The following is a 114,798-nucleotide window of genomic DNA, read 5'->3' as shown; positions in this document are numbered from 1 at the left end:
GGTTTCGCGAGCAACGATAAAGTCATCCAGCGTGCTGTCGAGGGCGGCAAGGATTTCAGCGGCAATTGCATCCAGATCCTGCTCTCCGGCAGCCATGACGCCAGGCCAGCGCAGAATATCAACCGGATTAATTTCGCCTTCGTCGCTTTGCATTTTGACCCAGTTCGCCGCATTGACGAGCTGTTTTGCCAGTTTTTCGTTGAGGATCAGTTCGCCCTGCGCGCTGGCATCCGGCTCAAAACGCAGGTTACATTCCACTTTGCCGCGCGTCAGACGCGTACGGATACGCTCACGCACCACAGGCTCAAGGCTGCGGAACTGCTCCGGCATACGGAAATAGGTTTCCAGATAGCGCTGGTTTACCGAACGCATTTCCCAGGTAGCGCTACCCCAGCTACCCTTGATTTCACGCCGGGCGTAGGCGGTCATACTGCGGATCATAGATATTCCCGTTTTTAAAGGAGAGATGGGGGGATTATAGCTTTCAGGGGCTTCTCAGGATAGGAATAAGCGTCCTTTATCCGTATAATGCGCAGCCACATTCGTTTCAAGCCGGAGAATTCATCATGCGTCCAGCAGGTCGTAGCGCCAAACAGGTGCGTCCCGTCACCCTGACCCGTAACTATACAAAACACGCTGAAGGCTCCGTTCTGGTTGAGTTTGGTGACACTAAAGTGCTGTGCACGGCTTCCATTGAAGAAGGCGTTCCGCGCTTCCTGAAAGGTCAGGGCCAGGGCTGGATCACGGCTGAATACGGCATGCTGCCGCGTGCAACGCATACCCGTAATGCCCGTGAAGCGGCAAAGGGTAAGCAGGGCGGCCGTACCATGGAAATTCAGCGCCTCATCGCGCGTGCGCTGCGCGCCGCTGTTGATCTGAAAACGCTGGGCGAATTCACCATTACTCTGGACTGCGACGTCATTCAGGCTGACGGTGGCACGCGTACCGCATCAATTACCGGTGCCTGTGTGGCGCTGGCGGATGCCCTGAATAAACTGGTTGCGGCCGGTAAGCTGAAAACAAACCCAATGAAAGGGATGGTTGCCGCGGTGTCCGTCGGTATCGTTAACGGTGAAGCGCTTTGCGATCTGGAATACGTAGAAGACTCCGCCGCCGAAACTGACATGAACGTGGTGATGACCGAAGACGGACGTATCATCGAGGTGCAGGGCACCGCAGAAGGCGAACCGTTTACCCACGAAGAACTTCTCACCTTGCTGGCTCTGGCCCGAGGGGGAATTGAATCTATTGTAACGACGCAGAAAGCGGCGTTAGAAAATTGATTTTAAAGGCGACCAATGAGTCGCCTTTTTTGTGCCTGTAAGACAGAAAAGACAAAGGAGCGAATCCATGAAACCGTATCAGCGCCAGTTTATTGAGTTTGCGCTTAACAAGCAGGTCCTCAAGTTTGGCGAGTTTACGCTGAAATCCGGGCGCAAGAGCCCCTATTTCTTCAATGCCGGGCTGTTCAATACCGGGCTCGATCTGGCGCTGTTAGGCCGTTTCTATGCCGAAGCGCTGGTGGATTCAGGGATTGATTTCGACCTGCTGTTTGGCCCGGCCTATAAGGGCATTCCGATTGCGACCACCACCGCGGTTGCGCTGGCAGAACACCATGACCGCGACGTGCCGTACTGCTTTAACCGTAAAGAGGCCAAAACCCACGGTGAAGGTGGCAACCTGGTCGGCAGCCCACTGCAGGGGCGCGTGATGCTGGTGGACGACGTCATCACTGCGGGTACCGCCATTCGCGAATCCATGGAGATTATCCAGGCCAACGGCGCGACGCTGGCTGGCGTGTTGATTTCTCTGGACCGTCAGGAACGGGGTCGTGGTGAAATCTCGGCCATTCAGGAAGTTGAACGTGATTACAGTTGCAAAGTGACGTCAATCATCAACCTGAAAGACCTGATTGCGTATCTGGAAGAGAAGCCAGAGATGGCGGATCATCTGGCTGCGGTGCGGGCATATCGCGAAGAGTTTGGCGTGTAACGGAATTGCCCGGTGACGCGTTGCTTGCCGGGCCTGCGCAATTTGTGGGCCGGATAAGGCGTAGCCGCCATCCGGCAACGACGTTACTGCAACTGCGCCGCCACTAACGGCCAACGGGCGTCGAAATCGTCCGTTGGGCTGTATTTGAACTCACTGCGTACAAAACGGGAGAGCATGCCTTCGCAAAACGCCAGGATCTGGCTTGCCAGCAGCGTTTCATCCGTGCTGTAACCTTCGCCTTCGCGCATTTTCTTCTCACGCAGTACCTGGCGCAGCTGCGCTTCAATACGCTCGAAAAGCTGGTTAATGCGGCCCTGCAGTCTGTCCTGCTCAAACATCAGCGCATGGCCAGTCAGAATACGGGTCAGGCCCGGGTTACGTTCTCCAAATCCCAGAATCAACTGCACAATCAGACGCAGACGCGCGGTGGTGTCTTTTTCGTCTTTCAGAATCAGGTTGATACGCGTGATCAGACTGTCTTCGATAAACTCGATCAGGCTGTCGAACATCCGGGTTTTGCTCGGGAAATGACGGTACAGCGCCGCTTCAGACACGCCTACAGAGGCGGCCAGTTTTGCGGTGGTGATGCGTTGACTGCCATCGCTGGATTCAAGCATCAGAGCCAGAGATTGAAGTATTTCTTCGCGACGGTTCCTTTTCGCGGTTTGTTTTTCTGCCATGTTGCAAAATACCCCTGAAAATAAGCACTTGTCAGGCTGGCATCCACACAGCGACCGCAAACTGGCGTTTGCGGTTTGTTATGACATTATGGCGCTGTGAGATGCGTGTCTGTCGGGCGGTTATTTGCGCCCGGAATGGCCGAAGCCGCCTTCGCCACGGTCGGTGGCATCAAAGTCTGCCACCAGGTTAAATTCTGCCTGCACCACAGGTACAAAGACCATCTGCGCGATACGCTCGCCCGGTTCAATGGTGAAGCTGTCCTGACCCCGGTTCCAGACGGAGACCATCAGCTGGCCCTGGTAGTCAGAGTCGATCAGGCCGACCAGGTTACCCAGCACGACACCATGCTTATGACCCAGGCCTGAACGTGGCAGGATCACCGCCGCCAGTGAAGGGTCAGCAATGTGAATCGCCAGGCCCGTTGGGATCAGGGTAGTCGCACCCGGAGCCAATTCTACGGCGTCATCGAGACAGGCGCGCAGGTCAAGACCGGCAGAGCCGGAGGTGGCATAGGTTGGCAGCGGGAATTGCTCGCCAACACGCGGGTCCAGAATCTTAACGTCGATTTTTTTCATCATAACGGGTAACGATCTCGTCCAGTAATTGTTGGCCCAGGAGTTCCTTGCGCTCAAGCGGTAAGATTTTATCTCCATCCTGCCAGAAAAGGTGCAGTGCGTTGCTGTCGCTGTTAAATCCTTGCGTGGCCAGCGATACGTCATTCGCGCAAATCAAATCGAGGTTTTTGCGGGTACGTTTTTGCCGGGCATATTCTTCCACATTATTTGTTTCTGCGGCAAACCCAACAACGTAAGGACGATGGGTTTTCAGCGCGGCGACACCAGCAACGATATCCGGGTTTTTCACCATTTTTAGTGTTAATTCATCGCCTTGCTTTTTGATTTTGGCATCAGAAATGGTCTCTGCGCGGTAGTCCGCGACGGCAGCACAACCGATAAAAATCTGCTGGTTTTGCGCACGGGCCTGTACCGCGGCCTCCATTTCCAGCGCGGTGGTGACATCAATACGCTGCACAAAAGGCGGCGTAGGTAACGAGACCGGGCCACTGACCAGCGTGACGTTCGCGCCGCGTTTCGCCGCTGCGGCCGCAATCGCAAAGCCCATTTTACCGGAGCTGTGGTTGGTAATGTAACGTACCGGATCCAGCGGCTCGCGCGTTGGGCCGGCTGTAATCATGATGTTGAGATGTTGCAGGTCGTTGACAGGCGAAAAATGGGCCGCGGCCATATCGACAATAGTCAATGGATCAAGCATACGACCTGGTCCGACATCGCCACAGGCCTGGCTCCCGCTGTCCGGCCCCCAGATCAGCAGGCCGCGCGAGGCCAGCGTCTGTAGATTATGCTGGGTCGCGGCATTGCGATACATCTGCTGATTCATGGCCGGCACGACGGCAACAGGGGCGGGCGTAGCCAGACAAATGGTCGAAACCAGATCGTTCGCCATCCCGGCGGCAACGCGGGCAATTAAATCGGCCGTGGCGGGGGCAAGGATAACCAGGTCTGCCCATTTCCCAAGCTCAATATGGCCCATCGCGGCTTCTGCGGCAGGGTCAAGCAGGCTGTCAGATACCGGGTATCCTGAAACGGCCTGCAGGCTCAGAGGAGTGATAAAGGCTTTTCCGCCTTCGGTTATCGCGACCCGTACGTCGGCCCCGCGCTCGCGCAGACGGCGCACCAGTTCCGGCGTTTTATAGGCTGCAATGCCGCCGCTAACGCCAAGAACGATTTTTTTACCGGCCAGGCTCATCATGATTCTTTCCTGTTGGGTTTCACCAGAGAGCGGGCATTTTATCACAATCCCAAAAACGGGGTGATCTTGTCCTTCGGTCACTTTGCGAGGCGTTACGCAAGAACGAGACGCGAGAGTCAGGTACCTGAGTAGCCTATGGCAAGATGGGCAAAAAACAGGGAGAAAAAGCATGGAAGACGAGGATGAACTGCTCTTACCGCGCGAAAAATTGCTGCGCTATGGCGTCACTTTGCTAAAAGATGAGGAACTGCTGGCGCTTTTTTTGCGCACCGGTACGCCGGGCAAAACGGTCTTTACGCTGGCAAAAGATCTGATAGGCCATTTTGGCTCACTCTACGGTTTGATGACGGCGGAACTGGCGGAGTTTGCGCATGTGGAGGGTATCGGTGTGGCGAAATATGCCCAGCTTAAGGGGATTGCCGAACTGGCCCGCCGTTTTCAGTGTGTTCGTATGCAGGAGGAGGACCCGATACTGACTCCTGCGATGACGCGCGAGTTTCTGCAAAGTCAGTTAACCGATATTGAACGCGAGATCTTTATGGTGATCTTTCTCGACAACCGGAACCGGGTGCTCAAGCATAGCCACCTTTTCTCGGGCACGCTAAGCCATGTAGAGGTTCATCCGCGTGAAATTGTGCGCGAAGCAATAAAATTGAATGCAGCCGGCGTGATACTCGCGCATAATCACCCTTCTGGCTGTGCAGAACCAAGCAGAGCTGACAAAGAGATCACCGACCGCATTGTCAAATGCTGTCAATTCATGGACATTCGTGTGCTGGACCATCTGATAATTGGCCGCGGAGAGTACCTTTCTTTTGCAGAACATGGCTGGATTTAGGCTATTTCTCGCGATCCATCGGGATCTTTGTCTGTTCGGGACTTGAGCACACCGCCGAGTCAGCGTATACTACGCCACCTTTGAGAATCTCGGGTTTGGCATTTGGGCCTGGCAATCGAGAGTTCAATAGAACTATGCGATGACCGGGCTGTAAAGCCTGACGAGGCGCCGATACCCCATACGAAGCTCGAGCTAATTTGATTTTTGGAGAATAGACATGTCCCGAGTCTGCCAAGTTACTGGCAAGCGTCCGGTGACCGGTAACAACCGTTCCCACGCACTGAACGCGACTAAACGCCGTTTCCTGCCGAACCTGCACTCTCACCGTTTCTGGGTTGAGAGCGAGAAGCGTTTTGTCACCCTGCGCGTATCTGCTAAAGGTATGCGTGTAATTGATAAGAAAGGCATCGATACAGTTCTGTCCGAACTGCGTGCCCGTGGCGAAAAGTACTAAGTACTTAAAGAGGAAATAAATCATGGCTAAAGGTATTCGCGAGAAAATCAAGCTGGTTTCTTCTGCTGGTACAGGTCACTTCTACACCACCACGAAGAACAAACGTACTAAGCCGGAAAAACTGGAACTGAAAAAATTCGATCCAGTTGTACGCCAGCACGTAATGTACAAAGAAGCTAAAATCAAATAATTTTAGCCGCCTTGTATTGAAAAACCCCGCAACTGCGGGGTTTTTTGCATTCTGCATCTTACTACGGAGGAATCATGCCTGAATTACCTGAGGTGGAGACCAGCCGCCGCGGTATTGAGCCGCATCTGGTCGGCGCGACTATTCTTCATGCTACCGTGCGTAACGGCCGCCTCCGTTGGCCGGTTTCTGATGAGATCCATGCGTTAAGCGATAAACCGATCCTCAGCGTCCAGCGCCGCGCGAAATATCTGCTTCTGGAGCTGCCCGATGGCTGGATCATCATTCATCTTGGCATGTCCGGCAGCCTGCGGATCCTCACTGAAGAGCTGCCTGCGGAAAAGCATGACCATGTCGATCTGGTGATGAGTAACGGCAAAGTGTTGCGTTATACCGATCCCCGCCGCTTTGGCGCATGGTTGTGGACCAAAGAACTGGAAGGACATAGCGTACTGGCACATCTGGGGCCAGAGCCGCTTTCAGAAGCGTTTAACGCGGAATACCTGAAAGCGAAGTGTGCGAAAAAGAAAACCCCGATTAAACCCTGGCTGATGGATAACAAGCTGGTGGTCGGCGTGGGGAATATCTATGCCAGCGAATCGCTGTTTGCAGCCGGGATCCATCCCGATCGGTTGGCCTCTTCGCTGTCGGCGCAGGAGTGTGAGCTGCTGGTACGGGTGATTAAAGCGGTGCTGCTTCGCTCAATTGAGCAGGGGGGAACGACGCTGAAGGACTTCCTGCAAAGCGATGGTAAGCCAGGCTATTTTGCTCAGGAGCTGCAGGTGTATGGCCGCAAAGGCGAGCCGTGCAGGGTGTGTGGAACGCCGATCATCGCAACAAAGCATGCCCAGCGCGCCACATTCTATTGCCGTCAGTGCCAGAAATAGCGCTACTTTAGCTTGTCCATCAACGCCTGGTGGACGTTAACCGGCAGGAAATGGGTAACGTCCCCGTGATGACGCGCCACCTCTTTCACCAGCGTGGAAGAGATGAACGACCACTCCTTGGATGGCATCAGAAATACGCTTTCCAGCTCCGGCATCAAATGACGATTCATGTGCGCCAGCTGCATCTCATACTCGAAGTCTGCCACCGCGCGTAAGCCACGGATCAGAATCGTCGCCTGCTGAGCGCGGGCAAAGTTGGCCATCAGATCGCTGAAGCCCACCACCTCCACGTTCGGCAGGTGCGCAATGGCCTCGGTGGCAAGCGCGACGCGCTCGTTCAGGTCAAACATCGGTTTTTTACTGGGGCTGGCAGCAATCGCCAGAATCACCTTGTCGAACATGCACGCCGCACGGGTGATGATATCAAGATGACCATTGGTGATCGGATCAAAGGTACCTGGATAAATCGCTTTTGTGCTCATGGCTCACGTTTTCTCTGAGTAGCCGCGGCTGAGCGCCCACAGCTCGGTGTATTTGTTGAAAGTATACTGGGCATTTACCACGGCCAGTAACCAGCCCTGTTTACCGTCCAGCACGCCACCACGCAGCAGCAGCGTTTTCAGAAACGCCCCCAGCGTATGGGTGAAGATACCTGTCAGCGTGGCCTTCTTGCCGCGCTGATGGCGCTCCTGTGCCCAGGCGGTGGCATAGTTGAGCTGTTTACGCTGGAAGCTGGCGAAATCCCGGCAGGTCAGGTGCAAAAGATCGCCCGTCAGAGGGACGACTGGCGCACTGTCGCAGGCCAGGGATTCATGGACCAGATTATCATTGTACTGATACCGCTCGCGCTCGTAGAGGCGCGTGACCCGGTCGGGGTACCAGCCGCTGTGACGCATAAAACGGCCAAGGAAATAGTTACGACGCGCAATGCTGTAGACCGTGCCCGGCGTTGGTGCGGCGAGCACCGCCTGAATAGCCTGACGCAGCTCCGGCGTGATGCGCTCGTCTGTGTCGAGCATCAGTACATAATCACCGGTGGCATATCCCTGCGCGCGCTGGCGCTGGATGCCATAACCTTGCCAGTCGGTGTTGGTATAGACTTTTGCACCCTCTGCGCGGGCAACGTCCGCCGTGTTGTCTTCACTGCCGGAGTCGAGCAGGATAATTTCGTCAGCCCAGGCAACGGAGGCCAGGCAATCCGGAAGCAGGTCGGCAGCGTTTTTGGCGATCAGAACGACCGACAGGCGCGTTGACATTAGTGGCTCCGCTGCGGCAGATAAGGTTGCAGAAGCTGCAGCAGACGAGTGAGGGCACCCTGGTTCTGATGCAGCACTTCGACGGCATGACGACCGTACCACAGGCGGTAATCTTCGTCGGTCAGCAGAGTCGAGACCTCTTTGACCACCGAATCCGCATCGGTCACGGTAATTAGCCCTTCCGCTTGCTGCAATTTCGCACAGATATCTTTGAAGTTGAAGGTATGTGGACCCATCAGCACGGGAATGGCATGGGCCGCTGGCTCCAGCGGGTTATGGCCACCACGCTCCACCAGGCTGCCGCCAACAAAGGCCAGATCAGCGATGCCATACAGCAGCATCAGCTCACCCATAGTATCGCCAATAACCACCTGCGTGCTGGTGGAGGGGATGTCACCGCTGCTGCGCAGGGTGAAGCTGAAGCCGCCTTTTTGCACCATTTCACGGGCGTCTTTAAAACGCTCGGGATGGCGAGGCACCAGAATCAGCAGCAAATCGGGGAATTTCTCCAGCAGCTTACGATGCGCCTGCAGGATAATCGCCTCTTCGCCATCATGGGTGCTGGTCGCAATCCAGACCTGGCGACGCGGTGCCCACTGGCGGCGCAGCGTGATAGCACGGGCCGCAAGTTCAGGCGTGACGGAGATATCGAATTTCAGGCTGCCTGTCACCGCCAGCTGGTTGCGTTTCAGGCCAAGCGAGATAAAGCGCGCTGCGTCTTCTTCGTTTTGCGCAGCAATCAGTGTGATCTTGCTGAGCAGGCGGCGCATAAATTTCCCCAGCTTGCCGTAGCCTTTCGCCGACCGCTCAGACAGACGCGCGTTCGCGATCACCAGTGGAATCTTACGGGCATGCAGAGCGGAAATCATATTCGGCCACAGCTCGGTTTCCATCACGATCACCAGTTTAGGGCGAACGGTTTCCAGAAAACGGTTCATGGCGCAGGGAAGGTCGTAAGGCAGATAGACGTGATGCACGTCTTTACCGAAGGCGGACATCACGCGCTCAGAGCCGGTCGGGGTCATGGTCGTGACGGTGATCGGCAGCGACGGATAACGGTGACGCAGGGCGCGAACCAGCGGGATCGCTGCCAGCGTTTCGCCAACAGAAACGGAATGCAGCAAAATACCGTCCGGGGCAACTTTATTGCGACAGAAGCCATAGCGTTCAGCCCAGCGTTTTCGGTACGCAGGCGCTTTACGGCTACGAAGCAGCAGTCTCAGCCACACCAGTGGCTGAATGATATAGAGCAGGGCGGTATACAACAATTCCAAGCGATTATCCGTCTTTTTAGTTTCGGCGGGCAAATTCTAAGCATTTGGGCCAGGTAAAGCTATCTCTTATGCCACATAGCGCTTCAAACGGAAGTAACGACGGCCCAGTCGCCAGCGCAGTCGGGGACTTTTTGCATTTTTCCAGATGAGTTTCCAGATCCCTTTATCGAAAAACTCTTTGATAATAAATGCTTTTTTCTGCTCATCTTTCATGTTGTCGAAAGTATGAATAATGCCCAGCCCTTCTTTGGCAATTTGCCAGTGGCAAGCAGGGATCCCTTTCACTTTATCGGGATAGCGCTGATTTATGGCATCGAGCATCTGCAGGATTTTCATGTAGTGACGCGCCGAGCGAATGAGCGTGTCGTCATTGTCCGGCATATGAGACACCGACGCAGAGTGAATGTAGTAGTCGTAGTAACGTTCACTGGTGTACTGCACCCGCTCCGCCGCCAGCAGTACTTCTGTGGTCCACGGAATATCCTGATGGCGTAGCCCCGGTTCAAAGTGAAAACCGTGCTCGCGAATAAAGTCATGACGATAGATGTTCAGCCAGGTCACGTGCAGGAACTTACGGGAGTCGAGCGCCATTTTGAGCCATGCAGGGCCGGACATGACGCCCGTTGATGCCAGTTTGTCTTCAGGGAAAATAGGGCGTGAAGGCTTCTTATTATTTTCCCAGACGTAGTTGCCGTTACAGGTAGCGACATCAAGACGTTGCGTAACAGCCATATCAAGCAGGTGCTGATACATGCCGGGTTTAAAGACATCATCAATATCAGGGAAAGAAAGATATTGGCCCGTCGCGACGGCCAGACCGGTATTACGCGCGATGGATACGCCCTGATTTTGCTGCTCAATAACCTGCATCTGCGGCAGCTTTTCGCGCCAGTTTTCGACGATCTGCATCGAACGGTCCGTGGAGCCGTCATTGACGATGATGACTTCCATGCTGTCGATGCGTTGATCCACAAGGCAGGTAAAGAACTGATCCAGGAACGCTTCACCGTTATAAACGGCTACCACCACGCTTAATAATGGCGCTGAATTTTGCATAAGAAACCTGATTATTTTTGATTGTCGACCAAAGCAATATATTGCTGGCAAATGGCCTTGATACCGAACGATGCAATGGTTGCGCGATCAACGACCGGTGGAGAGGTATAAATATCCGCCAGCGTTTTTGCCAGAGACTCGTCATTCATCTCTGCCAGACCGCGGGATAAGTCTCCCTTGAGGATTTCGGCGGGGCCACCTGGACAATGTGTACTGACGGGTGGCGTCTGGCAGATAATGGATTCAACCAGCACATTACCAAAACCTTCGCAGTCAGAACTTAACACTAAAAGGCGTGCCCCTTTAATCCAGGGATAAGGATTAGGTTCGAACGGACGGAAAACCGTTTTGTCTTCAATGCCCAGTTCGCGGGCAAGCTGCTTAAGCTTTTGAATTTTAGCCTCAGAGCCATTGCCCATCATAACCAGCGTGGTATTGAGCTGACTCAGCGCGAACGCCCGTAGCAGGCGATCGTGGCGCTTGTGTTCATGGAAGCGGCCGACGTGAATGATGTAATCCTTTCCCTGCATCTCAAAGGGGGCGTCCGCCAGACGCTGGATTTCAGGAATATCAAAAGGATTATGGATTACCGCCGTGCGTCGGAGATTCAGGGCCAGCGTTTCTGAAAGATCTTTCAACACGGCGCCTGAGACGGCGACCACGTTGCGGTTTTCGTAGGTATGGCGAATCTTAGTGTGTTTAAACCAGCGTGAAAGCCCACGGCGATGGCGAAGGTAGGAGAATGAGAACATGCCATGCACGCAGAACCACACTTTATCGCGCTCCAGGGCGCGGCAGTGCGCCACGATGCGGTCAGTTTTGTGCAGATGCGAGAACACCACATCAAATTTGCCGCTGCGCTCCGCCCGCTCGATAGCCTGATCCAGCAGCCTGGCGCGGCGTGGGATCTCCGTCAGCTTCCGCCACGGTTTTTTGCAGGTATCCTGAACGACCTGATAATCGATGCCTTCCGGAATGGCGTAGTCGCACACTTTCCGCAGCGAGAAGAGAGAGACCTGATGCCCCATCTCTGTTAATCCGCTGGAGAGTGTAAGAACCGTTTTTTCAGCTCCTCCACCGGGTAAACCATCAATAATCATTAGGATGCGCATTTTTAATCCAGTAATTTTTGATAAAGCGAAATAAGCTGACTTGACAGTTTTTCGGGGGTGGCGTCTTTTACACGTTCCCGTGCCGCTCGTCCCATATCGTTATTTTTTTCCAGCGAAGGGGTGGCCGCTACCGCCTCCTTCAGGGTGCTGATATCAAGTGCGTCACAGTAAAATCCGTTCTGGCCTTGCTGAATAAATTCTGCCCCACCGCAACTCTCTGATGTAATGACCGGCAAACCGCAGGCCATCGCTTCAAGAATGACGTTAGGGAAAGGATCATACAGCGTTGGTAGCAGTAAACCATCAGATAGCTGATAAAATGGCAGCGTCTCTTTTTGCATCCCCAGAAAACGGATTTGCCCCTCGCAGCCTAATGAACGGGCGAGGTCGCGATAGCGACGTTCTGCTTTATCCTGCCCAACCACAATCAGCCATGCCGCAGTACCCGCGACGGCGCGTATAGCGCTGGCCAATCCTTTTCGTTCAAATCCTGACCCTACGAAGCAGAAAATGACGGCATCGGTCGGCAAACCAAACTGCTGACGCAATGCGATACGTTGTGCCTCTTCTGCCGGAACGAAACGGGTGGAATCAATTGAATTATAAATCACATGTATTTTTTTTGCGTCAATATCAAAGTCTTCGACGATTTCGCGCTTGATCATCTCCGCATTACAGATAACCGCCTTTAACTCCGGCGCCTGGTACATTTCACGTTCGGCATTCATCACATAGCGGTGATAGCGATCATGCATCAGCAGTTTTGCACGCCAGGCAGGCAGAATGCGTGCGCGCTGCAGGAGCCAGCGTCGGTGTACGCCGTCGCCTGCACGATAAATGTCACAGCCCGGAATGCGCTCGTGGCTTTGCACAATATCAAACTGCTGCTGCTGCCAGAGCGCACGTGCGGCATGCGCAAATCCGCGCTCGCGGCTGATGCGGCCCCATTTGCGCGGATCGCAAATATGAATATGCCAGTCGTCCTGCTTCTCACCCTGCCACTCGCGCGTGATGACGTTGAGCTCGAGATTTTGGTTGCTCAGCGCGGTAAGGGCGCGAGACACGAAGCGTTCTGCCCCGCCATCCGGGCGATACTTTTGGCGAACAATCGCCAGGCGATGGTGTTTCATGACAGATATCTCCTTGCGGCGGAGACGACAGCATCAACGGGAATGGCGTCGAGATAGCGTTCTTTTGTTTTGGTATCAATGGCGTCTGGATCGGGCAGTGGGCCGTAATCACCTGCCCAGATGACTTCCCCATTAACCTGCCAGGGTGACCAGAAGGTAAGTTTTGATGGGCCAAACAATGCCACACAGGGGGTCTGAAGCGCAGCGGCCATATGCATCGGAACGGAGTCAACGCCAATAAACAGAGACGCATGATCGATAAGCGAAGCCAGTTGACGCAACGTGAGCTGACCTGCCAGCGAGACGACCCCCGTCTCTGGCGAGGCGGCGAGAATGCGATCGATCATCGCCAGCTCTTTTTTATCCGGCCCGGCGGTGAGGACGACAGTGTGGCCATCCTGCTGCAGCGCCGTGATGGTTTGCGCCATTTTGCCTTCGTCCCAGCATTTAAAGAACCAGCGCGACGTAGGCTGAATCACGATGTAGTTGTCTCCCACACCGTTTTGCATCAACTTTTGGTGAGCCTCGTGCCAGTCTTCGGCATGGTAGGCCATGGTCACGGCAGGTTGAGCGGTGACCGGTAATGGCGACAAAATAGAGAGGTTCTGTTCGACAGTGTGCAACGCGTTGTGCCCGGCCACAGAGACCAAATCGCTATGGCAAAACCGCCAGAATGCGTTGTTGCGCTTGTTAAAAGCGAACCCGAGTCGTACCGGTGCGCCGGTGAAACGGGTAACGATAGCGCTGCGCCACTGATCGGCAAGATTAATCACCAGGTGATAATGCTGTTTCCTTAACGCACAGAGCAACTGCCACTCTTTTTGCAGATGTTTCAGCGTGCCCATCTGCTTCCATTTACGGTCGATCCCGTAAACAGTACCGATCGCCGGGTGTGCGGCGAGCATATCGCGGGTTTCTTCATACAACAGCACATCAATCTGTGCCTGCGGCCATTTTTGACGTAACGAATCAATGACGGGAGTGGTCAGTAACATGTCGCCATGATGGCGGAGTTTGATAAGTAAAATGCGCAAATCAGGCGTGTCAGGTAAGTTATTCATCATCATCTTATTGGCGTTGTACTGTTGGCAATTCTAATAGACCTGATAGCGACTTGCACTCTTTCTCCATAATCTCAGGAAATTCCCTGGAAGGGTTTACTCATGCTTCGGTGAGTGCGTAACATAGCGCTAACTTTCCTGTCTTGCGGACTCATTATGAAAAAACCAGCGTTTATCATCACGATTGATACTGAAGGCGATAATCTCTGGCAAAATCACCGCGTCATTAAAACGGAGAATGCGCGCTATCTGGCGCGATTCCAGACGCTTTGTGAGCGTTTCGGTTTCAAACCCGTATGGCTGACAAATTATGAGATGGCGATTGAGCCGGTTTTCATTGAGTTTGCCAAAGATGTGATCGCCCGCGGTCAGGGTGAAGTCGGGATGCACCTTCACGCGTGGAATAGCCCTCCTGAACACGATCTCACCGGAGATGACTGGCGCTGGCAGCCGTATTTGATTGAATTTTCAGATGAGGTGATGCGCGAGAAAGTAGTGTTCATGACCCGTCTGCTGGAAGAGACCTTCCAGACCAAAATGTTAAGCCATCGCGCCGGGCGCTGGGCCTTTGATAGCCGTTACGCCAGACTGCTGATTGAACTGGGCTACCAGGTTGATTGCTCTGTTACGCCGCGCGTGAACTGGCGCAACGCGAAAGGCGCACCGCAGGGGAATGGCGGAACCAATTATCAGCACTTTCCAGACCACGCCTACTTTATTGATACAGACGATATCTCACGAGCGGGCAATAGCCCCTTACTCGAAGTGCCGATGAGCATCCAGTATAAGCATCCGGCCTGGTTGAACACCGTCAAACAGGGCTACGATCGCCTGCGCGGTAAATATCGTTCACCGTCCGTAAACTGGTTGAGACCGTCCGGTGGTAATGCGTCGCAGATGATTCAGGTCGCACAGCAATGCCTGTCTCAGGGACATGACTACGTGGAGTTTATGCTGCATTCCTCGGAATTTATGCCGGGCGGAAGTCCTACGTTTAAAGATGAGGCGGCGATTGAAGGGTTGTATCAGGATCTGGAAGTGCTCTTTAGCTGGTTATCCGACAAGACGGTAGGGATGACGCTGGCGGAGTTTTATTCCCATAAAAAAAGCGCCGATTAATCGGCGCCTCTGGAATTATTTTTGCAGCGCAGTTTTTACCGGGGTGCTGAAAATAATGGCAAGTGGAAGCCAGAATAGCACCCAGTATTCTCGCGGATTGCTGATTACGAACATGCCCTGGGTAACATAGAACATCAGCGCAAAGACAATAACCGCAATCTCTGCTTTGTGATTAGCAGCAAGGTGGCGAAGACATTGTCTGCCCGCAAAGAGAATCATACTCAAAAGTAGCAGAAGCCCCACAATACCGCCCTTCAGGAAAGTCGCTAAATAAAGGCTATGCGTTGTGGTAACAGGTTGACCATAGCCGTTAATGAATTCAAGTTCTTTATTGAAACCCCAGCCGAAAATCATTTTTTGCTTCGCCACTTCAAAAGCATGCTGCCAGATGCCGAAACGGACAGAGCCTGCACGGGAAGATTCTTCCGCGCGTTTGATGAATATATCGAAGAAGCCGCTGAAATAAAGGATGGAGCCAATAACTATCAATACGATCAGCGAGCCAGCTAATAGCTTTAAATTCCATTTCGGTTTACACAGAAACGCAACGATAGCGGCGACAATCATCGAAAGGAAAGGCCCACGGCTTTGGGTCAGAATCAAGCAGACCAGTAGCAGGGGAACGGGAATATAGAACCAGTAGTTACGTGTTTCGCGAACCAGAATGGCGCTCAACAAAATACCCAGCGCCATGTATCCCCCAAGATCAATGACATTGTCCGGGGAGAACGGGAATGCACGCGATAGTCGGTTTTGAAATATGTGCTCTTTATTGACATAAACCAGCGTTAATATCGTCAGTGCCACGATACCGAGATAGGCTGCGCCAATGATGTATTTTTTTCTTTCCTGTAACTCACACTGACGATAAAGGCACAGGAAAATAAATAAATAAAAGGAATGGCTGATGGCTGAGCTAAGATGTGAAGATTCCGCCCACAAATTTGAGAGTGAAAAGTAAAGCAAAAAGGCACCGGTCATCCCCAGTGCAGGAAGGAAGTCACGATCGTTGATAAAACGGGTGCGTGTCTCACTATTGATAATCATAGTGATGATAAACAGAGCCAGCGTGATATGGAATAAGATATTTACCCGTGAGACACCGCAAAAAATCATGCTCAAAAACATAAAGAGCACAAAAGGATAGAACAGGTAGCGTTGCAAATTAATTGAAGACATCACTAAAATCCTTTCTGGGAAAAACGGAGTCAGGGATAGCGCTTTGAGGAGAGAGATTGATAACTGAAATGTTATCTTTTTTGAAAATGGTGCTTGCCAGCGTTAGCGCGGGGATCACAACATTATGCACTTTATCCTCAAGAAATGAGGGCAACATCGTATCGTTGCTTTCATAGAAACGTGGCTGGTTGAAATTATTCATATCGAGACCAGCAATGTAAATTTTTTTGAATCCCAGAAAGTAAATTATCTGGAGCGCCCAGTATACCACGGTGCCAGCATCCACCACTCCATGTCGCACATCACGACTAAAAGCAATATTCGGATGCGTATCAGAGAAAACAATTTCTGGTGTGTCCGCTAAAGCTTGACGCAGATTATCCTGTTTAATTGAAGGTTTGTAGGTCTCATAACAAATATCTTCAATAATACAAATCTCGCACTGAATGTTTTCGTAGGAGAAACGCTTTATAAGTTTGACGATCCCCATAACGGTAGTAAATAAAATAACATTTTTACAGCCGGTTAATCGTTTCAAAAGCGCCGTTTGACGGTCGATAAACGTCATGTCGACAATGAAATAAAGACTAAAATTGAGCTGGTGATTAAGGTGCCAGGCGCCATTCACGCCAGCGGTCGCGACCGATGTCGGCAATTTTGCAAAATCAATATGTTTGATTGAAGGGCCTGTCGCCGCAATCAGAATCTCACCATTGAATCGATGATGAAGTGAGGATAAAGAGGTCAGTTTAATATCCAACCCCTTATATTTTAAATCACATATTTCACCGGTTTCATTGCGAGATAATTTAATAAATGGCCATAAATTCTCATTATGTCGCATATTACGCTTATGCGTATATCGATACAGTTGCTTGGTCAAAGAGCCCATTTCACGCCTCAAGTGATTCTTTTTTGTTTTTATTCACGGTCGTTAATAAACTGGCAATCTTATCCAGATCGGTTTCACCTACGGCAAACAGCTCTTCTTTTGGTTGGCTGAAATAGTAACGCGTTTCAAATACGTATGAGTTAATATTTTCGTCATTGCCAATCAACAGAACATTGCCGAGAGGGCGTTGTTCGTAATGGCAGCACGGGCCAAACAACATGACGATAGGCACACCCACTGCATCGGCAATGTAAATATTTCCGGAATCAGACGCGATATAGCAATCCATCTTTGAAATAGCCCACGGGAGTTCTTCCAGCGTGATCTTCCCAATCAGACTGATCAAGTTAGGAATGTCACCGTAAGCACGGGTGATATCGTCCAGCCACGACTGTTCATCAGGGGCGCCAAACACATAAAACTCGCAGGGCAGGTCGGCGAGACGATCAATAATTCGCTTCCAGATGACCGGCGGCACTGTTTTGGCTTTATTACCTGCGGCAATGCTGATGCCGATGCGGATCACATCAGGTTTGTCGAGAATTGCCGGGTAGGTCGCCGGTTTGAACAGCGGCTTTGTGGCGTGCTTGGGCGAGTCCTGCCACGTCAACGAACGGTCGGCCAGCTTCAGGTAATTGGTCACTGATAGCGTTTTTTTGCCGTGCTCAACGGTACCGTCGGCGGTGAGATAGAAAATCCCGTGATACCATCTGCGGGTGTAAATGCTTAAAAATTGTTTGTTTTTGGCATTACAGACGGCGGCAAAAAAGAGATTTACGCTGTTGGGTTGCAGAAGATAGACGTTGTCGTAGCGGTTCATGATGCGGCAGGCAAAGCTGAGCTTACGCCACAGGCTACGCTTATGCTGCTCGATAAAAAAAATCTCTTCGATCGTTTCGTCATGCTTCGCCAGCGCACCTACGCTGCGACTGATAAGCACATCACTTTTTTGCAGGTATGCCAGCAGGGGCGTCGCATTAACAAAATCACCGATTTTGGCTGTCTGAATGACCAGGTTTTTACCTGTATCTTTGCGGAACAGCTTCCGGATAAGCTTCACCGGAAGGAGTAAAATCAGCAGAAATACGTAACTCATTCGTTAGATATCCCTGTCGGAAAGCCAGTGGCTGTCCTGTAAAAATGAAAAAATGGCATCTGCGCTAATGTCCCTCGTTTGTTGAGTCGGGCTGACCATTTGATGCTGGTTTTTACCGTAACCCCCAATCAAACCGGGATCGGTCGGGCCAAAAATCGTGATGTTTGGACGATCCAGCGCCGCGGTTAAATGGCTTAAACCCGTATCAACGGAAACGACAGCTTTAGCTCCGGCCAGCTCTGCAGCAACTTGCGCCAGCGTGAGTTTAGGTAAAACCTCGACGTGCGAAAAACCGGCTGCCAGACGTTCAGCACGCTGGCGCTCATGTTCAGCACCCCACGGCAGTTTAATATGGATGCCGGCAGGTTGCATTAGTTCAATGAGTCTTCGCCAGTGCGTTTCCGGCCAGTGCTTATCATCGCGCGTTGTGGCATGCAGGAAGACCAGCCAGGGCTGCGCAGGCTTCTCTGCATCACGCAGAAAATGCTGCGAAATCGCGTAATCACCCTGCGTTTCCGGCTTTGTGTAACCGAGGCTTTTTGCGAACAGCTCGCGGGTGCGTTCCACTGCGTGCTGCTGCTTTGCAATATGGTGACGACGGTTATAGAACAGGCTGGCGAGTGGTTCGCGGGCGGTTTGCCAGTCCATGCCGTGCTTTACACCGTGTGCCAGGCGCGTGACTAACGCGGCGCTTTTGACCAGCCCCTGCGCGTCGATAATGGCGTCGTAACGCTGCGCCTGCACCGCATCGCGGAAGGCTTTGCGCTCGGCTTTAATCGGTGTGGAAAACCACGCTTTACGCCAGCGGCGGATGGCCACCGGGATCACGCGGTCGACCGCTTCGTGCCAGGTAGGGATCTGCGCGAAACCCTCTTCCACCACCCAGTCAAAACGAATGCCAGGAATGGCCCGCATGGCGTCCGTCAGCGACGGAAGCGTATGCAGCACATCACCCATCGAAGAGGTTTTAACGATCAATACCCGCATTCGTTATCCTTCTTCGCTCAGCAGCAGTTCGTTGAGTTCTTCGAGAACGCGCTGCGGCGTGATGTCGATCAGGCTCTGGTGATAACCTTGCGCGGCATCGCCTTTACGCACCTTATGGTAACCCGTGATCAGACGAATAACGCGCGCCTTATTTGAGAGCGGCGGCGTGAAGTCCGGGCTACTTGGACCGTACAACGCAATCAGCGGGCGGTTGAGCGCGGCGGCGACGTGCATCAGCCCGGAGTCGTTGGTGACTACGGCTTTACAGGCAGCAAGTAAAATCACCGCCTGCTCAAGCTGGGTTTCCCCGGCCAGGTTGCGGCACCAGGCCTGCTGTTCTGTGCTGAGGGCTGCAAGAATTTCGTTCCCCGCCTCGTGGTCTTTGGCTGAGCCGAACAGAACGATCTGATAACCTTCGTCAATCAACTGCTTTGCCAGCTCTGCGTAGTGATAGTGCGGCCAGCGTTTTGCCGGGCCGAATTCTGCGCCCGGGCAGAAGCCAATCATTGGCCGTTCAGAGGAAAGACCAAACGCGTTACAGGTCTGGGATTTTTCACCCTCGCTGACCTGTAGCTGTGGCCATAGCAGCGGCTGCGGCAGATCTTTTGCGCTGCGCATCACGCCCTTGTCGTAGGCCAGCGCCACATAGCGCTCCACCATTAATGGCCAGGCCTCTTTATCCAGCACGCGTGCGTCATTCAGCAGACCGTAGCGCATCTCACCGCGCCAGCCGGTACGGTGCGGCACACCGGCGAAGAAGGGAACAAGCGCGGATTTAAACGAATTGGGTAACACGTAAGCACGGTCATAACGCTTCTCGCGTAGACTGTGGCCGAGTTTACGACGTTCGCCAATCTCCAGCGCCCCGTGGCCGAGCGGCATTGGGATGGCTTCATTCACTTCCGGCATACGCGATAACAATGGACGGCACCATGCGGGTGCCATCACGTCGATTATCGCCTGGGGATAACGCGCCTTGAGCGTGCGATAGAGACTTTGCGACATCATCATGTCGCCCACCCATGACGGGCCGATCACCAGAATTCTCATACTTACGCGTCGCGGTTCAGCCAGGCCATATATTCCGTTACGCCTTCGGCAACGGTCTTGAACGGCTTGTCATAACCCGCTGCGCGCAGGTTAGTCAGATCGGCCTGGGTGAATGCCTGGTAGCGGCCTTTCAGTTTGTCCGGGAAAGGAATGTACTCAATGCTGCCTTTCTTGTGATACGCCAGCGTTGCGTCAGCCACGGCCTGGAAAGACTCCGCGCGGCCGGTGCCAAGGTTGAAAATACCGGATACCCCATTTTCCCAGAACCACAGGTTCACGGCGGCAACGTCGCCTACGTAGACGAAGTCACGCTTAAAGCCGTCGCTGCCTTCGAACAGTTTTGGACTTTCGCCGTTATTCAGCTGAGTGTTCAGATGGAACGCCACGCTCGCCATGCTGCCTTTGTGGCCTTCGCGCGGCCCGTAGACGTTGAAGTAGCGGAAACCAACGATCTGGGAGTTCGCTTCTGGCAACACCTGACGCACATATTCGTCGAAAAGGAACTTGGAGTAACCGTAGACGTTCAACGGCTGTTCATATTCGCGGGATTCAATGAAATCAGAGGTACGTCCGCCGTAGGTGGCCGCCGAAGAGGCATACAGGAACGGAATTTCACGCTCCAGACAGTAGTGAAGCAGCTCTTTAGAGTACTGATAGTTATTATCCATCATGTACTTACCATCCCACTCGGTGGTGGAGGAGCATGCCCCTTCGTGGAAGATGGCTTCGATCTCGCCGAACTCTTCACCTGCCATAATCTGGATAAGGAAGTCTTCTTTATCCATGTAGTCAGCGATGTTCAGATCCACCAGGTTGACGAACTTGGTGCCGTCTTTCAGGTTGTCAACCACCAGGATGTCGGTGATGCCTTTGTCATTGAGAGCTTTAACAATATTGCTGCCGATAAAGCCCGCGCCGCCGGTAACGATGATCATAACTGTAACCTTTGAAGTGTGGAGTCCGGGGACAATCCCGGACGCTAATGGTTCTATCATATCATTAGTATGGCTGCCCTTCAGCCATTCACCGACATAGCGCAAGGGTACACGTGATTTATGCTGCAAAAACGAGAAGAGATAATGTGTCATCTCGTCATGAACTATAGGTTTGGGTAATATGTGCCGAAATTTGCCGAGTCTGGAGAATTGCAATGCGTGGTGATTTTTACAAACAGTTAAACAGCGACCTTGAGACCGCGCGTGCGGAAGGGTTGTTTAAAGAAGAGCGTATTATCACGTCTGCTCAGCAGGCGGACATCACCGTTGCCGATGGCAGCCACGTGATCAACTTTTGTGCGAACAACTACTTAGGTCTTGCGAATCACCCTGAGCTGATTGCTGCGGCGAAAAGCGGTATGGACACCCACGGTTTTGGTATGGCCTCCGTACGCTTTATCTGCGGCACGCAGGACAGTCACAAGCAGCTTGAGAAAAAGCTGGCGAACTTCTTAGGCATGGAAGACGCAATTCTGTACTCCTCCTGCTTCGACGCCAACGGCGGTCTGTTTGAGACGCTGCTGGGTGCAGAAGATGCCATTATCTCCGACGCCCTTAATCACGCTTCCATCATTGATGGTGTGCGCCTGTGTAAAGCGAAGCGTTTCCGCTATGCCAACAACGATATGGTTGAACTGGAAGCACGCCTGAAAGAGGCGCGTGAAGCGGGTGCTCGCCATGTGCTCATCGCCACCGACGGCGTGTTCTCTATGGATGGCGTGATCGCCAACCTGAAGGGCGTGTGCGACCTGGCGGATAAATACGATGCGCTGGTGATGGTCGATGACTCGCACGCGGTCGGTTTTGTGGGTGAAAACGGCCGTGGCTCGCATGAATACTGTGACGTGATGGGCCGCGTGGACATCATCACCGGTACGCTGGGTAAAGCGCTTGGTGGCGCGTCTGGCGGTTATACCGCTGCGCGTAAAGAGGTGGTGGAGTGGCTGCGCCAGCGCTCCCGTCCGTACCTGTTCTCCAACTCCCTCGCGCCGGCCATTGTTGCCGCCTCCATCAAAGTGCTGGAGATGGTGGAATCCGGGGCTGAACTGCGCGACCGTCTGTGGTCCAACGCGCGCCTGTTCCGCGAAAAAATGAGTGCGGCAGGGTTTACCCTGGCCGGTGCTGACCACGCCATTATCCCGGTCATGCTGGGTGATGCCGTCGTGGCGCAGAACTTTGCCCGTGAGCTGCAAAAAGAAGGCATTTACGTGACCGGGTTCTTCTTCCCGGTCGTACCAAAAGGCCAGGCGCGTATCCGCACCCAGATGTCCGCGGCGCATTCGCCTGAACAAATTGAACGTGCGGTGGAAGCCTTTACCCGCATCGGTAAACAGCTGGGCGTAATTGCCTGAGGACGTGTGATGAAAGCGTTATCCAAACTGAAAGCGGAAGAAGGGATTTGGATGACCGACGTGCCGGAGCCGGAAGTCGGTCATAACGATCTGCTGATTAAAATTCGTAAAACCGCCATTTGCGGCACTGACGTTCATATCTACAACTGGGATCAGTGGTCGCAAAAAACCATTCCGGTACCCATGGTTGTCGGCCACGAATACGTTGGTGAAGTAGTTGGGATTGGTCAGGAAGTGAAAGGTTTTAACATTGGCGACCGCGTCTCGGGTGAAGGACACATCACCTGCGGCCACTGCCGTAACTGCCGCGGTGGGCGTACGCACCTGTGCCGTAATACCATTGGCGTGGGCGTGAATCGTCCGGGTTGCTTCGCGGAATATCTGGTGATCCCGGCTTTCAACGCGTTCAAAATTCCGGACAACATTTCTGACGATCTGGCCTCGATCTTTGACCCGTTCGGCAACGCGGTACATACGGCGCTCTCTTTCGACCTGGTCGGCGAGGATGTGCTGGTCTCCGGTGCGGGCCCTATCGGGATTATGGCCGCAGCGGTGGCGAAGCACGTGGGTGCGCGTAATGTAGTGATTACCGACGTGAACGAATACCGTCTGTCGCTGGCCCGCAAGATGGGCGTCACCCGTGCGGTGGATGTCTCTAAAGAGAGCCTGGCCGATGTGATGGAAGAGCTGGGCATGACCGAAGGGTTTGACGTGGGTCTTGAGATGTCCGGCGCACCACCGGCGTTCCGTACTATGTTGGATACCATGAACCACGGCGGTCGTATTGCGATGCTGGGTATTCCGCCGTCGGATATGTCTATCGACTGGAATAAAGTTATCTTCAAAGGGCTGTTCATTAAAGGCATCTATGGCCGTGAAATGTTCGAAACCTGGTATAAGATGGCGGCATTAATTCAGTCTGGCCTGGATCTGTCCCCGATTATTACACATCGTTTCTCCGTTGATGATTTCCAGAAAGGCTTTGACGCGATGCGTTCGGGCCAGTCCGGGAAAGTTATTTTGAGCTGGGATTAAACCTGCCAGCTGGCACCCGTATAAACGGGTGCCAGTGCTAATTATGGTAGTTTGACTTTTCGGAATTTTCTTGTTACTTTTCAATAAAATACCAATCTTTCTTCTCCACGCGTTTATTAATAATAATTACGTCAGGAAGACACTGTCAGGCTTGTCAAAACATTATGTCCACGCACCTTTCGCTGAAGCTGGTTGATACAACTTCACGGTTTACCTCTTTTTTAAATCTGGCGATTTCTCTTTTAATATTTATGGCTGTAAATATTTTACATGCCCGATATAATTTGGTAATTAACAGAACGTTTGTTTTTTTGCTGATGTTGTTGATGCTCAAGTGCATAGACAATAAATTAATACGCAATGTACTGGCGATTGTACTTCTCATTCCAGTTGCGGCAGATATTTCTCTCCAGCTACACGCATGGAGAAATTTCGATTCTGCGTTTAGTTATGGGTTTGCAATGAGCATAATCCACTCCACACCGGATGAAGCAAGTTCAATGCTCAGCGTGTACTGGCGTGAATGCATTATTTTTATCACACTCTCTGCTTTTTTTATTTATACCGCAAATACGGGTGCATGGCCCGTTGCACCGCGATTTCGTCGCTGGCCTGCCATTGTGCTTGGTGTGACGTTGTTGGCTTTCTATGGTCAGGCACTACAGCACCAGTTCAGGAAAAGCAGCGTCGAAAGTCTGGCGCAGCGCGTGGTTCAGGCGACACCAGTCAGTACGGCAAAAGTTTTTATGCAGGCTTTTGAAGATAACGCGGTCATTGCCAATATCGGTAACAACATTCCTGATTACAAACTCACGTTTTCGGATACCGGTATTGAGAACTACGTGCTGGTTATCGGTGAGTCTGAGCGAGCGGCGAATATGGGCATCTATGGTTATCAACGAGATACTACACCAGAGCTGGAAAAGCAGAAATCGCAGCTCTTGCTGTTCCGTAATGCTGTAGCGCCAGCGCCGGTCACGATTATGGCCGTACCGTTGGCCATGACCGCTGATAAAGTGAATATTCGCGATCCGAAAAAATATGGTGATAATGTTATTAATATTGCCAATAAAGCAGGCTATGAAACTTATTGGTTTAGTCATCAGGGTAAAGGCGGGGCGCATAACAACGTCATCACCGGGATTGCCATGAATACGAAAAAGCATGAATGGCTCGAAGGCGGTTACGATGAAGATCTTCTACCTCTGTTGCAGAATGCATTAAAAGCCCCGGGTAAAAAAGTGATCGTCTTGCATTTATACGGCAGCCATGAACCATCCTGTACGCGCTTTCCGGCAAACCAGGCGGTGTTACATGGTACCAATGAGGCCGATGACTGTTATGACAACTCGGTACGGTATACAGACACATTGATGGGCAAGATGTTTAGTATGCTGGCCAACTCGCGTTCTTCGGTTATGTATTTTTCCGATCATGGTTTGATTCGTGATCCGCAACGCGCTGTCGTTTATTCTCACGGAAACGTGAACCCTCCACGAGAGGCTCTGCACATCCCTATGTTTATCTGGTATGGGCAACAGGTTGATAAAGCCAGGCAATACACAGGAGACTATTACACCGTCTGGTCTGCTGATGATGTGAACACGCTTGCTGAATTGTGGTTGGGGATCCATCGTCAGGGTCAACCTGTCCAGTCGGTACACTCATGGCTTGCCGGTTACGATAAGAATGTCTCAGTACTGGATACCACAGGTAAGACCTATTACTGGAGCAATATACGTTAGCCTGGACGTGTGATATCTACTGCACATCAAGGTGACGTAAAATAATAAAAGGGGCCTGAGGCCCCTTTTATTTACTGGTTCTTTTTCTCTTCGTCAGTCAAATACCGCACTTTGCGGGTATAATCTTGACCTTTGAACAGTAATTTATTATCTGCTGACTTTATATATTTCTGCCATTCGGAGAGAGGGAAACCGCCATGAGCGCCAATCACCTCTTTTGGAATTACGGCTTCCTGTCCGCCAATTTTTTTGGAAACAGGCCAGTTTACCCAGTCCCCCAGGTTGACGGTTTTTAAATCCAGCATGTCCAGTAGGGCAGTGAGCGGCAACTGGTCAGTTGGGGGCTGACTGTCGTCCATGAGTTCCCAGGTATCCTGAAATAGCGCCAGCCACAATGGGCAAATACGACGCCAGGTCTTTTTGGTAGCCGCAAGGAAGGCACTGTTAACATGGTCAACCAGATACGGCCGTACCATATCTTTATAATACGCTGGCACTTTTTCAACCGGTGCACCGTCCAGTTTGGCAATCATTTTCCCCTGGCGGAAGCTTGAGTAAAGGTGCATATCCGCGATTTTAATCTCTGGCATTTTTAGCAGATTGAGGTCGGAATCGATCATCAATACACCTTCACCGCGCGCCTGTAGCGGGGCGTTAAGTTTTATCAGGCGGCTGAGGTAGATCTGCTTATAACGATAATTTTCCTCACGGACCGGAAGGCTAAGCGTCACTATGCGGGTTTTAGGCGGCAATGTACCAAAGGCTGACTCTGGCTGATCGCTGACGATGACTATTTCGCTAATCCCGGTGGCATAGCGCTCCGCGAAAGTGGCAGAGAGTAATGCTTCTTCGACGAAATCTGCACCGGTACAGGGAATGACAATTGAATCAACCGTAGGCAGTTCGCCCGTCAGGTGAAGAGAGCTGTAAGGAATATTGTGCCGCCCGGTGATATGACGATAGCGAGCGTTAAGAAATTTAAACATATTTATCTCGTTAGTTTATTGCGCGCCAAGCACGGCTTCGACACCGCTGACATACTTTTCAATGGCATAGTTACGACAAACATTTTGCCTGGCTGCTGCAGCCAGTCGAGCCCGCAGGTTAGCATCCGTCCAGATACTATCCAGATGTTGCGCTAGTTGTGAAACATCGCTCCAGGGGAAAAGCAACCCGGTAGAGGCATGGTCAATGAGTTCACCTGTGCCGGTCACCTGGGATCCAATAACGGGGATATTAAGTAGCATCGCTTCCAGCACTACGCGAGGAAGGCCTTCACTTTTAGAGGCGAGGATAAATGCGTCAAACGTGGCGAGGTAATCAAAAGGGGTATTCTGAAAACCAGTGAAGATCACGTGACTTGCAATACCCAGATTTTGGGCCTGTGCTGCTAACGCATCACGCTCAGGGCCTTCACCGACTAGCACCATTTTCCACTTCGCCTCAGGATGCTTCAGACTGAACTGCGCCAGTGCTTCAAGCGTATGATGGTTAGCTTTACGTGGGATCAATGAGCCAATGCTGCCAAACACAAAGGTCTCGTCATCTATGCCCAGTCGCTGACGCATTGCGCGGCGATCCGGTAAAGGCTGGTAGATGTCGATGGCATTGTTAACGGTCGTACACAGATCGGGTCGGATACCATGCTGCAGCAGCACCTGTTCAACGCCATGCGAGACCGCGATGATCTTTGTGGCATGCGCATTGACCAGTTTCACCAGTGGTGGGGACAGAACAGGTTCAATACGGCAGTGCTGAATTAATCGCGCCTGTAGTTTCGCCGCCGCGAGATAACCTTCCTCGTTCGAGCCAGGTTGGTTATTCATATAGAGCGTATCGAAACCACCATGCGAGAAAAGCGTTTCGATTTTGCTGACATTGGGCCTGATACGCCACAGAGTATCGACGTGTCGTGTAAACGCTTTACGGGCATTGCGCGAGAAAAACAGCAGACCACGTCCTGCTTCTTTCAACAATTTTGCCCATGCCGGTTGCTTATGTTGAGGAATGACGATCAGCGGGATCCCAATGCTGTTTAGCACCTGGCCTATGGTTTGACCACCAGCACGACTATAATCGTTGTAAAAACAACAAGTAATGTCGAATTTGTCGCGATCAATTCGCTTCAGAAGCTCAAGCATACTGTTGGTGCCTCCCCCCCATTCTTTGCCTGTGTCCAGGAGGAGGATTTTACGTTTTTGCGGCATGTCTGAATCCATGTGCTACCCTTGATCTGACCGCATTATAAAGAATCTGCTGAAATAAAATAGATTTTTCTATTGTGATAGTTTTTTCTGTAAGATAAATTTTCAAACACGATTATTTTAAAAGTGTGATTTAAGACTTTAATCGTCTCTTCTCATTTAGATAGTATTAATGAAAAAATTTATGCTGTTATTGAGTGAGTGGAAAAATGTTTAAAATAACGGTCTGCTTATTAACTTTCAACTCAGAAAGGTTGTTACGTGACGTAATTCCGCCTCTTTTAAAAATAGCGGATGAAATCGTCATTGTTGATTCCGGAAGCACAGATAATACACTACATATTTGCCAGAGTTATGGTTTGTCGCCGGTCTACAAAAAATATGGCTGGCATGGCGAGCAGATGAACCATGCCGTGTCATTAGCGAGTCATGACTGGGTCCTGTGCATCGACAGTGATGAAATTCTCGATTCAGACACTGTTGATGCTATTTTAAAATTAAAAAGGGGTGACGAACCCGATCCTGAAATGGCATGGCGGATATGTCGTCACTGGTATGTTTTGGGCGAAAAAGTCCGAACATTATATCCTGTCTCTTCTCCTGATTTCCCGGTACGACTTTTTAACCGTAAGCAGGCACGATTTAATAACAGACCCGTAGACGATAAGGTAGAAGGTTTTCGCCACTCTGAACGCATTCCCGGTTACGTCAGACATGATACATTTCACACATTGCATGAACTTTTTAGCAAATTGAATGGTTATACAACCCGCCTGGTTCAATATCAAACGATACGCCCCTCTATCGGTCGAGGTGTGATCAGCGCCATCGGCGCCTTTTTCAAATGGTATCTGTTCAGTGGTGCCTGGCGTCAGGGAAGAGTGGGGGCAGCAACAGGCTTGTATGCCACGGCCTACAGTTTTTTGAAGTATTTCAAAGCCTGGTATCAATATCAGGAAAGAAAAGAGCCCGTTACAAAAGAGCAAACGGACTCTCACATTACAGAATAAGCGTTAGCCGATCAGGCTTTCTTACCCCAGCCTTGCCACTGATGTTGAAAATATTGCACCAGCGTACTCTGACTCATGCTTTCACCAATCACAGAGAAGAACCGGGTCGCATAAACCGGTTCAGGGGCTTGTTTCGGCACACAGCGTTTTACGCCGCGGAACGGGTTACGCGGCGCTGATAACCCTGGTTTCCCCTGGTTCGGCGTCGACGTATCAACCTGTGGTTCGTTCAGGAGATCGCTCGGGCGGACCAGCGTGATATCCGAAGGCAAGGTCGGCAGCATTTGCTGCAGGACGCGAACGGTCGACGGATGCGGGTGGCCGATGGCAATCGCGGAGCCATTGCGGCGGGCCAGCTGCACAGCGCGATTAAACTGCACGCGAATGTCCGCTTCGTTCTGCGTATCGTCAAGGAACACCTTGCGCTTAATCACCTTCACCCCCGTTCCCTGCGCGGCACGCATCGCCTGACTGTTGCCGATGGTCATGCTGTCGAGGAAGTAGAGGTTGTAACGCTCCAGCGCCTGCATCACTTTGAGCATCCCGTACAGGCTGGATGTCATCGCGCTGCCCATATGGTTGTTTAACCCCACGGCATACGGCACTTTGTTGTAAGCGTCGCGGATAATGCGATCGATCTCATCGCTGCTCATCTCAGGGCGCAGAGTATCTTTTTCCAGCGGTTGTTTGCTGATGGGGGCCATCGGCAGATGGATCAATACCTGGTGGCCGCTGTTGTGGGCCTTGGTCGCCATCTCACGCGCGTGTGGCGCATTCGGGAGGACGGCGACAGAAATGGCTGCCGGCATCGCCAGCACCTGATTTTCATAGTGCGGACGATAACCGAAGTCATCAATCACAATGGCGAGTTTACCGGCGTATACCGGTGCGACCAGCGCCAGTGCGCTGGCGACGGAGAGAACAATTCGACGAAATTGAAGCAAAACTTATCTTCCCAACCACGGCTGTGGATTGACCGCCTGACCCTGGCGACGAATTTCGAAATAGAGTGACGGGCGGCCCTGACCGCCACTGCTGCCCACAAGGGCGATGGGTTGACCCGCGCGCACCTGAGTGCCAACGCTGACCAGTGCGCTCTGGTTGTAACCGTAGAGGCTCATGTCGCCTTTACCGTGCTCAACCACTACCACAAGCCCGTAACCCTGCAGCCAGTCGGCCAGGATCACGCGGCCATCGGCGATGGCTTTCACTTCGCTACCTTCAGACGCACCGATAACTATCCCTTTCCAACGTAGTTCACCCTGCAGCTGTTCGCCATAACGATGCAGAATTGTACCGCGAACGGGCCAGTAAGCCTGACCGCGAGGGGAGCCCAGGCCACCGGTTCGTGACATCAATGAGCGTTCGCTTTCGCTTGGTTTATAGGTCGTGCCTTTACGGGAGGCTTCCTGCTGCTTATCGCGAACGGCCTGCGCCTCGCGAGCCTCTTTTTCAGCGCGGGCTTTTGCCGCGGCCTCCGCTCGGGCGATGCTGTTACGCAGCTTCGATTCGTTGGCGCGCATTTCGCTCAACTGGCTCTGACCAGCCTGAATGGAGGATTCAAGCCCGGAAAGGGTTTTCTTACGTTCGTTGCGAGCCTGCTCGAGCTTTGCCTGCTGGGCCTGCTGTTCGTAGAGCAGCGTCTGCTGCTGGCTCTGCTTCTCTTCCAGCTCGGCTTTTTGCGTGGTGACCTCTTCGCGCGTCTGTTTTAGCTGCGCGATAGTCTCCTGACGCGCCTGGTTCAGATAGCCGAAATAGGCCTGCAGGCGCTGACCGCGCTGGCTCTCTTCACCGCTGAGGATCAGCTGAAGGCCGGTGTGTTCACCCTGGCGGAATGCGGCGTCAAGTTGCGCCGCAAGATTACGTTCCTGCGCATCGCGCTGACGTTCCAGCTTGGCAATCGACGCGTTCATCTCGTCGATCTGTTTATTCAACTGGGAGAGGGTGTTTTGTGTTTCGCGGAGCTTACGTGCGGCGGCGGAGATCGCCTCTTCCTGCTGCTTAAGCTGAGCAAGCAGCGACGCGCGTTGCTGTTGCTGCTGACGTACCGCACGCTCTTTGGCGGCGATATCGGCCTGAATGGATTTCAGCTGGTCGCGATCATCCGCGTGGGCGGATGCGGCGCACAGCAATACGCCAGCGCTGAGTGCGCTGGCGTAAAACAGAGGTCTGATTGATAACCTAAGCGGTTTCACGACCCATGTGATTGAAAAAATCGCCTTTCCCCTCATGGGGAGCGATTATTCCACGATGAACAGCGGCTTACCAGTCATCTCTTCAGGGATCGGCATACCCATCAGCGACAACATGGTTGGCGCGATGTCAGAAAGCTTGCCGCCTTCCACTGCTTTCAGTGCTTTATCACCTACATAAATCAGCGGAACCGGCAGGTTGGTGTGGGCCGTATGCGCCTGTCCGGTTGCCGGGTCGCGCATCTGCTCTGCGTTACCGTGGTCAGCGGTAATCAGCAGCTGGCCGCCAACGGATTCAACCGCTTTGGCAACCTGCTCAACGCAGTGATCCAGCGCTTCAACCGCTTTAATAGCCGCTTCCATCACCCCGGTATGACCCACCATGTCACCGTTCGGATAGTTACAGATGATGGTGTCGTATTTACCGCTAACGATCGCCGCAACCAGTTTTTCGGTCAATTCCGCAGAGCTCATCTCTGGCTGCAGGTCATAGGTAGCGACTTTTGGTGAATTAATCAGAATGCGATCTTCGCCTTTGAACGGCTCTTCTACACCGCCGTTAAAGAAGAAGGTGACGTGGGCATATTTCTCGGTTTCGGAGATACGCAACTGCGTCTTATCGTTTTTCGCCATCCACTCACCGAAGGTATTGGCCAGTGAAGCCGGTGGGTAAGCGCATGGGGCGTTGATGTCTGCGGCGTACTCGGTCAACTGGATGAAGTTGATGTTCACCGCTTTCTTACGGGCGAAACCGTCGAAATCGCTGTTAACGAATGCGCGGGTGATTTCACGCGCACGGTCAGCACGGAAGTTCATGAAGATCAGCGCGTCGCCATCTTCCATGGCGGCATCAGCCTGGCCTTCTGCGCGAATGACGGTCGCTTTAACGAATTCGTCGTTTTCATCGCGCGCGTACGCGGCTTCAAGGCCCTCAACGGCAGTCGCAAACTGGAACTCGCCTTTTGCCAGCGTCATCAGGTCATAGGCCTGTTCCACACGATCCCAGCGATTATCGCGATCCATGGCGTAGTAGCGGCCAATAATAGATGCCACGCGGCCTTTGCCCAGTGCGGCAAATTTCTCTTCGAAGGCTTCCAGCGAACCTTTAGCGCTACGCGGTGGCGTATCGCGGCCATCCAGGAACGCGTGCAGGTAGATTTTTTCCGCACCGCGCTCAGCGGCCAGTTCAACCATCGCCATAATATGATCTTCATGGCTATGAACGCCGCCGGCAGACAGCAGACCCATGATATGCACGGCTTTGCCTGCGGCAACGGCTTTATCCACCGCACCACACAGCACAGGGTTGGCGAAGAAGGTGCGTTCTTTGATTTCAACATCCAGACGCGTCAGATCCTGATAGACGATACGCCCGGCGCCCAGGTTGACGTGACCGACTTCAGAGTTACCCATCTGACGGTCCGGCAGACCCACTTCCAGGCCGGATGCGTCAATCAGAGTGTGGGGACGTTTCGCCCACAGCGCATCCATGACCGGGGTTTTAGCGTTGAAAATGGCGTTATCCTGTTGATCTTCACGGTAGCCATAGCCATCCAGAATCACCAGTACCATAGGTTTTTTAGAAACCGACATTGCGACAACCTCATGCTCAAGAGTCAAAAATTTGCGTAATTTTACTACAGCTGAATCGTTCAAATAGCCGCAGAAGATCAAAGAAAGGGCAGGGACAAGATGCTTCTCCGACCATTTTGAGGCATTTTTTTAGGTGGCATGCCGCAGAAAATGGATTAGCTTAGGGTCGCTGGCTGTATTTGCCACAACGCACAGGTATACTCCTGTCCTGGTTTTTTTAATCACTAAGTCGGGAGTAGTTACCCTCCATGCAAGAAATTATGCAATTCGTTAGCCGCCATCCGGTTCTGAGCATCGCGTGGATTGGCCTGCTGGCCGCTGTGCTGTTCACCACATTTAAGGGCCTGACGTCTAAGATTAAGGTTATCACCCGTGGTGAAGCGACGCGTCTGATTAACAAAGAAGATGCCGTCGTGGTCGATCTGCGTCAGCGTGACGATTTCCGCAAAGGGCACATTGCAGGCGCTATCAACCTGCTGCCAGCTGAAATCAAAGCCAACAACGTGGGCGAGCTTGAGAAGCATAAAGCCCAGCCGATTATCGTTGTTGACGGTACCGGCATGCAGGCGCAGGAATCTGCTAGCCTGCTACATAAAGCAGGCTTCGAAAACGTCTCTGTACTGAAAGAAGGCATTTCCGGCTGGAGCGGAGAAAACCTTCCTTTGGTGCGCGGTAAATAAGGAGTTCAGTGATGGCCAATATCGAGATCTACACCAAAGCGACCTGCCCGTTCTGTCACCGTGCGAAAGCGCTGCTGAACAGCAAAGGCGTAACGTTCCAGGAACTGCCGATCGATGGTGACGCGATAAAACGCGAAGAGATGATTCAACGTAGTGGTCGCACGACGGTTCCGCAGATTTTTATTGATGCGCAGCACATTGGCGGCTGTGATGACTTGTATGCGCTCGACGCCCGTGGTGGACTCGATCCCCTGCTGAGCTAAGAGACTTTAGGACAATTTAAAAAGGGTTTTTCCATGTCAGAACAAAACAACACCGAAATGACTTTCCAGATCCAGCGTATCTACACCAAGGATGTCTCTTTCGAAGCGCCAAATGCGCCACATGTTTTCCAGAAAGATTGGCAGCCAGAGGTTAAACTTGATCTGGATACCGCATCAACCCAACTGGCTGATGACGTGTATGAAGTCGTACTGCGTGTGACCGTGACCGCCTCTCTGGGCGAAGAAACTGCATTCCTGTGTGAAGTACAGCAGGGCGGTATCTTCTCCATCGGCGGTATTGAAGGCAACCAGATGGCGCATTGCCTGGGTGCATACTGCCCGAACATCCTGTTCCCGTATGCGCGTGAATGCATCACCAGCCTGGTTTCTCGCGGTACATTCCCGCAACTGAACCTTGCGCCAGTTAACTTTGATGCGCTGTTCATGAACTATCTGCAGCAGCAGGCTGGCGAAGGTGCTGAACAACATCAGGATGCCTGATGAGCACTGTTAATGCGTCAATGACTGTGATCGGTGCCGGCTCTTACGGCACCGCTCTTGCCATCACGCTGGCAAGAAATGGTCACGAGGTGGTCCTGTGGGGCCACGACCCAAAACATATCGCAACGCTGCAGCACGACCGCTGTAACGTGGCGTTCCTTCCTGACGTTCCGTTCCCTGACTCCTTGCACCTGGAAAGCGACCTTGCGACCGCGCTGGCAGCCAGCCGCAATATTTTGATTGTGGTGCCGAGCCATGTGTTTGGCGACGTGCTACAGCAGATCAAGCCGCTGATGCGCCCGGATGCACGCATTGTGTGGGCAACGAAGGGACTGGAAGCCGAAACCGGTCGTCTGTTGCAGGACGTTGCCCGCGAAGTGCTGGGTACCGAGATCCCGCTGGCGGTTATCTCCGGCCCAACGTTTGCCAAAGAGCTGGCCGCAGGCCTGCCAACGGCAATCTCGCTGGCCTCCACGGATCCTGTCTTTGCGGACGATCTTCAGCACCTGCTGCACTGCGGCAAGAGTTTCCGCGTCTACAGCAACCCCGATTTTATCGGCGTGCAGCTGGGCGGTGCGGTGAAGAACGTCATTGCTATTGGCGCCGGGATGTCCGACGGCATTGGCTTTGGTGCCAATGCACGTACTGCGCTGATCACCCGTGGGTTAACCGAGATGTCCCGTCTCGGGGCGGCACTGGGTGCCGATCCGGCCACCTTTATGGGGATGGCGGGTTTAGGCGATCTGGTGCTGACCTGTACCGACAACCAGTCGCGTAACCGCCGCTTTGGCATGATGCTCGGTCAGGGCATGGATGTAAAAGGCGCGCAGGAGAAGATTGGTCAGGTGGTTGAAGGCTACCGCAATACCAAAGAAGTCCGCGAATTGGCGCACCGTTTTGGTGTCGAAATGCCAATAACCGAGGAAATTTATCAGGTATTGTATTGCGGAAAAAATGCGCGCGAGGCAGCATTGACCTTATTAGGCCGTGCGCGCAAGGACGAGCGCAGCAGTAACTAGTCGGAACCATTGTCACCTGAATGACCCAGCCAGCGCAGAACTGGCTGGTCATTATACTATCGTCTGGAGTAAGCAATGCCGTGTGAAGAACTGGATATCGTCTGGAATAATATTAAAGCCGAAGCCCGGGCGTTGGCCGACTGTGAGCCGATGCTGGCCAGTTTCTACCATGCAACGTTACTCAAGCACGAAAACCTCGGTAGTGCCCTGAGCTATATGCTCGCCAACAAGCTGGCGTCTTCAATCATGCCCGCCATCGCCATTCGTGAAGTGGTGGAAGAGGCCTACGCCGCAGACCCGGAAATGATCGCCTCTGCCGCCTGTGATATTCAGGCCGTGCGCACGCGTGATCCGGCGGTCGATAAATATTCTACGCCGCTGCTGTACCTGAAGGGTTTTCATGCCTTACAGGCGTACCGCATCGGCCACTGGTTATGGAAGGAAGGCCGCCGCGCGCTGGCAATTTTCCTGCAAAACCAGGTTTCTGTGACCTTCCAGGTTGATATTCACCCGGCGGCCAAAATTGGCCGGGGGATCATGCTCGACCATGCCACCGGGATTGTTGTCGGTGAGACGGCGGTCATTGAAGATGACGTGTCGATCCTGCAGTCGGTTACCCTGGGCGGTACCGGCAAAACCAGCGGCGATCGCCATCCGAAAATTCGTGAAGGGGTGATGATTGGCGCGGGTGCCAAAATCCTCGGCAATATCGAAGTGGGCCGCGGCGCGAAAATCGGCGCGGGCTCTGTGGTGCTGCAGCCCGTGCCGCCGCACACCACCGCCGCTGGCGTACCGGCGCGCATTGTCGGTAAGCCAGACAGTGATAAACCATCGATGGACATGGATCAGCACTTCAACGGCATTCACCATACGTTTGAGTATGGTGACGGCATTTAACTTCTGAGAATGGCGCCCGGATACCCCAGCTGGCGCCAGGCTTCATACACCACCACGGACACCGCGTTCGACAGGTTCATGCTACGGCTGTCCGGCATCATCGGAATACGGATTTTCTGCTCAGCGGGCAGGGCGTCCAGAATCGTGGCCGGCAGGCCGCGGGTTTCCGGACCAAACATCAGATAGTCGCCTGCCTGGTAGCTCACGGCGCTGTGCGCGGGCGTGCCTTTGGTCGTCAGGGCAAACATGCGCTCTGGCTTTTCGCTTTCCAGAAACGCGGCGTAATCATGATGGCGAACCACCGCGGTAAATTCATGATAATCCAGCCCCGCACGACGCAGGCGTTTATCATCCCACGTAAAGCCCATCGGCTCGATAATATGCAGGCGAAATCCGGTGTTGGCGCACAGGCGGATAATGTTGCCGGTATTAGGCGGAATTTCTGGTTCGAATAAAACGATGTTAAGCATGCTGCCCCCTTAATTGCGGGGGCAGCATAGCAGAAATGACGGGCACTACGCGACGCCGGGTTCCTGTGGGCGGCAGCGCAGCATTTTATAGACGGTGGCACCTGCAGCCACCAGCGCGGGCAGGCTGAGGATCATCAAAATACTGTCTGCCTGCCACTGCATGGAGAGAAGCTGCGCGCTGGTCATGGTACCCGCCACGCCACCAAAACGGCCAATTCCCTGCATCCACGCGATACCCGTCGCGCGGCATTCTGTTGGGTAGAAGGTGGCGGCCAGGGTTTGCATCCCTGATTGCGCGCCGTTCATGGCGATCCCCATCAGGAAAATCAATCCGCCAAACAGGGCGATGTGATTATGCTCCATGCCGAGCAGCAGGATGAGCGCCATGGTCAGCATAAACCCACCTGCCACCACCCTGTGCGCCTCCCAGCGGTCCATCATCCACCCGGCGAGAAGAATGCCTGCGGTACCGCCGAAGGTGAACAGCGAGGTGAGCCAGGCAGATTCCGCCAGCGGATAACCCATCCCCAGCATCAGCGTCGGCATCCAGCTCAGCAGGACGTAATAAATCACCAGCCCCATAAAGTAGGTCACCCACAGCATCAGGGTGCCGGGCAGCCAGGGCATAGAAAACAGCTGTGCCACGCTCCCTTTCTTAGACGCGACCCGCTCCTCCGCCAGGAAAAAGCCGGTCACGCCATCCAGCGTGCCGCGGGCGAAGCGGCTGGCGATACGGCGGATCTGCATCACGTCTCTTCCACGCTGAACCAGAAACTTCACCGACTCCGGCAAAAACAGCGCCAGCAGCAGCGTCAGGATCAGCGGGGCAATTGCGCCGGTCAGCAGTACGCTTCGCCAGCCGTGGTGAGGAATCAGCCAGGAGGAGATTGCCCCACCGCCCGCCGCGCCCAGAGGAAAACCGCAGTACATGGTATTGATCGCCATGGCGCGACAGCGCTTAGGGGCAAACTCTGAGATCAGCGTGATGGCGTTAGGCATTGCCGCACCCAAACCCAGGCCGGTGAGAAATCGCCACAGCGTCAGGGTGTTCAGGGTTTGCGCCCAGGCGGCGCCCAGGCTTGCAAGACCAAAGAATAAACACGAAAAGACCAGCACGCGCTTGCGGCCCATCCGGTCCGATACCGGACCTGCGATCAGCGCACCCAGCGACAGTCCCAGCAGCGCGGCACTCAGTACCGGCCCCAGATCCTGTTTGTGGATCCCCCATTCTGCCGAGAGCGTCGGGGCAATGTAGCCCATTGCCGCTGTATCGAAACCATCGATTGCCAGCACCAGAAAGCCCAGCACAATGAGTAGCCAGTGAAACCATGAAAAGGAACTGTCGTCGATTACCTGCTGAATATCCACCTTACCTGAATAGGCCATACGCTCCTCTCTGATGTGATGTTGTTTTTGTGTTCTTGTATTTGCTTGTCTATACAATTGCGTGTGGCGGGGGATGTCAAATATTCTTATCTAATATGTTATCTAGATGTTATTTACGACACAAAAACGCGCCCGATGGAGGAGATCGGACGCGTGAGTAAGGTAGGTTAAGGGGAGGGGGTCAGGCCGCGTCTCCGTGGGTAAGCGGTGCCAGAGCCGCAGGGATCTTGCTCAGCTCCTGCACCAGAGAATCCTTGCTGATCTCGCCGATTGTTTTCGCCCCGGTGAGAGTCATTGCAACCTTCATCTCTTTCTCAATCAGGTTGAGCAGGTTTGCTACCCCTGCCTGGCCGCTGGTGGCCAGCGCGTAAAGGTAAGCGCGTCCCAGCAGTACGCTGTCGGCACCCAGCGCAATCATTCGCACCACGTCCAGCCCGTTACGAATACCGCTGTCGGCGAGGATAGCGATGTCGCCTTTAACCGCATCGGCAATCGCCGGAAGGGCGCGTGCGGATGAGAGCACGCCATCGAGCTGACGTCCGCCGTGGTTCGAGACCACTATCCCGTCTGCGCCAAAACGCACCGCGTCGCGGGCGTCGTCCGGGTCGAGGATCCCTTTGATCACCATTGGGCCGTCCCAGAATTCGCGGATCCACTCCAGGTCTTTCCAGGAGATGGACGGATCGAAATTGTTCGCCAGCCAGCCGATGTAATCTTCCAGCCCGGTAGGTTTACCGAGATAAGCCGAGATGTTACCCAGATCGTGTGGACGGCCATTCAGGCCCACGTCCCACGCCCACTGCGGATGTGTTACCGCCTGCCAGTAACGACGCATAGCAGCATTCGGGCCGCTCATGCCGGAGTGGGCATCACGGTAGCGCGCGCCGGGGGTGGGCATATCAACGGTAAAGACCAGCGTGGAACAGCCCGCCGCTTTGGCGCGCTCCAGCGCGTTACGCATAAAGCCGCGATCGCGCAGGACGTACAGCTGGAACCACATCGGGCGCTTGATGGTCGGGGCGACCTCTTCAATCGGGCAGACAGACACGGTGGAGAGGGTAAACGGGATGCCTTTGGCATCCGCCGCGGCTGCGGCCTGCACTTCACCGCGACGGGCGTACATGCCACACAGCCCGACCGGGGCAAGCGCTACCGGCATGGAGAGCGTTTCGTTAAACAGTTTCGTCTCAAGGCTCAGATCCGACATATTCTTCAGCACGCGCTGACGCAGAGCCACCTCCGACAGATCTTCCACGTTACGGCGCAGGGTATATTCGGCATAGGCCCCGCCGTCGATATAGTGGAACAGGAACGGCGGCAAAATACGCTGCGCCGCGGCGCGGTAGTCACTGGCTGCTGAAATAATCATGCTTTGTTCTCCCTGGATATATCACTGTCGCCAGGCAGACGGGTAATACGCGCCTGTCGGGCCTGATCTTCATCAAATCGTTTAATGGTGGTGTGGACGAAGCCCAGATGCGCCATCATCGCCTTGCGTGCGGCCTCGGCATCACCGGCCAGAATGGCGTTGAGCACCGCCTCGTGCTGTTCGGTCAGTTGAGCAAAGACCGGCGGGACCAGATACATGCGCTGGCGGCTCTGCTTCACGGAGGATTGCAGCAGGTCGAAAAAACCGCGCATGGTCTGGAGCAGCACCACGTTGTGCGACGCCTCGGCAATCGCCAGGTGAAAGCGGACATCCGCCTGCGAAGCGATATCCGGGTCGCTGCTTTGCGTGGCGTCGAAGCAGGCCCTGAGCTTCTCTTTGTCGGCTTCGGTTGCCCGCATGGCCGCATGCCAGGCGGTACTGGTTTCGATAGCGTGACGGGCTTCGAGGATGTCGAAGCTGTAGTCCGGGTCATTCTCCATCAGGGTTTTGAGCGGCTGGACGATGTTTTGCTCGGACCAGTCGTCATGTTGCCAGCGCACAAAGGTGCCGCCGCCGCGACGGCTTACCAGTACTCCTTCGCTGACCAGCGTCGCCAGCGCTTCACGCAGGGAATTGCGCGACACGCCAAGCTGGGCGGCGAGTTGACGTTCAGCGGGCAATTTCATGCCCGCTTCCAGCTGTTGTTCTTCAATCAGCGCCCGCACGCGAGAGGCAATCTCGTCGGACAGGCGTCTGGGCATGACTATCATGGGATCATCCAGGTTAAGACATAGGCCTGCAGGGTGGTGATCACCCCGACCATGCAGGTGAATATCAGGCTGTGTTTCACGGTAAAACGGAACAGGTCGGACTCTTTACCCACCAGCCCTACCGCCGCACAGGCAATGGCGATGGACTGTGGAGAGATCATCTTCCCGGTCACGCCGCCGGTGGTATTCGCGGCCACCAGCAGTACGTCAGAGACGCCAATCTGCTGAGCCGCCGTCGCCTGCAGGGCGGCGAACAGGGCGTTAGACGAGGTATCTGAACCGGTCAGGAACACCCCCAGCCAGCCGAGGAACGGCGAGAAGAAGGTGAAGGCGTGGCCGGTATGGGCCAGCGCCAGTGCCAGCGTTGATGACAGGCCGGAGTAGTTCGAGATAAACGCGAACGCCAGTACCATGCCGATGGAGTAGATCGGCAGCATCAATTCTTTAATGGTCGCCGCAAAGGTCTGTACCGCGGCGGCCGGCTTCATGCGCAGCCACACCACAGAAAGGAGTGCGGCAAACAGGATGGCCGTGCCGGTGGCGGAGAACCAGTCAAACTTAAATACCGCCGCGTACGGCGTGGCGTCGTGCACCACTGGCGGCATACGGGCGACCATCTTGTCGAGGAACGGCACGGAGATGTTAATCACCATGTCGTACAGCGCACCGCCCGGGGCAAACAGGGCCTTAAACGGCGGGATGCTCCACAGCGTTACCGTGGCGGTCAGGAACAGGAACGGTGACCAGGCGCGAACGATCTGCCCGGCGGTATAGCCCGTGCGGGCGAGCGTCTGATCCACGTGCGACGCGCCCATATCGGCAAAGCGGAAGATGCGCACAGGCTGCCAGCGTTTCAGGAACAGCGTCAGACAGACCAGCGACACCAGGGAAGAGATAATGTCCGGCAGCTCCGGGCCAAGGAAGTTCGAGCTGAGATACTGGGCAATCGCGAACGAACCGCCCGCCACCATCACCGCAGGCCAGGTCTCCTTCACGCCGCGCCAGCCGTCCATAATCGCCATGATCCAGAACAGCACGATAATGGTCAGGAACGGCAGCTGGCGGCCAACCATCTGACCAATCTCGAAGCTGTCCAGGCCAGTCACCTGGCCTGCGACCAGAATCGGAATACCCATCGCACCAAACGCCACCGGCGCGGTGTTGACGATCAGGCAAAGACCGGCGGCATAGAGCGGGTTAAAGCCCAGCCCGACCAGCAGCGCGGCGGTGATTGCCACCGGCGCACCAAACCCTGCCGCCCCTTCCAGAAACGCCCCGAAGGAGAAGCCGACAATCAGCATCTGCAGGCGCTGGTCCGGCGTGATGGAGAGAATCGACGAGCGAATGATGTCGAACTGCCCGGTTTTGACTGAGATTTTATAGACAAAGACTGCGGCGATGATGATCCACGCAATCGGCCACAGGCCATAGAAGAAACCGTAAACAACGGATGCCAGCGCGCGATCGATCGGCATTTTGTAGAAGAACAGCGCCACCAGTAGCGCGATGGCGACGGTATACGTCGCGGCGAGGTAGCCCTTCAGCTTGAGCTTAATCAGCGCAAAGAAGAAGAACAGGATCGGCAGCGATGCGATCAGGCTGGACAGCCAGATATTCCCGGCCGGGTCGTAGTTTTGTTGCCAGAGGCTCATGCAGGTCTCCTGGGGACCAGACAGCCTATGCTGCGGGTGAGTCTCCGCTCATCTCTGCGTCACAGTCTGTGTAAAAGTGGTCCTGCCAATATTGTGTTGTAGGGGTAATGACAACAAATGGTTAACCAGATGTTATGGGCTGGCAATGGTTTTGTGAGCGGAAATAATGGATTTGTGAACCAGGGAAGAAAGAAAGGGGGAATTGGTTGGGCCAATTAAAAGCAGGGTGGGGCCTGATGCCCTCACCCACAGAGAGGGGAATAATCAGAACGCCGTCTTACAAAAACCCGTCATCTCTTTCAGGCCCATCTCGCGGCCAAGCTCGGTCATCGGGTGGACCACCACCAGACCCCGTACGCTTTTCTTCAGCTTGCCCATATCGGCCTGCTCTTTTTTGGTAATGGCGCGGCGGTGCGGCATATTCATCAGCTTCTGCGCTTCTTTACTCAGCTTCTGGCTTTTCACTTCGCGCAGGCGCTCGATCTCCGCTTCCAGCTTCGCGGTCTCTTTCTCAAGCTCGGCGTACTTCTCGGCGGAGTCTACCAGCGAGAGACCGGCCATCTGATGGCGGATCAGATCCAGGCGGTCGCTCAGGCGTTTAATTTCGTTCTTTTCGACTTCTTTCATGACAAATAACTCTGAAAACGGGGAATTTAGAGGGAAGGATACACCAATGTGAGCAGGCTTACTTCTGAAACGCTTTTTTTAAGCTGATTCGGGAAATCAGCTCAGTCAGGGAAAGAACCATCGTGGAACGGACAACCTGTTGATAACGCAGCTTTTGCATGGCGTACAGTTCCGGGTCGCTGTTATCAAAATGGGGGGCAGGGGGGAGCGCGGTAACGCAATGCAGCTCGCCGAAGGGGCCAAGGATCTCGTCATCGGTAAAGGTGTACTCATTACCGTCATGATTGAGCTCTTCGCGCAGCGCCATCAACAGCTCCGCATCTTCATACTCTTGTCGGTTCAGCACGCCAAGACCATAAATCAACTTCAGACGCACGGATAAATCGCCCAGCGGTCCGTCGCCGTCCAGTAACGGTTCTACAGCATATTTTACCGCGTAGTCGTCTTTGCGAAACACCTGAAGTACCAGGATATTCACCGCCTCGGTTAACAACTCGACGGCGGTAATCAGGAAACTTCGTACGGTTTTGCCAGCATTCAGACGCTCAAGCACACGATTTTCAAAGGCCTGGGTTTGTTCCATTATTGCCTGCATATCTGACAATCTGTAATCAGGGCGCAGGATCACCTGCGCCTCACTGTGCATCATTTGGTTGCGTTATATGCGTTAACCGCCTCCGCAACCACGTCGCTGTTGGCGTCCAGACCGGAAATCTGCGCCAGCGCAGCCTGTGCGCCCTGGTCATCAATCAGCTGAGCCAGCTCCTGCGCCTGCGGATCCTGCTCGCTGCGGTAGTGCATCGCGGCGGCAATCCCTTTCACCAGGTTGGCGTGCGGCAGGCCGTATTCCAGCGTACCCAGCAGCGGCTTAATCAGGCGATCGCCCGCGCTCAGCTTACGCAATGGCTGGCGGCCCACGCGCTCAACGTCATCTTTCAGATACGGGTTTTCAAAACGACCGAGGATTTTCTGGATGTATGCTGCGTGTTTATCAGCATCAAAACCGTAGCGTTTGATCAGCACCGCGCCGCTCTCTTCCATTGCCCCTTTTACCACCGCGCGGATCTTCTCGTCGAGGATCGCATCACGAATAGTCTGATGACCGGCCAATTTTCCGAGGTACGCGGTTATAGCATGACCCGTGTTCAGCGTGAAGAGTTTACGTTCCACAAATGCCATCAGGTTATCCGTTAATTCCATACCTGGAATGGTCGGCAGCGCGCCTTTAAATTGGGTTTTGTCCACGATCCACTCGCTGAAGGTTTCTACCGTCACTTCCAGCGGGTCGTTAGTTGCAGATTCTGACGGCGGAACGATACGGTCAACGGCAGAATCCACGAAGCCAACGTGCGCTTCAACCCAGGCTTTGTCTTCGTCCGCAACGGCGGCCAGAACGTGGCCTTTCAACTGCGTGGTGCCACGCACCATATTTTCACAGGCAATGATGTTCAGCGGGGTATCAATGCCCTGCGCTTTACGTTTTGCCAGACCTTTTGCGACCGCAGGCGCGATGCGCTCAAGTACCACCGGGCCCACCGCGGTGGTCACCAGGTCAACGCTGGCGATGAGGTCGATAACATCGTCGCCAATGCTGCTTACCGCGTTGACGCCAGAGACCGTTTCAACCTGCTCGTTTTCTCCCACCACGTGTACCTGGTAGCTATGACGGGCATTCAGGGCATCCAGAACGACCTGATTCACATCGGCGAATGTCAGCGTAATGCCCGCGTCTGCCAGCAGTTTGCCGATAAAGCCACGACCGATATTACCTGCGCCAAAATGTAATGCTTTCATAGTGTTAACCTTTATCAATGTTTTTACCCGAGAGGGCTGGGGTGAGGAACGTTTACCCCTCACCCTAGCCCTCTCCCCTAAGGGGAGAGGGAAGATACGCTGTTATTTGTTGAGGAGTGCCAGCACTTCTTCAACGCTTTCAGTCTGTGCCAGACGCTCGATGACGGACTCATCATCCAGCGCGTTGGTCAGGCTGGTAATCACCTGGATGTGCTCGTTATTGCGAGCGGCGATACCAATCACCAGGCGGGCAATGTCGTCTTCTTCTTCACCGAAGCGCACGCCATCAGGATACTGGCAGAACACCACGCCGGTTTTGAGCACGCGGTCTTTCGCTTCCACCGTACCGTGCGGTACCGCGATGGATTCGCCCAGGTAGGTTGGCGTCAGTTTTTCGCGTTCCAGCATCGCGTCGACATATTCAGGCTGAACGTAGCCGCCTTTCACCAGCTGCTCACCGGCAAAGCGAATTGCCTCTTCTTTGGTGGCTGCGGTACGACCGAGGAAGATGTTCTCCGCGCCCAGCTTAAACAGGTGAGCATTGCTCTCGTCAAAGCTGTCCTGCAGGCTGGTCCGCACTTTCACTTCGTTGTCTTCGTGACGCTGTGCGGCCACCAGACGTTCAGTCAGGCTGGTGTACAGGCCGCTGTCGAGGAAGTTGGTCAGCGAAATATGCTGTGCCTGCGGTACCTGGCGCATGGCGCGTTCGGTCAGGTCACGGTGCGTAATCACCAGGTCAACATCCGGTGGCAGGCTGTTAATGGCGCTGTTGGTCACTGAGATATTGGTCAGGCCTGCATCCTGCACTTTCTTACGCAGCACGCCGGCACCCATTGCGCTGGAACCCATACCGGCATCACAGGCAACGATGATTTTACGCACGTGGCTCAGGTCGTTAGAAACATCACCCGCTGACAGCGGCGTTGCGCCTTTGGACTCGGCTTTCATGTCGTGCATACGACGGGTGGCCGCTTCGATATCGTCATCTTCTTTCACTTTGCTGGTTTTCAGCAGGATAGAAGCGACCACGAAGGAGACCGCCATTGCCGCACAGATAGCCGCGATGTTAGCAAAATAGGCACCTTTCGGCGTCATTGCCAGTACCGCCAGGATAGAGCCCGGAGACGCTGGAGAAACCAGACCACCGTTCAGCACGCTCAGAGTGAACACACCGGTCATACCGCCGAGGATAACGGCCAGGATCAGACGTGGGTTCATCAGCACGTACGGGAAGTAAATTTCGTGAATACCGCCCAGGAAGTGAATGATAGCCGCACCGCCAGCAGACTGCTTCGCGCTGCCGCGACCAAAGAACATGTACGCCAGCAGAACGCCCATACCCGGACCCGGGTTCGCTTCAATCAGGAAGAAGATGGACTTGCCGAGGTCATGAGACTGCTGAATACCCAGCGGTGAGAAGATACCGTGGTTGATGGCGTTGTTCAGGAACAGGATTTTCGCCGGTTCAACAAAGATAGACGCCAGAGGCAGCATGTCGTGCGCCACCATGAAGTTAACGCCCGCCGCCAGAATCTTGGACAGGACTTCAACTGCCGGGCCAATGCCGAGGAACGCCAGAATCGCGAGGATCATCCCGATGATGCCCGCAGAGAAGTTGTTCACCAGCATCTCGAAGCCGGATTTGATTTTGCCATCAACCCAAACGTCGAATTTCTTAATCGCCCAGCCACCCAGAGGACCGGCGATCATCGCACCGAGGAACATCGGCATATCCGCACCGACGATAACACCCATGGTTGTGATGGCACCCACTACGCCACCACGGTCACCGCCCACCAGACGACCACCGGTATAACCGATGAGCAGCGGCAGCAGGTAAGTAATCATTGGGCCAACAAGTTTCGCCAGCGTTTCGTTAGGCAACCACCCTGTCGGAATGAATAATGCAGTGATGATACCCCACGCGATAAACGCGCCGATATTTGGCATCACCATATTGCTGAGGAAACGACCAAAGCTTTGAACTTTGATCTTGAAATCGGATGACATAAAACACCCCTTCTTCTGTTTACGCTTAGGCTTGCGGCCCGAGGTTTATTGTTAATGAGGCGGCAGAGGTAGCCGGGCCCTGTTCTGATGCTGTGAAATCTGGCACTGAATCGTTCAACTGTCCAGACAGCGAAAAATTGTGTGATCACAATCACGTAAATGCAGGGGGTGTGGCGGGAAAAGAGGTGATCTGAATCACAAAACCACAGTCTAAAAAAAACACAATGGGGAGAAAATCGGCAAAACACCCCTGTTTTTGTGATATGTGTCACATTTAGTTGTCGCGAGTTTGTTTCTGAGTTGTGATTTAATTCACAAAAAATTTTTATACGGATTTCTCCGGCTGTGATCGGCGGCAAATTCTGCCTGACGAATGAGCGTCACGATGGTTCTGGGCAACACGCAAAGCTAAAAAACCACTTTTCATGTGTGGTATGGCGAAAAGCGAAAACGTGGATTACGTTCATAATGTAAGGTTAAGTATATTATTATTCAGGATATATTTTGACACGTTTATAAACTTGCATGGAGATATTATAAAAACCGATACTCCCCGGCTCTGAAATAACCAGTCTACCTTTTATGTTTAAAAATAAATTAATTAGGTTGCGTACTGTTTTATTAATTTAATGAGTTGACGTTGTTTAAGTGAGGAGAATATGTTTCTCAACTATTTTGCGCTGGGCGTATTGATTTTTGTTTTTCTGGTTCTGTTTTACGGAATCATCGCCATTCATGACATCCCCTATAACATGGCCAAAAAGCGTAATCATCCCCATGCCGATGCAATCCACACGGCGGGCTGGATTAGCCTGTTTACGCTCCATGCCATCTGGCCGTTCCTGTGGATCTGGGCCACGCTGTACCGGGAAGATCGCGGTTGGGGCATGCAAAACCACATCACCAAACCTGATGAGGTGCCGGGTATGGATGCGCTGGCCAAACGCGTGGCCGAATTAGAACAAAAGCTGGCAGCGGTACAGCCCACTGCTGATACGAAAACGCTGGAGCGCTAATTATGGATCTGTTGATTATTTTGACCTACGTGGCGTTTGCCTGGGCGATTTTTAAAATATTCCGTATTCCGGTCAACCAGTGGACGCTCGCCACCGCCACATTAGGTGGGGTATTTATTGTGGCGGGCCTCATTTTATTAATGAACTATAACCACCCGTATACGTTTACGGCGCAAAAAGCGGTTATTTCCATTCCGATTACGCCGCAGGTGACCGGCGTGGTCAGCGAAGTTACTGATAAAAATAACCAGCTTATTAAAAAAGGCGAAGTGTTATTTAAACTTGACCCGGGCCGCTATCAGGCACGGGTCGACAGACTGCAGGCCGACCTGGTGACCGCGACGCACAATATCGACGTGCTCAAAGCGCAACTGTCGGAAGCAGTAGCCAACACCACGCGCGTGTCCGCCGAGCGGGGCCGTCTGTATAAAGATTACCAGCGCTATCTCAAAGGCAGCCAGGCGAAGGTAAACCCGTTCTCTGAGAGCGATATCGACAACGCGCGGCAGAACTATCTGGCTCAGGACGCGCTGGTAAAAGGCTCAGTGGCGGAACAGACGCAGATCAAAAGCCAGTTAGACAGCATGGTGAACGGCGAACAGTCGCAGATAGCCTCTTTACGCGCCCAGCTGGCCGAAGCCAAATACAACCTGGATCAGACCGTGGTGCGTGCGCCGAGCAATGGCTACATCACTCAGGTGCTGATTCGCCCGGGAACGTATGCCGCCGCGCTGCCGCTGCGCCCGGTCATGGTCTTTATTCCTGAACAGAAACGCCAGATTGTGGCCCAGTTCCGTCAGAACTCGCTGCTGCGTCTGAAGCCGGGCGATGAAGCGGAAGTGGTGTTTAACGCCCTGCCGGGGCAGGTCTTCTCCGGCAAGCTCACCAGCATTCTGCCGGTGGTGCCAGGGGGCTCGTATCAGGCGCAGGGGGCGCTGCAGTCGCTAACGGTAACACCGGGAACGGATGGCGTGCAGGCGCTGATAGAACTGGAGCCTAACGCCGACGTTGATGCGTTGCCGGACGGTATTTACGCGCAGGTGGCGGTCTATTCCGACCATTTCGCGCACGTCTCGGTGATGCGTAAAGTCCTGCTGCGCATGACCAGCTGGATGCACTATCTCTATCTTGATCATTAATCCTCGCCGGGCAGGAATGCGACATGCATACCTGCCCTTTTTTCAGCGCTTGATCCATACTGACTTTTTCTGGCATCAAGGATCAGGCAATGAAACTCATCGGCAGCTACACCAGTCCCTTCGTGCGAAAGATCTCGATTCTCCTGCTGGAGAAAGGGATTGAATTTGAATTCGTTAATGAACAGCCCTATAACGCCGAAAACGGCGTTGCGCAGTACAACCCGCTGGGGAAAGTCCCGGCGCTGGTAACGGACGAGGGCGAATACTGGTTTGATTCCCCGATTATCGCTGAGTACATCGAGTTGCTCGGCGTTGCGCCAGCTATGTTACCGGCAGATCCGAAGGCGGCCCTGGCAGTGAAGCAAATTGAAGCGCTGGCCGATGGCATCATGGATGCGGCGTTAACTTCCGTGCGCGAGCAGGCAAGGCCCGTTGCTCAGCAGTCGGAAACGGAGCTGCTGCGCCAGCGTGAGAAAATCAGCCGCAGCCTGGACAGGTGCGAGCAGCTCATCCAGGAGGGCAAAATAGCAACGGATAGCCTGAATCTGGCGACGATCGCTATCGCCTGCGCCATTGGTTATCTCAACTTTCGTCGCGTCTCCCCTGGCTGGTGCGTCGACCGTCCGCTGCTGGTGAAGCTCGCCGAAACGCTCTTCCAGCGCGAGAGCTTCGCCCGTACCGAACCGCCAAAGGCTTGACGCGGGTTATAACACTTCGCGTCAGGAGGCGGTACAATCCCTCCACATGTTAACTCCCTCTCCCGTCGGGAGGGGGGATGATATTTACTCGCCAGGCGCTTTCATGACTACTCATCACTCCCTGTACAGCCAGATCCCCGCTACCGACCGACTCCTTCGTGAACCCCTTATTCATTCCGCTGTCGAGCGGTTCGGCCATACCGCGACGGTTGAGATGTTACGTCTGCTTCAGGACGAGGCCCGGCGCCATATTCAGGCAGAAAATGCCTTGCCCGGCTGGTGCGTGGCGTGGGAGCAGGAGCTGGAACAGAGGCTGGTTGAGAAAGGGCAAAGCGCGTTGCGCCCGGTGATTAACCTGACGGGGACAGTCCTGCATACCAATCTCGGGCGTGCGCAGCAGGCGGAAGAGGCGGTAGATGCCGTAACGCAGGCCATGCGTTCGCCTGTCACGCTGGAGTACGATCTCGACGGTGCAGGACGCGGGCATCGTGATCGGGCCCTGGCGGATCTGCTTTGCCAGCTCACCGGTGCTGAAGATGCCTGCATTGTGAATAACAACGCGGCGGCGGTCCTGTTGATGCTGGCAGCGACCGCCAGCGGCAAAGAGGTGGTCGTCTCGCGCGGCGAACTGGTGGAGATTGGCGGCGCGTTTCGCATCCCGGACGTGATGCGCCAGGCGGGCTGTACCCTGCATGAAGTGGGTACCACTAACCGGACCCATGCGAAAGATTACCGTGCGGCGGTTAATGAAAACACCGCCCTGCTGATGAAGGTCCACACCAGTAATTATCATATCGAAGGGTTCACTAAAACCGTTGAAGAGGCCGAGCTGGCGGCGATAGGCCAGGAGCTGAATGTGCCGGTCGTTGCCGATCTCGGCAGCGGCTCGCTGGTGGATCTGAGCCAGTATGGTCTGCCGAAAGAGCCGATGGTGCAGGAGATGATTGCGGCGGGCGTTAGCCTGGTCAGTTTTTCTGGTGATAAGCTGCTGGGCGGGCCGCAGGCCGGGATCATCGTCGGTAAGCGTGAATTGATTGCGAAACTGCAGCAGCATCCGCTGAAGCGCGCCCTGCGTGCCGATAAAATGACGCTTGCCGCGCTGGACGCGACGCTGCGGCTCTATCTCCACCCGGAGAAACTGGCGGAACGCCTGCCAACGCTGCGTCTGTTAACGCGTGATGCCGCCTCGATTCGCGCGCAGGCCGAGTTACTGTTGCCCAATGTCGCGTCGCATTACACCGATTTCGACGTGCGCATTGAGTCCTGCCAGTCGCAAATTGGCAGTGGCTCGTTACCGGTGGATCGGCTGCCCAGCGCGGCCCTGACCTTCACCCCGCGCGATGGCCGCGGCAGCAGGCTTGATGCGCTCTCTGCGCGCTGGCGTGCTCTGCCTACGCCGGTTATCGGGCGAATTTACGATGGCCGAATCTGGCTGGATCTACGCTGTCTTGAAGATGAAGAGCGATTTCTGGAGATGCTGTTGAAATGATTATTGCCACCGCCGGTCATGTTGACCACGGAAAAACCACCTTGTTGCAGGCCATCACGGGCGTGCATGCCGATCGCCTGCCGGAAGAGAAAAAGCGCGGTATGACCATCGATCTGGGTTATGCCTACTGGCCGCAGCCCGATGGCCGCGTGCTGGGCTTTATTGATGTCCCCGGACACGAAAAGTTTCTTTCCAACATGCTGGCGGGGGTCGGTGGTATTGACCATGCCCTGCTGGTGGTGGCCTGTGATGACGGCGTTATGGCGCAAACGCGTGAACACCTGGCGATCCTGCAGTTGACGGGCAACCCACAGCTAACCGTGGCGCTGACCAAAGCCGATCGTGTGGACGCGACGCGTATTAACGAGGTGCGCGAGGCGGTGGAGGCCACGTTGCGCGAATATGGCTTTACCGATGCTGCGCTGTTTGAAACAGTCGCCACAGAAGGGCGCGGGATCGACGCACTTCGCCACCATTTGCAGCAGCTTTCGTCGCGGGAACATGCCGGCCATCATCGCTTTCGTCTGGCCATCGACAGGGCGTTTACCGTTAAAGGTGCAGGTCTGGTGGTGACCGGTACCGCCCTGAGTGGGGAAGTGAAGGTGGGCGATACCGTATGGCTGACGGGTATTAACAAACCGATGCGGGTGCGCGGGTTGCATGCACAAAACCAGCCCGTTGATCATGCCCATGCCGGGCAGCGTATCGCCCTCAATATTGCCGGCGATGCGGAGAAAGCGCAGCTAAACCGCGGCGACTGGCTGCTGTCTGAGGCGCCGCCAGAACCGTCTGAGCGGGTGATTGTCTCCCTGCAGACGCATATCCCGCTCAGTCAGTGGCAGCCGCTGCATATCCACCATGCGGCCAGCCATATCACCGGGCGCGTGTCGCTGCTGGAAAACGATCTCGCTGAACTGGTTTTCGATACGCCACTCTGGCTGGCAGATAATGACCGTCTGGTGCTGCGTGATATCTCGGCGCGAGAAACGCTGGCCGGGGCGCGGGTGGTGGCGCTCAATCCGCCGCGTCGCGGGAAGCGTAAACCGGAGTATTTGCAGTGGCTGTCGGCACTGGCGCAGGCCAGTAACGACAAGGCTGCGCTGGAGGTGCATCTTGAACGCGGTGCGGTGAACCTGACCGACTTCGCCTGGGCACGACAGCTCAGCAACGAAGGCCTCCTCCCGCTGACCCAGCAGCCGGAATTTATCCAGGCCGGTAATAACCTGCTGAACGCGCCGGTTGCGGCGTGCTGGCAGCGAAAAGTGTTAAACACGCTTGCCACCTACCATGAACAGCATCAGGATGAACCTGGCCCGGGGCGCGAGCGCCTGCGTCGTATGGCGCTGCCAATGGAAGACGATGCGCTGGTGCTGTTGCTGATAGAAAACATGCGTGAAAGCGGCGTGATCAAAAGCCACCACGGCTGGCTGCATCTGCCGGATCACAAAGCCGGGTTCACCGCAGAGCAAGAGGCAATCTGGCAAAAAGCGGCCCCTCTGTTTGGCGATGAGCCCTGGTGGGTTCGCGATCTCGCCCGTGAAACGAATACCGACGAGCAGGTGATGCGCCAGGTATTGCGCCATGCCGCGCAGCAGGGGCTCATCGTTGCGATCGTGAAAGATCGTTATTACCGCAACGATCGTATCGTCGCGTTTGCCAGCCTGATCCGCGAACTGGATCAGGCGCGAGGCTCCACCTGTGCGGCTGATTTCCGCGATCGTCTGAACGTGGGGCGAAAGCTTGCCATTCAGATCCTGGAATATTTCAACCGCATCGGTTTTACCCGCCGTCGCGGTAACGACCATTTATTACGGGATTCGTTGCTCTTTCCAGAAACAGCGTGACCCCTGTCGTAAACACCACTCCCGGCTGGCGATAAAATCACCAGCCGGTACTACCCTTGTTGTACACCAACAGCAAGGAGACGGTCATGACAAACAATCCTCCCTCTTCACGCATTCAGCCAGGCGAGTACGGTTTCCCTCTCAAGCTAAAACCCCGTTATGACAACTTTATTGGCGGCGACTGGGTGGCACCCGTCGACGGCGAATACTATTCCAACCTGACTCCCGTCACCGGCCAGCCGCTGTGCGAGATAGCCAGCTCAGGCAAGCGCGATATCGATCTGGCGCTGGATGCGGCGCATAAAGCCAAAGATAAATGGGGACAGACTTCCGTGCAGGACAGGGCGGCGATCCTGTTCAAAATTGCCGACCGGATGGAGCAAAATCTTGAGTTGCTGGCGACGGCAGAAACCTGGGATAACGGCAAGCCGATCCGTGAAACGATGGCGGCCGATGTGCCGCTGGCGATTGACCACTTCCGCTATTTTGCCTCCTGTATTCGTGCTCAGGAGGGGGGAATTAGTGAAGTCGATAGCGACACCGTGGCGTATCACTTCCACGAGCCGCTGGGCGTGGTGGGGCAGATTATCCCGTGGAACTTCCCGCTGCTGATGGCGAGCTGGAAAATGGCGCCCGCGCTGGCGGCCGGGAACTGCATTGTGCTGAAACCGGCCCGCTTAACGCCGCTTTCAGTACTGCTGCTGATGGACATTATCGGTGACCTGCTGCCCCCGGGGGTGATTAACGTGGTCAACGGGGCCGGGGGGGAGATTGGGGAATATCTGGCGACCTCAAAACGCATCGCCAAAGTGGCGTTTACCGGCTCGACGGAAGTGGGTCAGCAGATCATGCAGTACGCCACCCAGAACATCATTCCGGTGACGCTGGAGCTGGGCGGAAAATCCCCGAACATCTTCTTCGAGGACGTGATGGCGGAAGAGGACGCCTTCTTCGATAAAGCGCTGGAAGGGTTTGCGCTGTTTGCCTTTAACCAGGGCGAAGTCTGCACCTGCCCAAGCCGCGCGCTGGTGCAGGAGTCCATCTATGAGCGCTTTATGGAACGGGCCATTCGCCGCGTGGAGTCGATCCGCAGCGGTAACCCGCTAGATAACGTGACGCAGATGGGCGCGCAGGTGTCGCATGGACAGCTGGAAACCATCCTTAATTACATTGATATCGGCAAAAAAGAAGGGGCGGATGTCCTGACCGGTGGACGCCGTAAAGTGCTCGGCGGCGATCTGCAGGAAGGGTATTACCTTGAGCCGACCATACTGTCTGGCAAAAACAATATGCGCGTTTTCCAGGAGGAAATTTTTGGACCGGTGCTGGCCGTGACCACCTTCAAAACGATGGAGGAGGCGCTGGAGATTGCCAACGATACGCCGTATGGCCTGGGGGCAGGCGTCTGGAGCCGCAACGGCAATCTGGCGTATAAAATGGGCCGGGGGATCCAGGCCGGACGCGTATGGACCAACTGTTATCACGCCTACCCGGCGCACGCGGCCTTTGGGGGCTATAAGCAGTCAGGCATCGGGCGTGAAACGCACAAAATGATGCTGGAGCATTATCAGCAGACGAAATGCCTGCTGGTCAGCTACTCCGATAAACCGCTGGGGCTGTTCTAGTCATCCAGCTCAGGCCGTCCGTGGGCGGCCTGAGCTATTTGCTGGCGAAGATTATTCAGGACGCCATCCAGAACATATTGCACGCGCCATGGCTGGTATTCACGCTTGCGGAAGATGGCCGTCAGATCCAGCCACCACTCTTCCTGATGCGGGAAGCAGGGAACAAGTGAACCGTTTTTTAACTCTTTTCTCAGGCTCTCTTTCGGCGCAAAGACGATACCGAGATTATTCCTCGCCAGCTCCAGGGCAGTTTGCGTATTGTCGCAAATATAATTCCCGGTAACCCGGTAATCCTGTACATCATCACTGCCATGAACGCGGAACCGCCAGATGTTAGCATCATCCACCAGCATGGAGTCGATTAGAATACAGGAGTGATGAATTAAATCTTCCGGGCCGTTTAACGGGTGCTGATTTAAATACTCCTCGGTCGCGAAGGCGGTAACGGAATATTGGGTTAATACACTTGCGACCAGACTTTCATCTTTCGGCTGAGCATAGGTAATTAAAATATCGCAGTCATCCGGAAAGGTCACCCCCTCAGAAAATTCATTGCGATCCAGATTGTATGTTTTCAACGAAATACGAATATCGCCAATGTCTTTTATCTGGTGGATCACATGACGAGAGAGATAGGTCACGATGCCTGTCGGGGCGTAAATCGTCACCTTTCCACGCTTTTCATGCTTATAATCGGCAATAAAATTAATAAGCTGACTATTTTTATCCAGCGTGGCGTTCACGTAAGGAAGCAAGGCCTCACCAAACTGCGTTAGCGCAAGCTGACGGGTGGTGCGCTCAAAGACCTTGAGACCGACTCGTGTTTCAAAATCAGAGAGATATTTACTGACGTTGGCCTGTGCCATGCCCAGCAGGGCGGCGGCGTCGCCAATGCTGTGGGTGGCGGCGATGACGGAAATTATTTTTAATTCGCGGGGTTTTAGTTGTAATTTATTCATCATGCCCACCCATCTATATGATTTTATATATAATATTATATAAACAGCGGCGTTGCATACGCAAATTTGTAACCATTATTATTCGCCTCGCTTGTTCGGCGTTTAAATGGATTACATGGAATGACTATTAAAAACAATTTACTCATCGCTGCCACGTTATTTGCGACCTCATCCGCAATGGCCGGTGACTTTTCACTTGGCGCGGGGGCTGTATTTAATGAGTCACCTTATAAAGGGTATAATGAAAATACCACCGCGGTTCCGTTAATTAGCTATGAAGGTGACCGATTCTATGTGCGCCAGACCACAGGTGGATGGATCCTGTGGAAAGACGAAAAAAATGAATTTAGCCTGACCGCGTCGTGGATGCCGCTGCATTTTGATCCCGACGATAACGACGACCCTCAGATGAAACATCTGGATGAGCGTAAAGCGTCTGCTTTCCTGGGTGGCGCCTATTACCGCCATGAAAACTGGGGCTCGCTGAAAATTGCCGTTTCCGGCGATGCGATGGATGAAAGCGGTGGCGTAGTCGGTGAGATTTCGTACTTCCGCCCCATCCGCATGGAACGCCTCACGCTGACGCCATCTGTGGGCATTTTCTACAGTGACGAGAGCTATAACGACTACTACTACGGGGTTTCCGGCAGCGAGTCTCGCCGCTCAGGTCTCAATGAATACGCCGCCGGTGACAGCTGGACGCCATACGTGGGTCTGGCGGCAAAATATCAGTTAACCCAGAACCTGTTCCTTAACGCCAGCGCGGTATATACCGTATTGCCTGACGACGTGAAGAACAGCCCGATGATCGACCGCGACGACAGCTTTGCGCTGATGACCGGGCTGAGCTGGCGCTTCTGATGCTGTAAAGCCGGGTGGCGGCTTCACCTTACCCGGCGTTGTGATAGCGCCTGTATTTCGATCTGCAATTTACCTGTTCCGCCTTTCTTTTTGCGTTGCTCCTTCCTGTTCAGACAAAACCCGGCTGCGTTTGCATTTCCTTTCGTCTATTGTCATCTGCACCAGTAGCTATGGTGTGTATGATGTGTATAATCATGGAAGGATTGGAATGTGAAAAGTGCGGATGTCATTACTGTTCTGGTCAGGCATGGCTGGAAATGTGTAAGAACGAAAGGAAGCCATCATCAGTTTCGCCACCCAGTACATGCGGGGTTGGTGACCGTTCCACATCCCAAAAAGGACATAAAACCCGGCACCCTCGCGCAAATCTGGCGGCAGGCGGGAATCAAACACTGATATCAGGAGTAGTTATGTTTTATCCGGCTTACATTCATTCTGATCCCGACGGTAGCGCCAGCGGTTTTTTTCCTGACGTTCCTGGTTGTTTTTTTGCCGGCAATTCTCTGGATGATGCTTTTCAGGATGCACGTGATGCACTGACAGCTCACTTCGAAGCGCTATTTGAAATGGATGAAGAGTTACCTCTCCCTGGCAATGTTGAAGCACATCTTGAAGCCACACCGGGTGATTTTATCGGCGGACAATGGTTGCTTGTAGATATCAATATGAAGCAATTCGACGGTAAGGCCGAGCGTATCAATATCACCCTGCCTCGTCGATTGCTGGTGAAAATTGATTCTTTTGTGAATGAGCATCCGCAGTTTAGTAACCGAAGCGCTTTTCTTGCTGAGGCAGCGCGTCGCGTGCTGCCTTAACGATCCCTCTCCCGTGGGAGAGGGTTGGGGTGAGGGCATCAGGCCGCAGATATTCAGTCCTCATCCACCCAAATGCGCATTTCCCCTTCTCCCCGGTTAGCCCAGCTAAACCACGGAATAAAGGTCAACGTTTTGGGTTGACGTTGCACCGCAGGACGGTCGTACTGCCATAACGCCTCCGATCCCGCTTCTGCGGCGTCATGCGTGACACCTTCCGCCTGAATCAGCATCTTATGAGCGAAAATTCCTTTACCCTCGAAAACCCGGAATTCACTGTCGGCAGGCAGAGCAAGATTATGCAGGTTGGCGCCATTGTCGGCTTCTTCAAGGCAGTAGACCAGCGGACCGCGCTGCAGCGCGACCTTTCCGGCCTGCTGACGAACCTGTGGGTGACCGTACACGCGGCGGACCGGCATCGGTAAGGTTAGCGTGAGCGTATCGCCCTCCTGCCAGCGACGGGTGAGGTGAAGATAGCCCCGTGATACCTCGCCCGTCATGCCTTCTCCGTTCAGCGACACGTGAGGATTTGCGCACCAGTCCGGCAGTCGCAGGGCCAGGGTGTGCGTCACCGGTACGGGCGAGACGATCTCAATGTTGACCTCTTCCTGCCACGGATAATTACCGCTGATCCGCAGCTTAAGCGTCTCATCGCCCACCGGGATGGTGACCTCATTCCCTACGTAGAGATTAATGAAAAGCGCATCCGGGCGAACGGTGTAAATGTAATGCCCCAGCGACGTCAGCACGCGGGCGATATTCGGCGGGCAACAGGCGCAGCCGAACCAGCGCTGACGAACCGGTTTGACGTGGTCATAGATGTGGTTAAAGGCCAGCGTCCTGGGGTGCACTTCCAGCGGGTTAACATAGAAGAAATGTTTACCGTCCAGCGCCATGCCGCCCAGCACCGTGTTGTACAGGGCGCGCTCCATCACGTCGGCGTAGCGGCTATCCGCCTCCATCTCCAGCATCCGACGGGCAAACATCATCAGGCCAATCGAGGCGCAGCTTTCGGCATACACCGTATCGTTGGGCAGATCGTAATCACTGCTGAAGGCTTCTCCGCTACTTTGCGAACCAATCCCGCCGGTAATGTACAGCTGGCGCTGCGCCATGTTGTTCCACAGGCGTAAGCAGTCCTGACGTTTTGCGTCGTCTTTGCTCAGACGGGCCAGGTGTGCCATACCCGCCATCAGGTAGACAAAACGCACCGCATGGCCAATCGCTGTTTGTTGTTCAGCAAGTGGTTGATGCGCCTGGCTGTAAGCTTTGTCCTTGACCATCCATGCCGGGCCGTAGGTGTGCCAGTACGATGTTCTGCCGCGCTTCTCGTATTCAATATCATAGAAGTGAGGCTGCGTACCGCGCGCCTCAATGAAGTATTTCACCAGGTTCAGGTAGCGTGGCTCCTGAGTAACGTCGTACAACCGCATCAGCGCCAGCTCGATTTCCGGGTGGCCCGGATAGCCGTGAAGCTGGCCTTCCCGGGGGCCGAAAACGGTGTCGATATGATCTGCCAGTTTACACACCACCTCCAGCAGTCGGCGTTTTCCGGTGCCCTGAAAATACGCCACGCCAGCTTCGATCATATGCCCGGCGCAGTAAAGTTCGTGGCACTCGGCCAGATTTGTCCAGCGTTCGTCGGGCGCTTTGACGGTGAAGTACGTATTGAGATAACCATCTTCACACTGTGCCGCGGCGATCAGTTCAATCACCTCATCGGCGGTTTTTTCCAGTTCAGCATCGGGTTTCTGACACAGCGACCACGCCACGGCTTCCAGCCATTTCGCCACGTCACTGTCCTGAAATACCATGCCGTAGAACTCACCTTCTTCAAGACCTGCCGCAATGCGGAAGTTGGTGATGGCATGACTGGGCTCGGCTTCTGCCACTCGATCGTTGAGCGCATCCCACTGATAGGGGATGACCACATCACGCACCAGCCGCTGATACTGGCCAAGAAACGGATCGTTGATTTTCAGGTTATGCAGGTCGGCTTCCATTATGGACATCACGTTCTCCTCAGGACGGTACATGACGCTGGCGCAAATCGGTGGCAATGCGCGACATCATCGGATTGTTGAGCCTGCACCAGCGGATTGAGACCGCCAGCAGCAGGTGGAAAAGGGCAGGGAGCAGCGTCTCCATGGCGGTAATGCCCTGCAGCGAGGCGGGCGTCTGGTTACCCGCTCCCGGCTGATAGGCGACGGCGATAAACACCAGGCTGATGATCCCGGCGCTGGAGGCCCACGCCAGCTTGATGAAAAACAGGTTGAAGGCGAAGTTCATGCCCGACGATCGCACGCCGGTCTTCCACTCGCCGTAGTCGTCGGCAAAAGCCATCAGCGAGAAGTGCAGCGGCAGGGTAAAGCCCAGGATGACGCCGTTACTCAGAATTACGATCAGCCAGAGCGTCTGATGCGCCGGGCCGCCGGGCAGGAACCACATGCCAGCCGCGATCGCGGCGAGCACCAGGTTGGTGTAGTAGTAGAGTTTGACCGTATCAATACGGCGAGAGAGGGGGCTGACGATCACCGCCCCAAGGATCGCTGCGAAGGTCACCATGGTGAAAAACAGCGAGGTGTAGGCGGTGCTGCCCTGAAGCACATAGGTGATGAAGTACATGTATCCGCCGCCACGGATATTGAAGACGTTGATCAGCAAAAACGACATCACCAGCATCAGCAGCAGCTGGTCATTTTTACGCAGCCCTGCCAGGTGTTCGCGCAGGGTGAATTTACCCATCAGCGCCAGTGGGACGCGTTCACGGACCCAGAAGAAGCAGCAGAGAAACATCACCACGGCGAGGGTGCACAGGACGCCAACGCCCAGCTGATAACCCCGGGCGGCGTTGCCTTGCCCCAGCGCTGCCACCAGCCACGGCAGGCCGACGGAGACCAAAAATCCCGCAACGCCGCACAGCACAAAGCGCCATGACTGGCAGGAAATGACCTCGCTGTGGCGGGTGGTCATGGTGTTGATCAGCGCGCAGTAGGGCACGTTGATGGCGGTATAGCCGACGGACAGCAGCAGGTAGGTGCCGAATGCCCACGCAATTTTCACGCCCATGCTGGCTTCAGGTACGGTGAAGGTCAGCACGCCGATGATGCCAATAGGGAATGCCACCCACAGCTGCCAGGGACGAAAGCGCCCCCATCGGCTTTGGGTGCGGTCAGCAATCACGCCCATGACAGGGTCAGAAATCGCGTCAAATACGCGCAGGGCAATAAACAGCGTGCCGACAAGCGCCGGGGTCAGGCCAAAAATATCGGTATAGAAAAAGGTCAGGAAATTCATTATCAGACAGGTAATGACCGTGCCGCCCGCGTCGCCCAGGCCGTAGCCAATTTTCTCGCGAACGGACAAACGTTCTTCTCTCACCCGTTGTGCAACGTCAGACTCGGTAATCGGTGTGGAAGTCATGAGATAACTCCTCGGTAATCGATTTTTATCGTATTTGTGCAAGGTACCTCATTCATTCTGCACTGAACGCAAAGGGCAACAAGGGAAGGGAAAAGTATAAAAAGATGACGATTCCGACCTGATGAAGAAAGTGTGAGTTTGATCGGGCAGCTATAACGTAAATTGTTAATAATCAATGGATAAGTCAATTAAATGCGGCAATAAAAGCGGAATGGTGAATATCCATGCTCGAATTATCCATAGCGCTTCCGATTAAAGTGCAAAACGGCGGATTGTTTATTTCGCGGGGTGTGGGTCGCCACCCGGCGCGTAAATTAACGTCGTGGGAAATCATTTTCGTCGAAAAGGGGACATTAACGATCCAGGAGGAGAACCGTCTTTTTGAGGTGAAGGCGGGGGAGAGTTTATTGCTCTGGCCGAAGCGGCGGCATGTGGGTACAGAAGATTTTCCGGCCGATCTGCGATTTTACTGGCTGCATTTTGAGGTGAAACCTGGGCCTTCCGCTTTGCCGGAGGCTTCTCCGCTGACCATTGAACAACACTGCTGCGTGAGGGATGTCCCGTCGGTGATTGCGCTTTTTCGCCAGTTCCTCAGCGAGCAGGAAAAATTACAGCGCAGCGTGGCGCTGGAAATGCTTTTGCTACTGATTTTGCAGCAAATATCCCTCTCAGCAGGGTATGAGGACCGCCCCGATGAGGCCGGTGCAGCACTGGCCTGGAAGGCAAAACAGCTTATTCGCACGCAGTTTCATTTACCGCTCTCCACCTCGCTGCTGGCAAAATCGCTGCACTGTAATGCCGATTACCTCGGGCGCGTGTTTCGTCGGACATTTCATTTAACCCTGACGGAGGCGATTCATCGCCAGCGCGTCAGGGCGGCAGAAAAAATGCTGCTGAATGACTCAGCGTCATTAACGGAAGTGGCCACCCGCTGCGGTTTTAACGACGTGGGGTATTTCCGGCAGATATTTTCGAAGCATACCGGGTTAACGCCCGCCGTCTGGAAACGGCGGTACTGTAAAGAACACATTAATTCCGGTTGATCACTGCCCGTAATAGGCATGCGCACCGTGCTTGCGCAGATAATGTTTGTCGAGCAGTTCCTGCTGCATAACCGGAAGCTGCGGCGCAAGCTGGCGCGAAAACAGGCCCATGTACGCGCACTCTTCCAGCACCACGGCGTTGTGTACCGCATCGGCGGCATCTTTACCCCAGGCGAACGGGCCGTGGGAGTGCACCAGCACTGCGGGGATCTGCATGGGGCTGATGTCGCGCTCTTCAAAGGTTTTGATGATCACTTCACCGGTCTGATACTCGTAGTCTCCTGCGATCTCCGCCGTGGTCATCCGCCGCGTGCAGGGGATCGCGCCGTAGAAGTAGTCCGCGTGCGTCGTGCCCCATGCGGGCAGATCCTGACCTGCCTGAGACCAGATGGTGGCATGGCGGGAATGGGTATGGACGATGCCGCCAATCTCCGGGTAGCGACGGTACAGCGCAAGATGGGTAGGCGTGTCTGACGACGGTTTCATGCTGCCCTCGACTACCTCACCGGTGGCGATATTCACCACCACCATATCCTCCGCCGTCATCACGTCATACTCCACGCCGGACGGTTTGATCACCATCAGACCGCTGTCGCGATCCACCGCGCTGACGTTACCCCAGGTGAAGGTCACCAGCTGGTGGGCGGGCAGTGCCAGGTTGGCTGCCAGCACCTCGGCTTTGAGTTGTTCTAACATGTCATGCCTCCTTCCTGCATACGGGCTTCAATCCAGCGGCGCGCCTGGATAATCTCCAGCACCGGCTCTTTTGCTTTTTCGGTCCACATTTCAATCAGAAACGCGCCGCGGTAGTTCAGCTTATTGAGCGTATTAAACACGCCAACGAAATCGACGCAGCCCTCGCCAAACGGCACGTCGCGGAACTGTCCTGGGCTTTGTGCCGTGACGGGCTGGGTATCTTTCAGGTGAATTGCCGCGATGCGGTCAATGCCCAGCGTCAGTTCGGCGGCCACATCGTTACCCCACGCGCTGAGGTTGCCGACATCCGGGTAAACGCTAAACCACGGCGAGGCCAGCATCTCGTCCCACTTTTTCCATTTGCTGATGGAGTTCATAAACGCGGTGTCCATGATCTCAACGGCCACCATCACCTGTGCGGCGGCGGCCTGCTCGACCGCCCATGCCAGCCCTTCGGCGAAGCGTTGCCGGGTGCCTTCATCATGCTCTTCGTAATACACGTCATACCCGGCCAGCTGGATGGTGCGAATACCCAAATCACGCGCCAGTTTAATGGCGCTGGACATGATCTCGCGGGCGCGGGCGCGCACGGTTTCGTCCCGGCTGCCAAACGGGAAGCGGCGGTGGGCAGACAGGCACATGGAGGGGATCGACACACCTGTCTCCAGCATCGCTTCCACCAGCGATGCACGCTGTGTGGTGCTCCACGCCAGGCGCGACAGGCGTTCGTCCGTTTCATCTACCGACATTTCAACAAAATCAAAGCCACAGCTTTTTGCCAGCACCAGGCGCTCCGGCCAGGTGAGGGATTTCGGCAGCGCTTTTTCGTAAATACCTAATGGATGCTGACGCATGATTACGCTCCCCAGATGTCGCGGATTTGCGAATGGAAGGCCTCGGCCACCTGCGGTGGATTGGCAGCGCCTGCCAGTGCGCGACCGGCGATAAAGGCTTTGACGTTGATCTGCTTAAACAGCGGCAGGTCGGCCGGGGTGATGCCGCCGGTGACGGACAGCTGCAAACCAATGTCGGAGAGCGCCTTCATTCGGGCGAGATCTGCCTCACCCCACTGCTGACCGCTGGCCTGCGCGTCGCGTCCCCGGTGGTAGATGGCCTGCTTCACGCCGATGCGGTGCCAGGCGCGGGCATCGTCCAGCGTCCAGTTGCCAAACAGCTCCATCTGAATTTCCCCACCGCAGCGCAGCGCCACCGCGTGACCTTTTTCAACTGTGGCCAGCGGCGCGGCGCAGATGATGGTCATCCAGTTCGCGCCTGCGCCAAACGCCTGTTCTGCCAGCGTTTCTCCGGCGTCGGCCACCTTCCAGTCCGCCACGAGGGTTTTCCCTGGACACTGCTCGCGTAACGCACGCACGGCGTTAAGCCCTTCGGTCAGACATAAAATGGTGCCCGCTTCGATAATATCGACGTGATCGGAAAGCCTGGCGACATCGCGCTGGGCAGCCTGAAGTGAGGTGTGGTCGAGCGCCAGCTGCAGTAATGGTCGGCTCATAGGTCGTGCTCCTTAACACGGGCGTGATAACCCTGTAGTGCTGAAATCAGTAACTGGTAGCGCTGATACTTGCGCTGATAGGCCGCATGGGCGTGCATGTCGGGTTCAATGATCCGAATGTCGTGTCTGAGCGCGTGCTGCGCTGCGTAAAAATCGGCATAAACGCCGGTGCCGACCAGGGCGGCCAGCGCCGCGCCGGAACAGCCAGTCTCTTCCACCTGCGGGAGCGCAATTGCCAGACCGCTGACATCCGCCAGCATCTGCATCCATACGTCAGAGTGGGTCGGGCCGCCGGTGACGCGCAGTGCCTGTACGTCGGTAAAGCGTTCGAGCATGCGGTTTAGATGGGTCATATGGCTGAACACCACGCCTTCGTAAACTGCCTGTAAAAGATGCGCGCGAGTGTGCAACGCCTGCATGCCGTAGAAGCCGCTCGTCATCTCCAGCCCGGCGTTGCTGCCATAGAGAAACGGCAGAAAGAACAGATCGCTTTCGGCTTTCGGCAGGCTGGCCACGGCGCGGTTGATCTCGCTGAAAGACATTTCTCCCCACTGGGCGGTCAACCACTCAAGGTTGCCGGAAGAGGTGGGGCTGGCTTCGTGGACAATGTACTGCTGCGGGTGGACGTAACGCCCATAGACATAGGGATGCGGTTCGTTGTCCCGAAGCGCATTGGCAATCCCGCTGGTGACGGCCCAGGTGCCCATGACGGCGTTCAGCGTATGTTCGTCGTGCAGTCCGGCACAGATCGCGGTGGAAACCACATCAAACAGCCCACCAACGACGGGGGTTCCCGCCGCGAGACCGGTAAGTGCGGCAGCCTGAGCGGTGATTTCCCCGCAGATTTCTGCTGAACCGACAACGGGGGGCAGAGCGTTGTCGATTTCACTGATACCCAGCCAGCGCGTGAGCTGCGGATCGTACTGGCCGGTGTTCATGTTGTAGAGATTGGATTCAGAGATGTTGCTCTCTTCGCAGCCTTTTACGCCGGTGAGGCACCAGCGCAGGTAGTCGTGTGCCATCATCACGCAGCCAATCTGCTGATAGCGTTGTGGCTCATTCTCTTTGACCCAGCGCAGAAGAGAGGCCGGATGCCCGGTCCAGAGCGTCTGTCGCGTGTGCGGATAGAGTTTTTCGGGAATACCGTCCTGCTGCCAGCGCTGCACGATGTCCAGTGCCCGACGGTCTGAGGAGAGCATCGCATTGCCCAGAGGACGATCCTGTTTATCGAGTAGAAACAGCCCCTTGCCCTGCGCTGAAATGCCCACGCCTTTGATCTGCTCGCCGCTAACCCGGGCGTTGTTGAGCAGAAGAGCGACGGTGGTGTGACACTGCTGCCACAGCTGGTTCATGTCCCGCTCCGCATAGCCTGCTCGCGGGCTGAGCGTGGCAACCGTGCGGCGTTCAATACAGACCTCTTTGCCCTCGCGGGTGTATAAACCGGCTTTCAGATAAGTACCGCCACAATCGATACCCAGCCAGAAGGGTTCTTTTTCACTCATCTTTGACTCTCTCGTCTTGCTTCCTCTCCCCGTGGGAGAGGGCGGGGGTTCTCGTCTTGCTCCCTCTCCCTGTGGGAGAGGGCTGGGGTGAGGGCATCAGGCCGCACGCTTATGCGGATTCACCGTAGGGTTAGGCTCCGCACCGGCATCGCACTTCGCCGGTAGCAGCAGGGCCAGCAGAGAGGCCAGTGCCAGTGACACCGCCAGGCAGTAAACTCCCGCATCTTTGCTGTACAAGGTGATCAGCACGCCGACCGCGTAAGGGCCACAGAACCCGCCGAGGTTACCCAGGGCGTTAATTACCCCCCGCGCACCGCCTGCCATCTCCGCGCTGAACAGGCGTGCCGGAATGGTCCAGAACACGCCCGCCGCCGACTGCAGGAAGAACCCACACCCCACCAGCGCGGCGTAGGCCAGCCAGGTATGCTCTTTCAGAGCCACGGAGAGGAACATGCAGAGCGCAAAACCAATCAGCGGCAGGGAGACAAACAGCTTGCGCTTACCGGTACGGTCAGAGAGCGAAGAGAAGAGGAACATACCCGCAATGGCCCCGATATAAGGCAGGATCGCGAGCACGCCTACCTGGCCGATGCTGGTGTGCGTGAGCTCTTTGAGAATGGTGGGTAGCCAGAGGGTGTAACCGTAAATGCCGGTCTGGTAGAAGAAGTTCAGGGCAATCAGCTGCCACATGGTTTTGTCGGACAGCACCGCGCTCAGCGAGGCGTTTTTCACCTCTTTACCGGCAATGGCCTGCTGTTCTGCGGCCAGGGTTTTGACCAGATAATTTTTTTCCGCTTCAGAAATCCAGCGTGCTTCCTGCGGGCGGTCGTACACCGTGAAGGCCCACAGCACCAGCACAACGATGGACATCAGCCCTTCAATGATGAACAGCCAGCGCCAGTCGAGTGCGGTAATAATCCAGCCCGACAGGGGCGCGGTGATGATCCCGGCAATGGGGACGAACATAATTACAATCGCATTGGCACGACCGCGTTCAGCGTCAGGGAACCAGTTACTGATCATCGTCAGCACAACCGGCAGCATCCCGCCTTCTGCTACCCCGAGTAAGAAACGCAGCACCAGCAGTTGATACTGGCTGGTGACGAGCCCGGTCAGGACCGAAATCACCGCCCAGGCGACCAGCGACCAGCCGATAAATTTCTTCCCGCTACCATGAACGGCAATCTTGCCGCCAGGCACCTGCAAAAACAGATAGCCAATAAAGAAGATCCCACCCGCCAGGCCTGCCATGGTGGCAGAAATACCTAACTCTTCATCCATACCGCCGGGCATGGCAAAAGCAATATTTACACGGTCCATATAAGAAATAATGCAGGCGATAAGAATCGGGGGAATAATTCTTAGCCAGCGCTGGCGCGGAATGTCCGCATGTAGAGCTTGAGTAGACGTATTCATATTTAATATCTCAGTGTAGGTAACCGGAATAAGATTTTTTTATTGTTATTGCGTTGCTTTTTTCATTTGGCTAATGCCGTCGTGCAAAATAGCGATGCGATGGCTGATATCAGCATTAGCATTTATTTCCAGTAATTTAATACCGGAAAATTTCAATGTTGCGGCGCTCGCCGCAGTAAAGAGTGCTTTTGCATGTTCAGTGGTCAGCAAACTGTCGGCACAGTACGATGAAAACGGTGCGTGCAGATCCTGCCATTCACCGTACTCTCCGCGGATGGTGGTGCCGGAGAACATTAGCGCGGCCAGTTTTCCGGCCTGAAGGGCGGTCTGAACGTGCTCAACCGGAAGCGTGGTGTTGCGCCCTTCAATGGCTGAGCGCGCCCAGTTAATACAGATGCTGATATCTGTCTCTTTTATCACCTCCAGCACCTGCTCTAAGGGTAAAAATCCCTTACGCGGTGCGGGACCGGTCATGGCATCGCAGTGCTCAAGCACCAGATCGCAGGACCAGTCCCAGCCCGCGATTTCACGAATGGAACGGGCGAACGCCTCGATAGCCTGCTCGACTGAAGCATTGCCCGCCTGCGGTGCGGCCTGCATCTCCAGGGCAATAACTTTCCCGGGAAAACGGGCGTTAACCGCAGCAATCTTCTGCTGCAGATGGCGGTAATATTCCACGCACGCTTTACGCTGATCTTCATCGGCGGAGGCCAGGCCAAACGCACCGTTTGTGCCACGGCGACGCATGGTTTCCATCACTGCCGTGACGACGATTTGCCAGTCTCCAGGCGTATGGCGGAACAGCCATTCATCCCCATAAGGATGGAGATGTTCAAGGCAGGGTTGTTCCAGCCCGCGAATGTGTGGCGTGTCAGAAAGTTCCCGCCAGAAGGTTTGTTCTTCTTGTTCCCCTTTCTGGTGAAACGAGGGTGCGCAGGGGTACGCACCAATAATAAAACCGGTGTTGGTCATTTCGCGTTCCTGTATTTATACCCGTCATACTTCAAGTTGCATGTGCGTTGGCTGCGCTCGTTCACCCCAGTCACTTACTTATGTAAGCTCCTGGAGATTCACTCTCTTGCCGCCTTCCTGCAACTCGAATTATTTAGGGTATATCAGAAAATTAATCTAATTCGCTGATTGCCACTTTCACCACAATTTTGCGAATTGCAGTTTCCTTGTTTTTAATACAGGCAGGACGGTGTACATCCTGCGGGAAAAATATGGCATAACTGCCAGGTACCATTTCAATGAACGATTCATTTTCACTGTTGTGATAAAAAATAATATCCCGTTGTTCCAGTAATGATTCGCTGATGTTGTTATTGCCGGTATCGATAGCAATACCGATTTTTTCTTCACCCCACGCCAGAAATTGAATATCAAGATAGCGGCGATGCACTTCGGGGCGATTCTCATGCGGCTCTTTGGTGGTCAGGTCGAGGATCTGGGCAAAGAGGTTGCGCCCCTCAATTTCAACGACACCCGGTTTTAGCATGCTGAAATCCGTGGTACGCAGAAAATCTAACGCTTTTTCAATCGCCCGCGGCAGGCGACACGGATTTGGCTGTGAAATATGTCCGAATATCATGGCCCACTCCTTACAGCGCCTGGATTTTCGCCCACACGCTGTCGTCAATGGTGATGCCGTTGCGGCGGTTCTCTTCAAGCAGTCGCGTAAATTCATGCCCCGGCAGACGGACAGCGACGTTTTCGTCTGCCCGCTCGGCGGTGGTGATGAAGTCCATAATACGCTGCAGTTTGGCATCGCGGGTTGGGCCGTCGATCAGGCGGTCGACCTCGATGGCGATAAAGATCTGCGACACGCCATACTCGTCGCTGTTGTCCTGGGTAACTTTCGCCACGGAGGAGCCGTTAGAGAGCAGGGTGGCGATCATGTCGAGCACAATCGATAAGCCGGAACCTTTCCAGTAGCCCATCGGCAGAATACGGCGATTTTTCTCAATCACGCCAGGCTCTTTGGTCAGATTGCCCTCGTCGTCGAATCCGCCGTCGACCGGTAACGTGCGTCCGGCCAGTCGGTTCACTTCCAGCATGCCGTAGGAGAACATCGACATCGACATATCGACCATGGTGATTGGGGAGGAGGGGATCGCCACGATCAGCGGGTTGGTGCCGATGCAACATTCTTTTGACCCCCACGCGGGCATCACCGCAATGGAGTTGGTCCAGCAGATCCCGATGTAGCCCTTCTCTGCGGCTTGCCAGCCATAGCTCCCTCCGCGCATCCAGTGGTTAGCGTTACGCAGCGCAACCAGACCGATACCGTGATCGGAGGCCAGTTCGGTGGCGCGATCCATCATTTTTTTCGCCGTCAGGTTACCGATGGCGCGTTGGGCATCCCACTGTTCGATGGCCCCTAATGTGGTCACCCGTTTTGGCTGGGCATCAGGAATGATGTCGCCCGCGTCCAGTTGCTGAATAAAACGCGGGAAGCGGTTCACGCCGTGGGAATAGACGCCAGATTCCGTGGTGCGGGCAAACATCTCCGCGCAGGCATCCGCCGTTTCTGCTTTTACACCGCGATCGAGCAAAACCCGATTGAACGCTGCTTTCAACTCTTCGAATGTCACTTTCATCCCTGTTCTCCTGTTCTTCGTAGGGGCAAGTGCGAGTGCTTTTTTATCGCTAAATTTCACTATGCGAAATCTGATTTCAAATATAGCGATCAAATTTTGCCAGATCAACGACATTCATGATTTTCAAAATCGATTAAAATCAACTGGTTGTGTTTTTTCTGTTGAGATCGTGAACTGAACCATACTTTGCGCTACCATCAGGGCGCGATAAAAAGGAGCCATGGGATGAGCATGAAAGAGAGCGACATGACGCAAGAAAAAGAGAGGCCAGCAGGTAGCCAGAGCTTGTTTCGCGGTCTGATGCTGATTGAGATCCTCAGTAACTATCCGAACGGTTGTCCTCTGGCCCATTTATCGGAACTGGCCGGGCTGAATAAAAGCACCGTGCACCGGTTACTGCAGGGATTGCAGTCGTGCGGGTACGTCACCCCGGCACCGGCGGCGGGCAGCTATCGTCTGACCACCAAATTTATCGCCGTCGGGCAAAAGGCGCTGTCGTCGCTGAATATCATCCACGTGGCTGCTCCGCATCTTGAGTCGCTGAATATCGCCACCGGCGAGACGGTGAACTTCTCCAGCCGCGAAGACGATCACGCGATCCTGATTTATAAGCTTGAGCCGACCACCGGTATGCTGCGCACGCGCGCCTATATCGGCCAGCATATGCCGCTTTACTGCTCGGCAATGGGCAAGATCTACATGGCATTCGGTCACCAGGACTATGTGGCTAGCTACTGGGAAAGCCACCAGGATCAGATTCAGCCGCTGACCCGCAACACCATCACTGAACTGAGCGCGATGTATGATGAGCTGGCGGAAATCCGCGAGCACAGCATGGCGATGGATAAAGAAGAGAACGAGTTGGGGGTCTCCTGTATCGCGGTGCCGGTGTTTGATATTCATGGCCGCGTGCCGTATGCGATCTCAATTTCGCTGTCGACCTCCCGCATGAAGCAGATTGGCGAAAAAAATCTGCTTACACCTCTGCGTGAAACGGCGGACGCGATCTCCAGAGAGCTGGGTTTTAACGTGCGCGAGGGATAACAGATGAACCGGTTCATCATGGCGGATTCGGCAAAATGCATCGGCTGTCGCACCTGCGAAGTGGCGTGTGTCGTGTCGCATCAGGACGCCATCTCAACAGGCGCCTTTACGCCCCGCATTCGGGTAGTCAAAGGAGACGCTTTCACCACGGCGGTGGGTTGCCATCAGTGTGAAGATGCCCCTTGCGCGAATGTCTGCCCAACGCAGGCGATTCGCCGTGGCGAGGGAGCCTGGCAGGTTGAGCAGGCGCGGTGTATTGGGTGTAAACGCTGTATGGTGGCGTGCCCGTTTGGGGCGATGCAGGTGCAGTGGGCAGGAGATACGCTTCAGGCGCTGAAATGCGATTTATGCGCACACCGCGCGGACGGACCGGCCTGTGTGGAAGCCTGTCCGACCCACGCGCTGAGCTGTGTCGATCCCGCCAGATTACGCACCGAGAGGTTGCGTCATCTGGCGTAGGTTCTTACTGGGCGTCTTCGCGCCAGGCGAATTCGATCTCTTCGGCGAGAATTTTCACCCCGGCTTCGATTTTTTCCGGATCGGGCACGTAGTTCATACGCATACATTGATGCGTATGCGGCCACGGCTTGTCCAGCCCCGGGAAGAAGTAATCACCCGGCACCATCAATACGCCTCGCTTCTTCAGGCGCTGATAAAGCAGCTCGGTGGTGATCGGCAGATCTTTAAACCACAGCCACAGGAAAATTGCCCCTTCAGGTTTGTGGATCAGGCAGCGTTCTTCCGGTAAATAGCGGCGAAGAATGGCAATCGTCTCCTGAACGCGCTGATAATAGAACGGCTTGATCACGTCATTTGACAGGCGCAGCAGATCGTTGCGTTTAATCATTTCGCACATCATCGCCGGGCCAATACCGCCAGGAGAAAGGCTGATAATGCCGTTCATGTTGGTAATGGCGGTGATGATTTTTTCATTGGCGACGATGATCCCGCAGCGGCTGCCCGGCAGGCCGAGCTTGGAGAGGCTCATACACAGGACGATGTTCGGGTTCCACAGCGGGCGTGCTTCGCTGAAGATAATACCCGGGAACGGCACGCCATAGGCGTTATCGATCACCAGCGGGATGCCATGCTGATTTGCCAGCGCATCCAGTTTCATCAGCTCGTCGTCGGTGATGACGTTGCCCGTTGGGTTGGTTGGACGTGATACGCAGATCATGCCCGTCTCTTCACCAATGTGCAGATGTTCAAAATCGACGTGGTATTTGAACTGACCTTCCGGCAGCAGCTCAATGTTCGGGCGCGCAGAGACGAACAGATCCTCTTCCAGACCGGAATCGGCGTAGCCGATATACTCCGGTGCCAGCGGGAACAATACTTTTTTGGTGGTGCCGTCGGCGCGACGTCCTGCGAAAAGGTTAAACAAGTAGAAAAACGCGCTCTGACTGCCGTTTGTCAGTGCAATATTCTGCGGTTCGATATCCCAACCCAGCTCTTCACGCAGCATGTCGGCGAGGAGTTTCAGCAGTTCGGTTTTACCCTGAGGGCCGTCGTAATTGCAAAGCGCATCGGTTGCTTTGCCGTTTTCCAGCATCTGAGTGAGCAGCGTCTGGAAATAGGTATTCATCTCCGGGATTTGAGCCGGGTTTCCGCCGCCGAGCATGATGGCGCCCGGTGTGCGCAGCCCGTCGTTGAGGTCCTCCATCAGGCGGGTAATGCCTGAATGGCGGGTAAATTTGTCGCCGAAAAGTGAAAACGTCATAGCAGGTGATCTGTCGAGCTTGTTTTGAAAGTGGGTAACCATAACGCTAGCACCGTGCGGGTGCAAATCGGCTGGTGTGGTCGGATTTGTGGTTTTATGTGGCGGGTGTGGATTTTTGTAGTGAATAGTTCTGGTGAGTGCCCCTCACCCCGGCCCTCTCCCTAAGGGAGAGGGAGAAAACCGCGGTGAGGGGGCTATTGGTTCCCCGCCCAGACGACCATGACTTTATCGCCATCATGTTCACGTACGAATCCATACCCCTCTTTCAGCGAAAGCGTGGTTTGCTTGCCTTCACCTATCGCCGGATGGCGGGCGCGGAACTGACCCAGCGTTTGCCAGTGGGCGACGGTTAACGCCTGTTTGCCCGTCACATCCTGCCAGTTCATATCCGAGCGTGTTCCCTGCAGAGGGTCGGAACCCGTCGGCCCGAACGGACGCTCTGATTCATCCCCATAATAGATTTGTACGCTGCCTGGCGCTAACAGCAGCAGTTCCGCCGCGCGCTGGCCCCCTTCGCGGAACAGGCGGGTGTCATGCGAGGAGAGATAGCTCAGGACGTTAAAGCTTTGCAGTTTTTCCGCCATCTGCTGCCAGGTCAGATCGATATCGGCCAGGCAGTTCACCGCTTTTGCCGCCTGCTCCTGATAATCGAAGTTAATCATCGCATCGAAGCCGTGGCGGTAATAATCGCTCTGCATGACTCCGTGGCCCCAGGATTCACCCGTCATCCAGAACGGCGCATTGTCGAGTTTTTTGTCCGGGTGAGCACCTTTCCAGGCCGCCAGCGCCTGGCTTGCCTGGTCCTTCAACTGCTGCCAGGCCGCCAGCTCCACGTGTTTTGCCGTATCAACACGGAAACCGTCAATGCCATACTCGCGTACCCACTGGCTGAGCCAGTGGGTCAGGTAATCGCGCGGGGTGTATCCCGGGATAGCTTTTGCCTGGGTATCGGGCTTGTGCTGATAGAAGTTTGGCAAACCGGACGGCGTGGTGGATTCCGTTTTCAGGTCGGGTAAAAACGCCAGTGACATGGTCAGGTCGTCAAAGCCCGGGTTGTCGTAATCGCCAATATCGGTGCGGATCCATTTTTTACCCCACCATTTTTCCCATGCGGCTTTATCGCTGAAGTTGATGTAATCATTAAAGCTGTGCCAGCTTTGTCCCGTGCCCGGCTTCCAGTCGGTCCAGCGTGCACCCAGCGTTTTCTTCAGCTCATCACCCTGCAGATAGAGCGCGCCAAACTGGTACTCCTGCATGTCGGCAAGCGTTGCGTAGCCCACATGGTTCATGACGATATCGAACAGAATGCGGATGCCGCGCTTGTGCGCTTCATCGACGAGATGACGTAAATCATCTTCGGTGCCCATGTTGGCATCAAGCCTGGTCCAGTCCTGCGTGTAGTAGCCATGGTAGGCATAGTGGGGGAAATCCCCTTTGGTGCCACCGCCGACCCAGCCGTGGATCTGCTCCAGCGGGGAGCTTATCCAGAGCGCGTTTACCCCCAGTTGCTGCAGATAATCAAGCTTGCTCGCAAGCCCTTTCAGATCGCCGCCGTGGAAAGTGCCAATCTCCTGCATGCCGTCTTTGTGGCGGCCATAGCTATTGTCATTCGTGGGGTCACCATTCACGAAGCGGTCGGTCAGCACGAAATAGACCGTAGCGTTTTGCCAGCTAAACGGCGCGGGTTTGTCGGTTTCGGCGCGCTCAAGCAGTAGCAGGCCGTTGCTGTTGGCGGCAGGCTGAAGGGTAATTTTTCCTTGCTGCACCGTCGCGGTTTGTTTGCTGTAGAAATCTCGCACCACGGAGCCTTCCGGGAAGGTGTTTCCCACCTCCAGCGTCAGGGGTTTTCCATCCCATTTTGGGCACTGGCGGATAACGTTTGCCACCGGTTGTTCTGCTGCGCTCTTGATGGTCAGCATCAGGGTTGGCGTGCCGGAACGGGTATCGACACGCATCTGGTACTCTCCGTCGCGGAACAGACGCCACTGCGGCGGCGTGCCGTCACACGGTTTGAGCGACAGCATCTCGTTGAGTTTTATCGCTTCTGTTGGCTGCCAGCACGTGTTGTCAAAACTCACTGTTAAAGGACGCGTACCCTTCGCAAGCTTTGCCTGGCTGGTGAACATTCCGGTGCCTTCGGCGCTGAATGCGTTAAATCCCGGCGATGACCAGTCAGCGTGTGCCAGTGCGGGTAACATCAGAAAAGCTACGGCGGTGCGTTTCATTCCATCTTCCTGTCGCGGCATTTTTGACCAGTGTGCCATCAGGTGAGGCGTAAAAACTCATCCCCCGGCGCTTTCTACAAGGATGACGCGAGAGGATGAGTGATCCCGCGCAAAATTAGGCAGTTATCTGCGAGATCGCACACAAATTTTCAGAATTGATGCTTAAGTGAGCACGTTTCAGGTGACATAGTTTCGGAATTGGACTATTTCTATACGTGCTCTTGAAGTCTATTTTTGATATGATTTGAGATTCCGCTCTCAAATTTGTGAAAAAAATAAGGTGTTGGAATGTTTATATCCGACCAGGAGACCTAATGATATCGACTCCCATTCGACGATATGGGGCCGCGATACTCATGTTACTCACCACGACATTTTCGGGTGGGGTGCTTGCAAAGACGCACACGGATACAACGAGTAAGAAAGCCCACGTAATAAAGACGACAAGCAGTAAGGTTAGCAGTAAACAAGAGTATTCTCGCAATAGTGCAAAGAGTAGTTCACTTCCTGATTTGCGAAAATACCCTTCCGGAACACCAAGGAAAAAAGCGTTTCTCCGGACAGTAATGCCTTACATCACAAGTCAAAACGCCGCGATTACGGCAGATCGTAACTGGTTGATCGCCAAACAGTACGATAGCCGCTGGACGCCGTCCGAGCGCGCGCGCCTGAAAGATATCGCAAAGCGCTACAAGGTAAGCTGGAACGGTAACACCCGTCGTGTGCCGTGGAACTCGCTCCTTGAGCGTGTCGACATCATCCCGGGCAGCATGGTTGCGACAATGGCTGCAGCCGAAAGTGGCTGGGGCACCTCGAAGCTGGCACGCAACAACAACAACCTCTTCGGCATGAAGTGTGTGAAGGGGCGTTGTAAAAATGCGCCGGGCAAGGTGAAGGGCTACTCGCAGTTTGAATCGGTGAAAGATTCAGTAAATGCCTATGTGGTAAACCTGAACACCCATCCGGCCTACTCGTCGTTCCGTAAGTCACGCGCACAGCTGCGTAAAGCGGATCAGGAAGTGACGGCCAGTACGATGATCCACAAGCTGAAAGGTTATTCCACCCAGGGTCAGCGCTATAACAACTATCTGTTTGCGATGTACCAGGATAACCAGCGACTTATCGCCGCCCATATGTAATCCCAATAACGCCTTCCACTGGAAGGCGTTTTCTTTTCTACATCATGACTTCGCTGTAGCGTTCCCGATACTCTTTCGGCGTGTTGTCGTATTCTTTACGGAACACCGAATAAAAATACTGCAGCGACGGATAGCCGCACATCTGCGAGATTTCGTTGATCGACAGCGACGTGGAGATGAGCAAACTGCGCGCTTTCTCCAGCTTCTCTGCGTGAATGACCGCATGAATGGTTTCGCCCACTTCCTCTTTAAAACGCTTCTCCAGATTTGAACGGGAAATACCCACGGAATCCAGCACCTGATCGACCTTGATACCTTTGCAGGCGTGGTTGCGGATAAAGTGCATCGCCTGAATGACTGCCGGGTCGTTTAAGGAGCGGTAATCCGTTGAGCGACGTTCTACCACGCGGACCGGGGGAACCAGCAGGCGCTGAAGCGGCAGGGATTCGTTATCCAGCAGACGATGCAGTAATTTTGCGGCCTGATACCCCATCTGTCGGGTGCCCTGCGCCACTGAGGAAAGGGCCACGCGAGAAAGGTAGCGGGTGAGCTCTTCGTTATCGATGCCAATCACGCACAGCTTCTCCGGCACCGGAATGTGCAAATGTTCGCAGACCTGCAATACATGGCGCGCACGGGCGTCCGTCACGGCAATAATGCCGGTTTGCGGCGGCAGCGTCTGCAGCCAGTCAGCCAGACGGTTTTGCGCGTGCTGCCAGTTTTCCGGCGCGGTTTCCAGCCCCTGATAGACCACGCCGCGGTATTTCTCCTGGGCGACAAGCTGACAAAAGGCGTGTTCGCGCTCAACGGCCCAGCGCTTGCCGCTGGAGGCTGGTAAACCATAGAACGCAAAGCGATGGACGCCTTTCTCCTTTAAATGCAGAAACGCGCTTTCGACCAGGGCATGGTTATCGGTGGCGATATAGTGGACGGGAGGATAGTGCTCGGGCGAATGGTAAGAGCCGCCGACGCCCACAATCGGGACGTCGACGTCAGTCAGTAATTGCTCAATGACCGGGTCGTCATAGTCAGCGATGACGCCATCGCCCAGCCAGTCTTTGATGTTCTCGAGTCGGGTGCGGAAATCCTCTTCGATAAAGATATCCCACTCAGATTGCGACGCCTGCAAATATTCACCAACGCCCTCTACCACCTGTCGGTCGTAAGCTTTGTTGGCATTGAATAACAACGTAATGCGGTGACGCTTTTCAAACATGGCTCGCTTCCCAAATAAGTCACAATACGGTTATCAGGTACGCCGCTTGGTGGCAGAGTCCATCCAGACTGCCAGCAAAAGAATGGCCCCCTTGACGATATACTGCCAAAACGTCGGGACGTCCATCATACTCATCCCGTTATCCAACGAAGCCATGATAAATGCCCCCATCACCGCGCCCGCCACGCTGCCGACACCGCCTGCGAGGCTGGTACCACCAATGACACAGGCGGCGATAGCATCCAGCTCGGCAATGTTTCCGGCAGACGGGGAACCCGCCCCGAGACGCGAGCTGAGGATCAACCCGGCGATAGCAACCATCAGGCCGTTAATGGCAAAGACCGCCAGTTTGGTGCGCTCTACGTTAATGCCTGACAGACGGGCGGCCTCAAGGTTACCGCCGATGGCGTAAATACGGCGGCCAAACGCGGTGCGCGTGGCCATAAACATGCCGCCCAGCAGCAGGAGGGCCAGCAGGAGAACTGGCGTAGGGACGCCGCGATAGTCATTCAGGAGCCAAATCGCGCCGAGCACGATCACCGCAGTCAGTGCCTGACGTCCCACCACGGATGTTGATGGAGAGGAGGCCAGCCCCAGCGACTGACGGCGCATACGGCCACGCCATTGCCAGGCCACGAACGCCAGCAGCCCGACCACGCCGATGGTAAAGCCCGCGCTGTCCGAGAGGTAGCTCTGACCAATCTGCGACATGGCGGCACTGGTGGGAGAGACGGTGGTGCCGTTGGTGATACCAATCAATACGCCGCGGAAGGCCAGCATTCCTGCCAGAGTAACAATGAACGACGGGACCTTCCGGTAGGCAACCCACCAGCCGTTCCAGGCACCCAGCACCAGACCTAATACCAGCGTCACCGCCACGGTCAGCGGCAGCGGCCAGCCGAGCCAGACGTCAAAAATGGCCGCGACGCCGCCGAGCAGGCCCATCATCGACCCCACCGACAGGTCGATTTCCGCCGAAATAATGACGAAGACCATGCCCACGGCCAGAATGCCGGTGATGGCAGTCTGGCGCAGCAGGTTAGAGACGTTACGCGCGCTCAGGTAGGAGCCATCGGTCATCCAGGTAAAAAACAGCATGATGGCGATAATGGCCGCGATCATCACGAATACCTGCAGGTTCAGCGCTTTTAACCCCGCGAATGCGCCGGGCGTCTGAACAGCGACTTTGATATCAGACGGATTGCTTTTCGACATGACGTTCGCTCCTTAAAGCGGCTTCCATCACCTGCTCCTGCGTCAGGTTCTGGTTAATCAGATTGGCTTTCAGTTTGCCCTCGTGCATGACCAGCACACGGTCGCTCAGGCCGAGCACTTCGGGTAATTCAGAGGAGATGACAATGACGGCGATCCCTTGCTGTACAAGCTGATTAATCAGTTTGTAGATTTCGTACTTCGCACCGATATCAATGCCGCGCGTCGGCTCATCCAGGATCAAGATGCGTGGATTGAGGAGCAGACAGCGCGCCAGAATGGCTTTTTGCTGGTTGCCTCCGCTCAGGCGTCCAATAGCCAGTTCCGGTGAGGATGTTTTCACTTTGAGGCGGGCGAGAGATTGCAAAATGCACTGCTGCTCTGCGGCATCATCAAGGCTGCTCAGCGCGCCGGAGAACTGATCGAGTGCCGCGAGCGTGATGTTTTTACCCACCGCCATTACCGGCACGATGCCGTCTTTTTTGCGGTCTTCCGGCACCATGGCAATTCCGTGGGCAATTGCCTGCTGGCAGTTGTCGATTTTCACCGGCTTGCCATCAATATAAACCGTGCCTTCCCAGCGCCCTGGCCAGACGCCGAACAGGCACTGCACGGCTTCAGTACGTCCGGCGCCGACGAGCCCGGCAACACCGAGAATTTCACCCCGGTTCAGGGAAAAGGAGATGTTGTTTACGCGTTTGATATGGCGATTTACCGGGTGCCACGCGGTCAGGTTCTCCACGCGTAACACTTCATCACCCGTTGTGTGAGGCTCATTCGGGTAGAGCGCCGTCAGTTCGCGGCCCACCATCATGGTGATGATGTCATCCTCGCTCATGCCTTCGGCTTCGCGTGTGCCGATGTGTTGACCATCGCGGATCACGCAGATGGTGTCTGAAATGGCTTTGACCTCGTTGAGTTTGTGAGAAATGTAGATGCAGGCGATACCATGATTTTGCAGATCGCGGATGATATCCAGCAGGACGGCCGTTTCCTGTTCGGTGAGAGAGGCCGTGGGTTCGTCGAGGATCAGCAGCCTGACCTGTTTGTTCAGCGCCTTAGCGATTTCAACCAGCTGTTGCTGCCCCAGACCCAGGTCTCCCACGCGGGTATCCGGCGAAATGGCCAGACTGACCTGCGCCAGCAGTTTTTCACAGCGTAGCGTCATGGTGTCGTAATCCAGCACGCCGTGGCGCGAAATTTCGGCCCCGAGGAAAATGTTCTCCAGTACGGTGAGATGCTTCACCAGCGCCAGCTCCTGGTGGATGATGGCGATACCCTTACGTTCAGTATCGCGAATGTGGGTGGCCTGAATGACCTCGCCGGCAAAGACAATTTCACCTTCGTAGCTGCCATGCGGATAGATCCCGCACAACACTTTCATCAGCGTCGACTTACCCGAACCGTTTTCGCCGCAGAGCGAAACCACTTCACCAGGATTTAGCCGCAGGCTCACGTTATCGACCGCTTTCACCGCGCCAAAACGCTTGGTGATGCTCTTCATTTCAAGTAAATAAGGCATAACTGCTCCACATGACCCGAGGTAAAAACAGTACAAGTCGATGCGCCCCCGCAGGGCAGGGGCTGCGCTGGATTACAGTTCACTCTTCTTGTGGAAGCCGTCTTTGATAACGGTGGCGTCAATGTTCTCTTTATTGACTTCAATTGGCGTGAGCAGGCGTGCCGGCACATCTTTCAGACCGTTGTTCAGCGTCGCGTCGGCTTTCGGTTGTTTACCGTTCCCCAGCTCTACGGCGATCTCTGCAGCCGTGTTGGCCAGTTCAGTGATGGGCTTATACACCGTCATGGTCTGGGTGCCCGCAATGATGCGTTTTACACCGGCGAGATCCGCATCCTGGCCTGAAATGGCCACTTTCCCGGCCAGCCCCTGCGCGCTCAGCGCCTGAATGGCACCCCCGGCGGTGGCGTCGTTGGAGGCGACGACGGCATCAATTTTGTTGTTATTCGCGGTTAGCGCGTTTTCCATAATTTTCAGCGCGTTTTCAGGCAACCAGCCGTCCGCCCACTGATCGCCAACCACTTTAATCTTGCCGCTGTCGATATACGGCTTGAGGACTTTCATCTGGCCTTCACGGAACAGTTTGGCGTTGTTATCCACCGGTGAGCCGCCCATCAGGAAATAATTGCCCTGCGGCACTTTATCGACCAGGCTTTTTGCCTGCAGTTCGCCCACTTTTTCATTGTCGAACGAAATATAATAATCAATGTCCGCATTATTAATCATGCGATCATACGCCAGAACTTTAATCCCTTCTTGCTTCGCTTCTTTCACGACGTTACTTAATACCTGGCCGTTATAAGGGATAATGACCAGTACATCAACGCCACGGTTAATCATATTCTCAATTTGCGACATCTGCGTTTCTTCGTTGCCATTTGCAGACTGCACAAACACATTTGCGCCAAGTGATTCCGCTTTTTTAACAAAAATATCGCGATCTTTTTGCCAGCGCTCCAGACGCAGGTCGTCAATCGCCATGCCAATTTTGACCTCTTTGGCATGTCCTGCAAAGCTTGCAAGGAGGAGAGTAGTGCAGAGCGTTAGGGTCAGGTTCTTTATCTTCATAATTATTAGGCCTTTTGTAGGGGTATGTGTTGCTGAGATAAAAGAAACATTCACTGCTTAGATGCAGCAAATTTTTAACGCGGAAAGGCGGGCTGGCAATTACAGATTTTTATCTTCTCATTACGATATTTGGTTTATTTCTGAATTTATGACCGCGATCGGATTTTAAAATACGTAAGGTCTTAATTACATTTGATTATGGAATCTGCGCCGAAAAATAGTTTGCTTGCGCATTATTTTGCGAGCCAGCGCACAGTTGCGCATTCTCTCAATAGCAGTGTGAAATAACGTAATTGAGCAACCCAAAATGTCTATTCACTATTACTCCTGTATCAACGACTCGCCGCATACCCTGATTATGGAGCTCAATATGCAAGCTTATTTCGACCAACTCGATCGTGTTCGTTACGAAGGCCCGAAAACGACCAATCCTTTAGCATTTCGTCACTACAACCCGGATGAGCTGGTGCTGGGTAAGCGCATGGAAGATCATCTGCGCTTTGCCGCCTGTTACTGGCATACCTTCTGCTGGAACGGCGCCGATATGTTCGGTGTGGGTTCCTTTGACCGCCCGTGGCAACAGCCGGGAGAGGCTATTGAGCTGGCGAAGCGCAAAGCGGATGTGGCATTTGAATTCTTCCACAAGCTGAACGTGCCGTATTACTGCTTCCATGACGTGGATGTGTCGCCGGAAGGCGCATCGCTGAAAGAGTACCTGAACAACTTTGCGCAGATGGTGGATGTGCTGGCGGCGAAGCAGCAGCAAAGTGGCGTGAAGCTGCTGTGGGGCACGGCCAACTGCTTCACGAACCCTCGCTATGGTGCCGGGGCAGCAACTAACCCGGATCCGGAAGTGTTTAGCTGGGCCGCCACGCAGGTCGTGACCGCAATGAACGCCACGCATCAGTTGGGCGGCGAGAACTATGTTCTGTGGGGCGGACGTGAGGGTTATGAAACCCTGCTGAATACCGATCTGCGTCAGGAGCGCGAGCAGATTGGCCGCTTCATGCAGATGGTGGTTGAGCATAAGCATAAAATCGGTTTCCGCGGCACGCTGCTGATTGAACCGAAGCCACAGGAACCAACCAAGCACCAGTACGATTACGACGTCGCGACCGTGTACGGCTTCCTGAAGCAGTTCGGCCTGGAAAAAGAGATTAAAGTTAACATTGAAGCCAACCATGCCACCCTGGCGGGTCACTCTTTCCATCACGAAATTGCGTCTGCCATTGCGCTGGGCATCTTCGGCTCGGTCGATGCTAACCGTGGTGATGCGCAGCTGGGCTGGGATACCGACCAGTTCCCGAACAGCGTGGAAGAGAATGCGCTGGTGATGTATGAAATCATCAAAGCGGGTGGTTTCACTACCGGCGGCCTGAACTTTGACGCCAAAGTGCGTCGTCAGAGCACCGATAAATACGATCTGTTCTACGGCCACATTGGCGCGATGGATACCATGGCGCTGGCGCTAAAAGTCGCTGCGCGCATGATTGAAGACGGTGAGCTGGATAAACGTGTCGCGAAGCGTTATAGCGGCTGGAACAGTGAGCTGGGCCAGCAAATTTTGAAAGGCCAGTTATCGCTTGCAGAAATCGCGAAGTACGCTGAACAACATCAGCTGGCGCCGCAGCATCAGAGCGGACACCAGGAACTGCTGGAAAATCTGGTCAATCACTATTTGTTCGACAAGTAAAAACATAGGCCCGGTAAGCGGAAGCGCCACCGGGCATTTCTGTCAAAGGAGCCACCACAATGTATATCGGGATTGATCTTGGCACATCGGGTGTGAAAGCCATCCTCTTAAGCGAGCAGGGTGACGTGTTGGCAACGCAGACTGAAAAACTGCAGGTTTCGCGTCCGCATCCGTTATGGTCGGAACAGGATCCGGAGCAGTGGTGGCAAGCGACGGATCGCGCAATCAAGGGGTTAGGTGAACAGCACAGTTTGCGTGAGGTCACCGCGCTGGGTATCGCTGGACAGATGCACGGCGCTACGCTGCTGGACAGCCAGCATCGTGTGCTGCGCCCTGCGATCCTCTGGAACGATGGCCGCTGTGCGGAAGAGTGCGCGCTCCTGGAAGAGCGAGTGCCTGCGTCCCGTGACATCACCGGCAACCTGATGATGCCCGGCTTCACCGCGCCGAAGCTCCTCTGGGTGCAACGCCATGAGCCGGAGATTTTCCGTCAGGTGGCGAAGGTCTTACTGCCAAAAGATTATCTGCGTTTTCGCATGACGGGGGATTTTGCCAGCGACATGTCCGACGCCGCCGGCACCATGTGGCTCGACGTGGCGAAACGCGACTGGAGCGAGGCGATGCTGGATGCCTGTCATCTCACCCGTGAGCATATGCCCGCACTCTTTGAAGGCAGCGAAATTACCGGCACCTTACAGTCCGCCATAGCGGAACGCTGGAATATGCCTGCTGTGCCGGTGGTGGCTGGCGGCGGGGATAACGCGGCGGGCGCCGTGGGTGTCGGCATGGTTGATGCGGGCCAGGCCATGCTGTCTCTCGGCACCTCTGGCGTCTATTTTGCCGTCAGCGACGGATATCGCAGCAACCCGGAAAGCGCGGTGCACAGTTTTTGCCATGCGCTGCCAGGAAAATGGCATTTGATGTCGGTGATGCTCAGTGCAGCTTCTTGCCTGGACTGGGCGGCGAAGCTGACCGGGATGGCCGATGTTCCTGCATTGATTACCGCAGCACAGCAGGCGGATGAAAACGCTGGTACCGTCTGGTTTTTACCGTATCTCTCCGGTGAGCGTACACCGCACAACAACCCGGAAGCGAAAGGGGTATTTTTTGGCTTAACCCATCAGCACGGTCCTGCGGAACTGGCGCGTGCGGTTCTGGAAGGCGTGGGCTATGCGCTGGCGGATGGAATGGACGTGGTGCATGACTGCGGCCTGAAACCAGCAAGCATCACCCTGATCGGCGGCGGCGCACGCAGCAGCTACTGGCGCCAGATGCTCTCTGATATCAGTGGATTGCAGCTGGACTATCGTACCGGGGGCGATGTGGGCCCGGCGCTTGGTGCTGCGCGGCTGGCGCAGATAGCCATGAACCCGGACAAACCGCTTTCGCAACTGTTGCCACAGCTCACGCTGGAACAGGCTCATCTGCCCGACGCAACTCGCCACGCGCGATATGCTGAAAGGCGCGATGTGTTCCGCAAAATTTATCAGCAGTTGCTGCCGCTGATGTCATAAGCGTGATTGTCTGTCAGAGGCACGAGGATGTCCTTTTTTGGTCTGTCCGCGTGCCTGTTTCCTCGCCAGTATGTATTTATACCCACTGGCGAGGAGCACCATCATGTCACGTATTGCATTAATCAACATCGATACCCAACAGTCTTTTCATCACCGCGATTACTGGCAGGAGCAAGATGTTCCGGCCTTTCAGCAGGCAATGCTGGGGCTGACAGAAGGCTGCCAGTCGCGCGGTATTCCTGTCGCCGATATTTTCCATGTGGATGAAAAAGGCCCTTTCTCACTGCAAAGCGGCTATGTCAAACCGATGGCCTTTTTACGTCATCAGCCGGATGTGGTTTTCCAGAAACATGTTCATAATGCCTTCACGGATACGGGCCTGGATCGCTGGCTGCGCGAGCGTGATATCAACCAGCTGATCCTATGCGGTATTCGTACTGAACAGTGCTGCGAAACCACCGCACGGGTGGCATCCGATCTGGGTTATGCTGTGACCTTTGTTAGCGAGGCAATGCTCACGTTTCCTATGACGTACAAGGGCGTAACCCTTAGCGCTGCGGAAATTCGTCATCGTACCGAAACGGTACTGTCAGGGCGATTTGCCGCGATTAAAACGGTAGCGGAGACGCTGGAGTCACTGTAATGCGTATCGACGTTTGGTTCGTTATGTTGCCCGGGGTGTTGTCATTAGACATGACTGGCCCGGCAGAAACCTTTGTCCTGGCAGGCGATGCGTTTTGTCTGCATTACCTTGGTCCGCAACCTGAGGTGCAAACGTCGATTGGTTTGATGATGAGCGGTATCGCGCCATTACCGGAAAGGCTTCCGGAAGGGAGCCTGCTGGTTCTGCCTGGTGTAAGCGACTCCCGCGTTCAGTTTTCTACGCCGCAGGCGATGCAGATCCAGCACTGGCTGATGCGCCTGCAGCCAGCTATTCAGCGTCAGGATATCACCGTGTTGTGCGTCTGCTCAGGGGCTTTGCTGGCAGCAAAATCAGGGCTGCTGAACAACCGGCAGTGCACAACGCATCATGAGGTTATCGACCGTTTACGCGTTGCCGCCCCCACGGCGACGATCAAAGAGAACCGGATATTCGTGCAGGATGAGAATGTCTGGACCAGCGCAGGGATCACCTCGGGTATCGACCTGGCGCTGCATATGATTAACCGTCTGTGCGGGCCAGAAAAGGCGCTGGCCGTGGCACGCGAGATGGTGGTCTGGTTCCGCCGGTCCGGGGACGATCCGCAGCTATCGCCATGGTTACGCTATCGCAATCATCTTCATCCGGCTATCCACCGTGCTCAGGATGCGCTAACCGCAGACCCGCAAAAAGCGTGGAACGTGCCGGATATTGCCGCGCTGGCGCATGTCAGCCCGCGCCATTTAACCCGTCTTTTCCAGACGCATTTGGGGATAAGCGTTCGCGATTACCTGGAGCAGCTGCGTCTGGCGGTGGCGGAGCAGTGGCTATTGCAGGGGCGCGGCGTGGAGCAGGCCTCACTGGCGGCAGGGTTTTCCTCCCCGCGCCAGTTTCATCGGGCCCGACAGCGCGTCGTTAACTGACGAAGCGGCGGGTGTCTAGCTTCTGTAGCAGCATCGACAGCAACAGGCTCACGACCAGTGTGACGGAGAAAATCCAGACGATATCCAGCACTGGCCAGCTTTTGAGTTCAACGCCTCTCGTGCGTAGTGCGTGGATCACCAGCGCGTGAAAACCATAAATCCCCAGCGAGTGCCGCGAGATAAAACCCAGCACGGGAAGAGGGTGCGCGTTCAGGGTGTTTTTAACGAGCGTCAGCAGGGAAACGGCACAAATGAAGACCATCGGCCCGCAGTACAGGTACCAGGTATCGGCAAAATTGCCGCGCCATTGCAGCTCGTGCAGCGTCCCGCGTGAAATGATAATCACCCCGATGATAAACAACGCGCCACATAGCCAGCTGATACCCCGCTTTTGGGTATCCATCATCCCGATGGCGCGCCCCAGCATGCCGTAGAGCACGTAGTAAAACGTATCGCCATTGATGTAGAGGTTTACCGGTAGCCACTCAAAACCGTCGATTTTTTGTGAGACGGTATTCGGGTTGGCGATGATGCCAATCACCACCATCAGCGCCAGGAGCATCTTTCCGCTGACGTTTTTTACCTGAATCAACGGTGATACCAGGTAGATAACGATAATGGCGAAGAAAAACCACAGGTGGTAAAACACCGGCTTTTGCAGCAGATATTTGAGTGACAGGCCGGGGCTAATGGAGGTAAACAGCGTGATGTAAATCAGCGCGACGGCGCTATAAAAGCCGAGACACGCGGCGATACGAATAAAATGTCGCGGTTGTGCGCTACGCTCGCCAAAAAAGAGAAAGCCGGAAATCATAAAGAACAGCGGAACGCTGACACGCGACGCGGAGTTGAGAATATTCGCGACATCCCAGTTAACAGGGCTGATACTGTGTGCGTTCGTAACATACCAGGTCGTCGTGTGGATCATCACCACCATCAGACACGCTATTCCTCGCAGATTATCAATCCAGCTAATTTTTGAATGCATCAGTTCCTCTTTTTCCCTGTAAATAGAGTGTGACTGCTATTGTGTAAAAGTCTTTCCTTGGAAAAATCTGAGTTTTATATCGCGGACTTGTCTGGCCATCGCGAGATTCGCAGAATGCCAGACCGTAATCTATAAAAGCTTTGCTACTAAAAATAACAGCCACTGACCGGGTCGGTAATAAAAATGATGATGAAGCGTGTGGGGTCACTCTTTCTGCTGGTGGTACTGGCCGGATGCAGTACGCCTCAGGAAGCACCTGCGCAAAAAGCGCAGCAGGGCAAAATGAGCCCGGAACGTTCGCTGAATATGGAACAGCTGTGTAAAGATCAGGCGGCTCACCGCTATAACCTGGATACTCAGAAAATTGATGTCACCGGCTTTGAGCGTTTTCAGGGCAGCTATGAGCTTCGGGGCCATACCTCTCGTAAAGAGGGCTTTGTCTGCTCGTTTGATGCGGACGGCCAGTTTTTACATCTCTCCATGCGCTAATCTGCTCGCATAATCGACAGCCAGACGCTCGCCGCGTTCTGGCTCGAACGCTTATTTCCCAATTTTCCCTAAACAACCCCGTTTCGTACTGTATATCTTGCAGCCAGCGGGTATACTGGTCCCTTCCATTTAAAACCACACGTATCCAGCACGAAATACTATGCAAAAGTTTGATACCAAGACCTTCCAGGGCCTGATCCTGACCTTACAGGATTACTGGGCTCGCCAGGGCTGCACCATTGTTCAACCTTTGGACATGGAAGTTGGCGCAGGCACCTCACACCCGATGACCAGCTTACGCGCGTTGGGGCCAGAGCCAATGGCGACTGCTTATGTGCAGCCTTCCCGTCGTCCGACCGATGGCCGTTACGGCGAAAACCCGAACCGTCTGCAGCACTACTATCAGTTCCAGGTGGTCATTAAGCCATCGCCAGACAATATTCAGGAACTGTACCTTGGGTCACTGAAAGAGCTGGGTATGGATCCGACCATTCACGACATTCGTTTCGTGGAAGATAACTGGGAAAACCCAACGCTGGGTGCCTGGGGTCTGGGTTGGGAAGTGTGGCTGAACGGTATGGAAGTGACGCAGTTCACCTACTTCCAGCAGGTTGGCGGTCTGGAATGTAAGCCGATCACCGGTGAAATCACCTACGGTCTGGAACGTCTGGCAATGTACATTCAGGGCGTAGACAGCGTTTACGACCTGGTCTGGAGCGACGGCCCGCTGGGTAAAACCACTTACGGCGACGTGTTCCATCAGAACGAAGTGGAGCAATCCACCTATAACTTCGAATACGCGGATGTGGACTTCCTGTTCACCTGCTTCGAGCAGTACGAGAAAGAAGCGCAGCAGCTGCTGGCGCTGGAGACTCCGCTGCCGCTGCCTGCCTACGAGCGTATTCTGAAGGCCGCCCACAGCTTCAACCTGCTGGACGCCCGCAAAGCGATCTCCGTGACTGAACGTCAGCGCTACATTCTGCGTATTCGTACCCTGACCAAAGCCGTTGCAGAAGCTTACTACGCGTCCCGTGAAGCCCTTGGCTTCCCGATGTGCAACCGAAACAAATAAGAGGCGGCCATGTCTGAGAAAACTTTCCTGGTGGAAATTGGCACCGAAGAGCTGCCACCAAAAGCCCTGCGCAGCCTGGCTGAATCTTTTGCTGCGAACGTGACTGCCGAGCTGGATAACGCTGGCCTGGCGCACGGTAAAATTGAGTGGTTTGCTGCTCCGCGTCGTCTGGCGCTGAAGGTAGCAAATCTGGCGGCATCTCAGCCGGATCGTGAAGTGGAAAAACGTGGCCCGGCGATTGCCCAGGCGTTCGATGCGGAAGGCAAGCCAAGCAAAGCGGCAGAAGGCTGGGCGCGCGGTTGCGGTATTACCGTTGACCAGGCCGAGCGTCTGACCACTGACAAAGGCGAATGGCTGCTGTATCGCGCTCACGTAAAAGGTGAACGCGCAGAAGCACTGCTGCCAAACATGATCGCCACTTCGCTGGCTAAGCTGCCCATTCCTAAGCTGATGCGCTGGGGCGCGTCCGACGTACACTTCGTGCGTCCGGTACACACCGTGACCCTGCTGCTGGGCGACACCGTTATTCCGGCGACCATTCTGGGCGTGGCGTCCGATCGCGTCATTCGCGGCCACCGCTTTATGGGCGAGCCAGAGTTCACCATCGACAATGCCGACCAGTATCCGCAGATCCTGCTGGAGCGCGGTAAAGTCATTGCTGACTACGAACAGCGTAAAGCCAAAATCAAAGCCGACGCTGAAGAGGCGGCGCGCAAGATTGGCGGTAACGCTGACCTGAGCGACAGCCTGCTGGAAGAGGTCACCTCGCTGGTGGAATGGCCGGTTGTGCTGACCGCGAAGTTCGAAGAGAAATTCCTCGCGGTTCCGGCAGAAGCGCTGGTATACACCATGAAGGGTGACCAGAAATACTTCCCGGTTTATGCCAACGACGGCAAGCTGCTGCCAAACTTTATCTTCGTGGCGAACATCGAATCGAAAGATCCGCAGCAGATTATCTCCGGTAACGAGAAAGTGGTGCGTCCACGTCTGGCGGATGCGGAGTTCTTCTTCAATACCGACCGTAAAAAGCGTCTGGAAGATAACCTGCCGCGCCTGCAGACCGTGCTGTTCCAGCAGCAGCTGGGTACGCTGCGCGACAAGACCGACCGTATCGCGGAGCTGTCCGGCTGGATCGCCCGTGAAATTGGCGCGGACGTTAACCATGCCACCCGTGCGGGTCTGCTCTCCAAGTGCGACCTGATGACCAATATGGTGTTCGAGTTTACCGACACCCAGGGCGTTATGGGTATGCACTACGCGCGTCACGATGGCGAAGCGGAAGATGTGGCGGTCGCCCTGAACGAACAGTATCAGCCGCGCTTTGCTGGCGATGAACTGCCGTCTAACCCGGTTGCCTGTGCGGTCGCGATTGCTGATAAGATGGATACCCTGGCGGGGATCTTCGGTATCGGCCAGCATCCGAAAGGGGATAAAGACCCGTTCGCGCTGCGTCGTGCGGCGCTGGGCGTGCTGCGTATCATCGTTGAGAAGAACCTGAACCTCGATCTGCAGACCCTGACTGAAGAAGCGGTGCGTCTGTACGGTGACAAACTGACCAATGCCAACGTGGTGGATGACGTGATCGACTTTATGCTCGGCCGCTTCCGCGCGTGGTATCAGGACGAAGGTTACACCGTGGATACTATTCAGGCGGTGCTGGCGCGTCGTCCAACGCGTCCGGCTGACTTCGATGCGCGTATGAAGGCGGTTTCTCACTTCCGTACGCTGGAAGCGGCATCTGCCCTGGCGGCGGCGAACAAGCGTGTCTCCAACATTCTGGCGAAATCTGACGAAACGCTGAACGAGCGTGTGAACGCCGCGACGCTGAAAGAGCCGGAAGAGATCGCCCTGGCGATGCAGGTTGTGGTGCTGCGTGACAAGCTGGAGCCATACTTCGCAGAAGGCCGTTATCAGGAAGCGCTGGTAGAACTGGCGGAACTGCGTGACGTTATCGACGCCTTCTTCGAAAAAGTGATGGTCAACGTGGAAGATAAAGATCTGCGTATTAACCGTCTCTCTATGCTCGAAAAACTGCGTGAGCTGTTCCTGCGCGTGGCGGATATCTCGCTGCTGCAGTAATGTGCCCGCCGGGCATGTACAGGCTAAAAACCCGCTTCGGCGGGTTTTTTTATGGCGTGCGGGTGAAAATTTAATCTTGAAATGGTCAACATATTACCGCTATCCTTATCGGCGTTAACTTTCTCCCTCAGGAGCGCATTCCGAAAATGAACAAACACGACTGATGAATTTCGATCCTTGCTAAACGCGACCGCGTCGGCAGGGGATGTTTTGATTTCATTCAGGAGTGCTTATGGCTCATTTTGCGCAGTCCCCTTCTTTTATTTTGCATCAGGTCACCTGTCAGTTTGCGACGGGCGATATTCTTTTTGGCCCGCTGAACCTCTCTCTGGAGACATCCCTGTGTGCGCTCGTTGGTCGTAATGGCAGCGGGAAAACGCGTCTGCTGCGCATGCTGGCGGGGCTGGATGAACCTGCCAGTGGTCATATTGAGCGTTTTGCCTCACATGTCTATGTGGCACAACAGCAGGATATCTCCCCACAGACAACGCTTGCTGAACTGCTTGGTTATGAGGCGATTTTTGCAGCGCGTAAGCGCATCGATCGCGGCGATTACCAGCCTGACGATCTGGAGATGCTCGACGGCTACTGGGATTTAGCAGAACGCCTGAACGAGGCGTTTCTCCAGGCGAAACTGCCACCGTTTGACCCCGATAAACCTGCCGCCGAATTCAGCGGTGGCGAGCGGATCCGTGCCCTGTTGTGCGGTGCATTTACGGCTGAGGCGAATTTCCTGTTGCTGGATGAACCCACCAACCATCTGGATCGACAAGGCCGGGCGTGGTTTTACGACCAGTTGAGCCGTTATCAGGGCGGCGTGCTGGTTGCCTCTCACGATCGTGAGCTACTGGCGCAGGTGCCACGTATTCTTGAGCTGAGCGCCTCCGGGCTGCGCAGCTACGGCGGCAACTACGAAGACTATAAACAGCAACGGGATGCCGAACAGCAGGCTGCCCGCGCGGCGCTGGAGCATGCGGCAACGGAGCGCAAACGCACTCGCGCGCGATTGCAAAAAGAGCATGATGACAGCCAGCGGCGTTCGGCGAAGACCATACGCACGGTCGATACCCTGAATATCGCGTCGTTTGAGCGGGTCAAATATAAAGCGGCGGCAAAAGAGCGTATCGGCTCGTGGAAAAAACAGCACAGCGATCAAAACGATGCGCTGAATGCCGCGGTAAACAAGGCGCGGGAACGGGTTGAAGAAGACGCCCCGATCATGTTTACCCTGCCAGGAAGCCAGATTGCTGAGGGAAAACAGGTGCTGGTGCTGGAGGAACTGCAATTGCCGCATGTCTCACTTCCGCCAATGAACTGGCGGATGGACGGCCCGATGCGCGTGGCGCTCAGGGGGCCCAATGGCTGCGGTAAATCAACGCTGTTAAAAGTCATCCTCGGTGAAACCGCACCCCGTGCAGGCAGTTGTAAGGTATCGGTGACGTGTGCGTATCTCGATCAGCACCTGTCGCAGCTGGATCTGACGCAGTCGGTGATGGCACATCTCAATCTGAGCAATACGCCGCTGGAAGAGGGGATGTTGCGTACCCGCCTGGCACAGCTTCAACTGGGGGCGGATAAAGTCTCACTGCCGCTGGCAGAGTTGAGCGGAGGTGAGCGTCTGAAAGCCGCCCTGGCCTGCGTGTTGTGGCGCGAGCATGCCACGCAGCTTTTACTGCTTGATGAACCGACCAACCATCTGGACCTGGCATCGGTCCAGGCGATTGAAGCGGCGCTGGCCGGTTTCCCCGGAGCACTGCTGGTGGTGTCCCATGATGAAAGCTTTCTGCAAGGGTTAGCGTTAACGCATGAACTGGTGTGGGAGGAGACGGGCTGGCGTTGTGAAGGCCTTTAAAACACAAACCCCCGCAAAGGCGGGGGCGGTAATTCACGGTACTGCATCACGCTATCTGTTTGCTGAGTGCAGGGTTGGCCTGAATCAGGCGCATCAGCTTTAACTCGGTTGGCGTGGGTTTCTCTCGTTTCGACTCCCACTCCAGCACCATCGCTACGCTGACACCCATCGCTCTGGCGAATTCATCTGTTTTTAAACCTGTCCCTTTGCGCAATTGCTCATATTCTGTAAAGGGATTGGATTTCTGTTGCAGGGTTACTGTCTGCGGTACATCTTTAAAAATAATCTGTTCCAGGCTGCTCAGCAGCTCAAACTCAGGATCTTTATATTCCATTGAGAACTCCTCTTAAATCACACACCGGGATCAAGAACATCAGAGAGCCCATTAAGAATAGTCCCTAATACAAACGAAGGATCATCACGCTTGTGATTAATCGTGCGGTAACGATCGCTTTATCCGTTTCAGCTATGCGGATAGTTATGCTAATTACCTGATTAACCATATGTCGGCTTCGCCAGGTATTTTTTTGTAAAGAGTAAGAAATAAAATGGCAATAGCCGTTTTGCATGAAAAGAGTATCTTGCAGCGCTGACCTGGACTATCCTTGTCAGCGTTGGGCACGCGTGTGCCGATGTGCGCTTTTTTGGGTGAAAGGAGTAATGAAATGGCGACAGGAAAGTCCTGCTCTCGCTGGTTTGCGCCTATTGCGGCGTTGTTGATGGTTGTTAGCCTGAGTGGGTGTTTTGATAAAGAAGGCGATCAGCGCAAAGCGTTTATCGATTTTCTGCAGAATACAGTGATGCGCAGCGGCGAGCGTTTGCCGACGCTGACTGCGGATCAGAAAAAACAGTTTGGCCCCTTCGTGTCTGATTACGCCATTCTGTATGGTTATTCACAGCAGGTAAGCCAGGCGATGGACTCCGGCATTCGTCCGGTTGTGGATAGCGTTAACGCCATCCGTGTCCCGCAGGATTATGTCACCCAACGTGAACCGCTTCGCCAGTCTAACGGTGCGCTCGGCGTGCTGAGCCAGCAATTGCAGAACGCGAAAATGCAGGCTGACGCGTCACGTTCCGCGCTGAAACAGGGCGACGATCTCAAACCGGTCTTCGACAAAGTGTATGAGAAAGTGGTGACCAAACCTTCGGATGCCCTGCAACCGCTGATCCCCGCCGCGCAGATCTTCACGCAGCAGCTGGTTCAGGTAGGGGATTTTATCTCCCAGCAGGGAACGCAGGTGAGCTTTGTTGCCAACGGTATTCAGTTCCCAACCTCGCAGCAGGCGAGTCAGTACAATACGCTGATTGGGCCGCTGGCCTCTCAGCACCAGGCCTTTAGTCAGGCATGGAGCGCAGCCGTCGCTGCCACAGAATAAACCGAAAAAACCCCGCTTCAGGCGGGGTTTTTTACTTATGACTAAAATAACGCTTGTCATTCCTCTACCACATCGGTATAACTGTTCGCGTCGGTTTGTTACACAGACCTAAAGCAGTTTAGTAAAGCAGTCCAGATTGTTATCCATAGATACCCTTCGTAGTGACCCTTCCTTCATCGCTTAAAAATCTGTAACGCAACCCATCAAGCCGGAAGGCACAATATATTTGTTAATTAAGGTAATTCTATGTCTGCTAAAATGACTGGTCTGGTAAAATGGTTCAACGCTGATAAAGGTTTCGGCTTCATCACTCCTGACGATGGCTCTAAAGACGTGTTCGTACACTTCTCTGCTATCCAGAACGATGGCTACAAATCTCTGGACGAAGGTCAGAAAGTGTCCTTCACCATCGAAAGCGGCGCTAAAGGCCCAGCAGCTGGTAACGTTGTAAGCCTGTAAGCTTCCAACCCAGTAGCAAAGAATTTAAAAACCCGCCTTCTGGCGGGTTTTTTCGTTTCTACTGTTGGACCTGTGGATTGACGCAGTTTTTCTCCACGTTTCCGTTCAGCGCGGCGATCAGATTATCCACCGCGGTGGCCGCCATGTTGTAACGCGTCTCGTGCGTCGCAGAACCAATATGGGGCAGCGCGACCACGTTAGGCAGCGAAAGCAGCGGCGAATCCACCGGCAGCGGCTCCTGTTCAAACACGTCCAGACCGGCCGCATGGATCTCACCGTTTTGTAGCGCCTCAATTAATGCCTTCTCATCCACGACCGGGCCACGACCCGCATTGATGAAAATGGCGGATTTCTTCATCTTTTCAAACGCCGCTTTGCCAATCAGATGCCGGGTTTCGTCCGTCAGAGGCAGGATCAGACAGACAAAATCCGCTTCCTGCAACAGCGTATCCAACTCGCAATAGCGGGCGTTGAAGCGTTCTTCGGCTTCGCTGTGATGGCGACGTGCGTTATACAGAATCGGCATGTTAAAACCGAAATGCGCACGCTGCGCCAGCGCCAGGCCGATCCGGCCCATGCCAACAATCCCCAGCGTTTTGCCATGAACATCCACACCGAACCAGTCCGGGCCGATGCTTTTTGTCCACTCGCCCGCTTTGACGCGATCGGCCACCTCCACCACGCGGCGGGCAGTGCTGAGCATCAGCGCCATCAGCGTATCGGCCACGGTCTCCGTCAGGGCATGTGGCGTATGCATCAGCAGGATGTTGCGCGCGTTGAGGGCGTCCACGTCAAAATTGTCGTAACCCACGGAAACGGTTGAGGTAGCACGAAGCTTCGGCATTTTTTCCAGCAACGCGACATCCACTTTTTCGCTTGAACCCAGCAGGCCTTCGGCCCGGGCGAACGCCCCGGCGTGTTGTGCCACCGTCTCCGGGCTTAGGTTCTTCACCTGCGTGACGGTGAAGTGTTCTTCCAGGCGTTTTTGCAGATCATCAGGCAGTGCTTTATACAAAATGACGGACGGCTTCATGCTTATCTCCGTTGATTTTTAATGATTCAGGCGTGGCGTGCGCCGACGGGGAGTTGTTGATTATTAGCAGGCTTAACAATCAGAGTAAGCCATACTGAGGCGAAAAGCGCCACTCCCATAAAGATGTATGAGGCTGACGGGCTGCCGGTTGCACCGTTCAGGTAACCGACGAACCAGGAGCCGCAGAAAGAACCGAGCGCACCCATACTGTTAATCAGTGCCATCGCGCCGCCTGCCACATTACGCGGCAGCATCTCCGGGATGATGGCGAAGAAGGGACCATACGGGGCGTACATCGCCGCACCGGCAATCACCAGCAGCGTATAGGAGACCCAGAAGTGGTTTGCGCCCACGGCCCAGGAGCCGATGAAAGCAAAGGCAGCGATCAGCAGCAGTGGCCAGACAAACAGCTTACGATTTTGCAGTTTGTCCGATGCCCAGGAGACGATGATCATCGCGATAGTTGCCGCCAGATAGGGCACGGAGGAGAGCCAGCCGACTTCCACCATACCGAGATTTTCCCCGCCGCTGCGGATAATTGACGGCAACCACAGTACGAAACCGTACACGCCTATACTCCAGGTAAAATACTGCGCGCACAGCAGGATCACGTTGCGGGAGCGGAAGGCTTCGCCATAGTTACGCACCGCCTTCAGCCCTTGCTGCTCTTTATCCAGCTGCGCCTGCAGTGCGGCTTTTTCATCTTCGGAGAGCCATTTCGCCTGAGCAGGCTTATCTTTTACCAGCACCCACCAGCAGAAAGCCCAGATGATTGCCGGCACCCCTTCGATGATAAACATCTCGCGCCAGCCGAAAGACTGGATCAGGTAGCCGGACACCACTGACATCCACAGCACGGTGACCGGGTTACCGAGGATCAGGAAGGTGTTCGCACGGGAACGTTCAGATTTGGTAAACCAGTTGCTGATGTAGATCAGCATTGCGGGCATCACCGCCGCCTCAACTACCCCAAGGATAAAGCGAATAGCGGCCAGGGCAGGGATATTATTGACCACGCCGGTAAGCGACGCGCAGGCGCCCCACAGGATCAGACAGACGAAGATCAGCTTACGCACGCTGCGGCGTTCGGCGTAGATCGCGCCGGGGATCTGGAAGAAGAAGTAGCCCAGGAAGAAAAGGGCGCCCAGCAGAGATGAAATACCTTTGGTGATCCCGAGGTCTTCGGTGATCCCCGCGGCGGATGCGAAACTGAAGTTGGCACGATCAAGGTACGCCAGGCTGTACGTGATAAACACGATTGGCATGATGTACCACCAGCGTTTTACTGCATTGGTCGAACTGTTCATAGGCTTGCCTCTGTTGTTGAGGTTGTTACCGCCGTTGTCTGTAGGGTACACGGTGGTTTAATTATATGTGCGGGTCGTTGCCCTCACCCTGGCCCTCTCCCACGGGAGAGGGGATTTACTCGTTAAGCTGCGCGCGCGTCGGCAATCCTTCACTGTCGCCCTGCACCTGAATGGCCAGCGAGCCGATCCAGTTGCCCCGGGCGATGGCCTGCGGTAGCAGTTTGCCTTCCAGCAGGGCGCTAATGACCCCGACGGCAAAGCCATCGCCCGCGCCGACGGTATCGACTACGTTCTCAACCTTCACGGCCGCGACCGCGCCCTGTTCACCATCCGCGGTTTTAAACCATGCGCCATCGGCACCGGTTTTCAGTACCACCGCTTTTACCCCTTTATTCAGGTAAAAATCGGCAATCCCTTCCGGCGTATTTTCACCGGTGAGGATCACGCCTTCTTTCACCCCCGGCAGAAGCCAGTCCGCCTGGAATGCCAGACGGTTCAGCTTCTCGACCATCTCCGCCTCGCTTTTCCACAACACCGGGCGCAGGTTAGGATCGAAAGAGATCGTTTTCCCCTGAGCCTTCATGGTGGTCGCGGCATGATCGAGCAGCTCATACGAGCTGGCCGACAACGCGGCTGCCACACCGCTCAGGTGCAGATGGCGTGCACTCGCAAAGTACTCGGCGTGATAATCTTCCACCGAGAGATGGCTTGCCGCCGACCCTTTGCGGAAGTATTCCACGATGGGATCGGTTCCATTTTCGACTTTAGATTTAAGCTGAAAGCCGGTCGGGAAGCGTCCATCGAGCGTCACGCCTGCGGCATCAATCCCCTCTTTTTCCAGCGAATCAAGAACGAAGTGACCAAAGCTGTCGTCACCCACGCGGCTGACCCAGCCTGTTTTCAGGCCGAGGCGTGCCAGCCCCGTTGCCACATTCAGCTCTGCGCCTGCCACGCGTTTGATAAAGTGCTCAACCGTGCTCAGCTCACCGGTTTCGGTAGCGACAAACATCGCCATGGCTTCACCGATAGTGATCACATCCAGTGTCTTGTGCATGGTTTACTCCTCGCGCAGCAGGTTAACGTAATGCCGGGTGACAGCGGTTAAGTCCGCCCCTTCCAGCGGGAACTCGATCCCGCGTGGTGCATCGGCAGGCAACTGACTGAGCAGAGCCAGCCAGCGCGCATCGGCGCGATCCGGCGCGACGGCGCGGAACTGCGCTTTATGCGGTACAGCGGCTTTCACGTGGATATAGCTGACCGCCGGAGCCAGACGGGTTGCCGCTTCTTCCGGCGAGTCGCCGACCCACAGCCAGTTACCCATGTCGAAGGTCAGCGTGACGGGGAGCGCCATTTCCCGGCAGGCGGCCTGGAAACGCTGCATCGGCGCAAGCTGGCCGCAGTCGGTCTGGTCGTTTTCCACCACCAGTGCCATGCCGCTCTCATTGAGCAAAGCGCGCAGGGCGGTAAGCGGCCGGGTGCCGCTGAAATGACCCAGGGATACCTTCAGCCACAGCGCGTTGAGCGTGCTGGCTTCGGAAAGGTAGCGGGGAAGGTCGGGGTTGAGGGTACCGTCGGGCATAAACAGGGGGGCGGGGGCGGAATAACACGCCAGCAGGCCCAGCAGCTCAATGGATTCGCCCAGCGCAGGCAGCGCCTGTAGCTCTTCACTGTTGAACAGCTCCCGGCGGATCTCTACGCCGTCGGCACCCGCACCGGCAATTACGGGCAGCATCGCCCGTTGGCCGCCAGCCTGTCGCACCTGATCCGCACCATACGCGGCGGTGACCACCATTATTTTTCTGCCCATTCAGGAACTCCATCAAACGTACATCGATACTATTACGCTAGATGGAACCGGTTCCAAAGAAAAGTTCAGGATGTTGAATTTATGATCGTCATCACAAGGGGAAATTAACGGGCGGTGGAGCCGCGGACAATCAGCTCGCCAGAAAAGACCTGCTCGCGCACGGCATCGCTGATCCCTTCAATGCGACGAACCACTTGTTCAACAGCGGCATAGCCGATTTGCCAGGTCGGCTGTTTGAGCGTGGTGATGCCTACCCCGGCCAGTTCAGCCCACTCCAGTTCATCGAAGCCCAGCAGGCCGATATCGCTGCCCCAGTGCAGGCCAATGCGTTTGAGCGAGCGGGCGACCTGAAGCGTCAGCGCCCCGTTGGCCGAAATCACAGCTTTGCGCATCCCGCGATGGCGCGTGTGGAACTGACGCAGAGTATTGTCGAGCTGGTCGGCTTCATGAAGCGGAGTTTCGGCGTTTTCGGCGATCACTCCGGGATAACGCTCCAGGGTGGCACGAAATGCGTTCAGGCGCTCGCGACGGGTATTCACCATGCCCAGCGGCTCGCTCAGGAACAGAATTGCTTCGAAGCCCTGTTCGATCAGATGCTCGGTTGCAGTCGTGGCCGCCTGGGTATTATCCAGCCCGACAACGTCGCAGGCGAATTCCGGGATTTTACGATCGATGAGCACCATCGGCAGGGAAGACTGTTGCAGCCGATTTAACCCTTCCTCGCGCATACCCACGGCATTGACCACGATACCTTCCACCTGGTAGCTGCGCAGCAGATCGAGATAATGCAGCTCCTGGTCCACCTCGTTGTTGGTGTTACAGACCAGCGGGGTAAAACCTTTCTCGCGACAGGCGGCTTCGATACCGCTCAGCACGTTTACCGAGTAGGGGTTGGTAATATCGGCGATGATAAGCCCGATAAGACGGGTACGGCCACGTTTAAGTCCGCGCGCCATGATGCTGGGGCGGTAGTCGAGATCGGCAATGGCCTGTTCAATACGTGCCAGCAGCGCATCGGAAAGCAGGTGTTTCTCGCCGTTGAGATAGCGTGAAATACTGGTTTTACCGGTTCTGGCGGCTTTCGCCACGTCGCTGATGGTGGCCCGCGTTGGTTTGCTCATCACTGAATTCCCTGACTTTAGTGAGAATACCTTAGCGGGAAAATCAACGATGGCAAGTGGTTCATTATGGAAGGTGCTGCTTGATGTCCTCACATCAACCCTCTCCCACGGGAGAGGGCGCAAACACTTAAAACGGCAACGAATGTTGCCGTTTTGCTTCTACTTACTGCACAGGACTCAACGTAATCTCAACGCGGCGGTTCTGCGCTTTGCCTTCCGCCGTGCTGTTGCTGGCGATAGGGTTTGCCGGGCCCATACCGCTGGTGCGGATACGGTTCGCTTCAACGCCCTGGGTGATCAGCGAGCTGGCCACGGAATCAGCACGCTGCTGAGACAGACGCATGTTCAGCTCCTGGCTGCCGGTGCTGTCGGTGTAGCCAATCACATTCACGGCGGTCTTGTTGTACTCTTTTAGCACCATCGCCACGCCGGTCAGGGTATTCGCACCGGCAGGTTTCAGCGTTGCGCTGCTGCTGTCGAAGGTCACGTTGTTAGGCATATTCAGGATGATGTTGTCACCGCTGCGCGTGACGCTCACGCCTGTGCCTTTCATTTTGTCGCGCAGCTTCGCTTCCTGCACATCCATGTAATAACCCATGCCGCCACCGAGCGCTGCGCCTGCCGCTGCGCCAATCAGCGCACCTTTACCGCGGTCTTTTTTGGAGGAGGAGAGCGCACCTACACCCGCCCCGACCAGTGAACCGATACCCGCGCCGATGCCGGATTTACCCGCTTCGCGTTCACCGGTGTATGGGTTTGTTGTGCAGCCAGAAACCGCCAGTGCACCGCTCACCAGAGCGGCAATAACGAGTACGCGTTTTTTCATCTTCTTTCCTTAATCCTTTTTATTCTTTGCCACGACGGACGTGGCAGTTGATTATGACGTCCGGATACGGAGAAAATTCCGGGGATAACTCTGAAATTTGTGACAAACCATAAACGGCCTCAATAACAAGACCGTAAACCTGCACGCAACCAGGAGCGCACGCTTTGAGCACCTCAACAAAAACCATTCTGACCGCCGCCCACTGGGGGCCGATGCTGGTCGAAACCGACGGCGAAAATGTCCTGTCTTCCCGTGGGGCATTGCCAACACAACACCCCAACTCTTTACAGACCGTCGTTCGCGATCAGGTGCACAGCAAAACCCGCGTGCGCTGGCCGATGGTGCGTAAAGGATTTCTGGCTTCGCCGGACAAGCCGCAGGGCATTCGTGGTCAGGATGAGTTTGTGCGTGTGAGCTGGGATGACGCGCTGGCGCTGATCCACGCCCAGCACAAGCGCATTCGCGACAGCTATGGGCCTGCATCCATTTTTGCCGGCTCTTACGGCTGGCGTTCTAACGGCGTGCTGCATAAAGCATCGACATTGCTGCAGCGCTACATGAGCCTGGCCGGCGGCTACACGGGCCATCTGGGGGATTACTCCACCGGCGCGGCGCAGGCGATCATGCCGTACGTCGTCGGCGGTAATGAGGTTTATCAGCAGCAGACCAGCTGGCCGCTGGTACTGGAGCATACCGAGGTGGTGGTGCTGTGGAGTGCCAACCCTCTCAACACGCTGAAAATTGCCTGGAATGCTTCCGACGAGCAGGGTATTGGCTATTTTGATGCGCTGCGCAAGAGCGGTAAGCGCATCATCTGTATTGACCCCATGCGCTCTGAAACCCTGGATTTCTTTGGTGACAGTGCCGAATGGCTCGCCCCGCATATGGGGACTGACGTGGCGATGATGCTGGGTATCGCCCACACGCTGGTAGAGAATGGCTGGCACGACGCCGACTTCCTCGCGCGTTGCACATCGGGCTTCGACAAATTCGCCGATTATCTGACGGGTAAAACGGATGGTGTTGCCAAAACGGCAGCGTGGGCAGCAAGTATTTGTGGCATTCCGGCTGACAAGCTCCGTGAACTGGCCGCGTTGTTCCATGAAAACACCACGATGTTGATGTCCGGTTGGGGCATGCAGCGCCAGCAGTTTGGCGAGCAAAAACACTGGATGCTGGTGACGCTTGCCGCGATGCTCGGGCAAATTGGTACGCCGGGCGGCGGGTTTGGGCTCTCTTATCACTTCGCCAATGGCGGCAACCCCACCCGTAAAGCCGCCGTGCTGGCCTCCATGCAGGGATCGGTGAAGGGCGGCGTTGATGCCGTGGATAAAATTCCGGTGGCGCGTATTGTTGAAGCCCTGGAAAACCCGGGCGGATTTTATCAGCATAACGGTCTGGACCGCCATTTCCCGGATATTAAGTTTGTCTGGTGGGCGGGTGGGGCGAATTTCACGCACCATCAGGATACCAATCGTCTTATCCGCGCCTGGCAGAAGCCGGAGCTGGTGGTGATTTCGGAATGCTTCTGGACCGCCTCCGCCAAACATGCCGATATCGTGCTGCCGGCCACGACTTCGTACGAGCGTAACGATCTCACCATGACCGGTGACTACAGCAATCAGCATATGGTGCCGATGAAGCGTGTGGTCGCACCGCGGGATGAAGCGCGTGATGATTTTGACGTATTTGCGGAACTGAGCGAACGGTGGGAAGCGGGCGGTCGTGAGCGTTTCACCGAAGGGAAAACCGATCTTGAGTGGCTGGAAACGTTCTATCAGATTGCTGCTCAGCGCGGTGCGGCCCAGGGGGTGACGCTGCCGCCGTTTGCGGAATTCTGGGAAGCGAACGCGATTTTCGAAATGCCGGAGAGCGAGCAGAACGCGCAGTTTGTCCGTTTCGCCGATTTCCGTCGCGACCCGGAGAACCATCCGCTGAAAACCGAGAGCGGAAAGATTGTGATTTACAGTGAGCGCATTGCCCGCTTTGGGTACGCGGATTGTCCTGCGCATCCCACATGGCTTGAACCGGATGAGTGGCACGGCAATGCCCAGCCTGAGCAGCTCCAGGTGTTATCCGCGCACCCCGCGCATCGCCTGCACAGCCAGCTTAATTATTCGTCGCTGCGCGAGCAGTATGCGGTCGCCGGGCGGGAGCCGATCACGCTTCATGCTGAAGATGCGAAAGCGCGCGGGATTGCGGATGGCGATCTGGTGCGCGTCTGGAACCATCGTGGGCAGGTGTTGGCCGGAGCGGTGGTGAGCGACGGAATCAAACCAGGCGTGATCTGCATCCACCAGGGCGCGTGGCCGGACCTGGACGAGAGCGGTATTTGTAAAAACGGTGCCGTTAACGTGCTGACCAAAGATCTCCCCAGCTCGAAGCTGGGGAATGGCTGTGCAGGCAATACGGCGCTGGCATGGGTCGAGAAATACCAGGGACCCGAGCTTACTCTGACGGCGTTTGATCCGCCTGCCAGCTCATGATCCACGTCGGGTGTTGGGTGTCATCCTGCCAGGCGCTGTCTTCGATACGAAAGCCCTGAGCATGGTAGAAATTCACCGCCCGGACATTTTTTTGATACACCTCCAGGCTTAAATGCGGGAAGCGCTGTTGAACGTGGGTCAGCAGCGCGCGTCCGATGCCTTTGCCGATGTACGCCGGTGCGACAAATAGTGCGCCGACAAACTGAGACTGCATCACGCTGATAAACCCGTAAGGTTCGCCATCCTGTTCCCAGACCCAGGTTTCGGCCGACGGCAGATAAACGTCCCGCACCATGGCTTCGTTCTCTTTCCAGTAGCTCGCCTCAATAAACGGATGCGCTTCCGTGGTACTTTCAAGCCATAGGCTCAAAAGCGACGCGGTATTCTCACTTTGCCATTTGCGGATCATGATGGCCTCCCGGATGACAGAAGCAGCCGGTAACATGGTCATTGACCAGGCCACAGGCCTGCATAAAGGCGTAGCAGATGGTGGAGCCGACAAACTTAAAGCCGCGTTTTTTCAGCGCTTTCGAGAGTGCGTCCGAGGCCGGAGTCGAGGCGGGAATTTCCGCGAGCGTGGCGGCCTGCGTGATTTGCGGATCGTTATTCACAAACGTCCAGACAAACTCTGAGAACGGTTCACCGTTTTGTTCCATTGCCAGATAAGCGCGTGCGTTACCGATAATGGCCTGGATCTTACCACGATGGCGGATGATGCCTGCATCCTGCACCAGTCGCTCCACGTCGTCGTCGGTCATCGCGGCGACCCGGACGGGATCGAACTGATGAAAGGCATTGCGGTAGTTTTCGCGTTTCTTCAATACCGTAATCCATGACAAACCCGCCTGCTGACCCTCCAGGCAGATCATCTCGAAAAGTTTTTTGCCGTCCGTTTCCGGCACGCCCCATTCCCGATCGTGATAGTCGATATAGAGCTGATCCTGGCTTACCCAACCGCAACGTTGCATCGGTTATCTCCCTTATGACACGGTTATCGCAAAAATTTCATTCCGTCAGGCTTGACGTGTGACCTGTAAAGACAATAGTTAATACAGGGCCATAAGCCCTAAAAACCTCTTCCTGAACAATGATAAAAATCGCCGAATTCGGCTCTCTCTGGAGTCGCTTTGATGATAAAAAAAATCAGTGGTCGCCATGCTGTTTCTGGCCTGGTGGGGATTTCAGCCTGTCTGCTTTCTGGTCACTCAGCATTTGCCTGGCAACAGGAATATATCGTTTCAGACCCGCAAAGTAATACGGCGGAACGCTATACATGGGATGCGGATCACCAACCGCGTTATGACGATATCCTGGCGGAGCGCATCCAGTCTTCGCAAAATGCGCCGGGGCTGGCTCTGAATCTGCCCTCTGGCTCGACCTCCGCGGGGGCGATGAGCGTCGGCTGGAATTTTCCGCTGGCGGGTCATGTCACGACCGGCCCGGTGGTGGCATGGCGTTATGACGGCACCACGCCCATGATGATTAATGAGTTTGGTGATAGCGTGACAACCCAGGCGCTGACCGATCCCCTGTGGCATGCCAGCGTGAGTACGCTAGGCTGGCGCGTGGATACGCAATATGGCGAACTTCGTCCCTGGGCGCAGATTAGCTATAACCAGCAGTATGGTGAAAATCAGTGGAAATCCCAGTTCGGGATGCCGCAAACGCCTGCCCCGGCTCAAAATGGCAACTGGATGGATGTCACCGTAGGCACCGATATTCCTTTCACCTCGCACATGGCGGCGTATGCTTCCTTAGCGCAAGGGGAGGACAGCACGACGGGAGAGCAGTTTTTGTACACGCTGGGCGTAAGTGCAAATTTCTAACGTTGTTACTATTTTAAACGTCACGTTAACATCTTGAATACAATAACCGTGGGGGTTGTAGCGATAGCGTGCACTAACATTCTGTCGCTTCATTCCCCGGCAAGGTCGTTCATTCCCGATTCCAGGCATTTCATTCCGTTTCTCCTGCATCTCATGCCGTTTTCCCCCAGCGGGATCAGGGTTTTGTTTATCGTTGTCCTCAGCAAATTCCCTTACTTTCTCTTGCAGGACAACTGCCATGATTACATCTTCCTACAATCGTACACGCTGGCTGACGCTCTTTGGCACCATCGTCACCCAGTTTGCGTTGGGCTCGGTCTATACCTGGAGCCTGTTTAACAGTGCCCTTTCCGACAAGCTCGGTGCGCCGATCAGTCAGGTGGCGTTCTCTTTCGGTTTGCTAAGCCTTGGGCTGGCGCTGTCCTCTTCGGTTGCGGGCAAATTGCAGGAGCGGTTCGGCGTGAAACGCGTCACGATGGCCTCGGGGATCCTGCTGGGATTGGGCTTTTTCCTGACGGCGTATTCAAACAACCTGATGATGCTCTGGCTGAGCGCCGGGGTACTGGTTGGTCTGGCGGACGGTGCCGGTTATCTGCTGACCCTGTCAAACTGCGTCAAATGGTTCCCGGAGCGTAAAGGGTTAATCTCCGCGTTTGCCATCGGTTCTTATGGCCTGGGCAGCCTCGGATTTAAATTTATCGACTCTCATCTGCTGGCGTCGGTTGGCCTCGAAAAAACCTTCATGATCTGGGGGGCTATCGTCCTGGTGATGATCCTGTTTGGCGCGACCCTGATGAAAGACGCACCGCAGCAGGAAGTGAAAACCGTTAACGGCGTGGTGGAGAATGACTTCACCCTGGCTCAATCCATGCGTAAACCCCAGTACTGGATGCTGGCGGTGATGTTCCTGACAGCCTGCATGAGTGGCCTGTATGTGATTGGTGTGGCGAAAGATATCGCGCAGGGCATGGTTAAACTGGATGCCATGACGGCGGCAAACGCGGTGACCGTGATCTCTATCGCTAACCTGTCTGGTCGTCTGGTGCTGGGTATCCTGTCCGATAAAATTGCCCGCATCCGCGTGATTACCCTTGGACAGGTGGTTTCACTGGTGGGTATGGCGGCTCTGCTGTTTGCGCCCCTGAATGAAGCGACTTTCTTTGCTGCGATTGCCTGCGTGGCCTTTAACTTCGGCGGCACCATCACGGTGTTCCCGTCACTGGTGAGCGAGTTCTTTGGTCTGAACAACCTGGCGAAAAATTACGGCGTGATTTACTTAGGCTTTGGCATCGGCAGCATTTGCGGCTCGTTAATTGCCTCGCTGTTCGGCGGATTCTATGTCACCTTCTGCGTAATATTCGCCCTGTTGATTATTTCACTGGCCCTGTCGACGACGATTCGGCAGCCGCAGCGCGAAGTGTTTAATGAAGCACATGCTTAACCTAAATTAAAGAGGCCTTAACGGCCTCTTTAACTTTTATTTGATATGCTTCCAGACTTGTTATTTTGTAAAAATTTGCACCGATCACATTCTCCGCTGCCACTTTTCTCTCCCGCTGTGGTCTACTTACGGCGCTTGTAGACGTTTCTGATAACGCTTTCTTACGCATTTACTTACTCTGTCCGCTTTCTCACTGAGATTCGGCGGGTCTTTATACCCCTTCCCCCAGGGTTGTTTGCATGAAATACATTAGGTCTATTACCCAGCAAAGATTGTGTCTGATGCTGGCTGTCTATATCGGATTATTTCTGAATGGCGCGGTGCTGTTCAGACGAGTGGAAGGTTATTTCGAAGACCTCACCGTAAGAAATGGAATTTTTGCCGCTATTGAAGTGTTCGGCTCAGTCCTCGCTACATTTTTCTTGTTACGCCTGTTATCTCTCTTCGGCCGTCGCACGTGGCAAATTCTGGCCTCGCTGGTGGTGATAATTTCCGCCGCCGCCAGCTATTACATGACCTTTATGAACGTCGTCATTGGCTACGGTATCGTTGCGTCGGTAATGACCACTGACATTGACCTCTCGAAAGAGGTTGTGGGTAAAGGCTTTATCGTCTGGACAATTTTAACCTGTCTGCTCCCACTCTTCTTTATCTGGAGTAATACCTGCCGCTATACGTTGTTACGCCAGTTGCGCACTCGTGGACAGCGGATCCGCACTGTCGCCGTGGTCCTGCTGGCCGGTTTGCTGGTATGGGCGCCTATTCGCCTGATGGAAAAACAGCAAAAACGCATCGAAAAGGCAACGGGTGTCGATATGCCAAGCTATGGCGGAGTTGTGGCCAACTCGTATCTGCCGTCAAACTGGCTTTCAGCGTTAGGTCTCTATGCCTGGGCGCAGGCGGATGAATCCAGCGATGTGAAATCGCTGATGAATCCGACCAAAAAATTCCACTACGAGGCACCCGCTGACGGGCTCGATGATACTTACGTCGTGTTTGTTATTGGTGAAACAACGCGCTGGGATCATATGGGTATTCTGGGCTATGACCGTGATACCACGCCTAAACTGGCACAGGAAAAGAACCTGGTGGCTTACCGCGGCTATTCTTGTGATACCGCCACAAAGCTTTCGCTGCGCTGTATGTTTGTACGTGAAGGCGGTGCGAGTGATAACCCGCAGCGTACCCTTAAAGAGCAGAATGTATTTGCCGTACTAAAGCAGCTTGGCTTCAGCTCAGACTTGTTCGCCATGCAAAGTGAGATGTGGTTCTACACCAACACCCTTGCCGATAACATCGCGTACCGTGAGCAGATTGGCGCCGAGCCGCGTAACCGCGGTAAGACCGTTGATGACATGCTGCTACTCTCAGAAATGGAGCAGTCGCTGAAAAATCATCCGCAGGGTAAGCATCTTATTGTTCTGCACACCAAAGGATCGCACTACAGCTACTATCAGCGTTACACGCGTGATTTCGCAAAATGGCAACCTGAGTGCATCGGTATTAATAAATACTGCAGCAAGCAGGAGCTGATTAATGCCTATGATAACTCGGTGCTGTATGTGGATACGTTCCTCAGCCGGGTAATTGACCAGCTTCGCGATAAGAAAGCGATTGTGATCTATGCGGCTGATCACGGCGAGTCCATCAACGAGCAAGAGCATTTGCACGGTACGCCGCGTAAGCTGGCGCCGCCGGAGCAATTCCGTGTACCGATGATTATGTGGATGTCAGATAAGTACCTGGAGAACCCTGACAAAGCCAAAATGTTTGCTCATCTGAAACAGCAGGCAGAAATTAAGGTACCGCGCCGTCACGTTGAGTTGTACGACACCATCATGGGTTGCCTGGGTTATACCTCTCCGGACGGGGGGATTAACGAAAATAACAACTGGTGCAAACTGCCTGAAAGCAGCCAGAAAGCCGCGCAGTAACTTGCCTGGCGAGTTTATCGCCAGTTGGATGGCTTTTTTAAATTAAGGGATTGACGGGGGCGCACCTCAGCAGTAAGATGCGCTCCGCATTCGGCGAGTAGCGCAGCTTGGTAGCGCAACTGGTTTGGGACCAGTGGGTCGGAGGTTCGAATCCTCTCTCGCCGACCACATTCAAAAAAGGGCTAACCGCAAGGTTAGCCCTTTTTGCATTAACGCTTTATTCGTCCAGATTAGCCAAAACACCTCTTAGTCCTGCTTCTTCCTGCCTGTTCGTGATTTTGTGACATAATCCATTGTATTTTTTTATATATAGATTGATCTTTTTTCGCGTTGCTTATGGATAACCTCAGCATTTTTCGCTGTGCGTTTTAACGTTCGCGGTATTTAGTGCTCAGATAATCACCGTTCTGCAAGAAAATTTACCCATTCTGAATAAAAGTTAATCACTGATTGTTGCGAAATATGAAGATATTTGTGCTGCAACATGACGAGTAGCATAAATTTCCCTGCTGAAAACTGGCGTACATAGTTTTTTTAATCTTTGTTTGCGGTTTCTCACACTCAGCGTAAATCCCCGTCACCTGTATTGACGTTTTCACATTCTGTTGACAGATTGTAGGGCACGAGGGGCATTTCAGGGACGATCTGCGCTGCAACTCCAACGCTCTTCTGAAAGGATTCTCCATCCCTTTAACGCCTTCGGGCATCACCGACCGGACCGGGTAAAAAATAAATAAAGGTCAGGCGGCGTAACACAACAAAGCAAAACATCACATTGGAGCAGAATAATGAGTATTTCCTTGAAGAAGTCAGGGATGCTGAAGCTTGGTCTGAGCCTGGTGGCTATGACCGTGGCAGCAAGCGTACAGGCAAAAACCCTGGTTTACTGTTCTGAAGGCTCGCCGGAAGGCTTTAACCCACAGCTCTTTACCTCTGGTACGACTTACGACGCAAGCTCTGTGCCGATCTATAACCGTCTGGTTGAATTCAAAACCGGCACCACGGAAGTGATTCCTGGCCTGGCGGAGAAGTGGGACGTCAGCGAAGACGGTAAAACCTATACCTTCCACCTGCGCCAGGGCGTGAAGTGGCAGGACAGCAAAGAATTCAAACCAACGCGCGACTTCAACGCCGATGACGTTGTGTTCTCCTTCGATCGTCAGAAAAACGCTCAGAACCCGTACCACAAAGTGTCCGGCGGCAGCTATGAGTACTTCGAAGGGATGGGTCTGCCAGACCTGATCGCTGAAGTGAAAAAAGTGGACGATAAAACCGTTCAGTTCGTGCTGACTCGCCCGGAAGCGCCATTCCTGGCAGACCTGGCCATGGACTTCGCCTCTATCCTCTCTAAAGAGTACGCGGACAACATGCTGAAAGCCGGCACGCCGGAAAAAGTGGACCTGAACCCAATCGGTACCGGTCCGTTCCAGCTGCTGCAGTACCAGAAAGACTCCCGTATTCTGTACAAAGCGTTCCCGGGCTACTGGGGTACCAAACCACAGATCGACCGTCTGGTCTTCTCCATCACGCCTGACGCGTCTGTGCGTTACGCAAAACTGCAGAAAAACGAATGCCAGGTTATGCCCTACCCGAACCCGGCTGATATCGCCCGCATGAAGCAGGACAAGAATATCAACCTGATGGAGCAGGCTGGCCTGAACGTGGGCTATCTCTCCTTCAACACCGAGAAGAAACCGTTTGATGACGTGAAAGTGCGTCAGGCGCTGACTTATGCGGTGAACAAAGAAGCGATCATCAAGGCCGTTTACCAGGGCGCCGGCGTTGCGGCTAAAAACCTGATCCCGCCAACCATGTGGGGCTATAACGATGACGTTAAAGACTACACCTACGACCCAGAGAAAGCGAAAGCGCTGCTGAAGGAAGCAGGGCAGGATAAAGGCTTTACCGTTGAACTGTGGGCGATGCCGGTACAGCGTCCGTACAACCCGAACGCACGCCGTATGGCTGAAATGGTTCAGGCTGACTGGGCGAAAATCGGCGTTCAGGCCAAGATTGTCACCTACGAGTGGGGCGAGTATCTGAAGCGCGCCAAAGCGGGTGAGCATCAGGCAGTGATGATGGGCTGGACCGGTGACAACGGGGATCCGGACAACTTCTTCGCCACCCTCTTCAGCTGTGCGGCGGCAAAAGACGGCTCTAACTACTCTCGCTGGTGTTACAAGCCGTTTGAAGACCTGATCCAGCCGGCGCGTGCCACCGACGATCACAACAAACGTATTGAACTCTACAAGCAGGCACAGGTTGTTATGCACGATCAGGCTCCGGCTCTGATTGTTGCTCACTCCACTGTGTACGAGCCAGTGCGCAAAGAAGTGAAAGGCTACGTGGTTGATCCGCTGGGCAAACACCACTTCGAAAACGTATCTGTTGAATAATCAGTAGGGTGTTCTCCCTCTCCCTGTGGGAGAGGGCAGGGGTGAGGGGCTTGCATGCTAGCCCTCACCCTAACCCTCTCCTGCGGGAGAGGGAATTTACATTTGTGAGCAATACAGACGCCACGCCACTGGTCGTGCGTCTTCAGAGAGAATCCGGGTTATGTTGCAGTTCATCCTCCGACGTCTGGGACTTGTCATCCCCACGTTTATCGGTATCACCCTTCTCACTTTTGCCTTCGTCCATATGATCCCCGGCGACCCGGTAATGATTATGGCGGGCGAGCGTGGTATTTCCCCTGAACGTCATGCGCAGCTGCTGGCTGAACTCGGCCTCGATAAGCCGATGTGGCAGCAGTACCTCCACTATATCTGGGGCGTCATGCACGGTGACTTAGGGATTTCACTGAAAAGCCGTCTTCCGGTGTGGGACGAGTTCGTGCCGCGTTTTAAAGCGACACTGGAGCTTGGCATCTGCGCCATGATTTTTGCCACTGCGGTGGGTATCCCTGTCGGGGTGCTGGCTGCCGTTAAACGTGGCTCTATTTTTGACCATACCGCCGTGGGCCTGGCGCTGACCGGCTACTCCATGCCGATCTTCTGGTGGGGCATGATGCTGATTATGCTGGTCTCGGTGCAGCTTAACCTGACGCCGGTCTCCGGACGCGTCAGCGATATGGTCTTCCTCGATGATTCCAACCCGCTGACCGGCTTTATGCTGATTGATACGGCGATATGGGGCGAAGAGGGCAACTTTATTGATGCGGTCGCGCATATGATCCTGCCGGCGATGGTGCTCGGCACGATCCCTCTGGCGGTAATCGTGCGTATGACCCGTTCGTCAATGCTGGAAGTGCTGGGCGAGGATTATATTCGTACCGCGCGTGCCAAGGGCCTGACGCGTATGCGAGTCATCATCGTTCATGCGCTGCGTAACGCCATGCTGCCGGTGGTGACCGTTATCGGTCTGCAGGTGGGTACGCTGCTGGCAGGGGCGATCCTGACCGAAACCATCTTCTCCTGGCCGGGCCTTGGCCGCTGGCTGATTGACGCGCTGCAACGCCGTGACTATCCGGTCGTGCAGGGCGGTGTATTGCTGGTCGCGACGATGATTATTCTCGTCAACCTGCTGGTCGATTTGCTGTACGGCGTGGTGAACCCGCGTATTCGTCATAAGAAGTAAGGGGCCATCATGTCACACGTTTCTGAAAATAAAGTGGTTGCTGCACCGGTTCCAATGACGCCGCTGCAGGAATTCTGGCACTACTTCAAGCGTAATAAAGGCGCGGTAGTGGGGCTGGTCTATGTCTCTGTCATGATCCTGATTGCCGTGTTTGCAAACGTGCTTGCACCGTATAACCCGGCCGATCAGTTCCGTGACGCGCTGCTGGCCCCCCCTGCATGGCAGGACGGCGGGAGCCTGGCTCACCTCTTGGGTACCGATGATGTGGGTCGCGACGTATTGTCGCGTCTGATGTACGGCGCGCGTCTGTCGCTGCTGGTGGGCTGCCTGGTGGTGGTGCTGTCCCTGATCATGGGGATCATCCTCGGCCTGGTTGCGGGTTATTTTGGCGGCATTGTTGATAACATCATCATGCGTATCGTCGACATCATGCTGGCGCTGCCAAGCCTGCTGCTGGCCCTGGTGCTGGTGGCGATATTTGGCCCGTCGATCGGTAATGCCGCGCTTGCGCTGACCTTCGTGGCACTCCCTCACTACGTGCGTTTAACCCGTGCGGCAGTGCTGGTGGAAGTGAACCGCGACTACGTCACCGCGTCCCGCGTGGCCGGTGCCGGTGCGATGCGCCAGATGTTCGTCAATATCTTCCCGAACTGCCTTGCGCCGCTGATTGTTCAGGCGTCGCTCGGCTTCTCTAACGCCATTCTTGATATGGCCGCTCTTGGCTTCCTGGGCATGGGTGCGCAGCCGCCAACACCGGAGTGGGGCACGATGCTCTCCGACGTGTTGCAGTTCGCACAAAGCGCCTGGTGGGTTGTCACCTTCCCGGGTCTGGCAATTCTGCTGACGGTGCTGGCATTTAACCTGATGGGTGATGGTCTGCGCGATGCACTTGATCCCAAACTGAAGCAGTAAGAGGCACGAGATGGCGTTATTAAATGTAGATAAATTATCGGTGCACTTCGGCGATGAAGGCACCCCGTTTCGCGCCGTGGACCGCATCAGCTACAGCGTAAATCAGGGCGAAGTGGTTGGCATTGTTGGGGAATCCGGTTCCGGTAAGTCGGTAAGCTCACTAGCGATTATGGGGCTGATCGATTATCCGGGCCGCGTGATGGCGGAAAACCTGCAGTTCAATGGTCAGGATCTGAAGCGCATTTCCGAGAAACAGCGCCGCCAGCTGGTGGGCGCGGAAGTGGCGATGATCTTCCAGGATCCGATGACCAGCCTGAACCCCTGCTACACCGTGGGCTTCCAGATTATGGAGGCGATCAAGGTCCATCAGGGCGGTAACAAGAAAACCCGTCGTCAGCGGGCGATCGACCTGCTGAACCAGGTGGGGATCCCTGACCCGGCATCGCGCCTTGATGTCTACCCGCATCAGCTTTCTGGCGGGATGAGTCAGCGTGTGATGATCGCGATGGCAATTGCCTGTCGGCCAAAACTGCTGATTGCCGATGAGCCGACCACAGCGCTGGACGTGACCATCCAGGCGCAAATCATCGAGCTGCTGCTGGAACTGCAGCAGAAAGAGAACATGGCGCTGGTGCTGATTACGCACGACCTGGCGCTGGTGGCTGAAGCAGCACACAAAATCATCGTGATGTATGCAGGGCAGGTGGTGGAGACCGGAAGTTCGCATGATATCTTCCGTGCACCGCGTCATCCGTATACCCAGGCGCTTTTACGTGCGCTGCCGGAGTTTGCCCAGGATAAAGCGCGTCTGGCGTCGCTTCCGGGTGTGGTACCAGGTAAATATGACCGTCCGCAGGGCTGCCTGCTGAATCCGCGTTGCCCGTATGCGACGGATAAATGCCGTGCAGAAGAGCCTGAGCTGAACCAGCTGGCTGACGGTCGTCAGTCGAAATGCCACTACCCACTCGATGATGCCGGGAGGCCAACACTATGAGTACGCAACAGGCCACCACGCAACAACCGCTGTTGCAGGCTATCGACCTGAAAAAACACTACCCGGTGAAGAAGGGGATTTTTGCCCCTGAGCGCCTGGTGAAAGCGCTGGACGGCGTCTCCTTTACCCTCGAACGCGGTAAAACGCTGGCGGTGGTCGGGGAGTCGGGCTGCGGCAAATCAACCTTAGGCCGTCTGCTGACGATGATTGAAACGCCTACCGGCGGCGAGCTCTATTATCAGGGGCAGGATCTGCTCAAGCACGATCCGCAGGCGCAGAAGCTGCGTCGCCAGAAAATCCAGATTGTGTTCCAGAACCCGTACGGTTCATTGAACCCGCGCAAGAAAGTGGGGCAGATTCTGGAAGAGCCGCTGCTGATTAACAGTAATCTCAGCAAAGAGCAGCGTCGTGAAAAAGCGCTGGCGATGATGGCGAAAGTCGGCCTGAAAACCGAGCATTACGATCGCTACCCGCATATGTTCTCTGGCGGCCAGCGCCAGCGTATCGCCATCGCCCGTGGCCTGATGCTCGACCCGGATGTCGTGATTGCCGATGAACCGGTCTCAGCGCTCGACGTTTCCGTGCGCGCACAGGTGCTGAATCTGATGATGGATCTGCAGCAGGAGCTGGGGCTGTCTTACGTATTTATCTCCCACGACCTGTCGGTGGTAGAGCATATCGCTGATGAAGTGATGGTGATGTATCTGGGGCGCTGCGTGGAGAAGGGGACGAAAGATCAGATCTTTAATAACCCTCGCCACCCATACACCCAGGCGCTGCTCTCTGCGACACCGCGCCTGAACCCGGACGATCGTCGTGAGCGTATTAAGCTGACCGGTGAACTGCCAAGTCCGTTGAATCCACCTCCGGGATGTGCATTCAACGCCCGTTGCAGTCGCCGCTTTGGCCCTTGCACCCAACTACAGCCGCAGCTGAAAGATTATCGCGGTCAGCTGGTGGCCTGCTTTGCGGTCGATCAGGATGAAAACGGCGAAAAGCCGCAGGCGTAAACAAAAAAACCGGCGTTAAGCCGGTTTTTTTATGTCTGCTAACCTATTTCCGCAAACGAATCTGGTCGACAGCGTGTTTCTCGCTCTTGGTGAGGATCAGGCTCGCCCGCTCGCGGGTAGGGAGAATGTTCTCTTTCAGGTTTACGTAGTTGATCTCGTTCCACAGACCTGTCGCCACCTTCACCGCCTCTTCTTCAGAAAGCTGGGCGTAGTGATGGAAATAGGAGTCCGGGTCGGTGAACGCCCCTTCGCGGAACTTCAGGAAGCGGTTGATATACCAGCTTTGCAGCAAATCTTCCGGTGCATCGACATAAATAGAGAAATCGACGAAGTCAGAGACAAACACGTGATGCGGATCGTGAGGATAATCCATCCCACTTTGCAGCACATTTAACCCTTCCAGAATCAGAATGTCTGGCTGCACCACCGTTTTGTCTCCGCCCGGAATGCGATCGTAGATCAGGTGCGAATAGACCGGCGCCGTGACGTTAGGCACGCCGGATTTCAGGTCAGAGACAAATTTCACCAGACGGTGCATGTCATAAGAGAGCGGGAAGCCCTTCTTCTTCATCAGCCCGCGTTCTTTTAACACCTCATTGGGGTGCAGAAAGCCGTCGGTGGTGATCAGCTCCACGCTGCGGTGTTCTGGCCAGCGGCTCAGGAGAGCCTGCAAGACACGCGCGGTTGTGCTTTTACCTACCGCCACGCTGCCAGCAATACTGATGATATAAGGAATGCGTTGACCATTGGTTCCAAGGAACTGCTCCAGCACCGCCTGACGGCGCAGGTTGGAACTGATATAGAAGTTAAGCAAGCGTGAGAGGGGGAGATAAATTTCTGCCACTTCTTCCAGGGACAGATCTTCGTTTATCCCTTTTAACCGTGCGATTTCACCTTCCGTCAGCGTCATAGGGACGGAATCACGCAGGGCAGCCCACTGGCTGCGGTTAAAGTGAAGATAAGGCGTCATTAACGTTTGCTCTTTTTTGCTCATAAGCATGCTTCAGTGAGCCAGCATCACACTGCCGGATCATGGCTCATCACACAGTTAATTTTGGACAATGGGCAGGAGGTTAACACCAGATGACAGGAATAATAAGAAAAAAGATGGAAAGCGCTGCGTTACGCGGAAGCCGTCACGCTACGGCGTATGCGATGCAATTCGCTCATATATGTTGAATATTTGACCGCTAATGATTACTTTTACAGCGCTTGATGCGTGGTTAGCATAAAATGTGAGCGAAAGAACGTTTTATGCAAATTTTTAGTTGCATGACCGCGCAGGTATCCATAGAATGCGCGCTACTTGATGCCGACTTAGCTCAGTAGGTAGAGCAACTGACTTGTAATCAGTAGGTCACCAGTTCGATTCCGGTAGTCGGCACCATCAAGTCCGGTGGGGTTCCCGAGCGGCCAAAGGGAGCAGACTGTAAATCTGCCGTCACAGACTTCGAAGGTTCGAATCCTTCCCCCACCACCACTTTCTGGCAGCGTAAATGCCGCCGGAGCTGGTTTAAAAGCTGAATCAGCTCGAACTTAAAAAGAGAGAAATCTCTTTTTTTGTTACAGAAAGAACTGGGTAGCCGAGTTTCAGGATGCGGGCATCGTATAATGGCTATTACCTCAGCCTTCCAAGCTGATGATGCGGGTTCGATTCCCGCTGCCCGCTCCAATACGTGCTGATATGGCTCAGTTGGTAGAGCGCACCCTTGGTAAGGGTGAGGTCCCCAGTTCGACTCTGGGTATCAGCACCACTTCACTTCTCCTTCCCGTTTCTCTCTGTTTCAATTTTACTTGATTCAACAGTTCAGGCATTTCGCCTGGTTGATGTGGTGATATCACCGATTTATCCGTGTCTTAGAGGGACAATCGATGTCTAAAGAAAAGTTTGAACGTACAAAACCGCACGTTAACGTCGGTACTATCGGCCACGTTGACCATGGTAAAACAACGCTGACCGCTGCAATCACTACCGTTCTGGCAAAAACCTACGGTGGTTCTGCTCGTGCATTCGACCAGATCGATAACGCACCAGAAGAAAAAGCTCGTGGTATCACCATCAACACCTCTCACGTTGAG

Annotated in this window: 108 protein-coding genes and 5 tRNA genes (1 of these 113 only partly in view); 54 read left to right on the top strand and 59 right to left on the bottom strand. The window is 54.7% G+C overall.

Annotated elements, in window-relative coordinates; all coding sequences use genetic code 11:
* Positions 1–441, bottom strand: the 5' portion of a protein-coding gene (locus M8370_RS06585; RefSeq protein WP_013094887.1) for a YicC/YloC family endoribonuclease. The gene continues 423 nt to the left of window position 1, outside the view; only the first 441 of its 864 coding nucleotides appear in the window; its start codon is at positions 439–441; the stop codon falls past the left edge of the window.
* Between the two features lie 125 nt (positions 442–566).
* Between M8370_RS06585 and rph the strand changes: the two genes are divergently transcribed.
* Together rph and pyrE are read left to right on the top strand one after the other, a co-directional pair.
* Entirely contained in the window at positions 567–1,283 is a 717-nt protein-coding gene (gene rph, locus M8370_RS06580; RefSeq protein WP_250020683.1) for a ribonuclease PH, read from the top strand.
* Between the two features lie 67 nt (positions 1,284–1,350).
* Entirely contained in the window at positions 1,351–1,992 is a 642-nt protein-coding gene (gene pyrE / locus M8370_RS06575) for an orotate phosphoribosyltransferase (protein ID WP_250020682.1), read from the top strand.
* 83 nt (positions 1,993–2,075) lie between these two features.
* On the opposite strand, the gene slmA is transcribed toward pyrE, so the two are convergent.
* The 3 genes from slmA to coaBC form a co-directional block, all read right to left on the bottom strand.
* Positions 2,076–2,672 (bottom strand): nucleoid occlusion factor SlmA, encoded by a 597-nt coding sequence (gene slmA, locus M8370_RS06570; protein WP_013094890.1) that lies wholly within the window; start codon positions 2,670–2,672, stop codon positions 2,076–2,078.
* Positions 2,673–2,792: 120 nt separating this feature from the next.
* Positions 2,793–3,251 (bottom strand): dUTP diphosphatase, encoded by a 459-nt coding sequence (dut, locus tag M8370_RS06565; RefSeq protein WP_015570042.1) that lies wholly within the window; start codon positions 3,249–3,251, stop codon positions 2,793–2,795.
* Positions 3,229–4,440, bottom strand: a complete 1,212-nt coding sequence (coaBC, locus tag M8370_RS06560) for a bifunctional phosphopantothenoylcysteine decarboxylase/phosphopantothenate--cysteine ligase CoaBC (protein WP_105826592.1) — start codon at positions 4,438–4,440, stop codon at positions 3,229–3,231. The genes dut and coaBC overlap by 23 nt, the downstream gene beginning before the upstream one ends.
* A 172-nt stretch (positions 4,441–4,612) precedes the next feature.
* Between coaBC and radC the strand changes: the two genes are divergently transcribed.
* From radC to mutM, 4 genes are all read left to right on the top strand, one after another.
* Positions 4,613–5,281 carry a RadC family protein gene (radC, locus tag M8370_RS06555; RefSeq protein ID WP_013094892.1) on the top strand — a complete coding sequence of 223 codons (669 nt, stop codon included), beginning with the start codon at positions 4,613–4,615 and terminating at the stop codon, positions 5,279–5,281.
* Between the two features lie 217 nt (positions 5,282–5,498).
* Positions 5,499–5,735 carry a 50S ribosomal protein L28 gene (gene rpmB / locus M8370_RS06550; RefSeq protein ID WP_002436699.1) on the top strand — a complete coding sequence of 79 codons (237 nt, stop codon included), beginning with the start codon at positions 5,499–5,501 and terminating at the stop codon, positions 5,733–5,735.
* 22 nt (positions 5,736–5,757) lie between these two features.
* Positions 5,758–5,925: a 50S ribosomal protein L33 gene (gene rpmG, locus M8370_RS06545; RefSeq protein ID WP_013094893.1), complete on the top strand. Its 168-nt coding sequence runs from the start codon at positions 5,758–5,760 to the stop codon at positions 5,923–5,925.
* A gap of 74 nt (positions 5,926–5,999) precedes the next feature.
* Positions 6,000–6,809 carry a bifunctional DNA-formamidopyrimidine glycosylase/DNA-(apurinic or apyrimidinic site) lyase gene (mutM, locus tag M8370_RS06540; RefSeq protein WP_013094894.1) on the top strand — a complete coding sequence of 270 codons (810 nt, stop codon included), beginning with the start codon at positions 6,000–6,002 and terminating at the stop codon, positions 6,807–6,809.
* Between the two features lie 2 nt (positions 6,810–6,811).
* On the opposite strand, the gene coaD is transcribed toward mutM, so the two are convergent.
* The 7 genes from coaD to rfaQ form a co-directional block, all read right to left on the bottom strand.
* Positions 6,812–7,291 (bottom strand): pantetheine-phosphate adenylyltransferase, encoded by a 480-nt coding sequence (gene coaD, locus M8370_RS06535; RefSeq protein WP_013094895.1) that lies wholly within the window; start codon positions 7,289–7,291, stop codon positions 6,812–6,814.
* Positions 7,292–7,294: 3 nt separating this feature from the next.
* On the bottom strand, positions 7,295–8,065 hold the full coding sequence (locus M8370_RS06530; RefSeq protein WP_250020681.1) for a glycosyltransferase family 2 protein: 771 nt from the start codon (positions 8,063–8,065) through the stop codon (positions 7,295–7,297).
* Entirely contained in the window at positions 8,065–9,339 is a 1,275-nt protein-coding gene (gene waaA, locus M8370_RS06525; protein ID WP_250020680.1) for a lipid IV(A) 3-deoxy-D-manno-octulosonic acid transferase, read from the bottom strand. Before waaA ends, M8370_RS06530 begins: the two co-directional genes overlap by 1 nt.
* A 66-nt stretch (positions 9,340–9,405) precedes the next feature.
* Positions 9,406–10,395, bottom strand: a complete 990-nt coding sequence (locus M8370_RS06520) for a glycosyltransferase (protein ID WP_013094898.1) — start codon at positions 10,393–10,395, stop codon at positions 9,406–9,408.
* 11 nt (positions 10,396–10,406) lie between these two features.
* Entirely contained in the window at positions 10,407–11,507 is a 1,101-nt protein-coding gene (locus M8370_RS06515; protein WP_029881896.1) for a glycosyltransferase, read from the bottom strand.
* A 2-nt stretch (positions 11,508–11,509) separates the two neighbouring features.
* Positions 11,510–12,637 (bottom strand): glycosyltransferase family 4 protein, encoded by a 1,128-nt coding sequence (locus M8370_RS06510; RefSeq protein WP_013094900.1) that lies wholly within the window; start codon positions 12,635–12,637, stop codon positions 11,510–11,512.
* Positions 12,634–13,704, bottom strand: coding sequence for a putative lipopolysaccharide heptosyltransferase III (gene rfaQ / locus M8370_RS06505; protein ID WP_097535827.1), 1,071 nt, complete (start codon positions 13,702–13,704; stop codon positions 12,634–12,636). Before rfaQ ends, M8370_RS06510 begins: the two co-directional genes overlap by 4 nt.
* A gap of 150 nt (positions 13,705–13,854) precedes the next feature.
* On the opposite strand from rfaQ, the gene M8370_RS06500 reads away from it, so the two are divergent.
* Positions 13,855–14,817 carry a polysaccharide deacetylase family protein gene (locus M8370_RS06500; protein WP_038418346.1) on the top strand — a complete coding sequence of 321 codons (963 nt, stop codon included), beginning with the start codon at positions 13,855–13,857 and terminating at the stop codon, positions 14,815–14,817.
* 15 nt (positions 14,818–14,832) lie between these two features.
* Here the strand turns inward: M8370_RS06500 and M8370_RS06495 are convergent, their stop codons facing one another.
* The 6 genes from M8370_RS06495 to rfaD are packed head-to-tail and all read right to left on the bottom strand — an operon-like array spanning position 14,833 to position 20,956.
* The gene (locus M8370_RS06495) at positions 14,833–15,996 is read right to left on the bottom strand and encodes an O-antigen ligase family protein (RefSeq protein WP_040021006.1); all 1,164 of its coding nucleotides are present in this window, start codon (positions 15,994–15,996) and stop codon (positions 14,833–14,835) included.
* On the bottom strand, positions 15,983–16,888 hold the full coding sequence (locus M8370_RS06490; protein WP_048972666.1) for a WaaZ-like lipopolysaccharide core biosynthesis protein: 906 nt from the start codon (positions 16,886–16,888) through the stop codon (positions 15,983–15,985). The genes M8370_RS06495 and M8370_RS06490 overlap by 14 nt, the downstream gene beginning before the upstream one ends.
* A 1-nt stretch (position 16,889) precedes the next feature.
* Positions 16,890–17,984 carry a glycosyltransferase family 9 protein gene (locus tag M8370_RS06485; RefSeq protein WP_023620211.1) on the bottom strand — a complete coding sequence of 365 codons (1,095 nt, stop codon included), beginning with the start codon at positions 17,982–17,984 and terminating at the stop codon, positions 16,890–16,892.
* A gap of 3 nt (positions 17,985–17,987) precedes the next feature.
* Positions 17,988–18,971, bottom strand: a complete 984-nt coding sequence (rfaC, locus tag M8370_RS06480; RefSeq protein WP_029881900.1) for a lipopolysaccharide heptosyltransferase RfaC — start codon at positions 18,969–18,971, stop codon at positions 17,988–17,990.
* A 3-nt stretch (positions 18,972–18,974) separates the two neighbouring features.
* Positions 18,975–20,021 carry an ADP-heptose--LPS heptosyltransferase RfaF gene (rfaF, locus tag M8370_RS06475; RefSeq protein WP_040021004.1) on the bottom strand — a complete coding sequence of 349 codons (1,047 nt, stop codon included), beginning with the start codon at positions 20,019–20,021 and terminating at the stop codon, positions 18,975–18,977.
* 2 nt (positions 20,022–20,023) lie between these two features.
* The gene (gene rfaD, locus M8370_RS06470) at positions 20,024–20,956 is read right to left on the bottom strand and encodes an ADP-glyceromanno-heptose 6-epimerase (RefSeq protein WP_013094908.1); all 933 of its coding nucleotides are present in this window, start codon (positions 20,954–20,956) and stop codon (positions 20,024–20,026) included.
* A 215-nt stretch (positions 20,957–21,171) separates the two neighbouring features.
* Between rfaD and kbl the strand changes: the two genes are divergently transcribed.
* From kbl to M8370_RS06455, 3 genes are all read left to right on the top strand, one after another.
* Positions 21,172–22,368, top strand: a complete 1,197-nt coding sequence (gene kbl / locus M8370_RS06465) for a glycine C-acetyltransferase (protein WP_013094909.1) — start codon at positions 21,172–21,174, stop codon at positions 22,366–22,368.
* A gap of 9 nt (positions 22,369–22,377) precedes the next feature.
* Entirely contained in the window at positions 22,378–23,403 is a 1,026-nt protein-coding gene (tdh, locus tag M8370_RS06460) for an L-threonine 3-dehydrogenase (protein ID WP_029881902.1), read from the top strand.
* 164 nt (positions 23,404–23,567) lie between these two features.
* The gene (locus M8370_RS06455) at positions 23,568–25,148 is read left to right on the top strand and encodes a phosphoethanolamine transferase (RefSeq protein ID WP_250020679.1); all 1,581 of its coding nucleotides are present in this window, start codon (positions 23,568–23,570) and stop codon (positions 25,146–25,148) included.
* 71 nt (positions 25,149–25,219) lie between these two features.
* Here the strand turns inward: M8370_RS06455 and M8370_RS06450 are convergent, their stop codons facing one another.
* Positions 25,220–26,134, bottom strand: coding sequence for a hypothetical protein (locus M8370_RS06450; RefSeq protein WP_102752290.1), 915 nt, complete (start codon positions 26,132–26,134; stop codon positions 25,220–25,222).
* A gap of 15 nt (positions 26,135–26,149) precedes the next feature.
* Positions 26,150–27,355, bottom strand: coding sequence for a glycosyltransferase (locus M8370_RS06445; protein ID WP_246932299.1), 1,206 nt, complete (start codon positions 27,353–27,355; stop codon positions 26,150–26,152).
* 206 nt (positions 27,356–27,561) lie between these two features.
* On the opposite strand from M8370_RS06445, the gene M8370_RS06440 reads away from it, so the two are divergent.
* Positions 27,562–28,362: a glycosyltransferase family 2 protein gene (locus tag M8370_RS06440; RefSeq protein WP_246932258.1), complete on the top strand. Its 801-nt coding sequence runs from the start codon at positions 27,562–27,564 to the stop codon at positions 28,360–28,362.
* Positions 28,363–28,373: 11 nt separating this feature from the next.
* On the opposite strand, the gene M8370_RS06435 is transcribed toward M8370_RS06440, so the two are convergent.
* Genes M8370_RS06435 through gpmM form a run of 3 tightly spaced genes read right to left on the bottom strand, consistent with a single transcriptional unit; the run spans position 28,374 to position 32,147 of the window.
* On the bottom strand, positions 28,374–29,306 hold the full coding sequence (locus tag M8370_RS06435) for a divergent polysaccharide deacetylase family protein (protein WP_250020678.1): 933 nt from the start codon (positions 29,304–29,306) through the stop codon (positions 28,374–28,376).
* A gap of 3 nt (positions 29,307–29,309) precedes the next feature.
* Complete coding sequence (envC, locus tag M8370_RS06430; protein WP_246932297.1) at positions 29,310–30,569, bottom strand: murein hydrolase activator EnvC; 1,260 nt, start codon at positions 30,567–30,569, stop codon at positions 29,310–29,312.
* 33 nt (positions 30,570–30,602) lie between these two features.
* Positions 30,603–32,147 (bottom strand): 2,3-bisphosphoglycerate-independent phosphoglycerate mutase, encoded by a 1,545-nt coding sequence (gene gpmM / locus M8370_RS06425; RefSeq protein WP_058650592.1) that lies wholly within the window; start codon positions 32,145–32,147, stop codon positions 30,603–30,605.
* A 248-nt stretch (positions 32,148–32,395) separates the two neighbouring features.
* Between gpmM and M8370_RS06420 the strand changes: the two genes are divergently transcribed.
* From M8370_RS06420 to cysE, 5 genes are all read left to right on the top strand, one after another.
* Positions 32,396–32,827, top strand: a complete 432-nt coding sequence (locus tag M8370_RS06420; RefSeq protein ID WP_013094920.1) for a rhodanese-like domain-containing protein — start codon at positions 32,396–32,398, stop codon at positions 32,825–32,827.
* Positions 32,828–32,838: 11 nt separating this feature from the next.
* A complete protein-coding gene (grxC, locus tag M8370_RS06415; RefSeq protein ID WP_010426371.1) occupies positions 32,839–33,090 on the top strand; it encodes a glutaredoxin 3 in 252 nt (83 codons plus the stop codon).
* A 33-nt stretch (positions 33,091–33,123) separates the two neighbouring features.
* Positions 33,124–33,591, top strand: coding sequence for a protein-export chaperone SecB (secB, locus tag M8370_RS06410; protein ID WP_003860835.1), 468 nt, complete (start codon positions 33,124–33,126; stop codon positions 33,589–33,591).
* Positions 33,591–34,610, top strand: coding sequence for an NAD(P)H-dependent glycerol-3-phosphate dehydrogenase (gene gpsA / locus M8370_RS06405; protein ID WP_020686508.1), 1,020 nt, complete (start codon positions 33,591–33,593; stop codon positions 34,608–34,610). The genes secB and gpsA overlap by 1 nt, the downstream gene beginning before the upstream one ends.
* A 75-nt stretch (positions 34,611–34,685) precedes the next feature.
* Complete coding sequence (gene cysE / locus M8370_RS06400; RefSeq protein ID WP_013094922.1) at positions 34,686–35,507, top strand: serine O-acetyltransferase; 822 nt, start codon at positions 34,686–34,688, stop codon at positions 35,505–35,507.
* Here cysE and trmL read toward each other — a convergent pair.
* From trmL to M8370_RS06355, 9 genes are all read right to left on the bottom strand, one after another.
* Positions 35,504–35,977 (bottom strand): tRNA (uridine(34)/cytosine(34)/5-carboxymethylaminomethyluridine(34)-2'-O)-methyltransferase TrmL, encoded by a 474-nt coding sequence (trmL, locus tag M8370_RS06395; protein ID WP_013094923.1) that lies wholly within the window; start codon positions 35,975–35,977, stop codon positions 35,504–35,506. The two genes, cysE and trmL, sit on opposite strands and share 4 nt — an antisense overlap.
* A gap of 45 nt (positions 35,978–36,022) precedes the next feature.
* Positions 36,023–37,363, bottom strand: a complete 1,341-nt coding sequence (locus tag M8370_RS06390; RefSeq protein WP_020686509.1) for an MFS transporter — start codon at positions 37,361–37,363, stop codon at positions 36,023–36,025.
* Positions 37,364–37,544: 181 nt separating this feature from the next.
* Positions 37,545–38,732, bottom strand: a complete 1,188-nt coding sequence (gene lldD / locus M8370_RS06385; RefSeq protein WP_013094925.1) for an FMN-dependent L-lactate dehydrogenase LldD — start codon at positions 38,730–38,732, stop codon at positions 37,545–37,547.
* Positions 38,729–39,502, bottom strand: a complete 774-nt coding sequence (lldR, locus tag M8370_RS06380; protein ID WP_020686511.1) for a transcriptional regulator LldR — start codon at positions 39,500–39,502, stop codon at positions 38,729–38,731. The genes lldD and lldR overlap by 4 nt, the downstream gene beginning before the upstream one ends.
* A complete protein-coding gene (gene lldP / locus M8370_RS06375; protein ID WP_023621174.1) occupies positions 39,499–41,154 on the bottom strand; it encodes an L-lactate permease in 1,656 nt (551 codons plus the stop codon). Before lldP ends, lldR begins: the two co-directional genes overlap by 4 nt.
* A gap of 264 nt (positions 41,155–41,418) precedes the next feature.
* Positions 41,419–41,781, bottom strand: coding sequence for a YibL family ribosome-associated protein (locus tag M8370_RS06370; protein ID WP_023621173.1), 363 nt, complete (start codon positions 41,779–41,781; stop codon positions 41,419–41,421).
* A 58-nt stretch (positions 41,782–41,839) separates the two neighbouring features.
* Positions 41,840–42,430: a mannitol operon repressor MtlR gene (mtlR, locus tag M8370_RS06365; protein ID WP_013094931.1), complete on the bottom strand. Its 591-nt coding sequence runs from the start codon at positions 42,428–42,430 to the stop codon at positions 41,840–41,842.
* On the bottom strand, positions 42,427–43,575 hold the full coding sequence (mtlD, locus tag M8370_RS06360; RefSeq protein WP_013094932.1) for a mannitol-1-phosphate 5-dehydrogenase: 1,149 nt from the start codon (positions 43,573–43,575) through the stop codon (positions 42,427–42,429). The genes mtlR and mtlD overlap by 4 nt, the downstream gene beginning before the upstream one ends.
* Before the next feature lie 102 nt (positions 43,576–43,677).
* Positions 43,678–45,585 (bottom strand): PTS mannitol transporter subunit IICBA, encoded by a 1,908-nt coding sequence (locus M8370_RS06355; RefSeq protein WP_020686515.1) that lies wholly within the window; start codon positions 45,583–45,585, stop codon positions 43,678–43,680.
* A 659-nt stretch (positions 45,586–46,244) separates the two neighbouring features.
* Between M8370_RS06355 and M8370_RS06350 the strand changes: the two genes are divergently transcribed.
* From M8370_RS06350 to exaC, 6 genes are all read left to right on the top strand, one after another.
* The gene (locus M8370_RS06350; RefSeq protein ID WP_013094935.1) at positions 46,245–46,601 is read left to right on the top strand and encodes a DUF3302 domain-containing protein; all 357 of its coding nucleotides are present in this window, start codon (positions 46,245–46,247) and stop codon (positions 46,599–46,601) included.
* Positions 46,602–46,603: 2 nt separating this feature from the next.
* Positions 46,604–47,740 (top strand): HlyD family secretion protein, encoded by a 1,137-nt coding sequence (locus tag M8370_RS06345; protein ID WP_250020676.1) that lies wholly within the window; start codon positions 46,604–46,606, stop codon positions 47,738–47,740.
* A gap of 89 nt (positions 47,741–47,829) precedes the next feature.
* Positions 47,830–48,438, top strand: a complete 609-nt coding sequence (locus tag M8370_RS06340; protein WP_013094937.1) for a glutathione S-transferase — start codon at positions 47,830–47,832, stop codon at positions 48,436–48,438.
* Between the two features lie 103 nt (positions 48,439–48,541).
* Complete coding sequence (selA, locus tag M8370_RS06335; protein WP_040020989.1) at positions 48,542–49,927, top strand: L-seryl-tRNA(Sec) selenium transferase; 1,386 nt, start codon at positions 48,542–48,544, stop codon at positions 49,925–49,927.
* Positions 49,924–51,771 (top strand): selenocysteine-specific translation elongation factor, encoded by a 1,848-nt coding sequence (selB, locus tag M8370_RS06330; RefSeq protein WP_250020674.1) that lies wholly within the window; start codon positions 49,924–49,926, stop codon positions 51,769–51,771. Before selA ends, selB begins: the two co-directional genes overlap by 4 nt.
* Before the next feature lie 86 nt (positions 51,772–51,857).
* Positions 51,858–53,396, top strand: a complete 1,539-nt coding sequence (gene exaC, locus M8370_RS06325) for an acetaldehyde dehydrogenase ExaC (RefSeq protein WP_020686520.1) — start codon at positions 51,858–51,860, stop codon at positions 53,394–53,396.
* On the opposite strand, the gene M8370_RS06320 is transcribed toward exaC, so the two are convergent.
* Entirely contained in the window at positions 53,393–54,358 is a 966-nt protein-coding gene (locus M8370_RS06320; RefSeq protein ID WP_061771396.1) for a LysR family transcriptional regulator, read from the bottom strand. The genes exaC and M8370_RS06320 overlap by 4 nt on opposite strands.
* 117 nt (positions 54,359–54,475) lie before the next feature.
* On the opposite strand from M8370_RS06320, the gene M8370_RS06315 reads away from it, so the two are divergent.
* The 3 genes from M8370_RS06315 (at position 54,476) to M8370_RS06305 (ending at position 56,031) form a co-directional block, all read left to right on the top strand.
* Positions 54,476–55,216, top strand: a complete 741-nt coding sequence (locus M8370_RS06315) for a MipA/OmpV family protein (protein ID WP_248076853.1) — start codon at positions 54,476–54,478, stop codon at positions 55,214–55,216.
* 210 nt (positions 55,217–55,426) lie between these two features.
* Positions 55,427–55,612, top strand: a complete 186-nt coding sequence (locus M8370_RS06310; RefSeq protein ID WP_071843252.1) for a type II toxin-antitoxin system HicA family toxin — start codon at positions 55,427–55,429, stop codon at positions 55,610–55,612.
* 14 nt (positions 55,613–55,626) lie between these two features.
* Positions 55,627–56,031: a type II toxin-antitoxin system HicB family antitoxin gene (locus tag M8370_RS06305; protein WP_013094943.1), complete on the top strand. Its 405-nt coding sequence runs from the start codon at positions 55,627–55,629 to the stop codon at positions 56,029–56,031.
* A gap of 53 nt (positions 56,032–56,084) precedes the next feature.
* Here the strand turns inward: M8370_RS06305 and M8370_RS06300 are convergent, their stop codons facing one another.
* Positions 56,085–58,040 (bottom strand): glycoside hydrolase family 127 protein, encoded by a 1,956-nt coding sequence (locus tag M8370_RS06300; RefSeq protein WP_250020672.1) that lies wholly within the window; start codon positions 58,038–58,040, stop codon positions 56,085–56,087.
* 10 nt (positions 58,041–58,050) lie between these two features.
* Positions 58,051–59,451: an MFS transporter gene (locus M8370_RS06295; protein WP_020686524.1), complete on the bottom strand. Its 1,401-nt coding sequence runs from the start codon at positions 59,449–59,451 to the stop codon at positions 58,051–58,053.
* A 224-nt stretch (positions 59,452–59,675) separates the two neighbouring features.
* Between M8370_RS06295 and M8370_RS06290 the strand changes: the two genes are divergently transcribed.
* Complete coding sequence (locus M8370_RS06290) at positions 59,676–60,494, top strand: helix-turn-helix domain-containing protein (RefSeq protein WP_020686525.1); 819 nt, start codon at positions 59,676–59,678, stop codon at positions 60,492–60,494.
* On the opposite strand, the gene araD is transcribed toward M8370_RS06290, so the two are convergent.
* From araD to yiaK, 8 genes are all read right to left on the bottom strand, one after another.
* Entirely contained in the window at positions 60,495–61,190 is a 696-nt protein-coding gene (gene araD / locus M8370_RS06285; RefSeq protein WP_048972676.1) for an L-ribulose-5-phosphate 4-epimerase, read from the bottom strand.
* On the bottom strand, positions 61,184–62,044 hold the full coding sequence (locus M8370_RS06280; protein ID WP_020686527.1) for an L-ribulose-5-phosphate 3-epimerase: 861 nt from the start codon (positions 62,042–62,044) through the stop codon (positions 61,184–61,186). The genes araD and M8370_RS06280 overlap by 7 nt, the downstream gene beginning before the upstream one ends.
* Before the next feature lie 2 nt (positions 62,045–62,046).
* A complete protein-coding gene (ulaD, locus tag M8370_RS06275) occupies positions 62,047–62,700 on the bottom strand; it encodes a 3-keto-L-gulonate-6-phosphate decarboxylase UlaD (RefSeq protein WP_038418390.1) in 654 nt (217 codons plus the stop codon).
* Positions 62,697–64,202, bottom strand: coding sequence for an FGGY-family carbohydrate kinase (locus tag M8370_RS06270; RefSeq protein WP_250020670.1), 1,506 nt, complete (start codon positions 64,200–64,202; stop codon positions 62,697–62,699). The genes ulaD and M8370_RS06270 overlap by 4 nt, the downstream gene beginning before the upstream one ends.
* A 96-nt stretch (positions 64,203–64,298) precedes the next feature.
* On the bottom strand, positions 64,299–65,618 hold the full coding sequence (locus M8370_RS06265; protein ID WP_029881926.1) for an MFS transporter: 1,320 nt from the start codon (positions 65,616–65,618) through the stop codon (positions 64,299–64,301).
* A 45-nt stretch (positions 65,619–65,663) separates the two neighbouring features.
* The gene (locus tag M8370_RS06260; protein WP_250020668.1) at positions 65,664–66,590 is read right to left on the bottom strand and encodes a DUF4862 family protein; all 927 of its coding nucleotides are present in this window, start codon (positions 66,588–66,590) and stop codon (positions 65,664–65,666) included.
* 151 nt (positions 66,591–66,741) lie between these two features.
* Positions 66,742–67,209 carry a YhcH/YjgK/YiaL family protein gene (locus tag M8370_RS06255; protein ID WP_029881928.1) on the bottom strand — a complete coding sequence of 156 codons (468 nt, stop codon included), beginning with the start codon at positions 67,207–67,209 and terminating at the stop codon, positions 66,742–66,744.
* 10 nt (positions 67,210–67,219) lie between these two features.
* Positions 67,220–68,218 carry a 3-dehydro-L-gulonate 2-dehydrogenase gene (gene yiaK / locus M8370_RS06250; protein ID WP_250020666.1) on the bottom strand — a complete coding sequence of 333 codons (999 nt, stop codon included), beginning with the start codon at positions 68,216–68,218 and terminating at the stop codon, positions 67,220–67,222.
* 225 nt (positions 68,219–68,443) lie between these two features.
* Between yiaK and yiaJ the strand changes: the two genes are divergently transcribed.
* Both yiaJ and M8370_RS06240 read left to right on the top strand, forming a co-directional pair.
* Positions 68,444–69,262: an IclR family transcriptional regulator YiaJ gene (gene yiaJ / locus M8370_RS06245; protein WP_013094955.1), complete on the top strand. Its 819-nt coding sequence runs from the start codon at positions 68,444–68,446 to the stop codon at positions 69,260–69,262.
* 3 nt (positions 69,263–69,265) lie between these two features.
* Complete coding sequence (locus M8370_RS06240) at positions 69,266–69,721, top strand: 4Fe-4S dicluster domain-containing protein (RefSeq protein WP_095907219.1); 456 nt, start codon at positions 69,266–69,268, stop codon at positions 69,719–69,721.
* A 4-nt stretch (positions 69,722–69,725) separates the two neighbouring features.
* Here M8370_RS06240 and avtA read toward each other — a convergent pair whose 3' ends face one another.
* Both avtA and M8370_RS06230 read right to left on the bottom strand, forming a co-directional pair.
* Positions 69,726–70,982, bottom strand: coding sequence for a valine--pyruvate transaminase (gene avtA / locus M8370_RS06235; RefSeq protein WP_108453725.1), 1,257 nt, complete (start codon positions 70,980–70,982; stop codon positions 69,726–69,728).
* Between the two features lie 194 nt (positions 70,983–71,176).
* Positions 71,177–73,207: an alpha-amylase gene (locus M8370_RS06230; RefSeq protein WP_058661798.1), complete on the bottom strand. Its 2,031-nt coding sequence runs from the start codon at positions 73,205–73,207 to the stop codon at positions 71,177–71,179.
* A gap of 314 nt (positions 73,208–73,521) precedes the next feature.
* On the opposite strand from M8370_RS06230, the gene M8370_RS06225 reads away from it, so the two are divergent.
* Complete coding sequence (locus M8370_RS06225; protein ID WP_014830204.1) at positions 73,522–74,346, top strand: protein bax; 825 nt, start codon at positions 73,522–73,524, stop codon at positions 74,344–74,346.
* Positions 74,347–74,383: 37 nt separating this feature from the next.
* On the opposite strand, the gene xylR is transcribed toward M8370_RS06225, so the two are convergent.
* From xylR to xylF, 4 genes are all read right to left on the bottom strand, one after another.
* Positions 74,384–75,562, bottom strand: a complete 1,179-nt coding sequence (xylR, locus tag M8370_RS06220; protein WP_062730048.1) for a D-xylose utilization transcriptional activator XylR — start codon at positions 75,560–75,562, stop codon at positions 74,384–74,386.
* Positions 75,563–75,595: 33 nt separating this feature from the next.
* Entirely contained in the window at positions 75,596–76,777 is a 1,182-nt protein-coding gene (xylH, locus tag M8370_RS06215; protein WP_250020664.1) for a xylose ABC transporter permease XylH, read from the bottom strand.
* Positions 76,755–78,296, bottom strand: coding sequence for a xylose ABC transporter ATP-binding protein (locus M8370_RS06210; RefSeq protein WP_250020662.1), 1,542 nt, complete (start codon positions 78,294–78,296; stop codon positions 76,755–76,757). The genes xylH and M8370_RS06210 overlap by 23 nt, the downstream gene beginning before the upstream one ends.
* A 72-nt stretch (positions 78,297–78,368) precedes the next feature.
* Entirely contained in the window at positions 78,369–79,361 is a 993-nt protein-coding gene (xylF, locus tag M8370_RS06205) for a D-xylose ABC transporter substrate-binding protein (protein ID WP_248088264.1), read from the bottom strand.
* Positions 79,362–79,731: 370 nt separating this feature from the next.
* Between xylF and xylA the strand changes: the two genes are divergently transcribed.
* The 4 genes from xylA (at position 79,732) to M8370_RS06185 (ending at position 84,131) form a co-directional block, all read left to right on the top strand.
* Positions 79,732–81,054: a xylose isomerase gene (xylA, locus tag M8370_RS06200; protein ID WP_014830210.1), complete on the top strand. Its 1,323-nt coding sequence runs from the start codon at positions 79,732–79,734 to the stop codon at positions 81,052–81,054.
* Between the two features lie 59 nt (positions 81,055–81,113).
* Positions 81,114–82,568 (top strand): xylulokinase, encoded by a 1,455-nt coding sequence (gene xylB / locus M8370_RS06195; RefSeq protein WP_038982531.1) that lies wholly within the window; start codon positions 81,114–81,116, stop codon positions 82,566–82,568.
* A gap of 103 nt (positions 82,569–82,671) precedes the next feature.
* Positions 82,672–83,211 (top strand): isochorismatase family protein, encoded by a 540-nt coding sequence (locus tag M8370_RS06190; RefSeq protein WP_038418406.1) that lies wholly within the window; start codon positions 82,672–82,674, stop codon positions 83,209–83,211.
* On the top strand, positions 83,211–84,131 hold the full coding sequence (locus tag M8370_RS06185) for a GlxA family transcriptional regulator (protein ID WP_250020660.1): 921 nt from the start codon (positions 83,211–83,213) through the stop codon (positions 84,129–84,131). The genes M8370_RS06190 and M8370_RS06185 overlap by 1 nt, the downstream gene beginning before the upstream one ends.
* On the opposite strand, the gene M8370_RS06180 is transcribed toward M8370_RS06185, so the two are convergent.
* Positions 84,124–85,119, bottom strand: coding sequence for an acyltransferase (locus M8370_RS06180; RefSeq protein ID WP_250020658.1), 996 nt, complete (start codon positions 85,117–85,119; stop codon positions 84,124–84,126). The two genes, M8370_RS06185 and M8370_RS06180, sit on opposite strands and share 8 nt — an antisense overlap.
* Positions 85,120–85,302: 183 nt before the next feature.
* Here M8370_RS06180 and M8370_RS06175 point away from each other — a divergent pair, with 183 nt between their 5' ends.
* The 4 genes from M8370_RS06175 (at position 85,303) to M8370_RS06160 (ending at position 90,611) form a co-directional block, all read left to right on the top strand.
* Complete coding sequence (locus tag M8370_RS06175; RefSeq protein ID WP_023620070.1) at positions 85,303–85,608, top strand: YsaB family lipoprotein; 306 nt, start codon at positions 85,303–85,305, stop codon at positions 85,606–85,608.
* Between the two features lie 160 nt (positions 85,609–85,768).
* The gene (gene glyQ / locus M8370_RS06170) at positions 85,769–86,680 is read left to right on the top strand and encodes a glycine--tRNA ligase subunit alpha (protein ID WP_003860141.1); all 912 of its coding nucleotides are present in this window, start codon (positions 85,769–85,771) and stop codon (positions 86,678–86,680) included.
* 9 nt (positions 86,681–86,689) lie between these two features.
* Positions 86,690–88,759 (top strand): glycine--tRNA ligase subunit beta, encoded by a 2,070-nt coding sequence (glyS, locus tag M8370_RS06165; protein ID WP_013094970.1) that lies wholly within the window; start codon positions 86,690–86,692, stop codon positions 88,757–88,759.
* 232 nt (positions 88,760–88,991) lie between these two features.
* The gene (locus M8370_RS06160) at positions 88,992–90,611 is read left to right on the top strand and encodes an ABC-F family ATP-binding cassette domain-containing protein (RefSeq protein ID WP_250020656.1); all 1,620 of its coding nucleotides are present in this window, start codon (positions 88,992–88,994) and stop codon (positions 90,609–90,611) included.
* 46 nt (positions 90,612–90,657) lie between these two features.
* On the opposite strand, the gene M8370_RS06155 is transcribed toward M8370_RS06160, so the two are convergent.
* The gene (locus M8370_RS06155; protein ID WP_013094972.1) at positions 90,658–90,945 is read right to left on the bottom strand and encodes an HTH-type transcriptional regulator; all 288 of its coding nucleotides are present in this window, start codon (positions 90,943–90,945) and stop codon (positions 90,658–90,660) included.
* A gap of 331 nt (positions 90,946–91,276) precedes the next feature.
* Between M8370_RS06155 and M8370_RS06150 the strand changes: the two genes are divergently transcribed.
* A complete protein-coding gene (locus M8370_RS06150) occupies positions 91,277–91,987 on the top strand; it encodes a DUF3053 domain-containing protein (RefSeq protein ID WP_013094974.1) in 711 nt (236 codons plus the stop codon).
* Positions 91,988–92,233: 246 nt separating this feature from the next.
* Complete coding sequence (cspE, locus tag M8370_RS06145) at positions 92,234–92,446, top strand: transcription antiterminator/RNA stability regulator CspE (protein WP_003860775.1); 213 nt, start codon at positions 92,234–92,236, stop codon at positions 92,444–92,446.
* A 58-nt stretch (positions 92,447–92,504) separates the two neighbouring features.
* On the opposite strand, the gene ghrB is transcribed toward cspE, so the two are convergent.
* The 6 genes from ghrB to M8370_RS06115 form a co-directional block, all read right to left on the bottom strand.
* Positions 92,505–93,479 carry a glyoxylate/hydroxypyruvate reductase GhrB gene (gene ghrB / locus M8370_RS06140; protein WP_047024128.1) on the bottom strand — a complete coding sequence of 325 codons (975 nt, stop codon included), beginning with the start codon at positions 93,477–93,479 and terminating at the stop codon, positions 92,505–92,507.
* A 26-nt stretch (positions 93,480–93,505) separates the two neighbouring features.
* Positions 93,506–94,786, bottom strand: a complete 1,281-nt coding sequence (locus tag M8370_RS06135) for an MFS transporter (protein ID WP_013094976.1) — start codon at positions 94,784–94,786, stop codon at positions 93,506–93,508.
* 115 nt (positions 94,787–94,901) lie between these two features.
* A complete protein-coding gene (locus M8370_RS06130; RefSeq protein WP_250020654.1) occupies positions 94,902–95,840 on the bottom strand; it encodes a sugar kinase in 939 nt (312 codons plus the stop codon).
* A 3-nt stretch (positions 95,841–95,843) separates the two neighbouring features.
* Complete coding sequence (locus M8370_RS06125; protein WP_023620073.1) at positions 95,844–96,593, bottom strand: sugar phosphate isomerase/epimerase family protein; 750 nt, start codon at positions 96,591–96,593, stop codon at positions 95,844–95,846.
* 104 nt (positions 96,594–96,697) lie between these two features.
* On the bottom strand, positions 96,698–97,714 hold the full coding sequence (locus M8370_RS06120; RefSeq protein ID WP_013094979.1) for a LacI family DNA-binding transcriptional regulator: 1,017 nt from the start codon (positions 97,712–97,714) through the stop codon (positions 96,698–96,700).
* A gap of 163 nt (positions 97,715–97,877) precedes the next feature.
* Positions 97,878–98,540, bottom strand: a complete 663-nt coding sequence (locus M8370_RS06115) for an OmpA family lipoprotein (RefSeq protein ID WP_248032033.1) — start codon at positions 98,538–98,540, stop codon at positions 97,878–97,880.
* Between the two features lie 164 nt (positions 98,541–98,704).
* Here M8370_RS06115 and M8370_RS06110 point away from each other — a divergent pair, with 164 nt between their 5' ends.
* Positions 98,705–101,026: a molybdopterin guanine dinucleotide-containing S/N-oxide reductase gene (locus M8370_RS06110; RefSeq protein WP_284038863.1), complete on the top strand. Its 2,322-nt coding sequence runs from the start codon at positions 98,705–98,707 to the stop codon at positions 101,024–101,026.
* Here the strand turns inward: M8370_RS06110 and M8370_RS06105 are convergent.
* Complete coding sequence (locus tag M8370_RS06105) at positions 100,989–101,435, bottom strand: N-acetyltransferase (protein ID WP_250020652.1); 447 nt, start codon at positions 101,433–101,435, stop codon at positions 100,989–100,991. The genes M8370_RS06110 and M8370_RS06105 overlap by 38 nt on opposite strands.
* A complete protein-coding gene (tag, locus tag M8370_RS06100; RefSeq protein ID WP_013094984.1) occupies positions 101,413–101,994 on the bottom strand; it encodes a DNA-3-methyladenine glycosylase I in 582 nt (193 codons plus the stop codon). Before tag ends, M8370_RS06105 begins: the two co-directional genes overlap by 23 nt.
* A 159-nt stretch (positions 101,995–102,153) precedes the next feature.
* On the opposite strand from tag, the gene M8370_RS06095 reads away from it, so the two are divergent.
* The 9 genes from M8370_RS06095 (at position 102,154) to dppF (ending at position 112,719) form a co-directional block, all read left to right on the top strand.
* A complete protein-coding gene (locus M8370_RS06095) occupies positions 102,154–102,852 on the top strand; it encodes an autotransporter domain-containing protein (RefSeq protein WP_023620076.1) in 699 nt (232 codons plus the stop codon).
* Between the two features lie 238 nt (positions 102,853–103,090).
* Positions 103,091–104,293, top strand: a complete 1,203-nt coding sequence (locus M8370_RS06090) for an L-lactate MFS transporter (protein ID WP_058679187.1) — start codon at positions 103,091–103,093, stop codon at positions 104,291–104,293.
* Positions 104,294–104,532: 239 nt separating this feature from the next.
* Positions 104,533–106,227 (top strand): kdo(2)-lipid A phosphoethanolamine 7''-transferase, encoded by a 1,695-nt coding sequence (eptB, locus tag M8370_RS06085; protein ID WP_023620079.1) that lies wholly within the window; start codon positions 104,533–104,535, stop codon positions 106,225–106,227.
* Positions 106,228–106,318: 91 nt separating this feature from the next.
* Positions 106,319–106,395: transfer RNA gene (locus tag M8370_RS06080), tRNA-Pro, on the top strand.
* Between the two features lie 620 nt (positions 106,396–107,015).
* On the top strand, positions 107,016–108,623 hold the full coding sequence (dppA, locus tag M8370_RS06075) for a dipeptide ABC transporter periplasmic-binding protein DppA (RefSeq protein ID WP_023620080.1): 1,608 nt from the start codon (positions 107,016–107,018) through the stop codon (positions 108,621–108,623).
* A gap of 160 nt (positions 108,624–108,783) precedes the next feature.
* Positions 108,784–109,803: a dipeptide ABC transporter permease DppB gene (gene dppB / locus M8370_RS06070; RefSeq protein ID WP_014830232.1), complete on the top strand. Its 1,020-nt coding sequence runs from the start codon at positions 108,784–108,786 to the stop codon at positions 109,801–109,803.
* Positions 109,804–109,812: 9 nt separating this feature from the next.
* Positions 109,813–110,715, top strand: coding sequence for a dipeptide ABC transporter permease DppC (gene dppC / locus M8370_RS06065; protein WP_020684504.1), 903 nt, complete (start codon positions 109,813–109,815; stop codon positions 110,713–110,715).
* A gap of 10 nt (positions 110,716–110,725) precedes the next feature.
* Positions 110,726–111,709 (top strand): dipeptide ABC transporter ATP-binding protein, encoded by a 984-nt coding sequence (dppD, locus tag M8370_RS06060; protein WP_013094994.1) that lies wholly within the window; start codon positions 110,726–110,728, stop codon positions 111,707–111,709.
* Positions 111,706–112,719, top strand: a complete 1,014-nt coding sequence (dppF, locus tag M8370_RS06055; RefSeq protein ID WP_014830234.1) for a dipeptide ABC transporter ATP-binding subunit DppF — start codon at positions 111,706–111,708, stop codon at positions 112,717–112,719. The genes dppD and dppF overlap by 4 nt, the downstream gene beginning before the upstream one ends.
* Positions 112,720–112,762: 43 nt before the next feature.
* Here the strand turns inward: dppF and coaA are convergent, their stop codons facing one another.
* A complete protein-coding gene (gene coaA / locus M8370_RS06050; RefSeq protein ID WP_013094996.1) occupies positions 112,763–113,713 on the bottom strand; it encodes a type I pantothenate kinase in 951 nt (316 codons plus the stop codon).
* A gap of 317 nt (positions 113,714–114,030) precedes the next feature.
* On the opposite strand from coaA, the gene M8370_RS06045 reads away from it, so the two are divergent.
* The 5 genes from M8370_RS06045 to M8370_RS06025 form a co-directional block, all read left to right on the top strand.
* Positions 114,031–114,106, top strand: a tRNA-Thr gene (locus tag M8370_RS06045).
* An 8-nt stretch (positions 114,107–114,114) separates the two neighbouring features.
* A tRNA-Tyr gene (locus M8370_RS06040) sits at positions 114,115–114,199 on the top strand.
* A gap of 117 nt (positions 114,200–114,316) precedes the next feature.
* A tRNA-Gly gene (locus M8370_RS06035) sits at positions 114,317–114,391 on the top strand.
* A gap of 6 nt (positions 114,392–114,397) precedes the next feature.
* Positions 114,398–114,473, top strand: a tRNA-Thr gene (locus tag M8370_RS06030).
* Positions 114,474–114,591: 118 nt separating this feature from the next.
* Positions 114,592–114,798: GTP-binding protein (locus M8370_RS06025; RefSeq protein ID WP_021242225.1), on the top strand; the 207-nt coding region annotated here is incomplete at its 3' end.

Origin of the sequence: Enterobacter cloacae complex sp. OE43NF (genome assembly GCF_023544405.1) — a bacterium.
Lineage (GTDB): Bacteria > Pseudomonadota > Gammaproteobacteria > Enterobacterales > Enterobacteriaceae > Enterobacter > Enterobacter cloacae.
The sequence above is the reverse complement of the archived record's forward strand: the minus strand, read 5'-3'. Positions and strand labels throughout refer to the sequence as shown.

Excerpts from the sequence above, each read along its gene's own strand:
- dppD (WP_013094994.1), top strand. The coding sequence starts at position 110,726 with ATGGCGTTATTAAATGTAGATAAATTATCGGTGCACTTCGGCGATGAA.
- mtlD (WP_013094932.1), bottom strand. The coding sequence starts at position 43,575 with ATGAAAGCATTACATTTTGGCGCAGGTAATATCGGTCGTGGCTTTATC.
- M8370_RS06115 (WP_248032033.1), bottom strand. The coding sequence starts at position 98,540 with ATGAAAAAACGCGTACTCGTTATTGCCGCTCTGGTGAGCGGTGCACTG.
- rpmB (WP_002436699.1), top strand. The coding sequence starts at position 5,499 with ATGTCCCGAGTCTGCCAAGTTACTGGCAAGCGTCCGGTGACCGGTAAC.
- dppB (WP_014830232.1), top strand. The coding sequence starts at position 108,784 with ATGTTGCAGTTCATCCTCCGACGTCTGGGACTTGTCATCCCCACGTTT.
- rfaQ (WP_097535827.1), bottom strand. The coding sequence starts at position 13,704 with ATGATGATGAATAACTTACCTGACACGCCTGATTTGCGCATTTTACTT.
- dppC (WP_020684504.1), top strand. The coding sequence starts at position 109,813 with ATGTCACACGTTTCTGAAAATAAAGTGGTTGCTGCACCGGTTCCAATG.
- M8370_RS06355 (WP_020686515.1), bottom strand. The coding sequence starts at position 45,585 with ATGTCATCCGATTTCAAGATCAAAGTTCAAAGCTTTGGTCGTTTCCTC.
- dut (WP_015570042.1), bottom strand. The coding sequence starts at position 3,251 with ATGATGAAAAAAATCGACGTTAAGATTCTGGACCCGCGTGTTGGCGAG.
- M8370_RS06130 (WP_250020654.1), bottom strand. The coding sequence starts at position 95,840 with ATGCACAAGACACTGGATGTGATCACTATCGGTGAAGCCATGGCGATG.
- M8370_RS06125 (WP_023620073.1), bottom strand. The coding sequence starts at position 96,593 with ATGGGCAGAAAAATAATGGTGGTCACCGCCGCGTATGGTGCGGATCAG.
- M8370_RS06270 (WP_250020670.1), bottom strand. The coding sequence starts at position 64,202 with ATGAGTGAAAAAGAACCCTTCTGGCTGGGTATCGATTGTGGCGGTACT.
- M8370_RS06150 (WP_013094974.1), top strand. The coding sequence starts at position 91,277 with ATGGCGACAGGAAAGTCCTGCTCTCGCTGGTTTGCGCCTATTGCGGCG.
- trmL (WP_013094923.1), bottom strand. The coding sequence starts at position 35,977 with ATGCTTAACATCGTTTTATTCGAACCAGAAATTCCGCCTAATACCGGC.
- cysE (WP_013094922.1), top strand. The coding sequence starts at position 34,686 with ATGCCGTGTGAAGAACTGGATATCGTCTGGAATAATATTAAAGCCGAA.
- M8370_RS06390 (WP_020686509.1), bottom strand. The coding sequence starts at position 37,363 with ATGGCCTATTCAGGTAAGGTGGATATTCAGCAGGTAATCGACGACAGT.
- M8370_RS06260 (WP_250020668.1), bottom strand. The coding sequence starts at position 66,590 with ATGACCAACACCGGTTTTATTATTGGTGCGTACCCCTGCGCACCCTCG.
- M8370_RS06300 (WP_250020672.1), bottom strand. The coding sequence starts at position 58,040 with ATGTCCATAATGGAAGCCGACCTGCATAACCTGAAAATCAACGATCCG.
- coaA (WP_013094996.1), bottom strand. The coding sequence starts at position 113,713 with ATGAGCAAAAAAGAGCAAACGTTAATGACGCCTTATCTTCACTTTAAC.
- selB (WP_250020674.1), top strand. The coding sequence starts at position 49,924 with ATGATTATTGCCACCGCCGGTCATGTTGACCACGGAAAAACCACCTTG.
- xylB (WP_038982531.1), top strand. The coding sequence starts at position 81,114 with ATGTATATCGGGATTGATCTTGGCACATCGGGTGTGAAAGCCATCCTC.
- avtA (WP_108453725.1), bottom strand. The coding sequence starts at position 70,982 with ATGACGTTTTCACTTTTCGGCGACAAATTTACCCGCCATTCAGGCATT.
- M8370_RS06210 (WP_250020662.1), bottom strand. The coding sequence starts at position 78,296 with ATGCCTTATTTACTTGAAATGAAGAGCATCACCAAGCGTTTTGGCGCG.
- M8370_RS06450 (WP_102752290.1), bottom strand. The coding sequence starts at position 26,134 with ATGTTTAAATTTCTTAACGCTCGCTATCGTCATATCACCGGGCGGCAC.
- lldD (WP_013094925.1), bottom strand. The coding sequence starts at position 38,732 with ATGATTATTTCAGCAGCCAGTGACTACCGCGCCGCGGCGCAGCGTATT.
- cspE (WP_003860775.1), top strand. The coding sequence starts at position 92,234 with ATGTCTGCTAAAATGACTGGTCTGGTAAAATGGTTCAACGCTGATAAA.
- M8370_RS06135 (WP_013094976.1), bottom strand. The coding sequence starts at position 94,786 with ATGAACAGTTCGACCAATGCAGTAAAACGCTGGTGGTACATCATGCCA.
- M8370_RS06180 (WP_250020658.1), bottom strand. The coding sequence starts at position 85,119 with ATGCATTCAAAAATTAGCTGGATTGATAATCTGCGAGGAATAGCGTGT.
- M8370_RS06255 (WP_029881928.1), bottom strand. The coding sequence starts at position 67,209 with ATGATATTCGGACATATTTCACAGCCAAATCCGTGTCGCCTGCCGCGG.
- M8370_RS06155 (WP_013094972.1), bottom strand. The coding sequence starts at position 90,945 with ATGGAATATAAAGATCCTGAGTTTGAGCTGCTGAGCAGCCTGGAACAG.
- rph (WP_250020683.1), top strand. The coding sequence starts at position 567 with ATGCGTCCAGCAGGTCGTAGCGCCAAACAGGTGCGTCCCGTCACCCTG.
- rfaD (WP_013094908.1), bottom strand. The coding sequence starts at position 20,956 with ATGATCATCGTTACCGGCGGCGCGGGCTTTATCGGCAGCAATATTGTT.
- M8370_RS06420 (WP_013094920.1), top strand. The coding sequence starts at position 32,396 with ATGCAAGAAATTATGCAATTCGTTAGCCGCCATCCGGTTCTGAGCATC.
- tdh (WP_029881902.1), top strand. The coding sequence starts at position 22,378 with ATGAAAGCGTTATCCAAACTGAAAGCGGAAGAAGGGATTTGGATGACC.
- araD (WP_048972676.1), bottom strand. The coding sequence starts at position 61,190 with ATGTTAGAACAACTCAAAGCCGAGGTGCTGGCAGCCAACCTGGCACTG.
- rpmG (WP_013094893.1), top strand. The coding sequence starts at position 5,758 with ATGGCTAAAGGTATTCGCGAGAAAATCAAGCTGGTTTCTTCTGCTGGT.
- xylR (WP_062730048.1), bottom strand. The coding sequence starts at position 75,562 with ATGTTTGAAAAGCGTCACCGCATTACGTTGTTATTCAATGCCAACAAA.
- rfaC (WP_029881900.1), bottom strand. The coding sequence starts at position 18,971 with ATGCGGGTATTGATCGTTAAAACCTCTTCGATGGGTGATGTGCTGCAT.
- tag (WP_013094984.1), bottom strand. The coding sequence starts at position 101,994 with ATGCAACGTTGCGGTTGGGTAAGCCAGGATCAGCTCTATATCGACTAT.
- M8370_RS06265 (WP_029881926.1), bottom strand. The coding sequence starts at position 65,618 with ATGAATACGTCTACTCAAGCTCTACATGCGGACATTCCGCGCCAGCGC.
- kbl (WP_013094909.1), top strand. The coding sequence starts at position 21,172 with ATGCGTGGTGATTTTTACAAACAGTTAAACAGCGACCTTGAGACCGCG.
- rfaF (WP_040021004.1), bottom strand. The coding sequence starts at position 20,021 with ATGAGAATTCTGGTGATCGGCCCGTCATGGGTGGGCGACATGATGATG.
- radC (WP_013094892.1), top strand. The coding sequence starts at position 4,613 with ATGGAAGACGAGGATGAACTGCTCTTACCGCGCGAAAAATTGCTGCGC.
- M8370_RS06350 (WP_013094935.1), top strand. The coding sequence starts at position 46,245 with ATGTTTCTCAACTATTTTGCGCTGGGCGTATTGATTTTTGTTTTTCTG.
- mutM (WP_013094894.1), top strand. The coding sequence starts at position 6,000 with ATGCCTGAATTACCTGAGGTGGAGACCAGCCGCCGCGGTATTGAGCCG.
- M8370_RS06510 (WP_013094900.1), bottom strand. The coding sequence starts at position 12,637 with ATGAAACACCATCGCCTGGCGATTGTTCGCCAAAAGTATCGCCCGGAT.
- M8370_RS06120 (WP_013094979.1), bottom strand. The coding sequence starts at position 97,714 with ATGAGCAAACCAACGCGGGCCACCATCAGCGACGTGGCGAAAGCCGCC.
- M8370_RS06230 (WP_058661798.1), bottom strand. The coding sequence starts at position 73,207 with ATGAAACGCACCGCCGTAGCTTTTCTGATGTTACCCGCACTGGCACAC.
- M8370_RS06520 (WP_013094898.1), bottom strand. The coding sequence starts at position 10,395 with ATGCAAAATTCAGCGCCATTATTAAGCGTGGTGGTAGCCGTTTATAAC.
- pyrE (WP_250020682.1), top strand. The coding sequence starts at position 1,351 with ATGAAACCGTATCAGCGCCAGTTTATTGAGTTTGCGCTTAACAAGCAG.
- M8370_RS06515 (WP_029881896.1), bottom strand. The coding sequence starts at position 11,507 with ATGCGCATCCTAATGATTATTGATGGTTTACCCGGTGGAGGAGCTGAA.
- M8370_RS06160 (WP_250020656.1), top strand. The coding sequence starts at position 88,992 with ATGGCTCATTTTGCGCAGTCCCCTTCTTTTATTTTGCATCAGGTCACC.
- eptB (WP_023620079.1), top strand. The coding sequence starts at position 104,533 with ATGAAATACATTAGGTCTATTACCCAGCAAAGATTGTGTCTGATGCTG.
- M8370_RS06495 (WP_040021006.1), bottom strand. The coding sequence starts at position 15,996 with ATGTCTTCAATTAATTTGCAACGCTACCTGTTCTATCCTTTTGTGCTC.
- M8370_RS06240 (WP_095907219.1), top strand. The coding sequence starts at position 69,266 with ATGAACCGGTTCATCATGGCGGATTCGGCAAAATGCATCGGCTGTCGC.
- selA (WP_040020989.1), top strand. The coding sequence starts at position 48,542 with ATGACTACTCATCACTCCCTGTACAGCCAGATCCCCGCTACCGACCGA.
- M8370_RS06455 (WP_250020679.1), top strand. The coding sequence starts at position 23,568 with ATGTCCACGCACCTTTCGCTGAAGCTGGTTGATACAACTTCACGGTTT.
- xylA (WP_014830210.1), top strand. The coding sequence starts at position 79,732 with ATGCAAGCTTATTTCGACCAACTCGATCGTGTTCGTTACGAAGGCCCG.
- ulaD (WP_038418390.1), bottom strand. The coding sequence starts at position 62,700 with ATGAGCCGACCATTACTGCAGCTGGCGCTCGACCACACCTCACTTCAG.
- M8370_RS06490 (WP_048972666.1), bottom strand. The coding sequence starts at position 16,888 with ATGGGCTCTTTGACCAAGCAACTGTATCGATATACGCATAAGCGTAAT.
- M8370_RS06530 (WP_250020681.1), bottom strand. The coding sequence starts at position 8,065 with ATGTCAACGCGCCTGTCGGTCGTTCTGATCGCCAAAAACGCTGCCGAC.
- M8370_RS06290 (WP_020686525.1), top strand. The coding sequence starts at position 59,676 with ATGCTCGAATTATCCATAGCGCTTCCGATTAAAGTGCAAAACGGCGGA.
- M8370_RS06500 (WP_038418346.1), top strand. The coding sequence starts at position 13,855 with ATGAAAAAACCAGCGTTTATCATCACGATTGATACTGAAGGCGATAAT.
- yiaK (WP_250020666.1), bottom strand. The coding sequence starts at position 68,218 with ATGAAAGTGACATTCGAAGAGTTGAAAGCAGCGTTCAATCGGGTTTTG.
- gpmM (WP_058650592.1), bottom strand. The coding sequence starts at position 32,147 with ATGTCGGTTTCTAAAAAACCTATGGTACTGGTGATTCTGGATGGCTAT.
- M8370_RS06440 (WP_246932258.1), top strand. The coding sequence starts at position 27,562 with ATGTTTAAAATAACGGTCTGCTTATTAACTTTCAACTCAGAAAGGTTG.
- exaC (WP_020686520.1), top strand. The coding sequence starts at position 51,858 with ATGACAAACAATCCTCCCTCTTCACGCATTCAGCCAGGCGAGTACGGT.
- M8370_RS06175 (WP_023620070.1), top strand. The coding sequence starts at position 85,303 with ATGATGATGAAGCGTGTGGGGTCACTCTTTCTGCTGGTGGTACTGGCC.
- M8370_RS06295 (WP_020686524.1), bottom strand. The coding sequence starts at position 59,451 with ATGACTTCCACACCGATTACCGAGTCTGACGTTGCACAACGGGTGAGA.
- M8370_RS06485 (WP_023620211.1), bottom strand. The coding sequence starts at position 17,984 with ATGAGTTACGTATTTCTGCTGATTTTACTCCTTCCGGTGAAGCTTATC.
- lldP (WP_023621174.1), bottom strand. The coding sequence starts at position 41,154 with ATGAGCCTCTGGCAACAAAACTACGACCCGGCCGGGAATATCTGGCTG.
- M8370_RS06320 (WP_061771396.1), bottom strand. The coding sequence starts at position 54,358 with ATGATGAATAAATTACAACTAAAACCCCGCGAATTAAAAATAATTTCC.
- xylH (WP_250020664.1), bottom strand. The coding sequence starts at position 76,777 with ATGTCGAAAAGCAATCCGTCTGATATCAAAGTCGCTGTTCAGACGCCC.
- M8370_RS06345 (WP_250020676.1), top strand. The coding sequence starts at position 46,604 with ATGGATCTGTTGATTATTTTGACCTACGTGGCGTTTGCCTGGGCGATT.
- M8370_RS06225 (WP_014830204.1), top strand. The coding sequence starts at position 73,522 with ATGATATCGACTCCCATTCGACGATATGGGGCCGCGATACTCATGTTA.
- M8370_RS06185 (WP_250020660.1), top strand. The coding sequence starts at position 83,211 with ATGCGTATCGACGTTTGGTTCGTTATGTTGCCCGGGGTGTTGTCATTA.
- coaBC (WP_105826592.1), bottom strand. The coding sequence starts at position 4,440 with ATGAGCCTGGCCGGTAAAAAAATCGTTCTTGGCGTTAGCGGCGGCATT.
- M8370_RS06315 (WP_248076853.1), top strand. The coding sequence starts at position 54,476 with ATGACTATTAAAAACAATTTACTCATCGCTGCCACGTTATTTGCGACC.
- M8370_RS06370 (WP_023621173.1), bottom strand. The coding sequence starts at position 41,781 with ATGAAAGAAGTCGAAAAGAACGAAATTAAACGCCTGAGCGACCGCCTG.
- M8370_RS06340 (WP_013094937.1), top strand. The coding sequence starts at position 47,830 with ATGAAACTCATCGGCAGCTACACCAGTCCCTTCGTGCGAAAGATCTCG.
- glyQ (WP_003860141.1), top strand. The coding sequence starts at position 85,769 with ATGCAAAAGTTTGATACCAAGACCTTCCAGGGCCTGATCCTGACCTTA.
- coaD (WP_013094895.1), bottom strand. The coding sequence starts at position 7,291 with ATGAGCACAAAAGCGATTTATCCAGGTACCTTTGATCCGATCACCAAT.
- M8370_RS06445 (WP_246932299.1), bottom strand. The coding sequence starts at position 27,355 with ATGCCGCAAAAACGTAAAATCCTCCTCCTGGACACAGGCAAAGAATGG.
- yiaJ (WP_013094955.1), top strand. The coding sequence starts at position 68,444 with ATGAGCATGAAAGAGAGCGACATGACGCAAGAAAAAGAGAGGCCAGCA.
- ghrB (WP_047024128.1), bottom strand. The coding sequence starts at position 93,479 with ATGAAGCCGTCCGTCATTTTGTATAAAGCACTGCCTGATGATCTGCAA.
- M8370_RS06105 (WP_250020652.1), bottom strand. The coding sequence starts at position 101,435 with ATGATCCGCAAATGGCAAAGTGAGAATACCGCGTCGCTTTTGAGCCTA.
- grxC (WP_010426371.1), top strand. The coding sequence starts at position 32,839 with ATGGCCAATATCGAGATCTACACCAAAGCGACCTGCCCGTTCTGTCAC.
- M8370_RS06280 (WP_020686527.1), bottom strand. The coding sequence starts at position 62,044 with ATGCGTCAGCATCCATTAGGTATTTACGAAAAAGCGCTGCCGAAATCC.
- xylF (WP_248088264.1), bottom strand. The coding sequence starts at position 79,361 with ATGAAGATAAAGAACCTGACCCTAACGCTCTGCACTACTCTCCTCCTT.
- M8370_RS06090 (WP_058679187.1), top strand. The coding sequence starts at position 103,091 with ATGATTACATCTTCCTACAATCGTACACGCTGGCTGACGCTCTTTGGC.
- dppA (WP_023620080.1), top strand. The coding sequence starts at position 107,016 with ATGAGTATTTCCTTGAAGAAGTCAGGGATGCTGAAGCTTGGTCTGAGC.
- glyS (WP_013094970.1), top strand. The coding sequence starts at position 86,690 with ATGTCTGAGAAAACTTTCCTGGTGGAAATTGGCACCGAAGAGCTGCCA.
- mtlR (WP_013094931.1), bottom strand. The coding sequence starts at position 42,430 with ATGATGCACAGTGAGGCGCAGGTGATCCTGCGCCCTGATTACAGATTG.
- slmA (WP_013094890.1), bottom strand. The coding sequence starts at position 2,672 with ATGGCAGAAAAACAAACCGCGAAAAGGAACCGTCGCGAAGAAATACTT.
- gpsA (WP_020686508.1), top strand. The coding sequence starts at position 33,591 with ATGAGCACTGTTAATGCGTCAATGACTGTGATCGGTGCCGGCTCTTAC.
- M8370_RS06190 (WP_038418406.1), top strand. The coding sequence starts at position 82,672 with ATGTCACGTATTGCATTAATCAACATCGATACCCAACAGTCTTTTCAT.
- M8370_RS06305 (WP_013094943.1), top strand. The coding sequence starts at position 55,627 with ATGTTTTATCCGGCTTACATTCATTCTGATCCCGACGGTAGCGCCAGC.
- secB (WP_003860835.1), top strand. The coding sequence starts at position 33,124 with ATGTCAGAACAAAACAACACCGAAATGACTTTCCAGATCCAGCGTATC.
- dppF (WP_014830234.1), top strand. The coding sequence starts at position 111,706 with ATGAGTACGCAACAGGCCACCACGCAACAACCGCTGTTGCAGGCTATC.
- lldR (WP_020686511.1), bottom strand. The coding sequence starts at position 39,502 with ATGATAGTCATGCCCAGACGCCTGTCCGACGAGATTGCCTCTCGCGTG.